Origin of the sequence: Actinobacillus indolicus (genome assembly GCF_004519515.1) — a bacterium.
GTDB classification, from domain to species: Bacteria; Pseudomonadota; Gammaproteobacteria; order Enterobacterales; family Pasteurellaceae; genus Glaesserella; species Glaesserella indolica_A.
Genome location: NZ_CP038145.1, coordinates 1,409,150 through 1,524,492, shown reverse-complemented (window position 1 = coordinate 1,524,492; position 115,343 = coordinate 1,409,150). Strand labels below are relative to the sequence as shown.

The 115,343-nt window shown below is 41.0% G+C and carries 102 protein-coding genes, 5 tRNA genes, 3 rRNA genes and 2 pseudogenes (2 of these 112 running past the window's edge); 53 read left to right on the top strand and 59 right to left on the bottom strand.

Annotated elements, in window-relative coordinates; genetic code table 11:
- The 3 genes from malT to EXH44_RS07545 all read right to left on the bottom strand — a co-directional run.
- Positions 1-2,630 carry the 5' portion of an HTH-type transcriptional regulator MalT gene (malT, locus tag EXH44_RS07555; protein WP_162856933.1) on the bottom strand. Its footprint begins 88 nt before the window's first position, so only the first 2,630 of its 2,718 coding nucleotides appear in the window; it begins with the start codon at positions 2,628-2,630; its stop codon lies off the left edge, out of view.
- A gap of 100 nt (positions 2,631-2,730) precedes the next feature.
- The gene (locus EXH44_RS07550; RefSeq protein WP_162856932.1) at positions 2,731-3,615 is read right to left on the bottom strand and encodes an N-acetylmannosamine kinase; all 885 of its coding nucleotides are present in this window, start codon (positions 3,613-3,615) and stop codon (positions 2,731-2,733) included.
- A gap of 1 nt (position 3,616) precedes the next feature.
- Positions 3,617-4,312 carry an N-acetylmannosamine-6-phosphate 2-epimerase gene (locus EXH44_RS07545; RefSeq protein WP_021117340.1) on the bottom strand — a complete coding sequence of 232 codons (696 nt, stop codon included), beginning with the start codon at positions 4,310-4,312 and terminating at the stop codon, positions 3,617-3,619.
- A gap of 255 nt (positions 4,313-4,567) precedes the next feature.
- Here EXH44_RS07545 and EXH44_RS07540 point away from each other — a divergent pair, with 255 nt between their 5' ends.
- The 3 genes from EXH44_RS07540 (at position 4,568) to deoD (ending at position 7,465) form a co-directional block, all read left to right on the top strand.
- Complete coding sequence (locus EXH44_RS07540) at positions 4,568-5,836, top strand: NupC/NupG family nucleoside CNT transporter (RefSeq protein ID WP_162856931.1); 1,269 nt, start codon at positions 4,568-4,570, stop codon at positions 5,834-5,836.
- 103 nt (positions 5,837-5,939) lie between these two features.
- Positions 5,940-6,719: a deoxyribose-phosphate aldolase gene (deoC, locus tag EXH44_RS07535; protein ID WP_162856930.1), complete on the top strand. Its 780-nt coding sequence runs from the start codon at positions 5,940-5,942 to the stop codon at positions 6,717-6,719.
- Positions 6,720-6,748: 29 nt separating this feature from the next.
- The gene (gene deoD, locus EXH44_RS07530) at positions 6,749-7,465 is read left to right on the top strand and encodes a purine-nucleoside phosphorylase (RefSeq protein WP_162856929.1); all 717 of its coding nucleotides are present in this window, start codon (positions 6,749-6,751) and stop codon (positions 7,463-7,465) included.
- 99 nt (positions 7,466-7,564) lie between these two features.
- Here deoD and plsY read toward each other — a convergent pair whose 3' ends face one another.
- The gene (plsY, locus tag EXH44_RS07525) at positions 7,565-8,161 is read right to left on the bottom strand and encodes a glycerol-3-phosphate 1-O-acyltransferase PlsY (RefSeq protein ID WP_162856928.1); all 597 of its coding nucleotides are present in this window, start codon (positions 8,159-8,161) and stop codon (positions 7,565-7,567) included.
- A gap of 76 nt (positions 8,162-8,237) precedes the next feature.
- Here plsY and folB point away from each other — a divergent pair, with 76 nt between their 5' ends.
- The 4 genes from folB to arcA all read left to right on the top strand — a co-directional run bounded on the left by folB (position 8,238) and on the right by arcA (position 11,290).
- On the top strand, positions 8,238-8,597 hold the full coding sequence (gene folB / locus EXH44_RS07520) for a dihydroneopterin aldolase (protein ID WP_162856927.1): 360 nt from the start codon (positions 8,238-8,240) through the stop codon (positions 8,595-8,597).
- Between the two features lie 28 nt (positions 8,598-8,625).
- Positions 8,626-9,492, top strand: coding sequence for a DMT family transporter (locus EXH44_RS07515; protein WP_162857553.1), 867 nt, complete (start codon positions 8,626-8,628; stop codon positions 9,490-9,492).
- Between the two features lie 17 nt (positions 9,493-9,509).
- Positions 9,510-10,403 carry a cytidine deaminase gene (cdd, locus tag EXH44_RS07510; protein ID WP_162856926.1) on the top strand — a complete coding sequence of 298 codons (894 nt, stop codon included), beginning with the start codon at positions 9,510-9,512 and terminating at the stop codon, positions 10,401-10,403.
- A 167-nt stretch (positions 10,404-10,570) separates the two neighbouring features.
- Positions 10,571-11,290, top strand: a complete 720-nt coding sequence (gene arcA / locus EXH44_RS07505; RefSeq protein WP_162856925.1) for a two-component system response regulator ArcA — start codon at positions 10,571-10,573, stop codon at positions 11,288-11,290.
- Between the two features lie 161 nt (positions 11,291-11,451).
- On the opposite strand, the gene EXH44_RS07500 is transcribed toward arcA, so the two are convergent.
- The 3 genes from EXH44_RS07500 to EXH44_RS07490 all read right to left on the bottom strand — a co-directional run bounded on the left by EXH44_RS07500 (position 11,452) and on the right by EXH44_RS07490 (position 14,085).
- Complete coding sequence (locus tag EXH44_RS07500) at positions 11,452-12,387, bottom strand: IS256 family transposase, variant Zn-binding type (protein ID WP_244238717.1); 936 nt, start codon at positions 12,385-12,387, stop codon at positions 11,452-11,454.
- 96 nt (positions 12,388-12,483) lie between these two features.
- The gene (gene map / locus EXH44_RS07495) at positions 12,484-13,290 is read right to left on the bottom strand and encodes a type I methionyl aminopeptidase (protein WP_162856924.1); all 807 of its coding nucleotides are present in this window, start codon (positions 13,288-13,290) and stop codon (positions 12,484-12,486) included.
- Between the two features lie 120 nt (positions 13,291-13,410).
- Positions 13,411-14,085 (bottom strand): 7-cyano-7-deazaguanine/7-aminomethyl-7-deazaguanine transporter, encoded by a 675-nt coding sequence (locus EXH44_RS07490; protein WP_162856923.1) that lies wholly within the window; start codon positions 14,083-14,085, stop codon positions 13,411-13,413.
- A gap of 203 nt (positions 14,086-14,288) precedes the next feature.
- Between EXH44_RS07490 and EXH44_RS07485 the strand changes: the two genes are divergently transcribed.
- Positions 14,289-14,978: a pirin family protein gene (locus EXH44_RS07485; protein WP_162857551.1), complete on the top strand. Its 690-nt coding sequence runs from the start codon at positions 14,289-14,291 to the stop codon at positions 14,976-14,978.
- A 153-nt stretch (positions 14,979-15,131) separates the two neighbouring features.
- Here EXH44_RS07485 and tyrS read toward each other — a convergent pair whose 3' ends face one another.
- The 4 genes from tyrS to EXH44_RS07465 all read right to left on the bottom strand — a co-directional run bounded on the left by tyrS (position 15,132) and on the right by EXH44_RS07465 (position 23,275).
- Entirely contained in the window at positions 15,132-16,322 is a 1,191-nt protein-coding gene (tyrS, locus tag EXH44_RS07480; protein WP_162856922.1) for a tyrosine--tRNA ligase, read from the bottom strand.
- 278 nt (positions 16,323-16,600) lie between these two features.
- On the bottom strand, positions 16,601-18,028 hold the full coding sequence (locus tag EXH44_RS07475; protein ID WP_162856921.1) for an FAD-dependent oxidoreductase: 1,428 nt from the start codon (positions 18,026-18,028) through the stop codon (positions 16,601-16,603).
- 30 nt (positions 18,029-18,058) lie between these two features.
- Positions 18,059-22,525 (bottom strand): glutamate synthase large subunit, encoded by a 4,467-nt coding sequence (gene gltB, locus EXH44_RS07470; RefSeq protein WP_162856920.1) that lies wholly within the window; start codon positions 22,523-22,525, stop codon positions 18,059-18,061.
- A 186-nt stretch (positions 22,526-22,711) separates the two neighbouring features.
- Positions 22,712-23,275: a TorD/DmsD family molecular chaperone gene (locus EXH44_RS07465; protein WP_162856919.1), complete on the bottom strand. Its 564-nt coding sequence runs from the start codon at positions 23,273-23,275 to the stop codon at positions 22,712-22,714.
- Positions 23,276-23,333: 58 nt separating this feature from the next.
- Between EXH44_RS07465 and nfo the strand changes: the two genes are divergently transcribed.
- Both nfo and EXH44_RS07455 read left to right on the top strand, forming a co-directional pair.
- Positions 23,334-24,179 carry a deoxyribonuclease IV gene (nfo, locus tag EXH44_RS07460; protein ID WP_162856918.1) on the top strand — a complete coding sequence of 282 codons (846 nt, stop codon included), beginning with the start codon at positions 23,334-23,336 and terminating at the stop codon, positions 24,177-24,179.
- Between the two features lie 119 nt (positions 24,180-24,298).
- Positions 24,299-24,841 carry an NlpC/P60 family protein gene (locus EXH44_RS07455; protein WP_162856917.1) on the top strand — a complete coding sequence of 181 codons (543 nt, stop codon included), beginning with the start codon at positions 24,299-24,301 and terminating at the stop codon, positions 24,839-24,841.
- 11 nt (positions 24,842-24,852) lie between these two features.
- Here EXH44_RS07455 and EXH44_RS07450 read toward each other — a convergent pair whose 3' ends face one another.
- From EXH44_RS07450 to focA, 5 genes are all read right to left on the bottom strand, one after another.
- Positions 24,853-25,284, bottom strand: coding sequence for a LexA family protein (locus EXH44_RS07450; protein ID WP_162856916.1), 432 nt, complete (start codon positions 25,282-25,284; stop codon positions 24,853-24,855).
- Positions 25,285-25,430: 146 nt separating this feature from the next.
- Positions 25,431-26,171, bottom strand: a complete 741-nt coding sequence (pflA, locus tag EXH44_RS07445) for a pyruvate formate lyase 1-activating protein (protein WP_162856915.1) — start codon at positions 26,169-26,171, stop codon at positions 25,431-25,433.
- A gap of 76 nt (positions 26,172-26,247) precedes the next feature.
- Positions 26,248-27,351 (bottom strand): adenosylhomocysteinase, encoded by a 1,104-nt coding sequence (locus tag EXH44_RS07440; RefSeq protein WP_162856914.1) that lies wholly within the window; start codon positions 27,349-27,351, stop codon positions 26,248-26,250.
- 99 nt (positions 27,352-27,450) lie between these two features.
- The gene (pflB, locus tag EXH44_RS07435) at positions 27,451-29,775 is read right to left on the bottom strand and encodes a formate C-acetyltransferase (RefSeq protein WP_162856913.1); all 2,325 of its coding nucleotides are present in this window, start codon (positions 29,773-29,775) and stop codon (positions 27,451-27,453) included.
- 93 nt (positions 29,776-29,868) lie between these two features.
- On the bottom strand, positions 29,869-30,693 hold the full coding sequence (focA, locus tag EXH44_RS07430; protein ID WP_162856912.1) for a formate transporter FocA: 825 nt from the start codon (positions 30,691-30,693) through the stop codon (positions 29,869-29,871).
- Positions 30,694-30,887: 194 nt separating this feature from the next.
- Here focA and EXH44_RS07425 point away from each other — a divergent pair, with 194 nt between their 5' ends.
- The 12 genes from EXH44_RS07425 to EXH44_RS07370 all read left to right on the top strand — a co-directional run bounded on the left by EXH44_RS07425 (position 30,888) and on the right by EXH44_RS07370 (position 39,481).
- Positions 30,888-31,364: a YqaA family protein gene (locus EXH44_RS07425; RefSeq protein WP_162856911.1), complete on the top strand. Its 477-nt coding sequence runs from the start codon at positions 30,888-30,890 to the stop codon at positions 31,362-31,364.
- Between the two features lie 48 nt (positions 31,365-31,412).
- A complete protein-coding gene (gene nudE, locus EXH44_RS07420) occupies positions 31,413-31,961 on the top strand; it encodes an ADP compounds hydrolase NudE (RefSeq protein ID WP_162856910.1) in 549 nt (182 codons plus the stop codon).
- The gene (locus tag EXH44_RS07415) at positions 31,948-32,349 is read left to right on the top strand and encodes a hypothetical protein (protein ID WP_162856909.1); all 402 of its coding nucleotides are present in this window, start codon (positions 31,948-31,950) and stop codon (positions 32,347-32,349) included. The genes nudE and EXH44_RS07415 overlap by 14 nt, the downstream gene beginning before the upstream one ends.
- Positions 32,350-32,410: 61 nt before the next feature.
- Entirely contained in the window at positions 32,411-33,226 is an 816-nt protein-coding gene (cysQ, locus tag EXH44_RS07410; RefSeq protein ID WP_162856908.1) for a 3'(2'),5'-bisphosphate nucleotidase CysQ, read from the top strand.
- A 66-nt stretch (positions 33,227-33,292) separates the two neighbouring features.
- The gene (zwf, locus tag EXH44_RS07405) at positions 33,293-34,777 is read left to right on the top strand and encodes a glucose-6-phosphate dehydrogenase (protein WP_162856907.1); all 1,485 of its coding nucleotides are present in this window, start codon (positions 33,293-33,295) and stop codon (positions 34,775-34,777) included.
- Positions 34,778-34,781: 4 nt separating this feature from the next.
- Complete coding sequence (gene pgl / locus EXH44_RS07400; RefSeq protein WP_162856906.1) at positions 34,782-35,480, top strand: 6-phosphogluconolactonase; 699 nt, start codon at positions 34,782-34,784, stop codon at positions 35,478-35,480.
- Positions 35,481-35,512: 32 nt separating this feature from the next.
- Positions 35,513-35,905: a GNAT family N-acetyltransferase gene (locus tag EXH44_RS07395; RefSeq protein WP_162856905.1), complete on the top strand. Its 393-nt coding sequence runs from the start codon at positions 35,513-35,515 to the stop codon at positions 35,903-35,905.
- A gap of 121 nt (positions 35,906-36,026) precedes the next feature.
- Positions 36,027-36,719, top strand: coding sequence for an aspartate/glutamate racemase family protein (locus EXH44_RS07390; RefSeq protein ID WP_162856904.1), 693 nt, complete (start codon positions 36,027-36,029; stop codon positions 36,717-36,719).
- 8 nt (positions 36,720-36,727) lie between these two features.
- On the top strand, positions 36,728-36,991 hold the full coding sequence (locus EXH44_RS07385; protein ID WP_108922470.1) for a hypothetical protein: 264 nt from the start codon (positions 36,728-36,730) through the stop codon (positions 36,989-36,991).
- Between the two features lie 94 nt (positions 36,992-37,085).
- Positions 37,086-37,607, top strand: a complete 522-nt coding sequence (locus tag EXH44_RS07380; protein ID WP_162856903.1) for a hypothetical protein — start codon at positions 37,086-37,088, stop codon at positions 37,605-37,607.
- Positions 37,608-37,693: 86 nt separating this feature from the next.
- The gene (gnd, locus tag EXH44_RS07375; protein WP_162856902.1) at positions 37,694-39,148 is read left to right on the top strand and encodes a decarboxylating NADP(+)-dependent phosphogluconate dehydrogenase; all 1,455 of its coding nucleotides are present in this window, start codon (positions 37,694-37,696) and stop codon (positions 39,146-39,148) included.
- 90 nt (positions 39,149-39,238) lie between these two features.
- A complete protein-coding gene (locus EXH44_RS07370; protein ID WP_162856901.1) occupies positions 39,239-39,481 on the top strand; it encodes a hypothetical protein in 243 nt (80 codons plus the stop codon).
- A gap of 91 nt (positions 39,482-39,572) precedes the next feature.
- Here EXH44_RS07370 and EXH44_RS07365 read toward each other — a convergent pair whose 3' ends face one another.
- Both EXH44_RS07365 and EXH44_RS07360 read right to left on the bottom strand, forming a co-directional pair.
- Positions 39,573-40,652: a calcium:cation antiporter gene (locus tag EXH44_RS07365; protein WP_162856900.1), complete on the bottom strand. Its 1,080-nt coding sequence runs from the start codon at positions 40,650-40,652 to the stop codon at positions 39,573-39,575.
- 29 nt (positions 40,653-40,681) lie between these two features.
- On the bottom strand, positions 40,682-41,980 hold the full coding sequence (locus tag EXH44_RS07360; RefSeq protein WP_162856899.1) for an L-cysteine desulfidase family protein: 1,299 nt from the start codon (positions 41,978-41,980) through the stop codon (positions 40,682-40,684).
- A 246-nt stretch (positions 41,981-42,226) separates the two neighbouring features.
- Here EXH44_RS07360 and carA point away from each other — a divergent pair, with 246 nt between their 5' ends.
- Together carA and carB are read left to right on the top strand one after the other, a co-directional pair.
- A complete protein-coding gene (carA, locus tag EXH44_RS07355) occupies positions 42,227-43,351 on the top strand; it encodes a glutamine-hydrolyzing carbamoyl-phosphate synthase small subunit (protein ID WP_162856898.1) in 1,125 nt (374 codons plus the stop codon).
- Between the two features lie 174 nt (positions 43,352-43,525).
- Positions 43,526-46,726 (top strand): carbamoyl-phosphate synthase large subunit, encoded by a 3,201-nt coding sequence (gene carB / locus EXH44_RS07350; protein ID WP_162856897.1) that lies wholly within the window; start codon positions 43,526-43,528, stop codon positions 46,724-46,726.
- A gap of 201 nt (positions 46,727-46,927) precedes the next feature.
- Here the strand turns inward: carB and proS are convergent, their stop codons facing one another.
- Positions 46,928-48,643, bottom strand: a complete 1,716-nt coding sequence (gene proS / locus EXH44_RS07345; protein ID WP_162856896.1) for a proline--tRNA ligase — start codon at positions 48,641-48,643, stop codon at positions 46,928-46,930.
- Between the two features lie 354 nt (positions 48,644-48,997).
- Here proS and acpP point away from each other — a divergent pair, with 354 nt between their 5' ends.
- From acpP to EXH44_RS07320, 5 genes are all read left to right on the top strand, one after another.
- Positions 48,998-49,228, top strand: a complete 231-nt coding sequence (gene acpP, locus EXH44_RS07340; protein WP_006249478.1) for an acyl carrier protein — start codon at positions 48,998-49,000, stop codon at positions 49,226-49,228.
- Positions 49,229-49,361: 133 nt separating this feature from the next.
- Entirely contained in the window at positions 49,362-49,679 is a 318-nt protein-coding gene (gene metJ / locus EXH44_RS07335) for a met regulon transcriptional regulator MetJ (protein ID WP_162856895.1), read from the top strand.
- A gap of 48 nt (positions 49,680-49,727) precedes the next feature.
- The gene (locus EXH44_RS07330) at positions 49,728-49,967 is read left to right on the top strand and encodes a YhdT family protein (RefSeq protein WP_162856894.1); all 240 of its coding nucleotides are present in this window, start codon (positions 49,728-49,730) and stop codon (positions 49,965-49,967) included.
- Entirely contained in the window at positions 49,957-51,387 is a 1,431-nt protein-coding gene (gene panF, locus EXH44_RS07325) for a sodium/pantothenate symporter (RefSeq protein ID WP_162856893.1), read from the top strand. Before EXH44_RS07330 ends, panF begins: the two co-directional genes overlap by 11 nt.
- A gap of 88 nt (positions 51,388-51,475) precedes the next feature.
- A complete protein-coding gene (locus EXH44_RS07320) occupies positions 51,476-52,030 on the top strand; it encodes a ComEA family DNA-binding protein (RefSeq protein ID WP_162856892.1) in 555 nt (184 codons plus the stop codon).
- A gap of 213 nt (positions 52,031-52,243) precedes the next feature.
- Here EXH44_RS07320 and rnr read toward each other — a convergent pair whose 3' ends face one another.
- Complete coding sequence (gene rnr / locus EXH44_RS07315; protein ID WP_162856891.1) at positions 52,244-54,559, bottom strand: ribonuclease R; 2,316 nt, start codon at positions 54,557-54,559, stop codon at positions 52,244-52,246.
- A gap of 278 nt (positions 54,560-54,837) precedes the next feature.
- Between rnr and EXH44_RS07310 the strand changes: the two genes are divergently transcribed.
- Positions 54,838-55,599, top strand: coding sequence for a DeoR/GlpR family DNA-binding transcription regulator (locus EXH44_RS07310; protein ID WP_162856890.1), 762 nt, complete (start codon positions 54,838-54,840; stop codon positions 55,597-55,599).
- 86 nt (positions 55,600-55,685) lie between these two features.
- Positions 55,686-57,518: a glutamine--fructose-6-phosphate transaminase (isomerizing) gene (gene glmS / locus EXH44_RS07305; RefSeq protein ID WP_162856889.1), complete on the top strand. Its 1,833-nt coding sequence runs from the start codon at positions 55,686-55,688 to the stop codon at positions 57,516-57,518.
- Positions 57,519-57,565: 47 nt separating this feature from the next.
- Here glmS and hemB read toward each other — a convergent pair whose 3' ends face one another.
- From hemB to tatA, 4 genes are all read right to left on the bottom strand, one after another.
- Complete coding sequence (hemB, locus tag EXH44_RS07300; RefSeq protein ID WP_162856888.1) at positions 57,566-58,585, bottom strand: porphobilinogen synthase; 1,020 nt, start codon at positions 58,583-58,585, stop codon at positions 57,566-57,568.
- A gap of 90 nt (positions 58,586-58,675) precedes the next feature.
- Positions 58,676-59,425 carry a twin-arginine translocase subunit TatC gene (tatC, locus tag EXH44_RS07295; protein ID WP_162856887.1) on the bottom strand — a complete coding sequence of 250 codons (750 nt, stop codon included), beginning with the start codon at positions 59,423-59,425 and terminating at the stop codon, positions 58,676-58,678.
- Entirely contained in the window at positions 59,415-59,987 is a 573-nt protein-coding gene (gene tatB, locus EXH44_RS07290; protein ID WP_162856886.1) for a Sec-independent protein translocase protein TatB, read from the bottom strand. The genes tatC and tatB overlap by 11 nt, the downstream gene beginning before the upstream one ends.
- A gap of 3 nt (positions 59,988-59,990) precedes the next feature.
- Positions 59,991-60,215: a Sec-independent protein translocase subunit TatA gene (tatA, locus tag EXH44_RS07285; RefSeq protein ID WP_162856885.1), complete on the bottom strand. Its 225-nt coding sequence runs from the start codon at positions 60,213-60,215 to the stop codon at positions 59,991-59,993.
- 353 nt (positions 60,216-60,568) lie between these two features.
- Here tatA and yidC point away from each other — a divergent pair, with 353 nt between their 5' ends.
- Both yidC and EXH44_RS07275 read left to right on the top strand, forming a co-directional pair.
- The gene (yidC, locus tag EXH44_RS07280; protein WP_162856883.1) at positions 60,569-62,209 is read left to right on the top strand and encodes a membrane protein insertase YidC; all 1,641 of its coding nucleotides are present in this window, start codon (positions 60,569-60,571) and stop codon (positions 62,207-62,209) included.
- 97 nt (positions 62,210-62,306) lie between these two features.
- A complete protein-coding gene (locus EXH44_RS07275; protein WP_162856881.1) occupies positions 62,307-62,771 on the top strand; it encodes a YchJ family protein in 465 nt (154 codons plus the stop codon).
- A 216-nt stretch (positions 62,772-62,987) separates the two neighbouring features.
- Here EXH44_RS07275 and EXH44_RS07270 read toward each other — a convergent pair whose 3' ends face one another.
- From EXH44_RS07270 to EXH44_RS07230, 9 genes are all read right to left on the bottom strand, one after another.
- Entirely contained in the window at positions 62,988-63,086 is a 99-nt protein-coding gene (locus EXH44_RS07270; RefSeq protein ID WP_135674110.1) for a methionine/alanine import family NSS transporter small subunit, read from the bottom strand.
- A gap of 2 nt (positions 63,087-63,088) precedes the next feature.
- Positions 63,089-64,543, bottom strand: a complete 1,455-nt coding sequence (locus EXH44_RS07265; RefSeq protein ID WP_244238760.1) for a sodium-dependent transporter — start codon at positions 64,541-64,543, stop codon at positions 63,089-63,091.
- A gap of 319 nt (positions 64,544-64,862) precedes the next feature.
- The gene (locus EXH44_RS07260; RefSeq protein WP_162856880.1) at positions 64,863-65,885 is read right to left on the bottom strand and encodes a LacI family DNA-binding transcriptional regulator; all 1,023 of its coding nucleotides are present in this window, start codon (positions 65,883-65,885) and stop codon (positions 64,863-64,865) included.
- A gap of 67 nt (positions 65,886-65,952) precedes the next feature.
- On the bottom strand, positions 65,953-67,395 hold the full coding sequence (locus EXH44_RS07255) for a glycoside hydrolase family 32 protein (RefSeq protein ID WP_162856878.1): 1,443 nt from the start codon (positions 67,393-67,395) through the stop codon (positions 65,953-65,955).
- 137 nt (positions 67,396-67,532) lie between these two features.
- Positions 67,533-68,459, bottom strand: a complete 927-nt coding sequence (locus EXH44_RS07250; RefSeq protein WP_162856877.1) for an aminoimidazole riboside kinase — start codon at positions 68,457-68,459, stop codon at positions 67,533-67,535.
- 146 nt (positions 68,460-68,605) lie between these two features.
- Positions 68,606-69,310, bottom strand: a complete 705-nt coding sequence (locus EXH44_RS07245) for a hypothetical protein (RefSeq protein ID WP_162856875.1) — start codon at positions 69,308-69,310, stop codon at positions 68,606-68,608.
- Between the two features lie 75 nt (positions 69,311-69,385).
- Positions 69,386-70,063, bottom strand: coding sequence for an apolipoprotein A1/A4/E family protein (locus EXH44_RS07240; RefSeq protein WP_162856873.1), 678 nt, complete (start codon positions 70,061-70,063; stop codon positions 69,386-69,388).
- 107 nt (positions 70,064-70,170) lie between these two features.
- Positions 70,171-73,104: a ribonuclease E gene (gene rne, locus EXH44_RS07235; RefSeq protein ID WP_208717123.1), complete on the bottom strand. Its 2,934-nt coding sequence runs from the start codon at positions 73,102-73,104 to the stop codon at positions 70,171-70,173.
- A 383-nt stretch (positions 73,105-73,487) separates the two neighbouring features.
- The gene (locus tag EXH44_RS07230) at positions 73,488-74,402 is read right to left on the bottom strand and encodes a mechanosensitive ion channel family protein (RefSeq protein ID WP_162857548.1); all 915 of its coding nucleotides are present in this window, start codon (positions 74,400-74,402) and stop codon (positions 73,488-73,490) included.
- 110 nt (positions 74,403-74,512) lie between these two features.
- Here EXH44_RS07230 and rluC point away from each other — a divergent pair, with 110 nt between their 5' ends.
- The 10 genes from rluC to EXH44_RS07180 all read left to right on the top strand — a co-directional run bounded on the left by rluC (position 74,513) and on the right by EXH44_RS07180 (position 81,953).
- On the top strand, positions 74,513-75,475 hold the full coding sequence (rluC, locus tag EXH44_RS07225) for a 23S rRNA pseudouridine(955/2504/2580) synthase RluC (protein ID WP_162856871.1): 963 nt from the start codon (positions 74,513-74,515) through the stop codon (positions 75,473-75,475).
- Between the two features lie 24 nt (positions 75,476-75,499).
- The gene (locus EXH44_RS07220) at positions 75,500-76,075 is read left to right on the top strand and encodes a hypothetical protein (protein WP_162856869.1); all 576 of its coding nucleotides are present in this window, start codon (positions 75,500-75,502) and stop codon (positions 76,073-76,075) included.
- Positions 76,076-76,101: 26 nt separating this feature from the next.
- Positions 76,102-76,953 carry a dihydropteroate synthase gene (folP, locus tag EXH44_RS07215; RefSeq protein WP_162856868.1) on the top strand — a complete coding sequence of 284 codons (852 nt, stop codon included), beginning with the start codon at positions 76,102-76,104 and terminating at the stop codon, positions 76,951-76,953.
- Between the two features lie 12 nt (positions 76,954-76,965).
- Complete coding sequence (gene chrA, locus EXH44_RS07210; RefSeq protein ID WP_162856867.1) at positions 76,966-78,150, top strand: chromate efflux transporter; 1,185 nt, start codon at positions 76,966-76,968, stop codon at positions 78,148-78,150.
- Between the two features lie 6 nt (positions 78,151-78,156).
- Positions 78,157-78,501, top strand: coding sequence for an ArsC family reductase (locus EXH44_RS07205; protein WP_162856866.1), 345 nt, complete (start codon positions 78,157-78,159; stop codon positions 78,499-78,501).
- Positions 78,482-78,796: a hypothetical protein gene (locus EXH44_RS07200; RefSeq protein WP_162856864.1), complete on the top strand. Its 315-nt coding sequence runs from the start codon at positions 78,482-78,484 to the stop codon at positions 78,794-78,796. Before EXH44_RS07205 ends, EXH44_RS07200 begins: the two co-directional genes overlap by 20 nt.
- On the top strand, positions 78,772-79,911 hold the full coding sequence (gene dapE / locus EXH44_RS07195; RefSeq protein ID WP_162856862.1) for a succinyl-diaminopimelate desuccinylase: 1,140 nt from the start codon (positions 78,772-78,774) through the stop codon (positions 79,909-79,911). Before EXH44_RS07200 ends, dapE begins: the two co-directional genes overlap by 25 nt.
- 3 nt (positions 79,912-79,914) lie before the next feature.
- A complete protein-coding gene (locus EXH44_RS07190; RefSeq protein ID WP_162856860.1) occupies positions 79,915-80,601 on the top strand; it encodes a M15 family metallopeptidase in 687 nt (228 codons plus the stop codon).
- Positions 80,602-80,606: 5 nt separating this feature from the next.
- Entirely contained in the window at positions 80,607-81,359 is a 753-nt protein-coding gene (locus tag EXH44_RS07185) for a class I SAM-dependent methyltransferase (RefSeq protein WP_162856859.1), read from the top strand.
- A gap of 75 nt (positions 81,360-81,434) precedes the next feature.
- Positions 81,435-81,953 carry a porin family protein gene (locus EXH44_RS07180; RefSeq protein WP_162856857.1) on the top strand — a complete coding sequence of 173 codons (519 nt, stop codon included), beginning with the start codon at positions 81,435-81,437 and terminating at the stop codon, positions 81,951-81,953.
- 130 nt (positions 81,954-82,083) lie between these two features.
- Here the strand turns inward: EXH44_RS07180 and mpl are convergent, their stop codons facing one another.
- A complete protein-coding gene (mpl, locus tag EXH44_RS07175; protein ID WP_162856856.1) occupies positions 82,084-83,448 on the bottom strand; it encodes a UDP-N-acetylmuramate:L-alanyl-gamma-D-glutamyl-meso-diaminopimelate ligase in 1,365 nt (454 codons plus the stop codon).
- Between the two features lie 121 nt (positions 83,449-83,569).
- On the opposite strand from mpl, the gene fbp reads away from it, so the two are divergent.
- Entirely contained in the window at positions 83,570-84,571 is a 1,002-nt protein-coding gene (gene fbp / locus EXH44_RS07170; RefSeq protein ID WP_162856855.1) for a class 1 fructose-bisphosphatase, read from the top strand.
- Positions 84,572-84,721: 150 nt separating this feature from the next.
- Entirely contained in the window at positions 84,722-86,317 is a 1,596-nt protein-coding gene (locus EXH44_RS07165; RefSeq protein ID WP_162856854.1) for an ABC transporter substrate-binding protein, read from the top strand.
- Between the two features lie 832 nt (positions 86,318-87,149).
- On the opposite strand, the gene rrf is transcribed toward EXH44_RS07165, so the two are convergent.
- From rrf to wecA, 15 genes and pseudogenes are all read right to left on the bottom strand, one after another.
- Positions 87,150-87,265, bottom strand: a 5S ribosomal RNA gene (gene rrf / locus EXH44_RS07160).
- Between the two features lie 150 nt (positions 87,266-87,415).
- Positions 87,416-90,313, bottom strand: a 23S ribosomal RNA gene (locus EXH44_RS07155).
- 280 nt (positions 90,314-90,593) lie between these two features.
- Positions 90,594-90,669 (bottom strand) — tRNA-Ala (locus tag EXH44_RS07150).
- Between the two features lie 57 nt (positions 90,670-90,726).
- Positions 90,727-90,803: transfer RNA gene (locus EXH44_RS07145), tRNA-Ile, on the bottom strand.
- Between the two features lie 79 nt (positions 90,804-90,882).
- Positions 90,883-92,422 (bottom strand): 16S ribosomal RNA (locus EXH44_RS07140).
- The 16S, 23S and 5S rRNA genes sit together here with 5 tRNA genes alongside, the layout of an rRNA operon.
- A gap of 166 nt (positions 92,423-92,588) precedes the next feature.
- Positions 92,589-92,665, bottom strand: a tRNA-Pro gene (locus tag EXH44_RS07135).
- Between the two features lie 26 nt (positions 92,666-92,691).
- Positions 92,692-92,767: transfer RNA gene (locus EXH44_RS07130), tRNA-His, on the bottom strand.
- A gap of 30 nt (positions 92,768-92,797) precedes the next feature.
- Positions 92,798-92,874, bottom strand: a tRNA-Arg gene (locus tag EXH44_RS07125).
- Between the two features lie 136 nt (positions 92,875-93,010).
- Positions 93,011-93,736: a lipopolysaccharide N-acetylmannosaminouronosyltransferase gene (gene wecG, locus EXH44_RS07120; protein ID WP_162857547.1), complete on the bottom strand. Its 726-nt coding sequence runs from the start codon at positions 93,734-93,736 to the stop codon at positions 93,011-93,013.
- A pseudogene (locus tag EXH44_RS07115) lies at positions 93,726-94,972 on the bottom strand (WzyE family oligosaccharide polymerase). The gene wecG and the pseudogene EXH44_RS07115 overlap by 11 nt, the downstream one beginning before the upstream one ends.
- 130 nt (positions 94,973-95,102) lie before the next feature.
- Positions 95,103-96,161, bottom strand: a complete 1,059-nt coding sequence (locus EXH44_RS07110) for a TDP-N-acetylfucosamine:lipid II N-acetylfucosaminyltransferase family protein (RefSeq protein WP_162856852.1) — start codon at positions 96,159-96,161, stop codon at positions 95,103-95,105.
- A 1-nt stretch (position 96,162) separates the two neighbouring features.
- Positions 96,163-97,311, bottom strand: a complete 1,149-nt coding sequence (gene rffA / locus EXH44_RS07105; protein ID WP_162856851.1) for a dTDP-4-amino-4,6-dideoxygalactose transaminase — start codon at positions 97,309-97,311, stop codon at positions 96,163-96,165.
- Positions 97,308-97,979 carry a dTDP-4-amino-4,6-dideoxy-D-galactose acyltransferase gene (gene rffC / locus EXH44_RS07100; protein ID WP_162856849.1) on the bottom strand — a complete coding sequence of 224 codons (672 nt, stop codon included), beginning with the start codon at positions 97,977-97,979 and terminating at the stop codon, positions 97,308-97,310. Before rffC ends, rffA begins: the two co-directional genes overlap by 4 nt.
- A gap of 88 nt (positions 97,980-98,067) precedes the next feature.
- The gene (locus EXH44_RS07095) at positions 98,068-98,895 is read right to left on the bottom strand and encodes a transporter (RefSeq protein WP_244238716.1); all 828 of its coding nucleotides are present in this window, start codon (positions 98,893-98,895) and stop codon (positions 98,068-98,070) included.
- 11 nt (positions 98,896-98,906) lie between these two features.
- The gene (wecA, locus tag EXH44_RS07090) at positions 98,907-99,974 is read right to left on the bottom strand and encodes a UDP-N-acetylglucosamine--undecaprenyl-phosphate N-acetylglucosaminephosphotransferase (protein ID WP_162856848.1); all 1,068 of its coding nucleotides are present in this window, start codon (positions 99,972-99,974) and stop codon (positions 98,907-98,909) included.
- A gap of 146 nt (positions 99,975-100,120) precedes the next feature.
- Between wecA and hemL the strand changes: the two genes are divergently transcribed.
- Complete coding sequence (gene hemL / locus EXH44_RS07085) at positions 100,121-101,404, top strand: glutamate-1-semialdehyde 2,1-aminomutase (protein ID WP_162856847.1); 1,284 nt, start codon at positions 100,121-100,123, stop codon at positions 101,402-101,404.
- A 101-nt stretch (positions 101,405-101,505) separates the two neighbouring features.
- On the opposite strand, the pseudogene EXH44_RS07080 reads toward hemL, so the two are convergent.
- Positions 101,506-101,595: pseudogene (locus EXH44_RS07080) on the bottom strand (YbhB/YbcL family Raf kinase inhibitor-like protein); the annotation flags it as partial.
- A gap of 139 nt (positions 101,596-101,734) precedes the next feature.
- Between EXH44_RS07080 and menD the strand changes: the two are divergent.
- The 3 genes from menD to EXH44_RS07065 are packed head-to-tail and all read left to right on the top strand — an operon-like array spanning position 101,735 to position 104,441.
- On the top strand, positions 101,735-103,441 hold the full coding sequence (gene menD, locus EXH44_RS07075; RefSeq protein WP_162857545.1) for a 2-succinyl-5-enolpyruvyl-6-hydroxy-3-cyclohexene-1-carboxylic-acid synthase: 1,707 nt from the start codon (positions 101,735-101,737) through the stop codon (positions 103,439-103,441).
- Entirely contained in the window at positions 103,441-104,205 is a 765-nt protein-coding gene (gene menH, locus EXH44_RS07070) for a 2-succinyl-6-hydroxy-2,4-cyclohexadiene-1-carboxylate synthase (RefSeq protein WP_162856845.1), read from the top strand. Before menD ends, menH begins: the two co-directional genes overlap by 1 nt.
- Before the next feature lie 8 nt (positions 104,206-104,213).
- A complete protein-coding gene (locus EXH44_RS07065; RefSeq protein ID WP_162856843.1) occupies positions 104,214-104,441 on the top strand; it encodes a zinc ribbon domain-containing protein in 228 nt (75 codons plus the stop codon).
- A 41-nt stretch (positions 104,442-104,482) separates the two neighbouring features.
- Here the strand turns inward: EXH44_RS07065 and cysE are convergent, their stop codons facing one another.
- The 6 genes from cysE to lysM form a co-directional block, all read right to left on the bottom strand.
- On the bottom strand, positions 104,483-105,301 hold the full coding sequence (cysE, locus tag EXH44_RS07060) for a serine O-acetyltransferase (protein ID WP_162856842.1): 819 nt from the start codon (positions 105,299-105,301) through the stop codon (positions 104,483-104,485).
- A gap of 2 nt (positions 105,302-105,303) precedes the next feature.
- Positions 105,304-106,314 carry an NAD(P)H-dependent glycerol-3-phosphate dehydrogenase gene (gene gpsA / locus EXH44_RS07055; RefSeq protein ID WP_162856841.1) on the bottom strand — a complete coding sequence of 337 codons (1,011 nt, stop codon included), beginning with the start codon at positions 106,312-106,314 and terminating at the stop codon, positions 105,304-105,306.
- 66 nt (positions 106,315-106,380) lie between these two features.
- Positions 106,381-106,881: a protein-export chaperone SecB gene (gene secB / locus EXH44_RS07050; protein WP_162856840.1), complete on the bottom strand. Its 501-nt coding sequence runs from the start codon at positions 106,879-106,881 to the stop codon at positions 106,381-106,383.
- A gap of 27 nt (positions 106,882-106,908) precedes the next feature.
- On the bottom strand, positions 106,909-107,361 hold the full coding sequence (locus EXH44_RS07045; RefSeq protein WP_162856838.1) for a rhodanese-like domain-containing protein: 453 nt from the start codon (positions 107,359-107,361) through the stop codon (positions 106,909-106,911).
- Positions 107,362-107,463: 102 nt separating this feature from the next.
- Positions 107,464-108,762 carry a trigger factor gene (tig, locus tag EXH44_RS07040; protein ID WP_162856836.1) on the bottom strand — a complete coding sequence of 433 codons (1,299 nt, stop codon included), beginning with the start codon at positions 108,760-108,762 and terminating at the stop codon, positions 107,464-107,466.
- Between the two features lie 209 nt (positions 108,763-108,971).
- On the bottom strand, positions 108,972-109,412 hold the full coding sequence (gene lysM, locus EXH44_RS07035) for a peptidoglycan-binding protein LysM (RefSeq protein ID WP_162856835.1): 441 nt from the start codon (positions 109,410-109,412) through the stop codon (positions 108,972-108,974).
- A gap of 231 nt (positions 109,413-109,643) precedes the next feature.
- Here lysM and EXH44_RS07030 point away from each other — a divergent pair, with 231 nt between their 5' ends.
- From EXH44_RS07030 to EXH44_RS07015, 4 genes are all read left to right on the top strand, one after another.
- Positions 109,644-110,081: a DNA polymerase III subunit chi gene (locus tag EXH44_RS07030; protein ID WP_162856833.1), complete on the top strand. Its 438-nt coding sequence runs from the start codon at positions 109,644-109,646 to the stop codon at positions 110,079-110,081.
- Between the two features lie 8 nt (positions 110,082-110,089).
- Positions 110,090-110,593, top strand: a complete 504-nt coding sequence (locus EXH44_RS07025; RefSeq protein WP_162856832.1) for a GNAT family N-acetyltransferase — start codon at positions 110,090-110,092, stop codon at positions 110,591-110,593.
- Positions 110,581-111,012, top strand: coding sequence for a GNAT family N-acetyltransferase (locus EXH44_RS07020; RefSeq protein ID WP_162856830.1), 432 nt, complete (start codon positions 110,581-110,583; stop codon positions 111,010-111,012). The genes EXH44_RS07025 and EXH44_RS07020 overlap by 13 nt, the downstream gene beginning before the upstream one ends.
- Positions 111,013-111,310: 298 nt before the next feature.
- Entirely contained in the window at positions 111,311-114,175 is a 2,865-nt protein-coding gene (locus tag EXH44_RS07015; protein ID WP_162856829.1) for a valine--tRNA ligase, read from the top strand.
- A gap of 189 nt (positions 114,176-114,364) precedes the next feature.
- Here the strand turns inward: EXH44_RS07015 and frdD are convergent, their stop codons facing one another.
- The 3 genes in view from frdD to EXH44_RS07000 are tightly spaced (at most 12 nt apart) and all read right to left on the bottom strand, a layout consistent with a single transcriptional unit that may run on beyond the window.
- The gene (gene frdD / locus EXH44_RS07010) at positions 114,365-114,709 is read right to left on the bottom strand and encodes a fumarate reductase subunit FrdD (RefSeq protein ID WP_135674191.1); all 345 of its coding nucleotides are present in this window, start codon (positions 114,707-114,709) and stop codon (positions 114,365-114,367) included.
- Positions 114,710-114,721: 12 nt separating this feature from the next.
- A complete protein-coding gene (frdC, locus tag EXH44_RS07005) occupies positions 114,722-115,117 on the bottom strand; it encodes a fumarate reductase subunit FrdC (protein WP_135674193.1) in 396 nt (131 codons plus the stop codon).
- 10 nt (positions 115,118-115,127) lie between these two features.
- Positions 115,128-115,343, bottom strand: the final stretch of a protein-coding gene (locus tag EXH44_RS07000; RefSeq protein ID WP_162856827.1) for a succinate dehydrogenase/fumarate reductase iron-sulfur subunit. It continues 555 nt past the right edge of the window; 216 of the gene's 771 nt are visible here — the last part of the coding sequence; the start codon falls outside the window, past its right edge — the gene reads right to left on this strand; it ends in the stop codon at positions 115,128-115,130.

The following is a 115,343-nucleotide window of genomic DNA, read 5'->3' as shown; positions in this document are numbered from 1 at the left end:
CGTATATGGGTTTTGATGGTAGTCATTGCGACCACCAGTTCTTGAGAGATCTGTTCGTTGCTATAACCTGAATAAATTAACCCTAACACTTGCCATTCTCGTTGAGTAAGCGGACTGATTTTGAGCAGTTCTGGCACTTGTGGATTGGCAAGCAAGTTTTTGACAAACTCCTCATCAAAATGTGCAATTTTATGGCGATTATGCTGATTTATACTGCGCAAAATAAATTGGGCTTTATGGGTAGAAAGTTCTTCTAATACATTAAGTTGCAACAAGTGTCGAATTTGTTGCGCTATCAGATCCCCTTCAATAACAAATGCGCTAATAAAATTTGTCTGTTGACTCAAATTCAAGGCTTGAATTAAATCACGCTGAGCCAAATCAGGCTTTCCTTGTAACATATAAACCCGATTACGCAAAATTAACGCGCGTTGGCTATCACTCACTAAATTAAAAATCGCAGTAGTCCGTAGTAAGCTGTTGAGAATACGCAACGCTTGTTCGTAATCTTCTTGTAGTAAGTAACAGCGGGCAATATTCCGCCATTGGCGTTGGGTAAAGTGGTTATGCTCTTGGCTAGGGAAATTCGCTTGAGCAAGCCAGCCTTCTAAATAGCGAGTTTCATTACGCATTTGCCAATAGATCAGCTGGATTTCATCAAGTGCCGTTACCCAATCTTTATGGGGTGAACAACGAGCCAGTAGCATTCGGCACTGCTCAATCAGACGCTCTGCATTGTTTAAGTCACCTTTGGTTAGGGAAATTTTGGCTAATAAGGCAAGGCTTTGAATACGTTCTTCTTCCTTGTCTAACACCTCGATCCCTGCATTCGCCATTGCTTCGGCTTGGTCAAGATGATGCCATTCCCATAGAATTTGCCCTTTTAAGCGTAGCAAAAATTCATTCATCGGGATTTGATGAAACTCTTTAGTTTGTAAAGTGGTTTCTTTTAATAAATCATAGGCCGATTGCCAAAAACCTTGGGCAGACAGGATTTCGGATTGTTGCAATTTCGACCAAAGCCAATGATGATAGGCTCGCTGACTGGTAGCCATCTTTTCTACTTTTTGCATTAAAGATAGCCCTTCTTTTAAGTAACCTCGACAATGTTGAGCTTCACCAATAACTGAGGTTGCCACAATTTGTGCGTAACCAAATTCATCGGATAAATTAGCCAGCGCTTGATTAGCAAGCACATAGGCTTGCTCTTCATCCCCTGCATTAATTGCCACTTGCGCTCGAAGTGCATCAAATCGCCCTTGTAGACTTTCTGTAAGCGGTGACTTTGGTTGAAATTTTTGCAAAATCCCCGTTACTTCTTGATGGCGATGCTGGCTCTGGGCAAGCCATGCTTTTAAAAGCACTAAATTTTCATCTTGCCATAATTGTGTAGAAGGCAAATGACCTAAACAATCTTCTAATAATTTCAGTTGCCCTTGATGGAATAAGGCCCAGCCATGTTCCTGTAATATTTGATAGAGCATTTGAGGATCATCTAACATTTGCGCATGATAGAGTGCTTCTGAACCATAGCCCAATTTTAGCCACATCATGGCGGCAGTTTGGTGTAGCTGTTGCCATTCGTTCGGTAATTCTAAGCGACAACTTTGCGAGAGATAGGCGGCTAAAATCGGGTGAAATTTCCACCAAATTTCTTCATCATCGTGGGTCATTCGTGTGATGAATAATCCCAATTTTTCTAGTTCATCTAACCGCTTGACCCCGTTTTCATCTTGAGTAAGTGCCACGACCAGCTTTTCATTCATTGAACGTAAAATCGCACAACGTTGCATAAAGCGTTTGATTTCAGGATCGACATAATGAAAAACCTCTTCATTGAGATAGTCAGCAATATGCTGCTGATTAAGCTTTGTTAATAGTTTTTCTGGGAACTGTAAAAGCTCCGCATTCTGCTTAATCGCAAATGTCATTAGTTGAAGTGCCGTTGCCCACCCTTCTACTCGCTCACATAAAGCGAAAATAACCTCATCACTAAGAGGCTCGTTTAGCTTTTGCTCGAAAAATTGGCGCGTTTCTGCTGGTGTAAAGGCAAGCTGATGAACATCGATTTCGAGTAATTTTTCATGAATTCGTAAATTAGTAATACTTAACGGAGGAGTAAGGCGAGAAAGTAGCACAAGGCTCATCGTGTCGGGTTGATGTTTCAACCAAAAACGAAGTGCATCATGGATTTCTGGATTTTCAATTAGGTGGTAATCATCAATAATCAGATAAAAATGGCGAGGAACGCTATCTAACAAAACTAATAGCTGTCCCAAGTAATCGACTAAATTAGTTTTATAAGTAATGCCCGTTAACGAAATACCCGTGGCTTTTGCCAATGCAGAAGAAAAATAGTGACAAAACTGTTCCGCATTATTATCGCTTTCATCTAAAGCTAACCAAGCAACTGGCTCATTCTTTGCAAGTAAACGCTCTTTCCATTGAGAAACCAACGTTGTTTTGCCATAACCAGCCGGAGCGATAACAACAGTAAGAGGATAATGTTGGGAAGTTGCAAGTTTTTTCAAAAGCTCACTACGCTCAATATTTTGATTTGCTGAGCGTGGGTTGTGAGTTGATTTACTTGAAATCAGTTTGGTAGGTATGAGCTTTGTTACAACTTGCATTTTGCCTCCGAATACATCATGGGGAGGATTGTAGCAAACTTTGTTACAAAATAAATAGGATCTGATTTTTTCCTTATCAGATCCTACTTAAATCAAAAAATTAACAATGTTGATTTTCTGCCCACCAAGCTGCACCTATCAATCCAGCATCTTGGGCATAATACGCAGGCACAACATCAGGGCGATAAATTTCAGGCATTTCCGCAAGAAATTGTTTCACCTTTTCTAAATAACCTTCTGCTAATCCCACGCTTCCACCTAAAGCAACACGTTGAATATCAAGGCTAATTTTAAGATCTGCGATTAAGTGAGCAATCGCTTTTGCAGATTTTTCCACTAATCTGACCGCTTGTTGATCACCTGCTCTAAAGCGTTCAAACACTTCAGGCGGTTCGCACGGATTATCCCATTTAGATGCATCACGAGCAATCGCTCGACCTGCGGCTACCGCTTCAACACAGCCAACACGTCCACAGCCACATACTTCCCCATTCGGATCAGCAAGGCTATGTCCAATATGCCCTGCGATACCGTTTGTACCTGTAAAGAGCTTGCGATTTAAGATAATGCCGCCCCCAACACCTGTGGATACGGTAATAAAGGCAAAATTTTCAATATCATCTTGACGTAAAAATTCTGCACAACCTGCCGCTTGAGCATCATTTAACAAGGTAATTGGTTTATCCGTATGCTTGGCAACACTTTGCTCAAGGGGAAAGAACGCTAAATTACCTAAATTTTTCGGGTTAAGTGCGGTTAGAATGCCTTTTTGAATAATTCCCGTTGAAGCCACCGAAACCTGATCAAATTTCCCTTTGAACTGCGTTAAAATTTGTGCCAAAGCACTGTCTAGGGCTTCCGCACTTGGATTTTGTGGTGTGTGAATTTGTATACGTTCTGCCACTATTGCTTCTTTTCCCTTTAAGGTAACAAGAGCAGCGGCGATTTTGGTTCCACCCACATCAATGGCTAAACAAGCGGTCATATTAGGCTCCTGTTTTGCGATTATCAATAGCGGTCACAAACCAGCTTACGATATGCTCAAGGCGAGTTAATGCCGAGCCGACTGTCACGGCATAAGCTCCATTTTCAATCGCAACTGCCGCAAGCTCAGGGGTGTTGTAACGCCCTTCAGCCATTACACGACAACCACTGGCAACTAAATCACGCACCAGTTGTACATCTGGCTCATCAGGGGTTTCACCGCCGGTATAGCCTGACATTGTGCTACCAATTAAATCTACACCTAACTCTTGGCAATACATACCTTCTTTGTAGTTTGAGCAGTCTGCCATTGACATTGCCCCTAACTCTTGGATACGTCTTGCACAAGCTTCAATCGTGGTTGGACGGACACGATCAGTACCATCAAAGGCAATAATATCTGCCCCTGCGTGATATAAATCATCAATATCTTGTAAGAATGGTGTGATACGAACAGGGCTGTCAGGTAAATCACGTTTTACGATACCGACAATCGGCACATCAACGACTTTACGCACGGCTTTTAAATTATCAATGCCTTCAATACGAAGCCCTGCTGCTCCGCCAATGACTGATGCTTTTGCCATTGCTGCAACAATCTCTGGCGAGTCCATCGGACCGTCATCAACAGGTTGGCAAGAAGCAATTAAACCATTTTTTAATTGTTCTAAAATTTGTTGTTTGGTTAATCTCGACATAAAAACTCCATTAGCATTAAGCAAAAAGAAAATTTGCTCCAAAGCATACCCCTACAAATGAAGTAATGCAATCAATAGCATTAAAAAGTGAGATGTGGATCAAATTTTTTTATTTTGCCTCTGACTTTTCTATCAAGAAAAGAAAAAACTGAAGATTTTGACAAAAAAAATCTGTATAGTTACGGAACTTTTTTACCCGTTGATTTTTGTATATAAAAATTAACATCAATTTTCACATTTAGAGGTAGTTTCAAAATGGATGCATTAATGAGCCTTGTAGGCATTGCAGCACTCCTTTTCATTGCATTCTTATTTTCTAATAATAAGAAAGCAATTAACTTTCGTACTGTATTTGGTGCGTTAGCCATCCAAATTGGTATTGGTGCATTGATTCTTTATGTCCCTGCTGGCCGTCAAGCTTTACTTGCTGCTGCTGAAGGTGTTAGCGCAGTAATTGGCTATAGTAATGATGGTATCAGCTTCTTATTCGGTGGCTTAGTAAGCGATAAGATGTTTGAAGTCTTCGGTGGCGGTGGTTTCGTCTTCGCACTCCGTGTTCTTCCTCCTATCATCTTCTTCTCTGCACTTATTTCTGTTCTCTACTATTTAGGTATTATGCAATTTGTCATCCGTATTCTCGGTGGTGCATTACAAAAAGTATTAGGCACATCAAAACCAGAATCTATGTCTGCAGCTGCAAATATCTTCGTAGGTCAAACAGAAGCACCTTTATTAGTTAAACCATACATTAAATCAATGACTAACTCTGAATTATTCGCAGTAATGTGTGGTGGTGTTGCGTCTGTAGCGGGTGCCGTGATGATTAGCTACGCGGGTATGGGTGTTCCATTAACTTATTTAATTGCGGCATCATTCATGGCTGCACCGGGCGGTTTATTATTTGCTAAGATTCTTCATCCACAAGCTGAAACATTTAAAGATGAATTAGCAGAAGAAGATATTGAAGACAAACCGTCTAATGTAATTGAAGCGGCAGCAGTAGGTACCTTCTCTGGTATGCAATTAGCGATGAATGTGGGTGCGATGTTAATTTCATTCGTTGCATTAATTGCCATGTTAAATGGTTTAATTGGCTGGATTGGTGGCTTAGTTGGCTTTGAAGGCGTAACCTTACAATCATTATTTGGCTATGTATTCCAACCATTAGCTTGGGTTATCGGTGTTCCATGGGGTGCTGAAGCACAAGTTGCAGGTTCATTAATCGGACAAAAATTAGTAATTAACGAATTCGTTGCTTATGTTGACTTTGTTAACTACTTAAAACCTGAATCAACCGTTGTATTAAGTGAAAAAACCATTGCAATTATTACCTTTGCACTTTGTGGTTTCGCAAACTTTAGTTCAATCGCTATCTTAATCGGTGGTTTAGGTGGTATGGCACCAAATCGTCGTAGTGATGTTGCTCGCATGGGTTTAAAAGCAGTACTTGCAGGTTCTCTTTCTAACTTAATGAGTGCAGCAATTGCAGGATTATTTATCGGTCTCGGTGGAGCTGTGTTATAATCTATTCCATAAAATGAATACTCAACACCACAGGAAACTGTGGTGTTGTCATTTATAGCCTAGTTAAACGTTTGCTTTTTCTGAATAAAAGAGGAGTCTAACAATGAATTTAAAACAAATTGCACAACAAGCCTTATCTTTAATGGATTTAACTACATTAAACGATAATGACACAGATGAAAAAGTGATTACCTTATGCCAACAAGGCAACACCAAATTTGGTACGCCTGCGGCGGTTTGTGTTTACCCACGCTTTGTGCCTATCGCACGTAAAACCTTAAAAGCGCAAGGTACAGAACAAGTCAAAATTGCAACGGTTACAAACTTCCCACATGGTAACGATGATGTTGAAATTGCTGTGGCAGAAACAAAAGCGGCTGTGGCTTACGGTGCTGACGAAGTCGATGTGGTTTTCCCATATCGCGCATTAATGGCTGGAAATGAACAAGTTGGGTTTGAATTAGTCAAACAATGTAAAGCTGTTTGTGCAGAAGCTCATGTGACTTTAAAAGTGATTATTGAATCGGGCGAACTAAAAACTGCAGAATTGATTCGCAAAGCGAGTGAAATTTCAATTAAAGCAGGGGCAGATTTTATCAAAACGTCAACGGGTAAAGTGCCTGTGAATGCAACCCTTGAATCTGCTCGTATTATGCTAGAAACGATTCGTGACTTAGGCGTTGCGGATAGCGTTGGTTTTAAAGCCGCAGGCGGTGTAAAAACAACCGAAGAATCTGAGCAGTACCTTGCATTAGCAGCTGAAATTTTAGGAAAAGATTGGATTAACCAAGCACATTTCCGTTTTGGTGCATCCAGTTTATTAGCCAACTTACTTGCTACCCTAAATGATGGGCAAGTAAATCAAAATGTAACGGGATATTAATCTCTCAACAAACAAAAGAGGAACAGACTATGACTCCACATATTAACGCACCTGCTGGTGCATTTGCCGATGTTGTTTTAATGCCAGGTGACCCACTTCGTGCTAAATATATCGCTGAAACTTTCTTAGAAAACGCTGAACAAGTCACCAATGTCCGTAATATGTTCGGTTACACAGGCACCTACAAAGGCCGTCGTATCTCTGTGATGGGACACGGTATGGGTATTCCATCTTGCTCAATCTATGCAAAAGAGTTAATCACCGAATATGGCGTGAAAAAAATTATTCGTGTTGGTTCTTGTGGTGCAGTTCGCCAAGATGTGAAATTACGTGAAGTAGTTATTGGTGTTGGTGCTTGTACCGATTCTAAAGTAAACCGTATGCGTTTTAAAGATCACGACTTTGCAGCTATTGCTGATTTCGATATGACAGCAGCAGCTGTTCAAGCAGCGAAAGAAAAAGGTGTCAATGTTCGTGTGGGTAATTTATTCTCTGCAGATCTTTTCTATACGCCAGATCCATCAATGTTTGATGTTATAGAGAAATACGGCATTTTAGGTGTTGAAATGGAAGCTGCCGGTATCTACGGCGTAGCGGCAGAGTTTGGTGCAAAAGCATTAACCATCTGTACTGTTTCAGACCATATCCGTACGCACGAACAAACCACCGCAGAAGAGCGTCAATTAACATTCAACGATATGATTGAAATCGCTTTAGAATCTGTGTTAATTGGCGATAAACAATAAAAAGTTAGACTTTTACGACAAGCTGGCATAGTAGGTCAAAGCACTGGTTTTAATTATTTTACTAATTATCATCCATTTTTGTCCTCTATGCCTATTTAATTATTTTCTTAGTTTTTTCCAAATCTTATCTTCTTGTCCACGCCATAAACGTTGAATATTATCGTGATGACGATAAACCAATAAGCAGCATACTAAGGCGACAGGGAAGGTTAATTCAGGCTTAAACCACCATACATAAGCAGGGACAACAAGCGCCGTGATAACGGCACTTAGCGATGAATAGCCTGAAATTAAAAAGACCAATAACCAAGTGCCAACCGCTGCTCCTGAGATCGCATATCCCATTGGAATGATAGCCCCAAATGCAGTGGCAACGCCTTTCCCCCCTTGAAACTTAAAGAAAATCGGGAAGATATGTCCAAGACAGGCCGCTAATGCGATAAAGCCGATGACAGATGTCGGTAATTCAAAATAGAATCCAAGTGAAACGGGCAACATTCCCTTTAAAATATCCGCAAATAGCACGCCTAATGCCGATAATTTTCCGCCGATGCGTAAGACATTTGTTGCTCCGGGGTTATGTGAGCCGTGTTCTCGTGGATCGGGTAGCCCCGCCAATTTGCAAAAAATGACAGCACTTGAAATAGAACCGAGCAAATATGCCCCAAGAATGAGTAAATAGGCGATAACGCTCATTTTTTTCCCTTATTTGTTACCTACTTTGTGCTATATTCTACCCTAACTTTCAAAAAGAAAAACAAGGAAAGATCCGATGACTGATAAAGTTTTTATTCACGAACTTACGACCTTTGCTTCGATTGGGGCTTATGATTGGGAACATACTATTAAACAACGTTTAGTTTTCAATATTGAAATGGCGTGGGATTTTAGCCGAGCTGTCGCAGATGATGATGTGCAATACTGCTTAAACTATGCGGAAGTATCGCAGAAGATTATCGATTTTGTCGAATCAACACCCTTTAAACTCGTTGAAACCGTGGCTTATCGTGTGGCGGATCTTCTTCAAAAAGAATATGCGATTCAATGGCTTAGAATTGAACTGCATAAACCTAAAGCCGTTGCACAAGCCTCAAGTGTAGGGGTAATTGTTGAGCGAGGTAAATGTGCTTAACCTACGTTTAGGCTATGCCAGTTTAATCATGGCAACTCTCTTTTGGGGTGGTAATTTTGTGCTAGGGAAAATCTTAAGCGGCGTTATTCCCCCGATCACCCTTACTTATTTACGCTGGTTACCTGCATTTCTGATTCTTTTTTTCCTCTTTTATCGCCCAGCAATTCAAGCCTTTTCACAGGTAAAATCATCCTTTTGGGTAATGCTTAGCTTAGGGATATTGGGAGTAGTCTTATTCCCTGCCACCTTATATCAAGGATTAAAAACGACCTCATCGTTAAATGCGAGCTTGTATCTCGCCGTCGTGCCTGTATTAGTGCTGTTCTTAAATCGGCTTGTCTTTAAAGAAAAAATTAACCCTGTGATTTTCGTTGGGGCAGTCATCAGTTTAATTGGCGTATTTTGGCTATTAACTCAAGGAAACCTAGAACATTTACTGACATTAACGGTAAATCATGGTGATTTATGGACAATCGCCTCCGCAATAAGCTGGGCTGTCTATTGTTGTATCATTCGTTTAAAACCTAACAATATTAGCCATTCTGCCTTTTTAACTTGGTTAGTTGGATTAGCCGTATTTGTATTAACGCCACTCTTTATTTACGAATTTATCCAAGAATCTGCAAAACTTTTGCCGAATCTAACCGCTTTACAATGGAGTGGTATTGGCTATTTGATAATAGGCCCGTCGATTCTCTCTTATGCCTTTTGGAATTTTGGGATTGCGATTGTTGGCTCAGCCAAAGGTGCGGTAATGACCAATTTCACACCACTATTTGCAGCATTGTTTAGTATCTTGTTGTTAAATGAACCAGTTAAAGTATTTCATCTTATCAGTGCGATCCTGATCACAGTTGGTATTTTGATTTGTAGTTATAATAAAAAGAAATTTTGATATGAAAGGAGTGAATTATGCCAAGTATGATGGATATTCAAGAACGTATTATTCAGTTGATGGCAGAAAGCCAATCACCCATAGTGCATCGTGTTATTGAACAAATAACATTACAAAAATCGAAAGGGGTTATTTCATCAGAATTAGTAGCTCAGTGGTGTCAGGAGTTTCAAGTCTCTCCCATTGAATTAGCTTTGGCTTGCTTACCTGTTGCCGCATGCTATGCTCGAGTACCGGTTTCTCATTTTTATGTTGGTGCCGTTGCAATAGGAAAATCAGGCACATTCTATTTTGGTGCAAATCAAGAATTTGAATGTGATGCAATACAGCAATCTGTTCATGCAGAGCAAAGTGCTATATCTCACGCGTTAATAGCGGGTGAGGATGGACTCACTGATATGGTGGTGAATTACACCCCATGTGGGCATTGTCGTCAATTTATGAATGAACTTAACAGCGCAAGCCAGTTAAAGATTCATTTACCTCATAGTCAAAATAATTTACTTCATAGTTATCTTCCAGATGCCTTTGGCCCGAAAGATTTAAATATTGATCATGTTTTATTTGACCAACAATATAATGGTTTTACGCCAAGTGGCGATGCGTTAGAACAAGCCGCAATCTCTGCAGCAAATTTGGCCTATGCGCCTTATAGTCAGGCAGTAAGTGGCGTGGCGTTACAATGTGGTGAGCATATTATTACAGGACGTTATGTAGAGAATGCAGCCTTTAATCCAAGTTTCTTACCTTTACAAAGTGCATTAAATTTCCGTCGTATGCAGGGGTTAGAAGGGGCTAATGTAAGTCGAATTATATTTGCAGAGCGAAGCGCGATTTTAAGTCATCAATCCATGACGAAATCTCTTGCTTGGCATCTGTTTGAATTACAAGTAGAATATCTATCGCTTTAACAAAAATTAAACAAATCAACTACAATTCTATTAATAATTGTAGGGAATTTGATTAAAGCCAAGCAAATACAAAATAAGCTATTCCGAAGCGTGGAAATGCTAAGTAGAATAGCTCAATTTGCAACGTTCTTGTTGTAGTGATTTATTGTGTGAAATAAGGTGATAGAATGCAAAACCCACAAATTCTCATTGTTGAAGATGAAATCGTTACCCGTAATACATTAAAAAGTGTTTTTGAAGCGGAAGGTTATGACGTCTTTGAAGCAACAGACGGTAATGAAATGCACGCAATTCTAGATAGCCAAACCATTCATCTTGTGATTATGGATATTAATTTGCCAGGGAAAAATGGGTTGATGTTAGCACGAGAATTGCGTGAAAATACCGATATTGCGTTGATGTTTTTGACTGGGCGTGATAACGAAGTAGATAAGATCCTTGGATTAGAAATTGGTGCAGATGACTATATTACCAAGCCATTTAATCCGAGAGAATTGACGATTCGTGCAAGAAATCTATTACAACGTACGATGGCAGAAAGAGATAAGCAAAATAAAGATACTGCTCAGTCTAACGAAAATTATTGTTTTAATGGCTGGACATTAGATGTCAATAGTCGAAGTCTTATCAATCCTGAAGGGGTTCACATTAAATTGCCTCGTTCTGAGTTTAGAGCGTTGCTCCATTTCTGTGAAAATCCAGGCAAGATTCAAACCCGAGAAGATTTACTTAAACGTATGACAGGGCGTGAACTTAAACCGCACGATCGTACCGTAGATGTCACGATTCGCCGTATTCGTAAGCATTTTGAAGATCACCCGAATACACCAGAAATTATTGTGACCATTCATGGTGAAGGTTATCGATTCTGCGGTGAAGTTGAATAAGAAAATAGCTTTGAAATAAGGCATTGCAAATAAAATAATAACTAAGAATATTAAAATATCTATTAGTAATTTTATCGGCATAGTAGACAAAATGGTTGCTAATTTCGTAAAAACTATGCCTATATGACAAAGTGGTTGCTAATGAATATTTTTAATTATTCTTAGCAACTCTTTTTATTTAAAAAATCCTTTATAAACATAATCTTATGCCTTTTCGTTAATCCTGCATGATGCGATAATTTTTCCTTTAGTTGTCCAAATAAGTTTTCAAGTCTATTTGTCGTTTTTTCGATATTTAAATCGCCATACTTTTCATAGGTAAATAAATAATCCATATAACGTTTAAAACTATGATAAGCACTTCTTACATTCCGATGTTTATAAGGATAATAGCCCTTTTCATTCGGCTTATCTGACCGTTCTTCTAAAAATGCTTTATGTTTTAAATACCAATGATGTAATCGTAAATAGAAGTCTTTTTTAGAACTTTGCTTAAGTGTCAATGCAATAATTTTTAATTCTTTTCCTGCCATAGACTGATGCTTTTTTCGTAATGCTCTCATCACAATAGCTACCATATGAAAGTGGCACATTTGTGTCGGTGTATTCAATAAATCTTTCAATAAACCCCGTCTGCCGTCGCAGGTAATTGATTGAATTCTATAGCCTTTCATACGAAGTGAATTAAATGCTATCCTGTAATAAACATCTTTTTCCGTTTTGATGACACGATGGTAAACCACTTTTTTAGAAAGCGAATCTATCAAGACTAAAATACCAAATTCACGACCAAAGAAGGTGGTATCCGCAATAATATTCAAATAACGTGATAGTGGTGGATTTAATGCTGTTTTAGGGGCTTTTTCGAGATATCTTTGAATTGTTCTAATTGAACAATGATATTTTTCGGCAAGGTGTTTATAGGTTTGTTTTCCTATTGAATAATCATTCCAAATATTTATTGGATTTAATTTCTTTTTAAGGGTAAATGTTTTATTACAGGCATTGCATTTATAGCGTTGAATATTATTTCTTATACCATGTTTGCGAATGTCGCTACTGTGGCAAAAATGACATTTTTTGGGTTCATAATTCAAAAAAGTGGCTTAAAGCCCGTAATATAAGGCTTTAAGCCACTTTTTAGCAACCATTTTGTCTACTATGCCATTTTATCTGCGATGCCCTTTTATTTATTAAGCATTTTTCATAAAGCGAGTAATTCGTCCTGACGCGATTTCTTCATCGCGAATAGTTAAAATTTCACACCCATCTTTTGTAATCACAATTTGATGCTCATACTGCGCTGAGTGGCTACGATCTTTAGTTTTAACAGTCCAACCATCGCCCATTAAGCGAATTTCTTTCTTTCCTGCGTTGATCATAGGCTCAATGGTAAACACCATACCTTCTTGCAGAATAACGCCTTCATCATCAGCATAATAATGTAGCACTTGCGGATCACTGTGGAACTCATCACCGATACCATGTCCACAATATTCGCGCACCACAGAAAAGCCTTCTTTTTCAACATATTGTTGAATAACTTTACCAATTTGATTTAAACGGATACCTGGCTTAACGGTACGCAATGCGATATAAAGAGATTCTAGCGTCACTTCAAGTAAACGTTTGTCTTTAACACTCGGCTCTCCAACGACATACATTTTTGAATTATCACCGAAATAGCCATCTTTAATAACGGTAACATCAATATTGAGAATATCGCCTTTCTTTAATTTTTTATCTGGATGAGGAATACCGTGACAAACCACTTCATTGAGAGAAATACAAGTCGCATTCGGATAGCCATGATAACCCAAGCATGCAGGAATAGCCTGTTGCTCTTTTTCAATATATTCATGGCAAATGCGATCCAACTCCCCAGTTGTTATGCCCTCTTTCACATAAGGCTCAATCATCACCAAAATATCAGAGGCAAACTTACAAGCAACACGTAATTTCTCAATTTCTTCAGGTGTTCTAATCGGAATATTTTTCATTTTTACATCTCATTAAAATTAATATCGAAAAGATTATACTCTCTTTGGCAAGATAATTCACGACAGATCAACAAGCGGTTAGTTTTTGCAAATTTTTTACCAAAACTAACCACTTGTACATTATGATTGAATGGCTAAATTCAGCTTTTTGATTAAGAAATTCAGCAATAATCCATAAAGTGGGAGGAAAAGTAATAAACTCACAAAAAGTTTAAAGGCATAATCCACAGTACTAATCGTAAACCAATGCTCCGCCATATATTCATCGCTACTTTTATAGAAAGCAACGGCAAAAAAGACAAAGGTATCAATAAGGCTACCGAAGATAGTAGAACTCGCAGGAGCAAGCCACCATGTTTTCCCTTGACGTAATCGGTTAAATACAAAAATATCCATTAACTGCCCAACGACATAGCCAGCAAAGCTCGCCAATGCGATACGGAATACAAAAGTATTAAACTCCGCTAACGTAGCAAAGCCTTGAAATTGTCCTTCAAAGAAAATCACCGAAATCACGTAGCTCACAATCAGTGCGGGAAACATGACCGCTAAAATAATTTTACGGGCAAGTGGTGCGCCAAATACTCTAACGGTTAAATCTGTCGCAAGAAAGATAAAGGGGAAAGTAAAAGTGCCCCAAGTCGTTGGTATTCGGCTATCCGTAAATGGAATAGGGATTTCAAAAGCAATCTGAACTAAATAGTTACTGATTGTAATGATAAAAATGTGGAAAAGTGCAAGTAGCAACAACGAGCGACGTTTCTGCTCGTCAGAAAAGTAGTCAATAACGTTCATATTGTTCCTTTTTGTTTAAGTGGTATGAATTGGGGTGAGGGAACCCAACAGTAAAAAAGAGGCGAAATGATACTGTTCCGCTAGAAAAGATCAAGTGAATTTACGATTATCTCTTTTAAGTAAATAATTTATCTACAATCCCTTACTTTATCTTAGAGATAAATCACGTAAACTTTATCCAACAAAACAATAAGGAGTAAATGATGATACAACTACGTAAAGCACATGAACGAGGTGATGGCTCTTTTGATTGGTTAGAAAGCTACCACACCTTCTCTTTTGCCAATTATTATGATCCAAAATATATCTACTTTTCCCATTTACGCGTAATCAATGAAGATTTTATCGCTGCAGATAATGGCTTTGGAATGCATCCTCACAAAGATATGGAAATTTTGACTTATGTACTTAATGGACGCGTAGCGCATAAGGATAGCATGGGAAATCAAACGGAGGTTCATGCAGGTGAATTTCAAATTATGTCTGCGGGCTCAGGTATTTATCATTCTGAAATAAATCCAAGTCATGATGAAACGTTACATCTTTACCAGATATGGATTATTCCAAATCAGAAAAATATTCAACCGCACTATGCACAAGGCAAATTTGAAGATAAGAAAGGTGCGACATTGATTCTATCGCCAGATGCGGAGGAAAACTCCTTTAAAATCTATCAAGATATGAAATTATGGCGTTATCAATATTCCAATAATCACTCAGAAAACATTACCTTAGATAAGAACCGAAATTATTGGCTACAAGTTGTCCGAGGAAATTTAACAGTTAATGATTTAAGCCTATCAGGGAGTGATGCGTTAGGTATTCGTCAGGAAAGCGCCTTAGAATTGACAGCTCATAATGATGTGGAATTTTTGTTATTTGATTTGCAATAACAATCCCCCTATTAATCGGGTACGAATTTCTCATTCATATCATAGAGTGAATGGAAGAGCGCTGTGTTTATAAAAGATATTTTGAGTAAAAAAGTTGCTAAGGATACTTGAAAATATCCATTAGCAACCATGTTGTCTATGATGTCTATTTAATTATTTCACAGTCACTCTCGCAAACTTACGTTTACCAACTTGGTAAACAAAAGTCCCTTTCTGTGCATTTTGTTTCACATCATCCACTTTTTCGCCGTCAATTTTCACGCCACCTTGTTGTGCAGAACGGATTGCTTCTGATGTTGAAGGCACTAAGCCAGCCTCTTTTAATAATGCTGCTAAACCGATTTCACCTTCAAAGGTAAATTCAGGCATTTCATCTGGCATTGCACCTTTTTGGAAGCGGTTGATAAACTCTTGTTCCGCCGCATCTGCATCTGCTTCAGAATGGAAACGAGCGATAATCTCTTTCGCCAATAAAATTTTCACATCACGTGGGTTTTTGCCTGCATCTACATCGGCTTTTAACTGTGCAATTTCAGTTAATGGGCGGAATGAAAGTAAGTTGTACCAATCCCACATTAATTCATCAGAAATCGACATAATTTTGCCGAACATTTCGTTTGGTGCTTCGGTAACGCCGATATAGTTACCGAGTGATTTCGACATTTTTTTCTCGCCGTCTAAACCAACAAGCAGTGGTAATGTCATGGCGACCTGTGGCTTCTGCCCAGCTGCTTTTTGTAACTCACGACCAATCAATAAGTTAAAGGTTTGGTCTGTACCGCCAAGCTCAATATCTGCCTCTAATGCCACAGAGTCGTGACCTTGCAATAATGGGTAGATAAATTCGTGAATGGCAATAGATTGGTTGTTAGCAAAACGTTTTTTGAAGTCATCGCGCTCTAACATACGAGCCACCGTGTAGTTTGATGCTAAACGAATCATACCAACCGTACCCAATTTGCCTAACCAATCAGAGTTAAACACAATACGGGTTTTTTGTGGATCTAAAATTTTATAGATCTGCTCTTTATAAGTTTCAGCGTTGCGTAGTACATCTTCACGAGAAAGTGGCGGACGAGTTGTATTTTTACCTGATGGATCGCCCACTGTTGCCGTAAAGTCACCAATTAAGAAAATCACTTCGTGACCAAAATTTTGGAATTGGCGAAGTTTATTTAATACGACTGTATGCCCTAAGTGAATATCTGGAGCGGTCGGATCTGCCCCAAGTTTTACGCGTAACGGACGATTTTCTTTTAATTTCTCAATTAAATCTGCTTCTGAATAAACATCTTCTACGCCACGTTTAAGTTCAGCGAGAACGGTTTCAATAGATTGTGTCATCATTATTCCTTTTACTATATGCGAAAAATACTGGCTATTATAGCGGAGAACGAAGAAAAAAGGCGAAAAAAAACGCCTCATTTTGTGGGGGAATGAGGCGTAAGAATTGGAGTGATTACCTATTATTTTTGAAGTAGTTAGATGATAATAATTCTCACCTAAATAAACAAGTTCATTTACAAACTTTTACAAATGCGAGTTATTCTCAATAAAATAACAAGCGGGCAGATCAGAGATAAATTTTGCAAAATTTTCATCAAATCTGACCGCTTGATCTACTACACTTCTAAATACTCCATAATGCTCTGTGCTGCATCACGCCCTTCAGCAACAGCGGTAACCACAAGGTCTGAACCACGGGTAATATCACCACCAGCAAAGACTTTTGGATTAGCAGTTTGTTGTTTAAGTTCGCCAGTTGTTGCAATTCTGCCACGTTTGTCTGTGGTGACACCGATTGAGGCAAGCCAAGGCATTTCGTGTGGGGCGAAGCCGAAGGCGATGATAACGGCATCACAAGGAATCACTTCCTCACTGCCTTCAATGATTTCGGCTTGACGACGACCATTCGCATCAGGTTCACCCAGTTGGGTTTTGACGATTTTAATTCCCGTCACTTTGCCTGAATGATCGGTTTCAACCGCGACCGGTTCGGCTTCAATTTCCACCGGTTGTGCGTTGAATTGGAACTCGACACCCTCTTCTTTGGCATTGCTGTATTCCTTACGGCTGCCCGGCATATTGGCGGCATCACGACGATAGACGCAGGTGACTTCTGCCGCGCCTTGACGTACCGAAGTACGCACACAGTCCATTGCAGTATCGCCACCGCCAAGTACCACGACACGTTTGTCCGCCATAGACACGTAATCAGGGGCATCAAAGCCAAGCAAATGTTGTGTATTGCCGATCAAAAATGGCAGAGCGGAATATACGCCTTGTGCTTGTTCGTTTGGAATGTTGGCTTTCATACCTTGATAGGTGCCAACACCCAAGAAAACGGCATCATATTGAGCCACCAAATCGTCAAGGCTGATATCTTTGCCGATTTCTACACCCAGTTTAAACTCAATGCCCATTTCACTAAAAATCTCACGGCGACGGCTCATCACATTTTTTTCCAATTTAAATGACGGAATCCCGAACGTGAGCAAGCCCCCGATTTCTTGTTGGCGTTCATACACGACAACATCAACACCGTTGCGGATCAATACATCGGCACAGCCTAAACCGGCAGGGCCTGCGCCGATAACCGCCACTTTTTTATTGGCTTTCGGTACATTTTTCACGCTTGGTCGCCAGCCCATTTCAAAGGCTTTTTCGGTGATGTATTTTTCAACATTACCGATAGTGACTGCACCGAATTCCGCATTTAAAGTGCAAGAACCTTCACACAAGCGGTCTTGAGGGCAAACGCGTCCGCAGACTTCCGGCAAGCTATTGGTGCTGTGAGCTAACTCGGCGGCATCAATAATGCGTCCTTCTTTTGCTAAACGTAGCCAGTTGGGAATATTGTTGTGTAACGGGCATTTATGTTGGCAGTAGGGATTGCCGCACTCTAAACAGCGGTCAGATTGTGATTCTGCTTGTGCATCACTAAAAATCTGATAGATCTCAATAAATTCGGTTTTACGGCTGTGTAATGGAATCTTTGACGGATCAACACGGGGTAAATCAATAAATTGGTAAACATTATCTCGGCTCATTTTATTATCCTTTTGGTAATCACTTTTATATTACTGCACCACAGCACCCAACTCATTCACAGTACGGCGTTTGTGTCCTAACAGGGCGTTAATGTCATTCGCTTTCGGTTTGACTAACACAAAACGTCCGACATAATCATCCCAGTTGGCGAGGATACGTTCGCCAATCGCACTGCGGGTTAATTCAACGTGGCGGGAAAGTAAACCACGCAGATGCTCTTGGTGAGTCGGTAACTCATTGATACTTAAGCCCTCAACTAATTCAGGGTTGATACGGTTGGCAAATTTCCCGTCTACATCATAAACATAGGCAAAGCCGCCCGTCATACCTGCACCGAAGTTGATACCTGTTTTACCTAAAATAGTGACGACACCGCCGGTCATATATTCACAGCCGTTATCACCGATACCTTCAACTACCGCTAACGCCCCTGAGTTACGCACCGCAAAGCGTTCACCTGCACGACCTGATGCAAAGAGTTCGCCCCCTGTTGCACCGTAAAGGCAAGTGTTGCCTGCAATAGTGGCATCCTCAGCTTTAAAGGCAACGCCATTGTGTGGTTTAATCACAATGCGGCCGCCTGCCATACCTTTACCCACATAGTCGTTAGCATCACCGGTTAAGTTTAGGTTCACGCCACCCGCTAACCAAACACCAAAACTTTGTCCTGCGGTGCCGTTTAGGTTGATGTTGAAGGTTTGCAACGGATTGCCACGGTTGCCGTAGCGTTGTGCCACCAAGCCTGAAAGGGTTGCCCCCACAGAGCGGTCTAAGTTGCTGATGTCGAAATCCAAGTCGGCAGACAAACCGCTTTCAAAAGCATTTTGCGCTTGTGCCACAATCGCTTTATTCAACAAACCTTGGTCAAAAGCAGGGTTGGCTTGGGTGCAGAAACGGCTACTACCGTCTGGCACTTTTGGCGAATAGAGCAATTTATCCAAGGCTAAACCTTGTTGTTTTGCGGTTTTGCCATTGATGATTTCTAATAAGTCGGTGCGACCGATTAAGTCGGTTAATTTCTCTACACCGAGTTCTGCCAAAATTTCACGCACATCTTGGGCGATAAATTTAAAGTAGTTCATCGCTTTTTCAGGTAAGCCGTGGTAATGCTTATTACGCAAAGTATCGTCTTGTGTTGCCACGCCTGTTGCACAGTTATTTAAGTGGCAGATACGTAGGTAGCGACAGCCTAATGCGACCATTGGCGCTGTACCAAAACCGAAACTTTCTGCCCCTAAAATCGCCGCTTTCACAATGTCTAAACCTGTTTTTAAACCGCCATCGACTTGTAAACGAACTTTATGACGTAGATTGTTTTCCACCAAGGCTTGTTGAGCTTCTGCCAAGCCAAGTTCCCACGGTGAACCGCAGTATTTCACACTGGTTAATGGGCTTGCACCCGTACCGCCATCATAGCCTGCAATGGTGATTAAATCCGCATAGGCTTTTGCCACACCTGTCGCAATCGTACCAACACCCGGTAAGGAAACGAGTTTGACTGAGATTAAGGCTTTCGGGTTGATCTGTTTTAAGTCGAAAATCAACTGTGCCAAGTCTTCAATCGAGTAAATATCGTGGTGTGGCGGTGGTGAAATCAAGGTTGAACCCGGAACCGCATAGCGAAGTTGGGCGATATATGGGGTGACTTTATCCCCTGGTAACTGACCGCCTTCCCCTGGTTTTGCCCCTTGTGCCACTTTGATTTGAATAACTTCGGCACTCATTAAGTAAGCAGGGGTAACACCAAAACGACCCGATGCCACTTGTTTGATTTTCGACACTTTTTCTGTGCCATAACGTTTCGGATCTTCACCGCCTTCACCTGAGTTGGAATAGCCCCCCAAGCGGTTCATTGCCACAGCTAAGGCTTCGTGGGCTTCGGGGCTTAATGCACCGATAGACATTGCCGCACTGTCAAAGCGTTTGTATAAGTTTTCCGCCGGTTCAACACGATGAAGCTCAATCGCTTTACCCGCTTCAGTTTTTAAACGTAACATATCACGGATAGTGGTAATCGGACGGCTATTTACCACATCACGGAAAGCTTTATATTTTTCGTAATCGCCTGTATTTACTGCCGCCTGTAAGGTATTTACTACATCAGGATTATAGGCATGGTATTCGCCTTGCGGTTTATATTTAAGATAACCGCCCATATCAATATCCTGACTATTTCTCCATGCTTTTTTACGACAAGCGGTCTGTTGTTGCTCTAAATCTGCAAAACTTGCCCCTTCGATACGGCTGGTGATACCTGGGAAGCAAAGGTTGGTCACATCACTATTTAAGCCGACCACTTCAAACAATCTGGCACAACGGTAGGACGACACACAAGAAATGCCCATTTTCGACATAATTTTGTATAAGCCTTTGTTGATTCCGTTGCGGAAATTAGCAATCGCCACACGCAGTGGTTTGCTAATCGCACCTTTTTGTACCAAATCAGCAATGGTTTCATAGGCAAGATAGGGATAAACTGCTGTTGCCCCTAAACCGATTAACACCGCAAAATGATGTGGATTGCGCGCTTCTGCGGTTTCCACCAAAATGTTGGTATCACAACGCAGGTTCGCTTCTACCAAACAGGTTTGCAACGCCCCCACCGCTAAGGCACTTGGAATCGGTTGGCGTTCAGCCGTGATATTACGGTCAGACACAATCAACAACACGGTTTTGTCACGCACAGCTTGTTTTGCCTGTTCGCATAACTGCTCTATCGCCTGTTTTAAATTCAGTTCATCAGGGTTAAAGGTCGCATCCAATACAGTATGTTTATAATGCTCTTCTGGCAAACGCAAAATCTGTTGCATATCGGAATACACCAAAATCGGCGATTTGAAATTCACTCGATGCGACATGCCTTCTGCTTCAAAGAACACGCTCATTTCACGGCCGATACTGGTGGCAAGGCTCATCACATGGGCTTCACGCAATGGGTCAATCGGTGGGTTCGTGACTTGAGCAAAGTATTGACGGAAATAATCAAACAGCACACGAGGGCGTTCGCTCAACACCGCAAAAGGCGTATCATCACCCATTGAACCGACCGCTTCCTGTCCGCTTTCACCCAACACACGAATCACATTTTCCAGCTCTTCCTTATCATAAAGGAACTGCTTTTGATACACTTTGAGTTGTAACTCATCCAGTGACGCTTCACCCACTTCGTTTTCAGGCAGTTGCTCAAACGGAATTAAACGTTGAACATGCTTGTTTAACCACTCACGGTAAGGGTGTCTTGCACGGACTTCATTGTCAATTTCATCAGAATGCAATAATTTGCCTTTTTTGGTATCAATCACCAATAATTGCCCCGGACCGACACGTCCTTTTTCCACGACTTCATCGGGAGCGTAATTCCAAATACCGACTTCGGAGGCAATCGTAATCAAACGGTCTTGCGTAATCACATAACGCGCAGGGCGTAAACCATTACGGTCAAGGTTACAAGCGGCATAACGACCATCGGTTAAAACAATTCCCGCAGGGCCATCCCATGGCTCCATATGCATAGAGTTGAAATCATAAAATGCACGCAAATCGTCACTCATATCCGGGTTTTGTTGCCACGCCGGCGGTACAAGCAAACGCATTGCACGGAACAAGTCCATACCACCGCTGACGAACAGCTCTAACATATTATCCAACGAGCTAGAATCCGAGCCCGTTTCATTAACAAACGGTGCCGCGGTTTGTAGGTCAGGAATTAACGGTGTGCGGTATTTGTAAGCACGCGCTCTCGCCCATGCCCGGTTGCCCGAAATTGTATTGATCTCACCGTTATGAGCTAAATAACGGAACGGCTGTGCCAACTTCCAACGCGGTTGCGTATTGGTTGAAAAGCGTTGGTGGAATAAACAAATTGCCGTCTGCATACGCAGATCCGCCAAATCCAAATAGAATTTCGGCAAATCTTTCGGCATACATAAGCCTTTATAGACAATGGTTTGATTGGAAAAACTACAAATGTAGAAATCAGGGTGATCAATACGTTTCTCAATACGACGACGAGCCACAAACAAACGGCGTTGCAAATCCTGTACACGCCAGCCGCTTGGTGCATTAATAAATACCTGTTTTATGCTTGGCATATCCGCCAACGCAATGGATCCCAATACAGACGGATTGGTCGGCACATCACGCCACGCAGGAATACCTAAGGTTTCTTGAGTTAATTCTTCATTGATAATTTCAATATAGGCTTTTGCCAGAGCTTCATCTCGCGGTAAAAAAATCTGCCCGACACCGAAAATTTTTGCCAAGGTAAAACCACTTTCCGCTGCAATCGCACGAAAAAAGCTCTCTGGCATTTGCAAAGAAAGACCGCAACCATCCCCCGTTTTGCCATCTGCCAAAATCGCCCCGCGGTGCTGCATACGAGATAAACCTAAAATACCATTACGAACCACTTTGTGGCTCTGCACGCCATCTATATTGGCAATCAAGCCAAACCCACAGTTTTCACGCTCAAATGAGCCGTCATAAAGTTTTGTCATTGCAATCACATCCTAATTATTTTTATAAATCGGTAAGTTGTGCAAACATATTAAAAAAATTTATTAAAGGCAATACTTTTTTTATTCAAATAAGAAAGATTTACTCTTTTGCCGTTTTGATAAGCATAGAGCAATAAAAAACCCTACTTATGCTATTTATAAGTAGGGCCCTATCTCTATTTTCCCTTATATTTTTGTTTCACTTTCTTCTAACTCGTCTGCCATTGCTGCTAATACATCTCGAGTAAGCTGAGCGAGTGCTTTATAAAAGCCTGTATCAAAAGCTTCTACTTTACCTAAAAATTTACTTAAACAAGGAAGTAAAAATTGTTCAAAAAAGTGTTGCTGTGCTGCGAGAGAATCCAGATTATCTTCAATCCAAGAGGCTGTCAGTAATAGCAATCCAACATGATCGGGATTTTCTAATTCTGGCATTCCCCGTTGCTGACGGAATAGAATGAATTCTGCTAAATCTAATCCATAGGCAGAAATTCTTGTATCAATAGCCCCCTCTTTTGCAAAAAGAGCTTGATAACTACCCGCTTGTTCCGTAGGGTTAGCACCTTGAGCGATGACAGTTAGAGCCTGCTCACTTTGAACATCTGTTGCAAGAGCCCAATACTGACGCAAGTTATCTTGCTGTAACCAAGCAAATGTACCCGTTAGGATAGGATCTGTCGGTTCACGATAAAAAAGGTTACCGAATAATCGGCAAAACAGTGAAAAGTCGTTAATATTTGTATTACTCATAACAAACAATAAAAAGAAATAAAGGTGTATGTTACACCATCTACTAGGAGAAGATAAGATGAAATATATTGGAGCTCATGTCAGTGCATCTGGTGGCGTAGAAAATGCGGTACTGCGTTCCGTAGAAATTGGTGCAAATGCGTTTGCCCTTTTTACAAAAAATCAGCGCCAATGGAAAGCACCGCCATTAAAAGCAGATACCATTGAAAAATTTAAACGTTTTTGTAAAGTGCATCACTTTTCCGCAGATCATATTCTTCCCCATGATAGTTATTTAATCAATTTGGGAAATCCCGATGCAGAAAACTTGACAAAGTCTAGAGAAGCCTTTATTGATGAAATGCAACGTTGTGATCAGCTAGGATTAAAGCTTCTTAATTTTCACCCTGGTAGTCATTTGAATCAGATCACAGAAAAGGAATGTTTAGCGCGTATCGCAGAGTCAATTAATATCGCTCATGTTGCTGTTCCTAATGTGATTGCTGTCATTGAAAATACTGCGGGGCAAGGTTCAAATTTAGGTTGGCGTTTTGAACATCTGGCGGAAATTATCGAACAAGTCGAAGATAAAAGCCGAGTTGGCGTCTGCTTAGATACCTGCCATTTATTCTCAGCTGGCTATGATATTAGTTCTTTAGAAACTAGTGAAAACACATTTTCTGAATTTGACCGTATTGTTGGATTTCCTTATCTTAAAGGAATGCATATTAACGGTTCAAAAACAGCATTGGGGAGTCGAGTTGATAGACATCACACATTAAGAGAAGGCACTATTGGTACGGAAGTCTTCAAATTTATTATGAATAGTGCTCATTTTGACAACATTCCGCTCATTTTAGAAACAATCGAACCAGAAATTTGGGCTGAAGAGATAAAATTTCTACGATCTTTGGAACAAATCTAGTTATACTTGGTCTGAATTAGGGAAAAGGCTCCGAGCAAAAGGAGCCTTTAATTTTATTAACATTTATCTTTGTTTTATCGAGGTAATTCGCTTTTTTAGTTCTGGCGAGACAAATTATTATGCAAAAATCATTTTTTTCTTTAACAAAATCCTTTCTACTTTCTACGCTTATCCTAACAGCGGTAGGTTTTTCTTCTACTTCTTACGCAAGTTTGAGTTCTCAAGCAGCCACACCGACACAATTGATTAAAGCAAGAGCAGCGACACAAACAGAAATAGAAAAATTTAGTAGCAATAAGTCCACTGACGCAAGCCAAAAAGTATTAAGCGTATACCGTAATTGGGCGGGTACACGTTACCGTTTAGGTGGCACAACTAAAGCAGGTATTGATTGCTCTGCATTTGTTAAAAAAACCATGAGTTCTGCATTTAATTTACATCTCCCACGATCAACCGCTGAACAAAAAAGCGTTGGACGTTCTATTTCAAAATCCGATTTACGCCCAGGCGATTTAGTCTTTTTCCGTAAAAATCACCACGTAGGTGTTTATATTGGCGGTGGAAAATTTGTTCATGCAAGTTCGAGCCGTGGTGTAACAACAAGCTCACTTTCTGAAAATTATTGGTCTCGAAACTATACTCAGTCTCGTCGAGTACTTTAGTAACCAATTCGTTAAGCCGCATATTTTCGTTGAGATGTGCGGCTTTTCATTTGGTGTACCACGTTGGTAATCACCCCTGCCACATTCACTTCTTCCCAATGACGAATACGCAAATTTGGTTCACTCACATCTAAAGAAAATAGAATCTTTTCATTACCAATTTCATTGAAAAATTGATAAAACTTATATTCTCCTTGTTTTTCAACGACAAGTAGATCGTTGATATCAAATGAATCGCTACTTTCAACGATCAAAAGATCATCTAGTTCGATCCCCCAAGAAATTAAATTAGGGTTTTTAACATGGACGAAAAATGTCTCTTTTGGTTTGCGAATACAAAGCGCATTAAGATCTAATCGAATAGAACGATGCGTATTTGAATCACGATATAACGGCATAGGTTGATATGAGCGTTCGCGAGTGAGTTGTCTAAGTTGTGCCATAATATTCTCCAATAAACTGTTTGTTTATACAGAGATTATTATACTGGTTAAAAACACAGAATCAACTAAAATTTAAACATTTTTTGTAAATATTTACAGTATAAAAATCCCCCTAGGATCTCTCGATCGTCGGGGGATATATACCATTAGTATTTTACTGTATGTCCATAGCTTTCAATGATGCCTTTAATATGCTCTAAAGACTCTTTCGTCGGAGGCATTACATCCTCCAATTCATATTCCAGCCCTAAGGTTTTCCATTTATGAGCACCTAAACGGTGATATGGCAGAAGTTCGACTTTTTCAATATTATCCATACCTTGGATAAACTGCCCAAGTAAATGAATATCTTCATCCGCATCAGTATGTCCTGGCACGACAACATAACGTATCCACGTTCTCTGATTACGTTTATGTAAATATCGAGCAAAATCTAAAGTTCGTCTATTTGAAACGCCTATTAGATCTTTATGGATTTCTTCATTTAGCTGTTTAAGATCTAGCATCACGAGATCGGTCACATCCAGCATTTCATCTACAACTTCTGAATAATGACGGACAAAGCCATTCGTATCTAAACAAGTATCAATGCCTTCAGCTTTACACGCCCGAAACCAGTCGCGTACAAATTCCATCTGCAATACAGCCTCTCCACCAGATGCAGTCACTCCGCCACCCGTTGCACGCATAAAGTGTTTATAGGTCACCACTTCTTTCATAAGATCTTCGACAGAAATCTCTTTTCCACCTTCCAGATCCCAAGTATCACGGTTGTGACAATATTTACAACGCATTAAACAGCCCTGTAAAAACAAAATAAAACGAATACCAGGGCCATCTACTGTGCCACAAGATTCATAAGAGTGATAACGTGCTAAAACAGACATAATTTTCCTTATTTAATTCAGTCAACTCGCCATATTATATTGCAAATATTTAGCAAAATCATACCGCTTGTGATCTTTATAATACTTTACCCCATATCGCTTGAGGTAAGAGATAAACCTCTTTTTCTGCTTTTTCGCCTTCCCCTACAATATGCCCAATACCACTCGTCATCACCGCTAATGTCACATCAAAGGCATTAAGACTATCTCCGTACCCTGCGGTTAAGTTAAACATTGAACCATCCGCAAGAAGATAAATCGTTTTTCCATCAACATCATAAGCATTGATATAAGGCATAGGTTCTGTCATTGCATATTGTTTTAAGAAAGCGACATCAATTTCTTCGGCAACGTGACCCACATTTAAAATGAACAAGCCTGATTTTGCCTGTTTAAGCATCTCCGCAGACACTACATTTTTAGCACCTGTCGCAGTAGCAATCACATCTGCATCTTTAACCGCTTCTGATAAAGGTAAGACTTGCCAGCCATCATATTGTGCTTGTAATGCACGAGCTTTATCAAGTTCTGCAATGATCACTTGTCCACCATAGGCTTTCGCAGAATGTGCAACACCCTGCCCTACTAAACCATAGCCGATTACAACGACTTTTTTCTCATGCAATGTCAAATGTGTTGTTTGGAAAAAGGTATGCCAAGCAGTTAAACCAACCATATGGCGATTATGCAGGCCTTCTTTTACGGGTAAATCATCCCAGTTGAAAATTGGATAATGTGGTTTTAAACCATTGAGGCGGTTAACACCAGAGCCAGTCGCTTCTAATCCTGCTTTGACATTCGTTTGGAGGTTTTTCTGATGAATTACTGTGGTTAAATCTGCGCCCATTTCACACAGATGAGTCGGATCCCACGCAATCGCGTCTTCAAAACTTTGCTGCCAATCTGCATGACTCATATTACGCCATGCTTTTGCCTCAGCGCCTTGTTGAACTAAATAAGCAACTACATCATCTTGAACCGTAGTTGGATTACAGGTGGTTAAGAACACTTTCGCTCCCTTATCAAGCAACCCTTTTATAATTGGTGTCATCTTTAGATCTAAGTGCATGTTGCATGCTAAACGGACATGTGAAAGATCTGGCAGTGATTCAATTGCTCTACGCGTTCTTGGCATATTTAATGTTGCCCATTCAAGCTCAGCAGAAAAGTTTTGATACATCATTACTCCTTTATAAAATACTTTGTAAACTCCAATAAAAATTATACCGCTTGCCTTACGACAAGCGGTATCTTTTCTTTAATTTTTTACAAATGTAGATTACATCGACTGTGTGAAAGTACGAGTAATTACATCCATTTGTTGCTCTTTAGTTAAAGAGTTGAAACGCACTGCGTAACCTGAAACACGGATTGTTAATTGTGGATACTTCTCTGGATTTTCCATCGCATCTAATAACATTTCACGGTTCATTACGTTTACGTTTAAGTGCTGACCACCTTCGATGGTTGATTCGTGGTGGAAGTAACCGTCCATTAAGCCTGCAAGGTTACGTTTTTGAGATTCAAGATCTTTACCTAACGCATTTGGTACGATTGAGAAGGTATAAGAGATACCATCTTTCGCGTAAGCAAATGGTAATTTCGCCACAGAAGTCAATGATGCTACCGCACCTTTTTGGTCACGTCCGTGCATTGGGTTTGCACCTGGTCCGAATGGTGCGCCTGAACGACGACCGTCCGGGGTGTTACCTGTTTTCTTACCGTAAACCACGTTTGAAGTAATGGTTAATACAGACTGTGTTGGTGTTGCATTACGGTATGTTTTGAGCTTCTGAATTTTCTTCATAAAGCGTTCAACTAAATCAACGGCAATGTCATCTACACGGTTATCATTGTTACCGAATTGTGGATATTCACCTTCGATTTCAAAGTCAATCGCCACATTCTTCGCTACACCAACCACTTCGCCAGCTTTATTTTTGATTTCAATGTCGCCACGGATTGGTTTTACTTTCGCATATTTGATTGCAGAAAGTGAGTCTGCTGCTACAGAAAGACCCGCGATACCACACGCCATTGTGCGGAATACATCACGATCATGTAACGCCATTAATGCTGCTTCATAAGCATATTTGTCGTGCATAAAGTGAATGATGTTTAATGCAGTCACGTATTGTTTCGCTAACCAATCCATGAAACCGTCTAAGCGAGTCATAACGTCGTCGAAGTCTAAGTATTCAGACATAATTGGCTCAGTTTTCGGTCCAACTTGGTCACCTGATTTCTCATCCACACCGCCGTTGATTGCGTATAATAAGGTTTTCGCTAAGTTTGCACGTGCACCGAAGAACTGCATCATTTTACCTACGATCATCGGACTTACACAGCATGCAATCGCATAGTCATCGTTTTGGAAGTCTGGACGCATTAAGTCGTCGTTTTCGTACTGAACAGATGAGGTTTCGATAGACACTTTCGCTGCATAGCGTTTGAAACCGTCTGGTAAACTTTCAGACCAAAGGATTGTTAAGTTTGGTTCTGGTGATGGACCCATTGTGTAAAGGGTGTGTAATAAACGGAAGCTGTTTTTGGTTACTAATGTACGACCGTCTAAGCCCATACCTGCGAAAGTTTCTGTTGCCCACATTGGGTCACCTGAGAATAATTGATCGTATTCTGGTGTACGTAAGAAACGAACCATACGGAGTTTCATTACTAAGTGATCCATTAACTCTTGCGCTTCAGTTTCTGTGATACGACCAAGTTTTAAGTCACGCTCGATAAATACATCTAAGAAAGTTGATGTACGACCGAAAGACATCGCCGCACCGTTTTGTGATTTTACTGCCGCTAAGTATGCAAAATAAGTCCATTGCACTGCTTCTTGCGCATTGGTTGCAGGGTTAGAAATATCGTAACCGTAAGATGCAGCCATCTCTTTCATTTTGCCTAACGCACGGTGTTGTTCTGCAATTTCTTCACGTAGTTGGATGGTTGCTTGAATATCTTCACCAGACTCTAATTTTTCTTGTAAAGAGTTGAATTGTTTAACTTTATCCTTCATTAAGAAGTCTGCACCGTAAAGTGCCATACGACGATAGTCACCGATGATACGACCACGTCCATACGCATCTGGAAGACCCGTAATTACACCTGATTTACGGCAGCGTAAAATGTCCGGAGTATAAACATCAAATACGCCTTGGTTGTGGGTTTTACGGTATTCTGTAAAGATTTTTTCAACCATTGGGTTTAATTCACGGCGATAGACTTTACAAGAGCCTTTCACCATATTGATACCACCAAACGGCATAATCGCACGTTTTAACGGCGCATCGGTTTGAAGACCTACGATTTTCTCTAAATCTTTGTTGATATAGCCTGGTGCATGAGAAGTGATGGTTGATGGAGTATCGCAATCAATGTCATACGGTTCGTGGGTTTTGTTTTCCACTTTAATTTTTTCCATTACATCTGCCCAAAGCGTGCTTGTCGCTTCAGTTGCATCAGCAAGGAAAGATTCATCACCTTCATACGGCGTATAGTTTTTTTGGATAAAGTCACGCACGTTCACTTCAGTTTGCCAGTCACCCGGTGCAAAACCTTCCCACGCTTTCTTTTGAGCTTCGGTTAATTGAGTCATTTTAAGTCCTCGTTAGTTAATGTAATAAATTGGAACGCAAGCGGTGCGATTTTGCAAAAAATCTGCGAAAACTGACCGCTTGCAAGTTTTGAATTAATGTTTCTTTAGATGCAAAAACCACTGCACCATACCGATGAAAAATGCACCACCAACAATATTACCTAAGGTTGCTGGAATTAAATTTTTCACCACAAAATTTGCCATTGTTAAATCAGCGAATTGACTAGGATCAACCCCTATCGCTGTCCAAAATTCAGGGCTTGCAGAACCGTGGATTAACACGCCCATTGGGATCATAAACATATTCGCCACACAGTGTTCGAAGCCAGATGCCACAAACATTGCGATCGGCAAAATCATAATGAACGCTTTATCCGTCAGGCTCTTACCTGCATACGCCATCCATACCGCAATACAGACCATCAGATTACAGAAAATCCCCAAGCTGAATGCTTCAATCCAAGTATGGTGTATTTTATGTTGGGCTGTTTTTAAAATAGTCAAGCCCCACTGCCCATTTGCAGCCATAATTTCACCGCTAAACCACACTAACAGCACAATAAAGGTTGCGCCGACAAAGTTGCCACCATAAACGACCAGCCAATTTTTAAACATCTGCGCCCACGTAATTCGCTTGCTTGCTTTGGCAACAATCGTCATGGTCGTTGAAGTGAAAAGCTCTGCCCCAAATACCACACACATAATAATGCCTAAAGAGAAAACGAGGCCACCAATGAGTTTAGCAACACCCCATGGCATATCTGCTGCGCCAACTTGTGTGGTAGCATAAAAGACAAAGGCAATAGAAATATAAGCGCCAGCAGTAATTGCTGAAATGAAAGAATAAAATTGGTTTTTGGTTGCTTTATAAACTGCGCCATCTTCGGCGATTTTTGCCATCTCAGCAGGTGAAAACATTACTATCCTTAAACGAAAATTTGAAAAATTATAGAAATTGTTGAGAATTATAGACCTGTTAAACTGATGATTAAATAATTTTTACGTTTAAAATAAATAAAGTAGAATTCTTTCTTGATCCACATCAATCTTTCAAAAAAAGTACGATTTTTATAAACTTAACTAGAACACAAATTTAACAAAATAGTTACAAAATGACCGATTATCTGACTGCTTTACTCGGAATTTTCCTAAGTGAAGAAAATCAACTCCTCATTATGTTTGCGAGTAGTTTTTTAAGTGCAACGATACTGCCCGGGAACTCCGAAGTGGTTTTTACTACTTATGCAACACAAGCACTATTACAAAAAAATACGGTGTATGGATTATTCATTGTAGCGACATTAGGCAATGCACTCGGTAGCATGACAACCTATTTTATCGCTCAATTTTTTCCTCAGCCTAAATTTCACGACCAGCAACATAAAAGCGTCAAACTCGCACTCACATTGAGTCAAAAATATGGTATATGGATTCTATTATTTAGCTGGCTTCCTATTGTTGGCGATCTCTTTTGTGGTATTGCAGGCTGGTTACGTTTTAATTTATGGAAAAGCATGCTATTAATCACGTTTGGAAAGGGAATTCGCTATGCTTTATTACTTTGGAGCATTTATTTGGTTGTTGGTTAAAGATGAACAGTCTACAATGCGAACAAACAATTTTTGATGAGAAAGACTATGTCAAAACAACTCCCAGAGATCAAATCTATCTCCGTGATCGCCAAAACCCGAATTTTTGAAGTGCAATCGGTGGATCTCCGTTTTTCCAATGGCGAAGAACGCACCTATGAACGTTTAACACCACAACGTCGTTCATCTGTTATGGTATTACCGATTCATAATAATCACCTTGTCCTTGTCAAAGAATATGCTGTTGGCCCTGAACGTTATGAATTAACTTTTCCTAAAGGTATTGTTGATGCAGGTGAAGAACCGATAGAAAGTGCAAATCGAGAGTTACAAGAAGAGATTGGATTTGGGGCAAGAAGCATCGAACCACTACGTTCATTATATAGTGGACCTAGCCATATGTATGGTTTAATGCACGTTTTTGTGGCACAAGATCTTTACCCATCACAGCTAGAAGGTGATGAACCAGAGCCACTTGAAATCATCTATTATCCATTAAACAAAATCGACGAACTGCTTGCCGACCCTAATTTTGCCGAAGCACGCAATTTATCTGCTTTATTTTTATTAAGAGAATATCTCCATGCACAAAACTAGCCTACACATTTTATGGATTTATCCACTACTTACCCAGTTACTCGGCTCTGCCCTGTTACCCCTTTTTAGCGAATTTAGCCAAGGGGGAATGTTGGTTGTTTTTGCCTTATTTAGCGTTCCAGTTTTTCTATTTGCATTAGTCAGCTACAAACAACAGTATCACCAACGTAACATCATTCAAATTGCCTTTTTCTCAGGGATAATCATGTTTATTTATAGCCTTTGTTCATTTTCGCTAATGTTGGCTTTTGATGAATACACCAGCCTTGAAGATCCTATCCCCCTATGGGAACAATCCCTTGCCGTGATCTTATTTGCCTTAACCTTTGCATTAGCAAATATTATTTATTCTATGGTCGTTTTACGCCTATTTTTACCTAAAAAATAATATTATTTTTACGAGTCTGAATTTGTGAGGTATCATTCAGAAATTATCTAAGGGAGTTTATATGCAAACACTCAATCAACAATTATTAGACAAAGTATTGAATATTGCTTACCAAGCAGGCGAACACTTGACGCACTTTTATAGTAGATCAGTAGAAGTTCAGATCAAATCAGATAAAACCCCTGTGACTGAAGCTGATCTCTTTATCAGTCAATTTGTTACCGAACAATTGAAATTATTAACACCAGAGATCCCTATACTCTCTGAAGAAAGCTGTAAAATTCCACTTGCTGAACGTACTCATTGGCAGGAATATTGGATCGTTGATCCTCTTGATGGTACACAACAGTTCATTGATCGAACCGATCAATTTTCTGTTGTCATTGGATTAATTCAACAAAATACCCCCGTACTTGGCATTATTCATTCTCCTATTTTAGGAAAAACTTACTATGCGATGAAAAATCATGGCGCTTTTCTTAAAGAAAATAGCCATGTTCAACCATTAATCAAAAATTGCAAAATATTTGATAAATCTCACCGCTTGCAAGTGACTATTGGCAATACAAACGGGGATAAAATACATCAAGCGGTACGACCACCTTATCAAATAGAACTCTTACAATATGGCTCAAGTAGTTTAAAAGCAGGATTGGTTGCTGAGGGTAAAGCAGATTGTTATATTCGTTTAGGCGATACAGGCGAATGGGATACTGCGGCCGCAGAAATCTTATTAGCTGAAACAGGCGGAGAGGTATTTGATTTAGATTTTAACCCTCTCACCTACAATCAGCGAGAAACCTTTGTTAATCCGCATTTTATTATGGTCGGAAACAAACATCATGATTGGCGTTCTACCTTTCACTTTAATAAATAAAACTAATTTCTCACTTTAAATAAAGTAATGCAAAATAGCGCAACTTTTTATTATTTAGGATAGCAAATGAAAGCAGATAATAACTGTATTGTAATTTTTGGTGCCTCTGGCGACTTAACTTACCGTAAATTAATTCCCGCACTTTATCATCTCTACAAAATTGGAAGATTATCAGAAAACTTCTCTGTATTAGGCGTAGCTCGTTCTGCATTAGATGATGAATCTTTCCGCCAAAAAATGCATGACACCTTAATCAAACTTGAAAATGCAAGCGGTGAGATCTTAGAAAAATTTTGCGAACACCTTTACTACCAAGCAATCAACACATCTGATGCGGTGGATTATGCAAAATTATTGCCACGTTTAGATGAACTGCACGATAAATACGGTACTGGCGGTAATACGCTATATTATCTTTCTACGCCACCCAGTTTATACGGCGTTATCCCTGAATGTCTTTCAGCACACGGTTTAACAACAGAAGAATTTGGCTGGAAACGGATTATTGTAGAAAAGCCATTCGGCTACGATATTGAAACCGCAAAAGCCCTTGATATTCAAATTCATAAGTATTTTGAAGAACATCAGATCTACCGTATCGACCATTACTTAGGTAAAGAAACGGTACAGAATTTACTCGTTCTGCGTTTTTCTAACGGTCTATTTGAACCACTCTGGAACCGTAATTTTATTGATTATGTGGAAATCACAGGGGCGGAATCTATTGGTGTAGAAGATCGTGGTGGCTATTATGATGGTTCAGGCGCAATGCGTGATATGTTCCAAAACCATTTGTTGCAAGTATTAGCGATGGTTGCGATGGAGCCACCTGCGATTATCAATGCCGATTCAATGCGTGATGAAGTCGCCAAAGTGCTACATTGCCTGCATCCGCTTTCAAATGAAGACATTAAAAATAACTTAGTGCTTGGACAATACACCGCAAGTGAAATTGATGGTGAACAAGTCAAAGGCTACCTACAAGAAAAAGGTGTACCAGAAGACTCGACCACAGAAACCTATATGGCGGTACGTTGCCAAATCGACAACTGGCGTTGGGCTGGCGTGCCGTTCTATGTCCGTACAGGTAAGCGTTTGCCTACACGTGTAACAGAAGTGGTTATTCACTTTAAAACAACCCCACACCCAGTCTTTAGTCAAAATGCCCCTGATAATAAATTGATTATTCGTATCCAACCCGACGAAGGTATTTCAATGCGTTTCGGCTTGAAAAAACCTGGTGCAGGCTTTGAAGCGAAAGAAGTATCAATGGATTTCCGCTATGCCGATCTTGCATCACCAAGCTTATTAACGGCTTATGAGCGTCTGTTATTAGATGCGATGAAAGGCGATGCAACCCTCTTCGCTCGTACTGATGCAGTGCACGCTTGCTGGAAATTTGTTCAACCAATTTTGGACTATAAAGCAGAACGTGGTCGTATCTATGAATACGAAGCTGGTACTTGGGGGCCTTCTGAAGCCGATAAACTGATTGCTAAACACGGCAAAGTATGGCGTAAACCAAGTGGATTAATGAAAAAGAAAGTGTAATTTTATGAACTACATCACATTCCCAACAGCACAAAGTGCAGTGGAAAAAATCGCACAAGAATTTGTGTTATATAGCCAATTAAACCGCCCTGTACATATTTCCTTATCGGGCGGAAGTACACCGAAACTGCTGTTTAAAACCCTTGCTCAAGAGCCGTATAAAAGCCAAATTCAATGGCAAAATTTACATTTTTGGTGGGGCGATGATCGTATGGTTCCGCCACAAGATCCTGAAAGTAATTACGGCGAAGTGCAAAAACTACTGTTCGATCATATCGAGCTCCCTGCAGAAAATATCCACCGTATTCGTGGTGAAGAGCCTGTGGAGCAAGAACTTGCAAGATTTTCGCAAGAACTGACCGCTTGTATCCCTAACGGTGAATTTGATTGGATCATTTTAGGCATGGGAACCGACGGACACACCGCTTCCCTTTTCCCGCACCAAACGGATTTTAACGATCCGAATTTAGCCGTCATCGCCAAACATCCTGAAACAGGGCAAATCCGTATTTCCAAAACAGCTAAATTAATTGAACAAGCAAAACGCATTACTTATTTGGTAACAGGCGCAAGCAAAGCGAAAATTCTCAAAGAGATCCAAACCACAGCAACAGAAAATTTGCCTTATCCTGCTGCGAGAATTAAGGCAAGAAATGGCATGACCGAGTGGTATTTGGATAAAGAAGCTGGGGCATTACTTTAATTTTTGTTGATAGATTGCCAAGGAGTTAAGCCATGGTTGAATATAAAATCAATGTTCCTCTATCCGTAGAGCAATATCGCACATTATTAAACCGAACAACGTTGGGAGAACGTCGTCCGCTTAATGAATCTGAGCGTGTAGAATCCATGTTAAAGCACGCTAATTTAATCATCTCCGCTTGGCATAACGGTGAGTTGATTGGTGTTGCCCGCTCCCTGACAGATTTTAGTTACTGCTGCTATTTGGCAGACTTAGCGGTTCGGGACGATTACCAAAAACAAGGTATCGGGCAGGCACTTATTCAGCAGACTCAACACGCACTGCATCCAAAAGTAAAACTGATTTTGCTCGCTGCCCCCCAAGCGGTCGATTACTATCCGCATATCGGTTTTGAGCAACATCCTAGTGCGTGGACGAAAAATTAAATGATTACAAGCGGTCAGATCTGCAAAAAATTTTGCAAAACGGACCACTTGTGCGAAGAATAAAGCAACTCTTGCTTGCAATGCTAGCATTAGCAGTAAGTTTAGGTGCATAGGAGTTAAAATGAAAACACTCGGCATATTAGGCGGAATGAGCCCTGAAAGTACGGTTTCTTATTATTTGAATATCAATCGAGCAGTTAATGTTGCATTAGGTGGAAATAGTAGTGCTAAGTTGCTGATGTCGAGCGTAAATTTTGAAGATATTGTACAGTGCCAAAAATCAGCAAATTGGCAAAAAGCAGGTGAAATTTTAGCAAAAGAAGCCCAATTGCTTGAAAGCATTGGTGCAGAAGGGATTTTAATTGGTGCGAATACGATGCACAAAGTCGCCGGTGCGGTACAAAATGCGGTTTCGGTGCCGTTATTACATATTCTTGATGTGGTGGCAGATCGAATTAAAGCACAAGGTTTACGCAAAGTCGCATTACTTGGTACGCACTATACCATGGCGGATAATTTTTATGTGGATGGCTTGCGTGAACGTGGTGTTGAGCCAATTGTGCCTGACGATGATGCCAAATTAGAAATTCATCGTATTATTTTTGAAGAACTTTGTGTCGGTATTATCAAACCCGAATCAAAAGCCTATCATCTCAAAACCATCGAAAATCTGACCGCACTTGGTGCGGAAGGCGTAATTTTAGGTTGTACGGAAATCGGCTTATTGATTAACCAACGTGATTCCACCTTACCGTTTTTTGATACCGCAACATTGCACAGTGAAATGGCGGTGGATTTTATTTTAGAAAAATAGGAGATGTTATGAAACCGATTGTTTACTTTGCCCCTTGGTGTCCGGATACCGAACCGTTTTTCGCCGAACTCAATCGTTTAGGCGTAGAATTTGAAGCTTTAGATATGGCAGGTGATCGTGCTAATTTCAAAGCCTTTTTAAAACTGCGTGATACCCACCCTGCTTTTGATGAAGCGAAGAAAAACAGCTACATCGGCATTCCGGCGTTAGTGTTGGAAAATGGGGATGTGGTGTTGGATAAAGATGAACTAGCGAAAATTTTTAATAAATAACGATGGCGCTCGTCTTTGACGAGTGATATAACAATAAATAAAGGTGCTCGTTACAAACAAGCGCTATCTTTGGGAATTAACTAATTATTAAATTATGAAAAGTATATTAGGTCTTATTGTTTTATTAATTCTCTTAACATTTCTTTATTATGTATTTAGCTGGGGATTAAATAATCCTTCGGTCTTTATTCCACTACTAACAGCTACTTTTGGTTTTGTTGGTATTATGTATACACAATATCAATCAAAATCTAGAGATATTAGAGAAAGCCATAGAGCGAGTAAAATAGAAACATATAGGATGTTTTTTGATTTAATTAACCTTGTTCAAAATAATGCAAAGAAAAAAATAGATATAGATCCTTTAGATGAATCTTTTCAAAAGAGTATGCAAGAACTCAGTGAAAACCTAATTCTTTGGTCGTCTGAAGAAGTCCTGCTAGTATGGAAAGAATTTAGAGCTATAAAACCAAATAATGAAGATCCTTATTTAGTTCTTAAAATAATCGACAGGCTTTATAGAGCTATAAGAAAAGATCTTGGACATAATGATAAACTCTTAAAAGAGTTAGATTTAATAAAAATGAATATTACAGATCCTGAAAATATTCAATAAATTTCTTAATAAGTACAAGCGGACAAATTTTCAAAAAATTTTGTAAATCCAACCGCTTGCAGAATTCAAACCAACAGGAGAACAAAATGTCAGTAAAAGGCGATATCGGCGTTATCGGTTTAGCGGTAATGGGTCAGAACCTTATTTTAAATATGAACGACAACGGCTTTAAAGTCGTGGCGTATAACCGTACTACGTCAAAAGTAGACGAGTTTTTAGCAGGGGCGGCGAAAGGCACGAATATTATCGGGGCGTATTCGTTAGAAGATTTAGCCGCTAAATTAGAAAAACCACGCAAAGTGATGTTAATGGTGCGTGCCGGTGAAGTGGTCGATCAATTTATCGAAGCATTATTACCACACTTAGAAGAAGGCGACATCATCATTGACGGTGGTAACTCAAACTACCCGGATACTAACCGCCGTGTGAAAGCGTTAGCGGAAAAAGGCATTCGCTTTATCGGTTCGGGCGTATCGGGCGGTGAAGAAGGGGCACGTCACGGACCTTCTATTATGCCGGGCGGTAATGAGGAAGCGTGGCAATATGTGAAACCGATCTTCCAAGCCATTTCAGCTAAAACCGACAAAGGTGAACCTTGCTGTGACTGGGTGGGCAAAGAAGGTGCAGGTCATTTCGTGAAAATGGTACACAACGGTATCGAATACGGTGATATGCAGTTAATTTGTGAAGCCTACCAATTCTTAAAAGACGGTTTAGGTTTAAGCTACGATGAAATGCACAACATTTTCAAAGAGTGGAAAAAAACCGAATTGGACAGCTATCTTGTTGATATTACGACCGATATTTTGGCGTATAAAGACACAGACGGCACTCCGTTAGTGGAAAAAATCTTAGATACCGCAGGTCAAAAAGGTACCGGTAAATGGACAGGGATCAACGCGTTAGATTTCGGTATTCCATTAACCTTAATCACGGAATCTGTATTCGCTCGTTGCGTGTCTTCATTTAAAGATCAACGTGTGGCAGCGGCTAAGCTGTTCAACAAAACTATCGGCAAAGTGGAAGGAGACAAACAAGTGTGGATCGAAGCAGTGCGTAAAGCGTTATTGGCATCAAAAATCATCTCTTACGCGCAAGGCTTTATGCTGATTCGTGAAGCGTCTGAAAACTTCGGTTGGGACATCAACTATGGCGCAACGGCATTATTATGGCGTGAAGGTTGTATCATTCGCAGCCGTTTCTTAGGTAACATTCGTGATGCGTACGAAGCGAACCCGGATTTAATTTTCTTAGGTTCAGATGCCTACTTTAAAGGCATTTTAGAGAACGCATTAAGCGACTGGCGTAAAGTGGTGGCGAAGTCTATCGAAGTCGGTATCCCGATGCCTTGTATGGCAAGTGCAATCACCTTCTTAGACGGTTACACTTCAGATCGTTTACCGGCAAACTTACTGCAAGCACAACGTGACTACTTCGGTGCACACACTTATGAGCGTACCGACAAACCTCGTGGTGAGTTCTTCCACACCAACTGGACAGGTCGTGGAGGGAATACGGCATCAACGACTTATGATGTGTAGTTGAACTTTTTCGTGTATTTTCGTGCAATAAAAGACAAAACAAGCGGGTAGATTTACCCGCTTTTTTACAATTTTATAGAAAAGACATTTATGAAAAAATTAGTCGCGATTTCAACGATTATTCTAGCGTTAGCTGCTTGTTCAAATGAAGGTAAAGACCCACACGGAAAGCCACCACATAATCCAGAAATGGAAGTTGCAATGCAAGAATGTCAAAAAACAGTTACAAATAAAGAAGATCGTACGGCGTTTGATGCTTGTATGAAAGCAAAAGGTTTTGAAAAACCTGCAGATCATGGTAAAGGGCCACAGCCACCAAAAGCATCAAACTAATCTATAAGAAAAAGCTAATATCTATGATGATATTAGCTTTTTTAAGGTATATAGAACAAAAGAACGCAGTAATATATCCTTCCATCCTGAATTACGGCACAATTACTGTAAACACATAAGCTGCTAAATTAACCAATAATACCACGCCATAGAGCATATTCGATTTACCATGATTGAGTGAAACCATAACGGTAAACGCAGCTAAAGCAAGTAATATCATAGATTTCCAATCTAACCCGAGTACTACGTTAATGTCATACAGTAAGCAGACAATAACTACAGCAGGAATGGTTAAACCGATACTGGCTAACGCTGAACCTAACGCTAAATTCACACTGGTTTGTAATCGGTTACGGCTGGCGGCGGTTAAGGCAGCTAATCCTTCAGGCATCAAGACAACTGCAGCAATAATTACCCCAACCAAAGATAACGGCGCACCGGCTGCAACCACCATGGCTTCAATCGCTGGAGAAAGCCCTTTCGCCAACATCACAACAATTCCAAGACAAATAACCAGCAAAAGTAAACTAATCAAGGCAACTTTCATTGATGGCGGTTCTGCGTGGTGATTAGGGTTATCATCATCGGCTAAGAAGTAGTCACGATGACGCACTGTTTGCATCATAATGAAAGAAAAATACAAAACAAGCGAAGCAACTGCGACAAAAATGAGCTGTGAGTCTGTATAAGTGCCCGCCTCAGAACTTGTAGTAAAGTTCGGCAAGATCATGGTGAGTACTAAGATAGACATTAGCGTGACTAACGCCGTACTTAATGACTTTTTATGGAAAAATTGGACTTTATGCTTAATGCCACCAATAAGTAAGCTTCCGCCTAAAATCCCCGTCAGAATTAACATTATCGCCGCAAATACCGTATCTCTCGCTAAATAAACCGCATTTTCGCCACCAGCAACCATCAGCGACACAATTAATGCCACTTCAATAATCGTAATAGCTAACGCTAGAATAATAGTACCAAACGGCTCTCCAACTTTATGTGCTACTACTTCTGCATGGTGAACCGCAGAAAGTACACTACCAATTAATAATGCTCCTCCCCCGAGTTGTAACCAAACATTATCTTTGATCCCAACAAAATAAATTGCCCAAGCCGCAAGCGGTAAGATCACCGACCAAATTGGCAAAGGGGAATGGGAATGTGTAGCCATGACTTAACCTCCTTTCATTTTATTATTGTTTAACAATCTTGCTCTTTTGTACTCATAATTTCAATAATTTGTCTATCCATATAGACCATACTTTTTGTCGCAATCGCACATAGGTTATTGATTGATTTATCAACACTATGTTCCACGATACCTTCATTGCCTGTCACTCGGCTATTATCTAATGCCATTAATACCGCCTTATAGGCAGAAGATACCCCTGTGGAAACTTTCATTGCACAGCTATTTGCTGCACCATCACACAGTACACCACTGATATCACCAATCATACTGCAAATCGCCATACTAATGACATTAAAATTGCCTTTCAACAAATACGCCATACCAGCAGCACTCCCCATTGCCGCCGTAGTCACAGCACAAAGCGCCGACAGTTTTGGTAACTTACTGTGAATATAGATTGCAATGGTGTGAGAAAGAAATAACGCACGGATCAGTTGCTCATCATCGGCATTCACAAAGCGTGCCACAATCACCGACGGCATGGTTGCCGCAATGCCTTGGTTGCCCGACCCAGAATTGCTCATCGCAGGCAACAACGCACCGCCCATTCTCGCATCTGACGCTGCGGTGGTTTCAATCACAATGCGTGATAATAAGTCATCAGACATCAAGCCAAGTTCAATCTGTTTTTTCAAGGTTCGCCCGATATGTAAGCCATACTCTTTTTCCAAACCTTCTTTAGATAACGCAGAATTTAATTTAGCCGCATCGGCAATAAAGGCAATCTGTTCAAGGGGAACTTCCATCGCAAATTGATAAATCTGTTCGGCGGAAAGTTGATTAAAAAAGTGATAATCGTCTGCCATTTCAACCGCTTGCGTTTGTTGCTGGAACAACACATCCCCATTTTTCTCAATCAACACCACATTAGTATGGGTATCTTGAATACAGACTTTGACCCAACCCGTTTCGCCTAACAATAAGGCTTCTGAGTAAAGCGGAAAATCCACATTTGCAATATCCACACTTACCTGATTGGCATCTAACATCGCTTTTGCTTTGGCGACATCTTCGGCTTGAATATGTTTCAACACTTCCAAACCTGCCTTCTCATCACCAGCAATTGCCCCCACAGCAGCCGCAATTGGCAAGCCCACCATACCCGTTCCTGGCACGGTAACCCCCATACCATTTTTCATTAAATTCGGGGACACTTTAGCCTGAATTTGAACTGGCTCACCACCTAAGTGTGATTTCGCAATTGCAGACGCTAACGCCAACGAAATCGGCTCGGTACAACCTAATGCTGGGGCAACATCTCGTTTCACAATGGCGATTAATTGTTCTGCGAATTCAAATTTATTCATTCTTTTTTCTCTTTAGTAAAATTTCTCTCTATTCTAACCGCTTGTGGCTTATTGAAAAATAGATTTTTTAACACTTGCATTATTTTGCATAAAAATGCAAAATAAGAGCATAAATAGTCATTTAAAACCGTTTGTTTTGAACACTTTTAAAAGTTTAACTTGAAGGCAAACGTTTGCTTTGATACACTCAGCCGCCTACTTCCTAAGAAGGCGTGTTACCAAATTCACATTAGGAGTAAATACAATATGTTTGAACCTGCCATTCTCGTTCTTGCCGACGGTTCTGTTTTTCACGGAAAATCTATTGGTTATCAAGGACATACCATTGGTGAAGTCGTATTCAACACCGCAATGACGGGCTACCAAGAAATCCTCACCGATCCTTCATACACGAATCAAATTGTCACATTAACTTATCCACATATCGGCAATACCGGCACAAATAACGAAGACGAAGAAGCCGATAACGTGTATGCCGCAGGTTTAATTATTCGTGATCTTCCCCTTATTCATAGCAATTTCCGTGCTAACTCTTCACTTTCTGATTATCTTGTTAAACATAAAATCGTCGCAATCGCCGACATTGATACACGCCGTTTAACCCGAATTTTGCGTGATAAAGGCGCTCAAGCAGGCTGTATTTATGTCGGTGATGATGTGGCTAAAGCCCTTGAACTTGCCAACAGCTTCGGCTCAATGGCTGGGCAAGATTTAGCCAAAGAAGTGACCTGTAAAAAGCTGTATCAATGGACAGAAGGCGAATGGCAACTTGGCAAAGGTTATGTGCAACAAACTACCCCTGAATTTCACGTTGTCGCTTACGATTTTGGCGTAAAACGCAATATTTTAAGAATGCTTGCGGAACGTGGCTGTCGTATCACCGTTGTGCCGGCAACAACCTCTGCAGAAGCTGTACTAGCCTTAAATCCAGACGGTATTTTCTTATCTAACGGACCAGGCGACCCAGAGCCTTGCACCTATGCAATTACCGCTATCCAAAAATTATTGGCAACGAAAAAACCGATTTTCGGCATCTGTTTAGGGCATCAATTACTCGGATTAGCCGCAGGCGGTAAAACGAAAAAAATGGCATTCGGACACCACGGTGCAAACCACCCTGTACAAGATTTAGATACGCAAAATGTGTTGATCACCAGCCAAAACCACGGTTTTGAAGTTGATGAAGCGAGTTTACCGGCTAACGTTCGTGTCACCCACCGCTCACTCTTTGACGGCACAGTCCAAGGCATTGAACTCACCGATCAATCGGCATTCTCGTTCCAAGGACACCCAGAAGCCAGCCCAGGCCCACACGATGTGGCATACCTGTTTGACCGCTTTATTGATGAATTAAGAAAAGCGAAAGGTTAATAAACGCTGAGATCAGAAGGGAAATTTGCAAAATTTTGCTGACAAGTGAGCGCTTGTAAAAAATAGACGTATGTAGGGGCGGACCGATGTGTCCGCCCTATTAAAACACCGATGATGTTTCGGGCGGACACATCGGTCCGCCCCTACACAAATTGAAACAACAGAGAAAAAACTATGCCAAAACGTACAGATATAAACACGATTTTAATTATTGGTGCTGGTCCGATTGTGATTGGGCAGGCGTGTGAATTTGACTACTCAGGGGCGCAGGCGTGTAAGGCGTTGCGTGAAGAAGGGTATAAAGTGGTGTTGGTGAACTCAAACCCAGCGACCATTATGACCGATCCAAATATGGCGGACGTGACCTATATTGAGCCGATTGAGTGGCGAACGGTGGCGAAAATCATCGAAAAAGAGCGTCCAGATGCGATTTTACCAACAATGGGCGGTCAAACGGCATTAAACTGTGCCTTAGATTTATCTCGTAACGGGGTGTTAAAACAGTTCAATGTTGAGCTGATCGGGGCGAGTGAAGATGCGATTGATAAAGCGGAAGACCGTGGTCGTTTCAAACAAGCGATGGAAAAAATCGGTTTGTCTTGCCCGAAATCTTTTATTGCTCATACCCTTGAAGAAGCCTTGAAAGCACAGGAAGCGGTCGGTTTCCCAACATTAATTCGTCCATCATTTACAATGGGCGGTTCAGGTGGCGGTATCGCTTATAACCGTGATGAATTTTTAGCGATTTGCGAACGGGGATTTGAAGCGTCGCCAACCCACGAGTTATTGATTGAACAGTCTGTGCTTGGTTGGAAAGAGTATGAAATGGAAGTGGTGCGTGATAAAGCGGACAACTGCATTATCGTTTGTTCAATTGAGAACTTCGACCCGATGGGCGTGCATACGGGCGACAGCATTACCGTTGCACCTGCACAAACTTTGACCGATAAAGAATACCAAATTATGCGTAACGCTTCTTTGGCAGTGTTGCGTGAAATCGGCGTGGATACAGGTGGTTCAAACGTGCAATTTGCGATCAATCCTGAAAATGGCGAGATGATCGTAATTGAAATGAACCCGCGTGTTAGCCGTTCTTCTGCCCTTGCATCTAAAGCAACAGGCTTCCCGATTGCGAAAGTTGCAGCGAAATTAGCGGTGGGTTATACCTTAAATGAACTGCGTAACGATATTACGGACGGTTTAATTCCAGCGTCTTTTGAACCAACCCTTGACTATGTTGTGACCAAAATTCCACGTTTTGCCTTTGAAAAATTTGCGAATGCAGACGACCGTTTAACCACCCAAATGAAGTCTGTGGGCGAAGTGATGGCAATGGGAAGAACTTTCCAAGAAAGCTTGCAGAAAGCGTTGCGTGGCTTAGAAACAGGGATTTGTGGCTTTAACTTGCTATCGGAAGAGCCTGAGAAAATCCGTCGTGAACTGGCAAACCCAGGCCCGAACCGTATTCTTTATGTTGCTGATGCTTTTGGTGCAGGCTTTAGCTTGGACGAAGTTCATCACTATTCCAAAATCGATCCGTGGTTCTTAATTCAAATTCAAGATTTGGTGCAAGAAGAGCTTGCCCTTGAGAAAAAACAGTTAAGCGATTTAGATCGTGAAGAATTACGTCGTTTAAAACGCAAAGGTTTCTCGGATAAACGTATCGCCCAGCTCACCAAAGTCAGCGAAAAAGCAGTACGTGACTATCGCCATACCCTTGGCATTCTACCGGTTTACAAACGTGTCGATACCTGTGCGGCAGAGTTTGCTTCTGATACAGCTTATCTCTATTCTACTTACGAAGAAGAGTGCGAAGCGAACCCATCTGATCGTAAAAAAGTGATGATTTTAGGCGGTGGCCCGAACCGTATTGGACAAGGGATTGAGTTCGATTACTGCTGTGTTCACGCATCTCTTGCCTTGCGTGAAGCTGGTTATGAGACCATTATGGTGAACTGCAACCCTGAAACGGTTTCAACAGATTTTGATACCTCTGACCGCTTGTATTTCGAGCCATTAACGCTGGAAGATGTGTTAGAAGTGGTGCGTGTAGAACAGCCGTGGGGCGTGATTGTTCACTATGGCGGTCAAACGCCGTTAAAACTAGCGAATGCTTTACACGAGAATGGTGTAAACATTATCGGCACATCAGCAGATAGCATTGATGCGGCGGAAGACCGTGAACGTTTCCAAAAAATTCTGCACGATTTGAACCTAAAACAACCTGCTAACCGCACAGCTCGTAATGCACAAGAAGCAGTGGCGTTAGCAAATGAAGTGGGTTATCCGTTGGTAGTTCGCCCATCTTATGTACTTGGCGGACGTGCAATGCAAATCGTCTATAACGATGAAGAATTGAACAAATATATGCGTGAAGCGGTGTCTGTGTCTAACGACAGCCCGATCTTACTCGACCACTTCTTAAATAATGCGATTGAAGTCGATGTGGACTGTATCTGTGACGGCGAAAACGTGGTGATCGGCGGTATTATGCAACACGTTGAACAAGCAGGTATCCACAGTGGCGACTCAGCGTGTTCTCTACCTGCTTACTCGTTAAGCGGTGAGATCCTCGATGAAATTCGCAGACAGACTAAAGAAATGGCGTTTGCTCTTGGGGTTAAAGGCTTAATGAACGTACAATTTGCGGTACAAAATGATGTGGTATATGTTCTTGAAGTAAACCCTCGTGCCAGCCGTACCGTGCCGTTTGTGAGTAAAGCGACAGGTCAGCCGTTAGCTAAAATCGCTGCACGAGTAATGGCAGGGGAAAGCCTTGCAGAACTCAATGCTCTGGAAGAAGTAATCCCACAAAAATACTTCGTTAAAGAAGCGGTATTCCCATTCATCAAATTCCCAGGGGTAGATACAATTTTAGGCCCTGAAATGCGTTCAACAGGGGAAGTAATGGGCGTGGGCGAAACCTTTGCTGAAGCCTTCTTCAAAGCACAATTAGGCGCTGGTGAACGTATTCCAAGAACAGGAAAAGTGTTCTTATCGGTAGATAACAACGATAAACCTCGCTTACTCGATGTGGCAAAACGCCTACAAGAGCAAGGCTACGGCTTATGTGCAACCTTAGGAACAGCGAAATTCTTGCGTGAAAACGGCGTGGCAGCTCAAATCGTCAATAAAGTGCGTGAAGGCAGACCGCATATCGTAGATGCGATTAAAAACGGCGAAATTGCGATGGTCATCAACACCGTAAACGGTGAGCCTGAAGTGATTGCCGACAGCCACTCAATCCGCCGTACCGCTCTGCAACAGCGTGTGCCTGTCTATACCACGATTGCAGGGGCCGATGCGATTTCTGAGGCAGTGAAACATATCAATGAATTTGATGTGTATTCGGTACAGGAGTTGCACCAGCACTAAATAAGTCTAACTTTTATCAGGAGAGTTATACAAATAGTCATTTTTATATAGTTTCTCACCATCAACAAAAAACGGACATCAATTGATGTCCGTTTTCACTAAGTATAATAGAAGCTAGCGTAGATAAAACAATTGCTAAAAATCATCGTAAAATCAGCATTATGTTATAAGATGTTAGCTCTACTTAAACTCACTTTGTTATTACGCCTTAACCTGCCCTTTCAAGAAATCCAACAACTGCTCTTTGGCAATCATCTGTTTCTCACCTGTACGGCGGTTTTTATACTCAATTTCGCCATTTTCAAGGTTTTTCTCACCGATAACCACCATATGTGGCACACCGATCAGTTCCATATCGGCAAACATCACACCTGGGCGTTCTTTACGGTCGTCGAAAATCACATCAACGCCTTGTGAACGTAAGGTTTTATACAGATCTTCCGCAAAGGTTGCGACACTTTCAGACTTGTGCATATTCATCGGCACAACTGCGACAGTGAACGGTGCAATCGCATCGGTCGGCCAAATGATCCCTCGTTCATCGTGGTGCTGTTCAATTGCTGCTGCAACGACACGAGTAACACCGATACCATAGCAACCCATAATCATTGTTTGTGGACGGCCATCTTCACCTTGCACTGTCGCTTTCATCGCTTCAGAATATTTTGTGCCAAGTTGGAAAATATGACCCACTTCGATACCACGTTTGATTAACAGCGTACCTTTACCGTCCGGGCTTGGATCGCCTTCCACCACATTACGCAAATCTGCAATTTTTGGTAAAGCGACATCACGTTCCCAGTTGATGTTGAAGTAGTGTTTACCGTCAATGTTCGCCCCTGCACCAAAGTCGCTCATTAACGCCACACTTCTGTCGATAATTACTGGAATTGGCATATTCACAGGGCCTAACGAACCTACTCCCGTACCGATTTTCGCTTTGATTTCCGCTTCATCAGCAAATTCAAACGGCTCCGCCACTTCTTCGCATTTCACCGCTTTGATTTCATTGAGTTCGTGGTCGCCACGGATAACTAACGCCACTAACGGCTGTTCTTCACTTGCACCTTTTACAATCAAGGTTTTCACCGTTTTTTCAATTGGTAGATTGAACTGCTCAACGAGTTCTGCAATGGTTTTTGCATTTGGCGTATCTACAAGGGTCATTTCTGCCGTTGGGGCTTGACGCTCGCCGACTGCAATCGCTTCTGCAAGCTCAATATTTGCCGCATAGTCTGATTCGGTTGAGAACACGACATCATCTTCACCGCTTTGTGCCAACACCTGAAATTCGTGTGATGCCGAACCGCCAATAGACCCCGTATCTGCTGCAACAGGACGGAAATCTAAGCCTAAACGAGTGAAAATATTGCTATAAGTTTGGTGCATCACATCGTAGGTTTCTTGAAGAGACTCTTTGCTGGTGTGGAATGAGTAAGCGTCTTTCATTAAAAACTCACGTCCACGCATTACCCCAAAACGTGGGCGCACTTCGTCACGGAATTTGGTTTGAATTTGGTATAGGTTTAACGGAAGTTGTTTATATGAACTCACTTCACGACGCACTAAATCCGTAATCACCTCTTCGTGGGTCGGGCCTAATACGAACGGGCGATCGCCACGATCTTTAAAACGCAGTAACTCAGGGCCGTAATCTTCCCAACGCTCAGACTCAACCCATAAATCCGCTGGTTGCACCACAGGCATTTCTACTTCTAAAGCACCGCTTTTATTCATCTCTTCACGAATAATATTTTCCACTTTTTTCAACACACGCAACCCAGTTGGCAACCAGTTATACATTCCTGATGCAAGCGGTCGGATCATACCAGCACGCAACATTAACTGATGGCTAACGACTTGAGCATCGTTCGGGGTTTCTTTCAAGGTTGAAAAGAGATATTGACTTGTACGCATTTATTTATCCTATTTGTATCAATTCTATAAAACGAAATGGGCGGTATTTTAAATCAAAAAGCGGTCAGATCGACAAAGAATTTTGCAAATTGCAAAAAAATCCTAAAATCTGACCGTTTGTTTTAGGTAATTTTAGTGAAATGCCGATTCGATCAAAAATCCACTATGGATAATCCCTAAGCATAATGTTAGAATTACGCCCGATTTTTCGCTAAACATAGCGAAACTTAGTTCTGGTGTTGTGGAAAATACGGGCTGGTTCGACTTGTATTAAAAGGCTTGAATTTAGCAAATTTTCCTTTACACTATATCAACTCTCGCACTTAGCGAATTTATACACATAGGAAACAAAAAATGAGCATTGAAGAACGCGTAAAAAAAATTATCGTTGATCAACTTGGTGCAAAAGCAGAAGATGTAAAACCAGAAGCTTCTTTCATCGAAGATTTAGGTGCAGACTCTCTTGACACTGTTGAGTTAGTGATGGCTTTAGAAGAAGAATTCGATATCGAAATTCCAGATGAAGAAGCAGAAAAAATCACGACTGTTCAATCTGCGATTGATTACGTTCAAAACAATCAATAAGATTTATTCTAAAAATAGGCGACTTTGTGTCGCCTTTTTTATTGTCTTTAAGAAATCTAGACGTCTAGATTGCGATATACCGCTGTTTTGATTAGAATATACGCCACTTGATTGAACTTAAGGTAGATAATCCATGGCAGATTGGAACGGTGAATATATTAGCCCTTATGCAGAGCACGGTAAAAAGAGCGAACAAGTTAAAAAAATCACAGTCTCTATTCCAATTAAAGTATTGGAAATTTTGACGAATGAACGTACACGTCGTCAAATCCGTAATCTTCGTCATGCAACAAACAGTGAATTGTTGTGTGAAGCCTTTCTTCATGCTTTCACAGGTCAGCCACTTCCGACGGATGAAGATCTGATGAAAGAGCGCCATGATGAAATTCCAGAAGAAGCTAAAGAGAAAATGCGAAAAATGGGCATTGACCCCGATGAGTGGCAATATTAAGCTAAACCTAAGCCTCGCACATGCGAGGTTTTGTTTTAAAGGAATAATATGAAAATTTCACAACAAATTAGTCAAGAAGTCCGTTGGGCATTATGGTTAACACTATTCTACATATTAGGGTGGACAGGATTTGCTTATTTTTCTCCAACAGGAAGGGGCATTTTAGGCTTTCCGATTTGGTTTGAACTCGCTTGTATCTATTTACCTATCTTATTTACTCTAGCGATTGCTATGGTTGTTAAATGCTGTTTTAGAGAGATTGATTTAGAGGGCAAAGATGAATCTTGAGATGTTACTTCCCCTTATTGCCTACTTAATTTTTGTATTTGGTGTGGCGTACTATGCTTACCGCCAACGTACAAGCGGTAGTTTCTTATCAGAATATTACGTGGGCGGACGTTCCATGTCTGGCTTTGTTCTCGCTATGACAACAGCAGCCACCTACGTTGGTGCAAGTAGCTTTATTGGAGGTCCTGGTGCGGCCTATAAATATGGATTAGGCTGGGTTTTACTTGCGATGATTCAAGTCCCTGCGGTATTACTCTCTTTGGGCGTTGTTGGAAAAAAATTAGCCATGCTTGCTCGCCAAACAAACAGCGTGACGATCAATGATATTTTATTCGCTCGCTATCAAAATCGCTTTGTTGTTTGGCTCTCCAGCTTTGCATTATTGCTCTCATTCTTTGCCATGATGACCGTTCAATTTATTGGCGCGGGACGTTTACTTGAAACGACATTAGGCATCTCTTATTCCACCTCTATTCTTATCTTTGCAATCACTGTAGGGATCTATACTTTCATTGGTGGATTCCGTGCAGTTGTATTGACCGATACCGTTCAAGGATTAGTGATGGTATTAGGTACACTGTTATTACTCGGTGGTGTTATTTATGCTACTGGAGGCGTTGAAAATACGATCAATCAATTAGAAATTATTAACCCACAACTGATCGAGCCTTACGGCATTGATGAACGTCCATTAGATTTTACCTTTATGACATCCTTTTGGGTGTTAGTCTGCTTTGGTTTAATTGGATTGCCTCACCTTGCGGTACGAAGTATGGCGTACAAGGACAGCAAAGCATTACATCGAGCATTAATTATTGGTACTGTAGTCGTTGTGATTTTAATGTTTGGTATGCATCTTGCTGGAACATTAGGGAGAGCATTATTACCAGATTTAAAAGTTGCCGATCAGGTCATTCCTACATTAATGATGCAAGTTTTACCGCCTGTTGTTGCAGGTATCTTTTTAGCTGCACCAATGGCAGCCATTATGTCGTCAATTGATTCTATGTTGATTCAATCATCTTCAACATTGATTAAAGATCTTTACTTGGCCATTAAACCTAATGCCATTAATGATGAGAAGAAAATTAAATACTTCTCTACGACAACAACCTTGGCTATTTGTATCTTTTTAGTGTTTGCCTCTATTAATCCCCCTGAAATGTTAATCTGGCTAAATTTACTTTCATTAGGTGGCTTAGAGGCCACATTCTTATGGGTGATTGTCTTAGGACTGTTCTGGAAAAAAGCGAATGCCACAGGTGCATTGTGGTCTATGGTAGCGGGATTAACAAGCTACGTGGGAATGACAGTCTTTAGTATTAAAATTTTAAACTTTCACGTGATCGTTCCATCATTATGTATTGGATTAGTGGCATTTTTGTTTGGAAATTACTTAGAAAGTAAAGAAAAAGTTTAATTTGTTGTTCAATCAGGAACTTTTTTATCATATTGATAGTCTTAACTAGAGTTTTTTAACCATCATTTATTTTTTATAAGGATTTTCTATGAAATCATTAAAATCATTACTTACACTCGGAATTACCATGGCAATCTCGTCAATGTCATTTGCAGAAACCGCCAATCCATTAGCGACAATGAAAGAAAGTGCAACACAAGTGGTAACATCTGCTAAAACTTCTGCTAAATCAACAGCAACAGATGCTTCTTCTTCGTTGAAGAACGCTGTCACAGAAAAAGTGACTACAACTAAAACCACAGCAACTAATGTAGTAAATTCGTCAAAAGAGAGCGTAACATCTAAAGTTAGCACTGCTAAAACTTCTGCAACAAATGCAGTAAATACAGCAAAAACAGAAGCAACAACTAAAGCTACATCAGTAAAAAATACGGTAAAATCATCAACAATGAGTAAAGTAAACATCAATACTGCAGATGCAAAAACTTTACAAACATTGCCTGGTATTGGTGAAGCAAAAGCTCAAGCTATTATCGATTATCGTAATAAAAATGGTGGGATCAAAGATATTTCTGAATTATCAAAAGTCTCAGGTATTGGTGAGTCAACATTAACTAAAATTAAATCATCAATTAGTTTCTAAAAACAACTATTTTAATCGGCACCCTCATTAATTAGACTTAATAATCTATTGGTGAGGGTGCCAATTTTTTATAGCTAAATACAAACAATCTTTAAAATAAAGTTATACCAAATAGACTAAAAAGAAATAACCGCAGATTTTTTGCATAGAACATAAATACTCTTAGCTAGTTTTGTTATTTACAAGCGGTTACTTTCTATCAAAATTTTGCAATTATTTTTTCTTTTTCTTCGTCCCCGTTGCCTTTCCCGTACGTTTTGTCTTTTCTGGCTTGATTGTCTTAACTTCCTTAAACACAGGCTTTTCTGCCTTCGCTTTTTTCTTCGCTGTTTTGCCTTCACCACGAGCTTTGCGTAAGCTGGTCACCAAAGCAAAATCAATTTTTTTATCATCAAGATTTACCCCGATCACTTTAACCCTAACAGGATCGCCCAAGCGGTACATTACGCCGTTTTCGCCGACAAGACGCTGGCGGTCGCTGTCGAAATGGTAATAGCCGTTATCCAACGTTGAAATGTGGACTAAACCGTCGATCAGCAGTTCATTGAGTTTAACAAACAAACCAAAGCCCGTTACGCTGGAAATCACGCCGTCAAACACTTCGCCGATATGATCTTGCATATATTCACATTTCAGCCAATCAGCCACTTCTCGTGTAGCTTCGTCTGCTCGACGTTCCGTTGCAGAACATTTTTCACCGAAAATATCCATATCGTCGAGCTGATAGTGATAGCCACCGCCGTCAGTATAGTGACGCTTGTTGCCTTTTTCCTTTTCAATCAAATACTTAATGGCACGATGCAATAACAAATCAGGATAACGGCGGATCGGAGAAGTGAAATGGGCATATTCCGTCAATGCCAAGCCAAAATGTCCTTCATTATCAGGGGAATAGACCGCTTGTTTGAGAGAGCGAAGTAACATTGTCTGAATTAATTCAGCATCAGGACGTTCTTTGACCTGTTCTAGCAACTCGGCGTAATCTTTTGGTGTTGGACGCAAACCGCCATTTAAGCATAAACCACACTCTTTTAAGAAAGTACGGAAACTAGTGAGCTTCTCTTCACTCGGTTGAGCGTGAATACGGAATAAGGCTGGTTCATTTGCTTCTTCCACAAAACGAGCAGAAGCAATGTTGGCTAAAATCATACACTCTTCAATGATTTTATGTGCATCATTGCGGATCACAGGCTCAATGCGTTCAATCCGCCCTTGTGGATTGAAAATAAATTGATTTTCTACCGTTTCAAACTCAATCGCACCACGTTGGTGGCGAGTATTCAGCAATACCTTATACATTGCGTGCAACTCTTCCAAATGTGGCACAAGATAAAAATAACGCTCACGAAGTGCTTCGTCGCCTTCCAATATGTTCCACACTTTTGTATAAGTTAAGCGAGCGTGCGAGTTCATCACCGCTTCATAGAATTTATAACCCAGTAACTTACCGCTTTCAGACACCACCATTTCTGCCACTAAGCAGAGCCGATCTACTTGCGGATTTAATGAACATAACCCATTTGATAACACTTCAGGTAACATCGGGATCACACGATTAGGGAAATAGACCGAATTACCACGCTGTTGTGCTTCAAGATCAAGGGCAGTTTTCGGGCGAACATAGTAACTCACATCTGCAATCGCCACCCACAAACGCCAGCCGTTGCTCTCTTTTTGACAGAACACCGCATCATCAAAATCTCTCGCACTTTCGCCATCAATTGTTACCAACGGCAAGCCACGTAGATCAACCCGACCGATTTTGGCTTCTTCTGGGACTTCTTCGCTAAATTGACGCACCTGTTTTTCCACACCTTCTGGCCAAATGTGCGGAATATCGTGGTTACGCAGAGCGATTTCGATTTCCATACCTGGTGCAAGATTATCCCCTAGAATTTCCGTAATCACACCAACAGGGCGTTTGAAATCTGCTTTGCGTGGCTGAAGTTCAACTACAACCACTTGCCCCATTCTCGCCCCTAGACGATGTTCTTCAGGGATCAAAATATCCTGATTGATACGACTATCATCAGGCACCACATAATTGATACCGCTCTCAGTGAAAAAACGTCCAACAATCTGCTTTTTGCGTGCTTCAAGCACACGCACAATCCGTACTTCTTTACGCCCACGACGGTCAATCCCATTCGGTTGAGCCAGCACAAAATCACCGTGCATCACACGGATCATCTGACTATTCGGGATAAACCAATCATCATCTCCTTCAACTTGCAAAAAGCCGTAGCCATCACGGTGTCCAATCACCGTGCCTTTGATTAAGTCCATTTTTTCAGGCAAGGCATAACGTTTTTTCTTAGTGAAAACTAACTGCCCATCATTTTCCATCGCACGCAAACGACGACGAACCGCTTCTTGACGTTCTTCATCATAAAGATGAAACGCCTCAAGCAACTCTTCTCTACTCATCGGAGCGTCATAGTCACGAATGGTTTGTAAAATAAATTCCCTGCTTGGCACAGGGTTCTCATATTTCTCGAGTTCTTTTTGGTAATTTGGATCAACGATCATAATATAATTCTCTTAATTAAATTGTTAACTTATTGTTTTTATTATTGAAATGTAAATTCAGAAAGATAGATAACGGTTGGGAAATGTGATTCGTTCTAAACTAATAACGATATAATAAACTGAATGTAAAATGCATCTAGCACTTAGTTTTGATGATAGTAGCACAAATCTTCCCATTAATCTGCTGAAAAAATCATAAACACTACTTTATTTTCCTATTTGACTCCCTTATAATGCACCAGTTTTTTTTTCGAAACGAAAGATAATTGGAGTAAAAAGTGTCAAAACGAAACACCCAGCAACGCCGTCAGATCATTGTCAATATCGTACAAGAACAAGGTGAAGTCAGTGTGGAGTCTTTAGCACAATTATTTGAAACATCAGAAGTCACGATTCGCAAGGATTTGACCGCCTTAGAAGAGAGCGGTTTTTTATTGCGTCGTTATGGTGGAGCAATTAAGTTGCCTTCAGAATTAATTGATGATTCACAAGAAAATCTTTCGAAACAAAAGTTAGCCATTGCCCATAGCGCTGCCAATCAAATTCGAGAACATAATCGAATTATCATTGATAGCGGTAGCACAACAGGGGCTTTAGTCAAAGCGTTACATCATTCAGGCTTAGTTGTTATGACCAACTCCCTTGCCTTAGCAAGTGAATTAACGACATTAGAATGTGAGCCAACGGTATTAATGACAGGTGGAACTTGGGACGCTCGTTCAGAATCCTTTCAAGGAAAGGTTGCAGAAAATGTGCTACGTTCCTATGATTTCGACCAGCTCTTTATCGGCGCAGACGGCTTAGATCTTGCGCGTGGCACAACCACTTTTAATGAATTGGTGGGTTTAAGTCAGGTGATGGCAGAAGTCTCAAGGGAAGTGGTTGTGCTGATTGAATCTCAAAAAATCGGACGCAAAATGCCTAACCTTGAATTGAAATGGCAACAAATTGATAAATTAATTACGGATGATCAACTTGATCCTGACGTAAAAATGCAGATTGAATCACTCGGGGTTGAAGTGATTATTGCAAAAAGTTAATGAAATCTGACCGCTTGTAAGGTGAGATTTGAGCTTATCCGATAGCTAAGCTATCCAATCAAACTTAAATATAGGAATGCAAATTTATGTGTGGAATTGTAGGTGCAGTAGCACAACGTGATGTCGCAGAAATCTTAGTCGATGGTTTACACCGTTTAGAATACCGTGGTTATGACTCGGCTGGTGTAGCAGTTTTAGGGAATGATCATAATTTACAAATCGTTCGCCGTGTGGGTAAAGTGAAATTCTTAGATGAAGCACTTGAAGCAAACCCGCTTTTAGGTGGAACAGGGATTGCGCATACTCGTTGGGCAACACATGGTGAGCCATCAGAAGTTAATGCACACCCACACCGTTCAGGCAAAATCGCCGTCGTTCATAACGGTATTATTGAGAACTACGAAGAACTTCGTACTGAACTACAACAACGTGGTTATGTGTTCCAATCTCAAACGGATACTGAAGTGATTGCACATTTAGTAGAATGGGAATTTCGTACAACACCAAACTTGCTTGATGCAGTAAGAAAAGCAGTCAAACAGCTTCGTGGAGCTTACGGAACAGTGGTCATGAACCAAGATGAGCCAGAGCATTTAGTCGTTGCTCGTTCAGGTAGCCCACTAGTGATCGGTTTAGGTGTTGGGGAAAATTTCCTTGCTTCCGACCCGCTTGCATTATTAAGTGTAACTCGCCGTTTTATCTACCTTGAAGAAGGTGATGTAGCAGAAATCACTCGTCGTACTGTCGATATTTATAACCGTGAAGGTGAAAAAGTAGAGCGTGAAGTTCACGAAGGTAACTTTGAATCCGATGCGGCGGATAAAGGTCAATATCGCCACTATATGCAAAAAGAGATTTTTGAACAGCCAGTAGCAATTATGAATACCTTAGAAGGACGTATTGCGAACGGTAAAGTAAACATTGAAGCGATCAGCAACAATGCCGAAGAGATCTTAAAGAAAGTTGAACACATTCAAATCGTTGCTTGTGGTACATCTTACAATGCGGGCATGGTGGCTCGTTACTGGTTTGAATCTATTGCTGGCGTGGCTTGTGATGTCGAAATCGCTTCTGAATTCCGTTACCGTAAATTTGTGACTCGCCCGAATAGTTTACTTGTTACTATTTCTCAATCGGGTGAAACGGCAGATACTTTAGCGGCATTACGTTTAGCCAAAGAATCTGGCTTTATGGCAGCAATGACCATTTGTAACGTGGCAAGTTCTTCCCTTGTGCGCGAATCTGACTTTGCCTTTATGACCCGTGCAGGTGTGGAAGTGGGCGTTGCTTCAACTAAAGCATTTACAACACAATTAACCTGTTTACTACTTTTAACGGCAGCATTAGGACGCTTAAAAGGCAATGTTTCTGCTGAACAAGAAACGGAAATTGTGAAATCTTTACAACGCTTACCTGCACAAATTGAAAGTGCATTAGTGTTTGATAAAGAGATTGAGAAATTATCAGAAGACTTTGCGGAGAAACATCATACACTCTTCTTAGGACGTGGTGAGTTCTATCCTATCGCAATGGAATCTGCATTGAAATTAAAAGAGATTTCTTATATTCACGCAGAAGCCTATGCGGCAGGTGAGTTAAAACACGGTCCTTTAGCGTTAATTGATGCGGATATGCCGGTTATTGTAGTTGCTCCGGAAAATGATTTACTTGAGAAAGTGAAATCAAATATTGAAGAAGTGCGTGCCCGTGGCGGTCAAATGTATGTCTTTGCTGATAGCGAAGCAGGATTTAGTAGCCAAGAAGGTTATACAGTATTAACCTTCCCGAAAGTAGATCACGTTACAGCACCAATTTTCTATGCAGTACCGTTACAACTACTTTCTTATCACGTTGCCTTAATTAAGGGAACAGATGTGGATCAGCCTCGTAACTTGGCGAAGTCAGTGACCGTAGAATAAAATAAATGCCCAAGGTGATAAGCCTTGGGCATTTAACTTTATGATGATTAATGTTTTTCTTGATATAACCACTCAGCCACTTGCTTCGCAAAATAGGTCAAAATCCCATCAGCCCCCGCACGTTTAAAACAAAGCAGTGATTCCATAATACACTCTTTTTCTTTTAACCAACCATTTTGAATCGCGGCCATATGCATCGCATATTCCCCTGATACTTGATAAGCAAAAGTCGGCACACCAAACGTCTCTTTTACACGGTAAACTAAATCCAAATAAGGCATACCAGGCTTGACCATTACCATATCAGCCCCTTCTTGAATATCAAGAGCGACTTCGTGCAGCCCTTCATTTCCATTTGCAGGATCAAGCTGATAGGTTTTCTTGTTACCACCTTTTAAGTTACCCGCAGAGCCGACCGCATCACGGAAAGGCCCATAATAGTTTGACGCATATTTCGCAGAATACGCCATAATTTGAGTATTGATAAAACCGTGAGCCTCAAGCGCTTGACGGATTGCACCAATACGGCCGTCCATCATATCACTTGGTGCGACAATATCTGCGCCTGCTTGTGCGTGAGACAGTGCTTGCTTCACTAGGACTTCAGTCGTAATGTCGTTTACCACATAACCGTCTTCATCAATAATGCCGTCTTGTCCGTGAGTCGTAAATGGGTCAAGCGCCACATCTGTAATCACGCCCAATTTCTCTCCAAAGGCTTGCTTTAACGCTCTTACTGCACGTTGTGCCAAACCGTCAGGATTATAAGCTTCTTCTGCCATCAGTGATTTTTTTGCATCGCCAACCACAGGGAAAAGCGCGATAGCTGGCACACCATATTTGACTAATAATTCCGCTTCAATCAGTAATTGATCTAAAGTTAAACGTTCAACACCAGGCATAGAAGGCACTTTTACACGTTGATTTTCACCTTCAATAATAAATACAGGGTAAATTAAATCACTCGCAGTTAAGGTATTTTCAGCAACTAGACGGCGGCTAAAATCGTGCTTGCGTAAACGGCGAGGACGGTGAGCTGGAAATGAAGTTGAAAGATATTGAGTCATATAAAATCCTATTTGCAAAAAATCTGAGAAATGTGACCGCTTGTTACGGTATCAAAATGAAATAAGGTGAGCATTAGCCCACCTTTTAGATTATTCCGATGTTGCTTGTTCTGCATCATCATCTTTAGGTTGATAAAAGCGGGAAACAATCACGCCAACTTCAAACAGTAAACACATTGGTACTGCGAGTAAGGTCTGTGAGAACATATCTGGTGGAGTAAGCAACATTCCAATCACAAATGCGCCCACAATGATATAAGGACGCTTCTCTTTTAAACTTTCAGGGGTCGTAACACCTGACCAACAGAGAAGAATAATCGCTACTGGCACTTCAAAACAAACCCCAAAAGCTAAGAAGATCGTAAGAATAAAATCTAAATAGCTATTGATGTCTGTTGCCATCACAACACCTTCTGGTGCTGTTGTTGTAAGAAATCCAAAAATCAAAGGAAATACAACATAATAAGCAAAGGCAACGCCCACATAAAACAGAAGAGAACTTGAAATCAGCAACGGATAAACCAAGCGTTTTTCATGTTTATACAAAGCAGGCGCAACAAATGCCCAAACTTGATATAAAATGTAAGGCACAGAAAGGAATACCGCCACAATCGCTGTTAATTTAATCGGTGTAAAAAACGGTGTGACAACATTCGTGGCAATCATCGTTGCCCCTTCTGGTAATCTCTCCGTCAGCGGATTTGAAAGTAACGTATAGATATCATTTGCCCAATAAACAAGGGCGCAAAACACCACTAAGATACAAATAACCGCTTTCAATAAGCGGTTACGTAATTCAATTAAATGGCTGATCAAGGGTTGAGATTCTTCAACTGACATTCTGTTTATCCTGTTTCGTTTTCGGCTCAACCGTCGCAAGATCATCATCTGGTGGATAATATGCCATCAATTTATCTTCATCTGCTTCTGCAAGTTCTGCAATTTTTTCCGCTGAGAGTGGTTGCTCATCAAGCGGTGCGTTTTGCCCCGTTTTTTGCAAATCTTGCTGAGTTTGTGCATTTGCTGAAAGTTGTTGGCTCTCTTGCTCGATTTTAGTTTGAATTTCATTCACTTGTTCTTGGGTTAGGCTCTCAATTTGCCCTTTTGCCGAGTCCAAGTTCGCTTGCATTTGTTGTGCAGATTGTTTGAGTTCTTCTACGGTTTTGCTCAATTCAGGGGATAGCTTACTTAAATTCAATTCTTCTGCTTTCTTAATGCTCTCTTGCAACTCTTGCAGTTTTAGCTCTTGAGAAAGCTCATTTTGAACATTTGCTGCTAACCCACGAATAGTGCGAACCCATCCCATTACCGTACGGATGGCAATCGGCAGGCGTTTGGGGCCGAGTACGACTAGGCCCACAACAAACACCAACACTAATTCAGAAAAACCAATATCAAACACGGATTATGCCTGCTCTTTGTCTTTTGCTTTTTGTTCAGCTGATTCAGCTTGTTTTTGCTCAACTTTTTCAAATTCAGCATCTTTCGCTTTATCATCATTCATTGCTTTTTTAAAGCCTTTCACTGATTCACCTAAGTCTGAACCTAGATTACGCAATTTCTTTGTTCCGAATAATAAAACGACAAGTAAAACGATAATGGCTAATTGCCAAATGCTAATACCACCCATTGTGTGTACCCTCTTAAAAAATAAATAAATGGAAAGTGTGTCGATTATACGAGTTTTCACTGATGAAAACACGAATTTTGTCGAATTTCTTTATAAGAAAAGGAAGTAAATCTTCAAAATGCGTGATAGTTCACACTATTTCACTTCAGCGTTCATTTTCTCCGCAATAAAAATTGACTATTTTGCAACCAAATTGTTCTAATTCCCTAAATGATTGCTATACTTTTTTATAAAATTCATGAAAATCCAATGACTATCTTGTAAAAGGCATTGGAGAGTTGAATAACCTATATTAAAATGCACGCTTTTCATAGTGAGATTTTCTCACTCCACTTTAACTTAGAGAACTAAAAATGAATTCAAACCGTAGTTTACTGATTATGGGTTTGTTGCTTGTTTCGTTCTTGATTTTTACGCAATGGCAACAGGATTACAATCCTGAAATCCAAGCGCAAAAACAAGCGATGGCTCAAGCACAAACGCAACAAGTTGCAAATCAATCGGGCGATGTCCCATCTTCAACCAATGCTGCATCGATCAATGATCAATCAACTAAAGGTAAAACCATCACGATTGAAACCGATGTATTACGTTTAACCGTAGATACATTAGGCGGTGATGTTGTTGATTCTGACTTGTTAAAATACAACGCAGAGTTAAACTCAAATACGCCGTTTGCGTTATTACAAAGCAACGACAAAGTCCTTTATGTTGCACAAAGTGGCTTAGTGGGTAAAAACGGTATTGATACCAATGCAGGTCGTGCACAATACCAAACAACCGCCGACAAATTTGCTTTAGCAGAAGGTCAAAACGAAATTGCCGTGCCATTAACATTTGAAAAAGATGGCGTCACTTATACCAAAACCTTTACGCTAAAACGCGGTAGCTACGATGTTGCAGTAAACTACACCATCAAAAATAGCTCAGCAGAAACCGTAGAAGTTCAACCTTACGGACAACTTAAACACTCTTTAGTGGAAAGCTCAGGCAACTTAGCGATGCCAACTTACACGGGTGGTGCTTATTCTTCATCTGAAGTGAACTATAAAAAATACAGTTTTGAAGAAATGGCAAAAGCTAACCTTTCTGTTGATACCAAAGCAGGCTGGGCAGCTATTTTACAACACTACTTCGTATCGGCTTGGATTCCAAATCAAGATGCGGAAAATAACCTTTATACTCGTACTGCAAACGGTGTAGGCACTATCGGCTATCGTGGTCCAGTGACACAAGTTGCACCAAATAGCGAAGCGACAATTACCAGCCATTTATGGACAGGTCCAAAAGATCAAGCAGCAATGGCGCAAGCAGCAAATAACTTTGATTTAACCGTCGATTACGGTTGGGCATGGTTTATTGCAAAACCACTTTTCTGGTTACTTACCTTTATTCAAAGTATCGTAACGAACTGGGGCTTAGCAATTATCGGTGTCACCATTGTGGTAAAAACGATTCTTTACCCATTAACCAAAGCTCAATATACCTCAATGGCAAAAATGCGTATGTTACAGCCACGTATTCAAGAAATGCGTGAACGTTTCGGCGACGACCGTCAGCGTATGAGCCAAGAGATGATGAAACTGTATAAAGAAGAAAAAGTGAACCCAATGGGCGGTTGCTTACCAATTCTTCTTCAAATGCCAATTTTCATCGCATTGTATTGGACCTTTATGGAAGCCGTTGAATTACGCCACGCACCTTTCTTTGGCTGGATTCAAGACTTATCGGCACAAGACCCATACTACATTCTTCCATTATTAATGGGTGGTTCAATGTACTTGTTGCAAAAAATGTCACCAACACCAATCGCAGACCCAATGCAACAAAAAGTGATGAACTTTATGCCAGTTATCTTCACCGTATTCTTCTTATGGTTCCCATCTGGCTTAGTGCTTTACTGGTTAACATCAAACTTAATTACGATTGCACAACAATGGTTGATTTATCGTAACTTAGAGAAAAAAGGCTTACACACTCGTGTAAAAAAATAAACTCAGTAAATTAATCTGATATAGGGGCGAACCAATGTGTTCGCCCTTTTAATAGAAACAAGCGGTCACTTTTCTTTAATTTTTTACAAATCAAACTATGTCATCACTTTGCCCTTGCCAATCAAATCAACCTTATCATCAATGCTGCCAGCCTTTTCATCTAGGTGAGCAGTTACCTGCAACTGCTGAACAGCTTATGCGCTCACGCTATTCGGCTTATACGCAAGTCAACATTGATTATATTGAGCAAACGACCGTCCCTAGCCAGCAGAAGTTACTTGATCAAATGGCAATGAAAAACTGGGGCGAAAGTACACACTGGGCTGGGTTAGACATTGTGGCTCATAAACCCAATATCAGTAAAATTCATAGCACGGTTGAATTTAAAGCTTATTTCAACACGCCAGAAGGAGCGCAAGCTCACCACGAGCTATCACTTTTTGTCAAAATTGATGGGCGTTGGTATTTTGTTGATCCGACAGTTCCATTGCCAACAATGAAACAACCTTGTATTTGTGGTTCAGGAAAGAAATTTAAACATTGTTGTGGGGTGCTGATTTAATACGAGATTGGTATTGAATTGACATTGCTGATAAATCTATTGCTACTGTTTATGTTCAACTTTTCTTACTCGAATAATACAGTGTGTAGATAAGAATAAGGCTTAAAGCTTTGTATAATAAAGCTTTAAGCCATTCTAATAACTATTTTGTATTACATCAAAACTAACCGTTGATATAATTATTACAAGCGGTCACTTTTTTCGTATTTTTTACAATTATTTCTCTTCTTTCGGGAGACGTTTAATTGCGTAAACTAATCCACCCCAAATAATGACAAGAGCGACACACATCATTGTAATTGCAATAGAGCTCATCTTTATTCTCCTTTATGTTCAGCTAAAGTTTCGTCTTTCCATTTCAAACGAGAAAGGAAGAACGCAACAACCATTAAACTGATCGACATACCCCAGCCAAATGTATTTACAAACCAGCTTGGATAGCCCTCATAACCTTCAGATAGTACTTTAGCGCCTTCACTAAATAACATGAATGCAAGTACGCCTGTGGTGAGAACGATACATAAACGCCATAGGAAGCCGACTTTGAATGAAGAAGTTTCATTTAAGTGATTGCCTAAGGTACTTAATTTTTCATCTGTCACAATAACAACGAGAGACACAAATGCAACAGCGACGATACCAAAATAGTTCACAAATTTATCAAGTACATCCAACATTGGTAAGCCAGTTGTGGTTCCAAATAAAACGACAGAGACGAACATCATTGGAATACCAACAATAAAGGTCACTTTTGAACGGCTGACACGTAATTTATCTTGAACAGCAGAAATAATGACTTCAATAACGGAGATAAAGGATGTTAATGCTGCAAAAGTTAATGAGCCGAAGAAAAGTACACCGACAAGTTCACCAAATGGTGCTTGGTTAATGATGGTTGGGAATGCAAAGAACGCAAGACCAATACCACCTTTCGCGACTTCACTTACCTCTTGACCTGCAGCAGTCGCCATAAAGCCAAGAGCTGCGAATACGCCGATACCTGCTAACACTTCGAAACTACTGTTTGCAAAGCCTACAACTAAACCACTACCCGTTAAGTCAGAATCTTTCTTCAAGTATGATGCATAAGTGATCATAATCCCGAAACAGATAGAGAGTGAGAAAAAGATTTGTCCATAAGCGGCAATCCACACACTTGGATCAGATAGTTTAGACCAGTTTGGTGTAAATAATGCATCTAAGCCTTTTGCAGCACCTGGTAAGAATAGGGAGTAAACCACAAGTACCACAAACATCACCACTAATAGTGGCATTAAAATCCCAGATGATTTTGCAATCCCCTTTTGAATACCTAGAGCTAAAATACCTAAAGCAATTAGCCATACAGCAATTAATGGACCCGTTACCATACCAACAAATTCAAAACTGATACCTTGATTGATATCGCCCATTTTTAGGAATTCGCCAATAAAGAAGTCGATCGGTTTATCACCCCAAGCGCCATTAATGGAGAAGAAAGTGTAACTTGCAGCCCAACCAAGAACAACGGCATAATAAATTCCGATAATGACATTAACTAATACTTGCCACCAGCCGAATGTTTCAAAGTTACGATTGAAACGACGATAAGAGAGTGGCGCACCACCACGGTGACGGTGACCAATGGCATAATCTAAGAAGAGTAATGGAATACCAGCGGTTAAAAGCGCAATGATATAAGGGATGATGAACGCACCACCACCATTTTCATAAGTAACATAAGGAAAACGCCAAATATTTCCTAATCCAACAGCAGAACCGATGGCTGCCATAATAAATGCACTACGACCAGAGAAGGTTTCTCTAGGGGCATTAGATTTCACACTAGACACGGTAAATACCTCAAAAAAATGTAATTAAACAAAAATTTAAAACGAGCAATACTCGTAGGTTTTGCAATATGCCTAAGAAATACTAAAAAGTAAAGGCTGGAAATGTTGTATGAGGTGGGTAATTGGTGTTTTTGGTAGATTAAAAAACTACTTGCATGTGTGTTTAATAGTTCTTTAATCTAAATTAATTGAGTTTTTAGAGGTTTATCTGTTTTGTGAGATGGCTATTTAGCACAAGAATTTTTTTAAATAAAAGTTGTTAATCTCTCCAACGGATTTGGCATTCAACTTTTATATTCTCGGGCAATTTTCCTTGTAGCTTTCTTCTGATTAATGAAAAAGTTTGTTGGGCTATTTGCTCATGGTTTTGTTTGATAGAGTGAATATGAAAAGGCAACGCGTTTAATAAATTATGATCATCAAACGTCGCTAAGTGTAATTTTTTCTCAAGTAATTTATCCATTTGATCATGTTCAGTAAGATAACGTAACACACCTTCTAATATTGTATAAGAAGCAGTAAAAACGGCTTCGGGCAAACGACCTAAATGTTTAACAAGATCTTCCATTAATTGGTAGCCAGATTCTGATTGGAAATCTTTATGTCGAACCCAATCATTTTTTTCTGCAAGATTAGCTTGTTTTAGCCCTTGTCGGAATCCATTTAAGCGCGATTGACTTGGGGAGAGCGAAAGCTGCCCACCGAAATAAAAATATTCTTTAAGTTGATAGCGTTGAACGGTTAATGCGACTAACTCTGCAATTTTATCGGTATCAGCACTAATCACATAGCCAAGATCAAGGTTTGGAACATAGCGATCGAGTTGTAATACTAAGGTATGTTTAAGGACGGATTTATAATATTTAGGGTCTTGGTGAGTTGGCGCGGTAATTAACAGATCAATTTGGCGGTCAAGCAAACGGTCGATAGCTTGTTTTTCTTGCTGAGGATTGTCATCAGAGCAAGCAATCACTAACTGTAAACCATTCTCTCTACACAGTTTCTCTAAAGTCTTTGCGGTAGAGGCGAAACCATAGTTTGTCAAATCAGGAATGACAAGCCCAATAACATTGGTTCTACGCATTTTGAGTGCTTTTGCATGGACATTGGCTCGGTAACCATATTGTTTTGCAATATGCTCTACTTTCTCGCGTGTTTCTGGCTTAATTCTAAATTGTTCTGATTGTCCATTTAATACCATGCTGGCCGTTGTTTTAGAAACGCCAGCAAGTGTTGCAATGTCATTTAGCGTTAATCGCTTCCCTTGAGTTTTAATATCCATATTTTCTCCTTTTAAAATAAAATGGGGGATGTTTATTATTTGTGGTATACCCCCAAATCAATAGATGCTATTTTTCGCAAATTTTAGCGACAGTTGCAACCTGAATTTCAATATTTCTTGATGTTTCTAAACAATTTACTCGTCCTTCAATAAAGAAACGAGAAGTCATCGCTTTTTCACCATCATTGAGGAAAATCTCTACCACAGAACGGTCAAAGAAGATCTCTACATTTTCCAATTTTTCGACTTCACAATGGCGTTGTTCACCAAATTGCTTCATTAGATCCGTTTGCTCTGTCGCTGAACGATCTAAGGTAACTCGCCCATTTTCATAACGGAAAGTCAGATTTTGCCCCTGCTCGTTATCAAAGAAACGGATTACAAGCGGTTGATTTTCCACATTAAATTGCAAATATGCGGTATCTAGGTTTTCTACTTCCGTAATCCCGTTCACACTCAACGACACTTTATTCTGCAATTGTGCGTAAATCTCTTTGACTGGCTGTTGGAAAATTTTACCCTGTTTAACGGAAAGCTGGCGAGGCATTGTCAGCATAGAGTGCCATTTATACTTATCCGTTGGATAAGTCAAATCTGGCAAGCCAACCCAACCATATAAAATTCCTTCTGCGTTCTGTACTGTCTGCGGTGCATAAAAATCAAAGCCATAATCTAGCTCTTCAATATGTTCTGCTGTCAGCGTTGCACCCGTTAATTGACCTAACGCATAGGTGGCGTGGTAATTATTTTGGAAACGTGTCGCTTCACGCAATTTACCCTGTGGCGACCAGACGAACAGATCTTTATCCGCCAATTTGAACAAATCGGGGCATTCCCACATAAATACGTTGCTGTTATCAAAATCATTAATCGCAATTTCAGAGAGTAAGCGTGGGGTAGCTTCTAGGTTATCCATTTCATAGAGCAAGCCCGTGCCTGTTAGGTTTTCACGTTGAGCACCTAATACAAAACGGATTTTTCCCTCTGCGGTAACAAAAGGTTTTGGATCACGAACGTGCTCCGTATAGCCTTGGGGGGCTTGGTCGATAATACAACGCTTCTCAAGCAATTTGCCCGATTTATCAAAAATAGCGATATTTTGATGTGGCACACGCTGATTATCGCTCGCTCGACGCGTATTGCCCGTATAGAACGCAACAATCTTATCTTGCCATAAAATCGCCCCACCCGAATAACAGCCGTGGGATTCAAACATCTCATCAGGAATAAGCAGATCAGCTTCAGTAAATGTTTGGAAATCCTTTGTCATCAGATGTTTCCAATGTTTCATTCCGTGCAACGCATCGTAAGGAAACCATTGATAAAAAATATGATATTTTTCACCGTCAAAAATTAAGCCATTTGGATCGTTGAGCAATCCCGTTGGCGGTGCGAGATGGTAGGTTGGGCGGAAATCCTGATCCTGTTCAACCGCTTGACGAACTGCATCGAGTTCACCCACTTCTTGAGCGTGCAGGCTTTTGTATTTACCTTGATTGGAAATGTGCATAGTATTTTCCTCCTGTGAGGTTTAGTTCCCTCTCCAGTAGGCGAGAGAGGGGGGAGAAAATCCGTAGGATTTTCGGAGGGAGAGGGCTTGCAAATATTTAGAGAAATCTAACCGCTTGTTGCTCTCTCAGATATATATTATTCTTTTAAAAACGCCTCTAACTCAGCCTTATTTGGCAGAGCAGACATAGCCCCTTTTGCCGTTGTTGCTAAAGCACCAGACGCATTCGCCTTGCGGATCACTTCAACTAATACCGCATCACTCTCTTTCCAGTTTGACACTTGCGATAAACCAGCTAACAAACCGCTCACAAAGGCATCGCCAGCCCCAGTGGTATCTACCGGTTTTAAAGCTTTACCGGCAACAACTTGGCTCTTACCGTTTAAGTGATAAATCGCTCCATCTTTACCTAAAGTGATAATAATCAGCTTCTCTGGATAAAGTGAAGTAACCGCTTTCGTTGCATCCTCAAGATTTGTCGTATTAGTCAATAAGGTCAATTCTTCTTCAGAGAATTTCAACACGTCCGCCATTGCCACGACACTATTCACCACTTTTTTCATTTCATCAAGGCTTGACCAAAGTGATTCACGCAAATTTGGATCAAACGACACAAATCCGCCCGCTTGTTTGACACGACGAATAGCTTCAATCGTAGTAGAACGTGAAGGATCATTGATCAATGCAATCGAACAGCAGTGTAACCATTCACCTTGTTGGAAATTTGGCAGATCATTGACCTCTAAGAACTGATCCGCACTTGGATTTACCATAAAGGTAAAACTACGCTCACCTTGATCCAACCCAACAATTACTGTCGAAGTACGCTGTTGTGGATCAAGTATCATCTGTTCGGTTGAAACCTTTTCTGCTTGCAAGGTTTGTTGCATAAACTTACCCAGTGGGTCATTGCCCACACGCCCGATAAATCCGGTCTCAACTCCTAAACGAGAAACTCCGACTGCAACATTCGCAGGCGCACCACCGGCACAACGTAAATAATGATTGTCGCCATCCGGAATTAAATCGACAACGGCATCACCTAACACCCAAATTTTGCTCATAAATCAACCTTTCAAAGTCTAAAAATAATCTTGTGCATAGTAGCTAAAACGGTTTAGTTTTGCAATTTTATAAAGAGTTTCTAATAAAATTTTGAATATAAAAAATGCCAATATATCAATATTGGCATTTATAAGTATGTAAAATATTATTTTGTTTCAGGTGCTTTTTCAGCCTCTTTGATTTCTGTCACAGCTTCTTTTACCGACTCAACTTTTTCGGTAACTGCTTGTTTTATCGTTTCAATCGTTTCAGAAGTTTTATCTTGTTTAGTGTCGCTAGTTGGCGCTTTATTCTCAGTAATAGAGTCTTTAACTTCTTTCACTTTTTCAGTGACTTTTTCTTCCACTGATTTTAATGCGTTTTTACTATCTGCTTTTAAATCTGTTGCGACACCTTGAACGACTTTTCCAAAGCTATCCATCTTTTCTGCGATAGCTGCTTTGGCTTCAGTCATTGAAGATCCTAGGCTTTCTTTAACAGAATTCCATTTTTCTTCATAAACTTTTGTAGCTTCAGCAATACGACCTTCTACTGAATTTTTCATTTCAGTTACTTTAGCTTCAGCTTCTGCAATTTTACTTTCTGCATTTTTTTGAATTTCAGCAATCTTAGCATCTGCCTGTTTCTGTGCTTCTGCTACTTTTTCATCTGCGGATTTCAGTGCTGTTGCAATTTTTTCTTGCGCTTGTTTCTCAGCTAAAGCAACTTTTTCATCCGCTTGTTTTTGCACTTCAGCTAATTGAGCTTGAGATGCTTTTAAATCTGCTTCAAGTTTTGCTTTACCATTATCACAAGCATTAAGGGTAAAGACTGAGCCTAAAACTAAAAGGGATAATAGAGATTTTTTCATGAGATTTCCTCCATGCTGTTCTTGATATAAAAAAAGCACAGAATATACTGTGCCTATTTATTATACTAAAAGAGATTACTTAGTTTCTACTGCAGATTTCACTTCTTCAACTTTTGTTTCTACAGCTTTTTTAACTTCTTCAACTTTAGTTGTTGCTGCATCTTTTGCTTCTGCTGCAGTATTCGTTACTACTTGTTTAGCTTCTTCAACTTTAGCTGTTGCTGCATCTTTTGCTTCTGTTGCAGTATTTGTTACTGCTTGTTTAGCTTCTTCAACTTTAGCTGTTGCTGCATCTTTTGCTTCTGTTGCAGTATTTGTTACTGCTTGTTTAGCTTCTTCAACTTTAGCTGTTGCTGCATCTTTTGCTTCTGTTACAGTATTCGTTACTGTTTGTTTAGCTTCTTCAACTTTAGCTGTTGCTGCATCTTTTGCTTCAGCTACAGTATTCGCTACCGCTTGTTTAGCTTGTTCAACTTTGGTTGCTGCTGCATCTTTAGCTTCAGTAACAGCGTTTGTTACTGCTTGTTTAGCTTCCTCAGCTTTAGCTACAACTGCTTCTTTTGTTTCTGTCGCTGCTTTTGATACAGCATCTTTTGCTTCTTCTGTTTTTGCTGCGACAGTATCTTTCACTTCAGTTGCTGTTGCTTGTGCAGATTCTTTAACTTCTGCTGCTTTTTCTTTTGCTTGATCACAAGCAGCTAAAGAAATTGTTGCTACACCTAATACTAAAGCCGTTAATAATGATTTTTTCATGTAAACTTTCCTATAAAAGTAAGAATAAAAAGACGCTCTACATTGAGCGTCTTTTTAGAGTCTAAACTAAAAGTTTAGTTCCTGGTATTTTTCTATTTGCTTATTTGTTAAGCAGTTGTTTTAGCAACACGAGGAGCAGAGTAAACATGGCTTACTGCGCTACTATGTCCACCAAAGCCTTTACCATAGAAATAATATTTAGAGTTTTGCCACTCTTTGACTTGAATGATTTCAATCTCTTCTACTGGTGCGCTCGCTACAGTCATTGTTGATTGAGTGTGTTGTACGCGAGAAAAAGTCCCTAATTTTCCAACAAACTGATACTGGCTTTGATATACCTCAGTAGGTTGTTCTACTTGGATTTCTGTTTCACTCTCTTCAGACATTTTTGTTGTTACATGAGCAGATTTTTTGCGTTCATGATTCTCTTTAACCAAATCACGATCTGTTGATTGTGATACAACGAGTCCAAAAGGTTTTGCGGACAATGCAACGGCTTTTTCATCCACTTCGTCAATGGCATTTTCTGCTTTAGGACGGCGTTTATGGTTGTCTTTCACTAAATCGCGGTCAGCTTCTTGTTTAACAAAATAACCGAAAGGAACAGTAGATTCTTTATTTTCAACATTAACCGCTTGTGCTGATTCCTCTTGTTCAACAACAGGTTGCTCTTGTTGTTGTAGGATTTCATCAACGGACAAGAAACGTGGTTTTTCTTCTGTTGCTACTTTTGGCGTTTCGCTAAATTTCACCCAAATCTTACCGCTTGCAAGCTCAGGTGATGCGACCGCAGATGTTAATGGCATTGCAGCTTTGACTTCTTTTCGCTCACGGCGACGTTGATTGCCTACACGTAAATGACGAGGTAAGCGACGTTGGCGAGACTCTCGTGATTCGCCACGTTCTTCAATCATATCTGTGTTTTCAATTACATTTTCAGTAACTGGTGTAATAACAGCCTCGCTTGCGAATGAGTTTGCACTAACATCTTCTGATGCTACTAAAGACGCGGTCACTTCTGATGGATTATCAGTAGAATCAACACGCACTTTTTTGCGTAAATCACGACGTTGGCGGCGTTCCGCTACTTTAGTTTCACGCTGTACGACTTGGCGTTGCTCTGCAGGTTGTTGCACGACTTCTTCAACAATCTCACGGCGTTTTTTCGGCTCAGCTTGAGCAGCTACAACATCTTTTGTCGCCTCTACCGTCGTTGCCTTACGTTCTTGGCGTTCATTGCGATTCGGGCGTTCACGGCGTTGTTGGCGACGTTCACGCTGATTGCGGGTTTTGCCTTTACCTTGTTTCTTCTCAGGTTCTTTCTCTTCGCTTGCAAACATTGCTTTGATTTTCGCAATGATTCGACTGATTAACGAAGGTTTTGCAGGCTCGACTGGCGTTGGTGCAGGCTGTAGATTTAACTCTGAGCTTTGTAATACTGATTCAACGGTAATCACTGGCTCATTACGGCTGACCAACGCTTCTTCTGAATGGTGATGATGAACGTGATTTTCTTCATCTTGTTCTTGGTAGCGTTTCGCTAAATCGTAGCTTAAGGTTGGAACGATCTCGTTCTCACGCAGGCGATACACACTAAAGTGTGGGGTTTCCATACTTTCGGTTGGTACCACAATCACTTGAACATCGTGACGTTTTTCAATGTCACTAATCGCCTTACGTTTTTCATTTAATAGGTACGAAGCAATTTCTACAGGCACGATAGCGTGAACCTGTACTGAGTTTTCTTTAATCGCTTCTTCTTCTAACAGACGCAAAATGGAGAGTGCAATCGACTCGTTATCACGAATTTTTCCAGTACCTTGACAGCGTGGACAAACGTGTGACGACGCTTCGCTTAACGACGGACTTAAACGCTGACGGCTCATTTCGAGCAAGCCGAAACGAGAAATACGTCCAAACTGGATTCTTGCACGGTCTTGACGTGTTGCTTCACGGATACGGTTTTCCACTTCACGCTGATGACGAACTGGGGTCATATCAATAAAGTCGATCACGATTAAACCGCCCAAGTCACGTAAACGTAACTGACGAGCAATTTCGTCTGCCGCCTCCAAGTTGGTATTTAATGCGGTTTCTTCAATATCGCCACCACGAGTTGCACGGGACGAGTTGATGTCGATAGCCGTCAATGCTTCAGTTACATCAATTACAATAGAACCGCCTGATGGCAAACGCACTTCACGTTGGAATGCTGATTCAATTTGCGACTCGATTTGATAGTGACTGAACAACGGTACTTCACCTTCATATAGGCGAACACGGTTGATAAAATCAGGACGGACAAGACGGATATGATTTTTCGCTTTCTCAAATACCTTGCGGTTGTCGATCAAAATCTCACCAATATCACGGCGAAGATAATCACGGATCGCACGCACAATCACATCACTTTCCTGATGAATTAAGAAGGGTGCTGGGCGAGACTCTGCCGCTTTTTTGATTGCTTCCCAATGATGTAACAAGACTTTTAAGTCCCATTGCAACTCTTCAGGGGATTTACCCACCCCAGCAGTACGCACAATTAAACCGACATCTTCAGGCACATCTAAGCAATCTAACGCTTCTTTCAGCTCTAAACGTTCGTCCCCTTCAATACGACGAGAAATACCGCCGGCTCGGGGATTATTTGGCATTAAAACAAGATAGCTACCCGCCAAAGAGATAAAGGTCGTCAAAGCCGCCCCTTTATTACCACGCTCTTCCTTGCTGACTTGAACAATAACTTCCGCCCCTTCTTGAATAATATCTTTAATGTTTGGGCGCCCTTGGAACACATAGCCTTCAGGGAAGTATTCACGAGAAATCTCTTTTAACGGAAGGAAACCGTGACGCTCTGCACCGTAATCAACGAATGCCGCTTCAAGACTAGGTTCAACACGGGTAATTTTACCTTTGTAGATATTCGCTTTCTTTTGTTCGTGTCCTGGACTTTCAATATCCAAGTCGAACAGTCGCTGCCCATCAACAAGGGCAACACGCAACTCTTCTTTTTGAGTTGCATTGATTAACATTCTTTTCATTGTGTTTTCTCATTTTATTTTTGTTAGTGCTATTCATAGGGTTCGGGTTTGTATTTTTGCTAATCTGTCAATCTCCCGACTGTCTAAGGACAAACTGACGTGAACCCTATGATCTAAGGTGATCTATTTTATGTCTTACACTCAACATTTGACTGCATAATCAATCACGATATTTGCATTTTTAACCGTTGCAAGCGGTACTTTTTGTCTGATTTTTTACAATTTTATTCAGTAAAATTCAATAGACAGAAAAAGCGAGTCATTATGGCATTTTACGAAAGAAATAGAAAGGCAAAAGTAGGGTTATTCGGGAGAAAAAATCAAGCGGTCGATTTCTCTGATTTGTAAAAAACAGCACAAAACCAACCGCGTGTAAAATGTAATTAAGACTTCGAGAACGTCACAGACGTTTCAGCTGGCAAATGTAAATCCAACTGATTATACGGAATCGAAATCCCAGCCTTATCAAAGCCGATTTTTACTTTTTCCAAAATCGCAAATTGTGTACTTGAATAGTTATTCGTCTGCACCCACGGACGCACAAATAACTGCACACTGCTTGCCGCTAAGTTACCAACCGCAATGGTAGGCTCTGGATAGTGTAAAACATTTTCATCTTCAAATAGAATTTGAGCAATAATCTCTTTGGCTTTCTCAATATCGGACTCGTAACTAATATCGAAAATGAAATCGATACGACGAGTTTCATTACGAGAGTAGTTGGTGATACTGTCGGCAAACACCTTTCCATTTGGAATCAATACCGTTTTGTTGTCGCCGGTTCTTAGCTCCAACATCAAAATCCCCATTTGTTCGACCTTACCTGCACTACCACCAGCTTCAATAAAATCGCCCTTATTAAATGGTTTAAAGATTAATAGCATCACTCCCGCGGCAAAATTTTGTAATGAGTTTTGTAAGGCTAAACCAATTGCCAAACCTGCAGCACCAATTAATGCCACTAATGAACTTGTATTAATTCCTAATTGCGAAAGGGATGCAATAACGGTAATGAGTAAGAAAAGAAAATAGGCAATAGAGCGAACAAAGCCTTGCAGCATTTCATCTTTGCTCGAGGCTAATACCGCTTTTCCTATTAAACCACTTAAGATACGAGCGAGATAACGCCCAATAATAAAAATTGCAATGGCAATTAATAGCTTTGTGCCATAAGGGATAATCCAATCATGTAAAAGACTTTGAAAATCTAAATTCTTTACATCACTGATAATTTCTTTTGCTTCTGGGGGAAGTGTAAGTTCTGTTGTTTCTTTTGCTTTGTCAGCCGTTGTGGTCATGGTTTTCTCCAATGAATCAATAAAATCAGCATATTCTAGCATGTGTAAGCCGGATTCTTCGGGGATTTTATGATAGAATTTACTCAATTTTTCCTATTACCTAAATCAAAATGACAACAGAAAAAGTAATTAGTGCCAGCGTTCAATTTTTTACGATCAGTGATGATGAAGCTGGGCAACGTTTGGATAACTTCTTACTCGCCAAGCTCAAAGGCGTGCCAAAAAGCCTGGTTTACCGCATTGTGCGTAAAGGCGAAGTGCGAGTAAACAAAGGGCGGATTAAACCCGAATATAAGTTGCAAGCGGACGATATTGTGCGAGTTCCGCCTGTGCGTGTGGCAGAAAAAAATGAAGCCCCGATTTCGACCAAACTCAACAAAGTCGCCGAACTTGAACATCAAATTCTTTATGAAGATGATGTGATGTTAGTGATTAACAAACCGTCCGGCATTGCTGTTCACGGCGGTAGCGGTTTAAGTTTTGGTGTGATTGAAGCCTTACGGGCATTACGCCCTGAAGCTCGTTTTTTAGAACTAGTTCACCGTATCGACCGAGATACATCTGGGCTGTTGTTAGTAGCAAAAAAACGTTCCGCATTGCGTAGTTTGCACGAACAGTTGCGTGAAAAAGTGGTGCAGAAAGATTATCTCGCACTCGTACGAGGGCAGTGGCAATCGTACGTTAAAGTGATTAAAGCACCGCTATTGAAAAACGAATTAGCCAGTGGCGAACGCATTGTACGAGTAAGCGAAGAAGGCAAACCGTCCGAAACCCGATTTGTGATTGAAGAACGTTATCCGACAGCGACTTTAGTCAAGGCTTCGCCTGTGACAGGTAGAACGCACCAAATCCGTGTGCATACTCAATACGCAGGACACCCGATTGCCCTTGATGACAAATATGGCGACCGTGAATTTGACCAAAAAATGCAACAAGCGGGTCTAAACCGCCTATTTTTACACGCTCATTCTATTCGATTTGTTCACCCGAAAACGGGCGAAGAAATGGTTGTGACAGCACCGTTGGATAAACAACTAAAGGCCGTGTTGGCGAAGTTGAGGGCAGAGAAATAGTAGAATATAAATGGAGAAGAAATAATGGAAAAAGCTATTCCTATAATAGTCATTTCATTTCTTATTTATTTTTCGTTTGTAGATTATCGTTATGAGATAGAAACGGATTATAAAATAATTTATTTTATTATTTCTTATATTTTTATTCTTCCTATTTTTATAAAAGACGTTATCAAAGGATATAAATCTCATAGAGAACTGGAGCAAAAGAGATATTTTTCTAAGAGAAAACAAGAAGAACACGAGAAAAAATTAGAGAAGTACTCCCTATCTAGTGATATTATCGGTGCGCTCGCTGCTCCTGCAGTATTTGCTATCCTAGTTATGCCAATAATATCTTATGAATATACAGATAGATTTGGTAAGAATGTTTTTTATACTGCAGATGTATATGATAAAGAGATTTATCGTTCATCAGGAAAATATTCTCATACATATTATTATGTTAGAGTAAAATCTAAGGAATTTGGAAAGGAAACAATAGAAGATAAATCTTTATATGAAAAAGTGAATATTTCTTCGAAAATTTCTATTATAAAAAGGCAATCACCTTTAGGTAATTATATTCATTATAAAAGTATTGGTGTAGTTATAAAATAATAAAGCAGTCTGGCTAAGGTAAAATAATGCAAATCTATTACAAAAATTTCCAAGGATCTGACCGCTTGTTAGATCTCACTTCCCCGAGAATTATGGGGATTTTGAATTTTACCCCTGATTCATTCTCCGATTCAGGAAAATTTTTTACCCTTGATAAAGCCCTGTTTCAAGTGGAGAAAATGCTCAATGACGGGGCGGATATTATTGATATTGGTGGTGAGTCCACCCGTTCGAATGCGGAAATCGTTACCCTTGAGCAAGAGTTGGAACGGGTTGTGCCGTTGGTTGAAGCAGTTCGCAAGCGGTTTGATTGCTTGATTTCGGTAGATAGCTCAAAGGCGGAAGTATTTCGTCAATCGGCACAAGTTGGGGCGGATATTCTCAATGATATTCGGGCGTTACAAGAGCCGAATGCCCTAGAAACCGCCGTAGAATTAGGCTTGCCTGTTTGTTTAATGCATATGCAAGGCACACCGCAAAATATGCAACAAAATCCATCATATGATGATGTGGTGGAAGAAGTCGCAGATTTTCTCAACCAACGCATTTTTGCTTGCACAATGGCTGGCATTCCCAAAGAGCATATTATTTTAGATGTCGGCTTTGGTTTTGGTAAAACGGTGCAACATAATTATCAACTGCTAAAACATCTAAACGCCTTTGTTGCTTCAGGCTATCCTGTGTTAGCTGGGCTTTCCCGTAAGTCGATGATCGGCAATGTAATCAACAAACCGGTCGATCAACGTGTTGCAGGCAGTGTCGCTGGTGCATTGCTCGCAGTACAAAATGGAGCGAAGATCGTGCGAGTTCATGATGTAGCAGAAACCGCTGACGCTTTGAAAGTGTGGCAAGCGATGGTAAATGCAGACAACATTTAGCGGAGGTAACCCGTGCAACAGTTACAATCTTTTCATGCTACGTGGCAAGTTTTTCTAACTTTTTTACGTTTGGGGCTGACTTCTTTTGGCGGTCCAGTCGCTCATTTAGGCTATTTTCATCATGAATTTGTTGAACGTAAAAAATGGCTGACGGAACAAGAGTATGCAGATTTGGTTGCACTTTGCCAATTTTTACCCGGCCCTGCCAGTAGCCAAGTCGGGATGGGCATTGGCTTAATGCGTTCGGGCTATTTAGGCTTGGTTGCGGCATGGATTGGCTTTACCTTACCTTCGGCTCTAGTGCTGATTTTGTTTGCGTTAGGAGCGGTGCATTTTCAAGAGATCATTCCTGCAGGCTTGTTACACGGCTTGAAAGTGGCGAGTGTTGCAATCGTGGTACAAGCGGTTTGGGGTATGATGAAAATGTTCTGTAAAGATCAAAAACAGATTGCGATCATGGTCTTTGCCACAACCGTAGTGTTACTGTTCCCATCTGCGTGGGTGCAAGTGTTAGTGATTGTATTGGCGGCACTCATCAGTTTAGCTTGGTTACCACAACCGCAAGTCAGCCAAACATCATCCGGCTCAACAGGTTCTAAAAAAATGGCTTTGTTTAGCTTAGGGCTGTTTTTTATATTGTTGATAGGCTTGCCATTTTTGACTTACCACGGTTCTTCCCATTATTTAGCAATGATAGATTCCTTCTACCGAAGCGGTGCGTTAGTCTTTGGAGGCGGGCATGTGGTATTGCCGTTATTGCAAACAGAAACCGTGAGTACAGGCTGGGTCAGCCATGATCTCTTTTTAGCCGGATATGCCTTAGCGCAAACCGTACCGGGTCCATTATTTACCTTTGCTGCCTTTTTAGGTGCGGCCGATCAAGGTTGGCTGGGTGGCGTAGTTGCATTATTGGCAATCTTTCTGCCGTCAGCATTACTGGTATTGGGCGCATTACCGTTTTGGGCAACATTAAGAACGAATCCATTGGCACAAAAAGCGTTGGTCGGCGTGAATTCCGCCTTAGTCGGTTTATTATTAGCCGCCCTTTATAATCCTATTTGGGTCAATGCAATTTTACACCCTAAAGACTTTTGCCTAGCATTAATCGCTTTCGTCGCATTAATGTTTTGGAAACTTCCTGCATGGCTTGTGATTGTTGCAAGCGGTGCGATCAGCGCAATTTTTTACACATTTTGAGGGTATATGACAAAAATCTACGGCATTAAAAACTGTGATACCGTGAAAAAAGCGATCAAATGGCTTGCGGATAACAACTTAAACCCACAACTGCACGACTACCGTGTTGATGGCTTAGATCCTGAATGGCTGGCTGAAATGGCAGAGAAATTTGGCTGGGAAAACTTAGTCAATAAACGTAGCACCACTTGGCGTGGGCTTGATGATGAAATTAAAAATAATCTCAACAAAGAGCTGGCATTAAAAGTGTTAAACGAACAGCCAACCTTAATCAAACGCCCGATTGTGATTGCTGATAACGTTGCGTTGATTGGGTTTGATGAAAAAGAGTATGCTCAAGTATTTAAGTAAAAGGCTGTTTACTCTCAGCATTATTGCTTTATTTATTGCCGCTCCTTTGGCTTTTTCTGCCTCGTATTCTCCTTTCAGAGATATTGTTGATATCATCGACATTACTGGGTGTGAGACATTGGAGTTATGTGAGCAACTTTATGAAAAACCCTTTACGATTTTTCTAAAATACGATTTACCAGTTATATTCGGATTTATATTTTTTTGCCTTTTGGTCTTGTATTTTTTATCAAAAGGGGCAAATCAACTGTTTAATATTTTGAGAGCAATATGGAAAGACAAATCATCACATTAGCCCAAGCCCTTATCCAACGTAAATCTATCAGCCCGAACGATGAAGGCTGCCAACAATTGATTGCCGAACGGCTACAAGCGGTAGGATTTAAGCTGGAATGGTTGCCTTTTGGCGACACCTTAAATTTATGGGCAACTCACGGCGAAGGCGAACCTTGCCTTGCCTTTGCTGGGCATACCGACGTTGTCCCTGAAGGCGACGAAAGTCAATGGACTTATCCGCCGTTTTCCGCTGAAATTGTCGATGATATGCTTTACGGGCGTGGTGCGGCGGATATGAAAGGTTCTTTAGCGGCAATGGTGATCGCTTGTGAAACCTTTGTGAAAAACAAGCCAAACCATCAAGGCAAAATTGCCTTGCTTATCACCTCTGATGAAGAAGCCGCAGCCAAAGACGGCACGGTGAAAGTGGTGGAAACCTTAATGCAACGCCAAGAACCGATCCACTATTGTGTGGTGGGTGAGCCGTCCAGTACCAAACAGTTGGGTGATGTGGTGAAAAACGGTCGTCGTGGTTCGATTACCGCCAATCTTTATATTGAAGGCATTCAAGGACACGTTGCCTATCCCCATTTAGCTGAAAACCCCGTTCATACAGCTCTACCATTTTTAAGCGAACTGACCGCTTACCAATGGGATAATGGCAACGAATTTTTCCCACCGACAAGTCTGCAAATTGCCAATATCAAAGCCGGTACAGGTAGTAATAACGTGATCCCGGGCGAGCTTTATGTGCAGTTCAATTTACGTTATTGCACCGAAGTGAATGATGAAATCATCAAAGCCAAAGTTGCCGAAATGTTGCAAAAACACGGTTTAAAACATCGAATTGAATGGAATTTGTCGGGAAAACCGTTCTTAGCTGGCAATGGAAAACTGGTTCAAGCCACGATACAAGCGGTCGAAAAGGTGACACAAATTACGCCTAAACTAGACACGGGCGGTGGCACATCAGACGGGCGTTTTATCGCCTTAATGGGTGCAGAAGTGGTTGAGTTCGGTCCAATCAACCAAACCATTCATAAAGTGAACGAATGTGTGAATGTGAATGACTTAGGCAAATGTGGCGAAGTGTATTACCAAATTGCCGAAAAATTACTATTACAAGCGGTCTGATTTATGCCAAATTTTGCAAATTTCCCTGAAATCCTCACGGGCAATAGCCGTGAACATTTAGTGCCTCTGCCGAATGCGTTGTCGGATAAACACGCCTTACAAGCAGAAGTAGTAAACGCTTTTTTACAACTACAACAAGCGGCAAAACAAGCAGGTTTTAACTTACAACCCACCAGCACCTATCGTGATTTTGAACGACAAAAAATGATTTGGAATGCCAAATTCAACGGCGAACGTAAAGTCCACGATGATAACGGTTGTGCCTTAGATTTGACTTGTTTAGATGATTGGCAAAAATGCCAAGCGATTTTACGTTGGTCTGCTGTACCTGGGGCGAGCCGCCATCATTGGGGAACGGAAATTGATATTTTCGATCCCGACTTACTTCCCGAAGGGCAAAATCTGATGTTAGAGCCGTGGGAATATCAAACGGGCGGTTATTTCCAACGTTTAACCAATTGGCTTTTAGTGAATGCGGAACAATTCAGTTTCTATTTTCCGTTTATGGAAGATCACGGCAAACAAATTGGCTTAGAGCCTTGGCATATCAGCTATTTCCCGATTGCTGAACAGTACGAGCGGTTGCTTTCACCTGAAATTTTGCAAATAGCGTGGGACAGTGAAGATGTGGCTGGTAAATGTAGCCTGAGCCAGCACATTGATGATGTATTTAAGCATTACATATTGTAAAAATAATGACAAAAATCCAATTAATTAACGAAAGCGATTTTGCCGAGCAGTTTCAACAAACCTGTGAAAAATGGCAACTTCAACATAACCCTGAGGCGATTTTAGCGTTAGTGCAAACCAATGAACGTTTGGAGCTTCGTAAATTAGATGAACCAAAACTTGGGGCAATTGCGGTGAATTTTGTGGATGGCACAATGGCTCATCGCCGTAAATTTGGCGGTGGGCGTGGCGAAGCAGTAGCAAAAGCAGTTGGGATTAAAGGCGATTATTTACCGACTGTGATTGATGCTACCGCAGGGCTTGGGCGAGATGCTTTTGTATTAGCCTCGGTGGGTTGCCAAGTCAAATTGGTTGAACGAAATCCAGTGGTCAGCGCCTTATTGGAAGATGGCTTAAATCGAGCTTATCAAGACGCAGAAATTGGCGACTTTATGCGGGAGCGAATGATTTTGTTACCAGCACACTCTATAGCAGAACTGGATCCCAATCGTGATTTTGCTGATGTGGTTTACCTTGACCCAATGTACCCGCATAAACAGAAAAGTGCTTTAGTCAAAAAAGAGATGCGAGTGTTTCAGCATTTGGTTGGGGCGGATTTGGATTCTGATGATTTCTTTTTCCCAGCAAAACAGTTGGCTCGTAAACGCGTGGTGGTTAAACGCCCCGATTATGCACCATTTTTAGCAGAGCAGAAGCCTGATTTTAGCCAAGAAACGAAAAATCATCGGTTTGATGTCTATTTATCCCATGTAAAATAGAACCATTATTTCCTTGTATTGACAAATATTCGTGAGTACACTGCTCATGTTTTTAACCCTTATAGGAGTTTCATTATGAAAAAATTAGCAATGGTGACTTTAGCATTCGCTTCGAGTGCCGCTTTTGCAGCCCCAGTTGGCGAAACCTTTACTGGCGTAGGTGTTGGTGTTGATTTAACGACAGTTAAATATAAAAGTGAAGGTTTAGAAGGTAAACAAGCTACAGGTGCAAACCTGATTGTTGATTATGCGATGGATTATGGCAATAATTTAGTCGGTGTTGTTGAAGGTAAAGCAAAATTAGGTAGCACAAAAATTTTCAATGATGTGAAACAAAAATCACAATTTAGTGCGGGCTATTTACAAGGCTATCGTGTGTTACCAGATTTACTGCCTTATGCGAAATTAAATTATAGCGTAAGTAAAGTAGGCGATGTGGGTAGCTTTAAAGGGATCGGCTACGGTGCCGGTGTAAAATATGCTGTATCAAACGATATTGAAATCGGTGCTGAATACTTAAGAAGTAACTTAAAACATAGCGGTACAAAATTAAAAGGTAATGCATTTAGCGCAAGTGCTGCTTATCGTTTCTAAGCTAAATCTTCCCCCTTATAGGTTCTGATTTGAACAAAAACCATAGATTTAGTCATAAAAAATCTGCACCTTAATCAGTTGATTGCTTAGTCAAACTTTTTAGGTGCAGATCTGTTCCTATGAATATTTATTATTTTACTAGTGCAGTTAATAATTTCTGATGAATCCCTCCAAATGCCCCATTACTCATCACTAAAATATGATCTGTGGGTTTGGCTTCTTTGACAATCAATTCAACTAATTCATCTAGGCTCGCAGACCATTGTGCTGGCTGGTTTAGTGCATCCGTAATCATGCTAACTTGCCACGGAATGGTATCGGGTTGATAAACAAAGACGGCATCTGCGTCTTTTAACGATGGAGCTATTTCATCTTTGTGAACGCCCATTTTCATTGTGTTTGAACGGGGTTCTAATACCGCCAAAATGCGTTGATCTTTGCCTACTTTGCCACGAAGTGCGTCGATTGTTGCTAAAATAGCGGTTGGATGGTGGGCAAAATCATCATAAACAGTAACGCCATTTACTTCCCCTTTGACTTCTAAACGGCGGTTGGCATTAATAAAGCTATTTAAGCCTAAACAAGCTTGTTCGACGCTTACCCCTGCGTTGTGTGAGGCTGCAATCGCCATTAAACCGTTATGCATATTGTGAGCGCCGAGCAAGTTCCATTTCACTTCCCCTACTTTTTGCTGTTTATGATAAATCACAAAATGGGAGTAATCTGAACTTAACGGCTCGGCGTACCAGTCTTGATCTTGCCCGATAAATTGTTGCTCGCTATAACAACCCATTTTTAAGGTGTTTTGTACGTTTTCATCTGATGTTGCGGATAAAATGCAGCCATTTTGTGGCATTGTACGGATAAGATGATGGAACTGGCGTTGAATTGCTTTTAAATCATCAAAAATATCTGCGTGGTCAAAATCAATGTTGTTGATAATTAAGGTTTTAGGATTGTAATGTACGAATTTAGAACGTTTGTCAAAAAAGGCTGAATCATATTCGTCCGCTTCAATCACAAAGAAATCACTTGAGCCTGCACGCGCTGAAATACCAAAGTTGCCTGCAACACCGCCGATTAAGAAACCTGTATCAATGCCTGCTTGATCTAAAATCCAACTTAACATTCCCGTTGTGGTGGTTTTGCCGTGCGTGCCTGACACAGCAAGCACCCAACGATCTTTGAGTAAATGATCTCTTAGCCATTGCGGTCCTGATGTGTACGGCAAGCGGTGATTTAAGATATGTTCTACGCAAGGATTACCACGGCTAATCGCATTGCCGATAATAATCATATCGGGAACAGGATCGAGCTGGGCAATATCGTAATGGGGGATAATTTCAATACCGCTTTTTTCTAAAAAGGTACTCATTGGCGGATAGACATTGGTATCAGACCCTGTCACTTTATAACCTAACTCTCTTGCAATAATCGCCACGCCACCCATAAAAGTACCGCAGATCCCTAAAATATGAATATGTTGCTGTTTCATAGCCTTCCTTACATAAAAATTGTGAACAGTATCACAAAACAAAACTTTACTCGAAAACAGAGCTTCGATGGGCGAGTATAATAAAGCAAACTGCATTGAATAGCTAATAAGGAGATAAAAAATGAAAACATTAGGCGAATTTATTGTTGAACGACAAGCAGAATACCCAGGGGCAACGGGGGAACTCAGTGGTATTTTGTCCTCTATTCGTTTATCGGCAAAAATCATTCATCGTGATATTAACCGAGCGGGTTTAACCCAAGATATTTTAGGGGTGTCTGGCGATGAAAACATTCAGGGCGAAACCCAGATGAAGCTCGATGTATTTGCCAACGAAACAATGAAAAAAGCATTAATCGCTCGTGGTGATGTGGCAGGATTTGCGTCTGAAGAAGATGATACTTTCGTGGCGTTTGATACGGAACGTGGTCGAAATGCGAAATACATTCTTATGACAGATCCCCTCGATGGTTCTTCCAACATTGATGTGAATGTGTCTGTGGGGACAATTTTCTCGATCTACAAACGTGTATCACCGATTGGTACGCCTGTGACGATGGAGGATTTCTTACAACCTGGACGTAAACAAGTTGCGGCAGGCTATGTCACCTATGGCTCATCAACAATGTTAGTTTACACGACAGGCAATGGCGTAAACGGCTTCACCTACGATCCATCTTTAGGGTTGTTCATTCTCTCTCACCCAAATATGAAAATGCCGTTTGAAGGCAAATATTATTCAATTAACGAAGGGCAATATCTCAAATTCCCAGAGGGTGTGAAGAAATTCATTAAATTCTGTCAGGAAGAAGACAAAGCAACAGGTCGTCCATACTCTTCTCGTTATATCGGTTCCTTGGTTTCAGACTTCCACCGTAACTTGTTAAAAGGCGGTATCTACATTTACCCAAGCACGAAAAGCCACCCGAACGGTAAATTACGCCTACTTTACGAAGGGAACCCGATGGCATTTTTAGCGGAACAGGCTGGCGGTATGGCGACAGACGGATTTAATCCGATTTTAGACATTAAACCAACCGAACTGCATCAACGTGTACCATTCTTTGTGGGTTCAACGGCAATGGTGCAAAAAGCGGGTGAGTTAATGGAAGAGTATAAATAGTAAATTTTTACGAAGAACTGACCGCTTGTAATCCGTGCAAGCGGTCTTTTTATATCTTTTAGTTATAATAACCTACATTTAGTTCTTTACCTTAAGGTAATTTCTCGGTATCTTTCCAAACAATTTTTTAATTCCCTCAACGGAGGCTACATGAAATTTAATACGAAACTTTCTTTAATCGCCGCAACCTTATTTGTATCAACAGTGGCACAAGCTGCTGATAAAACATTTGTGAACTGTGTTAGCCGTTCACCAACAGGTTTTAGCCCTGCATTAGTGATGGACGGTATTTCTTATAATGCAAGTTCACAACAAGTCTATAACCGTCTCGTTGAGTTTAAACGTGGTTCAACAGATATTGAGCCCGCTCTTGCAGAAAGCTGGACAGTGAGTGATGATGGTTTAACTTATACCTTTAATTTGCGTAAAGGCGTGAAATTCCACTCAAATAAAGAGTTTACTCCAAGCCGTGATTTTAATGCGGACGATGTGGTGTTTTCATTCCAACGTCAGTTAGATCCAAATCACCCATACCACAATGTATCTAAAGCAACTTATCCGTACTTTAAAGCAATGAAATTCCCAACATTGTTGAAATCAGTGGAAAAAGTTGATGATCATACAGTGAAAATTACCTTAACCCGTCAAGATGCAACATTCTTAGCGAGTTTAGGTATGGACTTTATCTCGATTTATTCAGCGGAATATGCGGATAAAATGTTAGCAGCAGGCAAACCAGAAACCATTGATACGACCCCTATTGGTACAGGTCCGTTTGTGTTTGCAGGCTATCAAGTGGATCAAAAAAGCCGCTATTTCGCACATAAAGAGTATTGGAAAGGAAAAGCCGATATTGACCGCTTGATCTTTGAAATTGTCCCTGATGCAACGGCTCGTTATGCAAAATTACAAGCGGGTGCTTGTGACTTAATTGACTTCCCAAATGCCGCAGATCTTGAGAAGATGAAAACCGATCCGAAAGTGAATTTACTTTCTCAAGCAGGGTTGAACATTGCTTATATTGCATTCAATACTGAAAAAGCACCGTTCGATAATGTAAAAGTACGCCAAGCGTTAAACTATGCAGTGGATAAGAATGCGATCATTGATGCCGTTTATCGTGGTGCAGGTGTGGCGGCGAAAAACCCACTTCCACCAACAATTTGGGGCTATAACAACGAAATCACTGGTTATGAATATAACCCAGAAAAAGCAAAACAGTTATTAAAAGAAGCTGGCTTTGAAAATGGATTTGAAACGGATATTTGGGTACAGCCTGTGGTGCGTGCTTCTAACCCGAACCCACGTCGTATGGCAGAATTAGTGCAAAGCGACTGGGAAAAAGTGGGCGTGAAATCAAAACTGGTTAGCTACGAATGGGGTGACTACATCAAACGTACCAAAGCAGGCGAATTAACTGCAGGTACTTATGGTTGGTCAGGTGATAATGGCGATCCTGATAACTTCTTATCGCCATTATTCGGCAGTGAAAACGTGGGTAACAGTAACTACGCTCGCTTCAAAAATCCTGAATTAGATGCGTTGTTACATAAAGCGGTTGGTTTATCTGACAAAGCAGAGCGTGCCAAAATTTATGAACAAGCACAAGTATTGTTGAAAGAACAAGCCCCTTGGATCAATGTGGCACACTCCATTAACTTTGCCCCAACCAGTAAACGTGTTCAAGACTATAAACAAAGTCCGTTTGGTTATACTTACTTATATGGTACGAAGTTAGCAGACTAATCTTTAAATAAAGACAGTATTATATAAGACAGTAAAGTTGGTAATAATTAGAGAAAATAATTATTACCAACTTTTTTTGTTCGAAAAATCCTCTCTAAACATTATCTTATGCTTTTTCGTTAATCCATCATGAACCGATAATTTTCGCTTCAATTCTTTAAATAATCCTTTCAACCTATTTGTTGTTTTTTCTATATTTAGGTGAGCATATTCTTCAAAGGTGAATAAATATTTCATATAGTATTTTAAACTAGCATAAGCCCCTCTTACATTACGGTGTTTTAAGAAAAATATTCTTTCTCATTGGGATATTCAGACCGTTCATATAAAAACGCTTTATGTTTTAAATACCATTGATGTAATCTTAAATAAAATTCGTTTTTGTGGCTTTCTTTTAGAGTTTTTACAATAATCTTTAATTCTTTACCTGCTTGTGATTGATGTTTTTTCTTAATTTTCTCACCACAATTACGACCATATGGAGGTGGCACATTTGAATTGGGGTATTAAATAAATCTTTTAACAGCCCTCTACGTCCATCATTTGTAATAGATTGAATCCTATAACCTTTTTCACGAAGTATGTTTAGAAGTCTTTTTCTGTTTTGATAACACAGTGATAAACGACTTTTTAGATAGTGTAGGTGTAATTGAATAAAATGAATACAAAAGGAAATGCAATGCATCTGACAAGCGGTCAGATTCCCTCATTTTTTTGCAAATCCTTTTGCAAATTCCTCTCGCCATCTCACCGCTTGTTTGCGGGATGTTTATCCCTAAACGCAAAAAACCGCAAGCTATCTCTAACTTGCGGTTTCTTTACCTTAATAAAACCCTGATGGTGCCCTACTCTCACATGGGGAAACCCCACACTACCATCGGCGTTACTGCGTTTCACTTCTGAGTTCGGGATGGAATCAGGTGGGACCACAGCACTATGGCCATCAGGAAAATCTTTAATGACTTTCTCTATCTTATTGTCTGTTCTTTCATTTCGAAACAAGCTGCTCTGAGTGTCTTTATTTTGTTTAGTTAGTTTGTTGCTTTTATTCAGCTTTCAACTCTCTTGCGCTTCTTCTTCAAAAACGCTTGAGGTTGTATAGTTAAGCCTCTCGGGCAATTAGTACACGTTAGCTCAATGTATCACTACACTTACACACCGTGCCTATCTACGTCGTAGTCTCCAACAACCCTTACAGTCTTATAGACTGGGATGACTCATCTTGAGGCAAGTTTCGTACTTAGATGCTTTCAGCACTTATCTCTTCCGCATGTAGCTACCCAGCAATGCCTCTGGCGAGACAACTGGAACACCAGTGATGCGTCCACTCCGGTCCTCTCGTACTAGGAGCAGCCCCTCTCAATCATCCAACGCCCACGGCAGATAGGGACCGAACTGTCTCACGACGTTCTAAACCCAGCTCGCGTACCACTTTAAATGGCGAACAGCCATACCCTTGGGACCTACTTCAGCCCCAGGATGTGATGAGCCGACATCGAGGTGCCAAACACCGCCGTCGATATGAACTCTTGGGCGGTATCAGCCTGTTATCCCCGGAGTACCTTTTATCCGTTGAGCGATGGCCCTTCCATTCAGAACCACCGGATCACTATGACCTGCTTTCGCACCTGCTCGACTTGTCTGTCTCGCAGTTAAGCTTGCTTATACCATTGCACTAACCTCACGATGTCCGACCGTGATTAGCAAACCTTCGTGCTCCTCCGTTACTCTTTGGGAGGAGACCGCCCCAGTCAAACTACCCACCAGACACTGTCCGAGACCGCGTTCCGCAATCTTCGTTAGAACATCAAACGTTAAAGGGTGGTATTTCAAGGACGCCTCCACAATCACTGGCGTGACTGCTTCAAAGGCTCCCACCTATCCTACACATCAAAATTCAATGTTCAGTGTCAAGCTATAGTAAAGGTTCACGGGGTCTTTCCGTCTAGCCGCGGGTACACCGCATCTTCACGGCGATTTCAATTTCACTGAGTCTCGGGTGGAGACAGCCTGGCCATCATTATGCCATTCGTGCAGGTCGGAACTTACCCGACAAGGAATTTCGCTACCTTAGGACCGTTATAGTTACGGCCGCCGTTTACTGGGGCTTCGATCAGGAGCTTCTCTTTCGATAACACCATCAATTAACCTTCCAGCACCGGGCAGGCATCACACCCTATACGTCCACTTTCGTGTTTGCAGAGTGCTGTGTTTTTAATAAACAGTTGCAGCCAGCTGGTATCTTCGACTGGTTCAGCCTTCGGGAGTAAATCCCTACAACCTACGCCAGCGCACCTTCTCCCGAAGTTACGGTGCTATTTTGCCTAGTTCCTTCACCCGAGTTCTCTCAAGCGCCTGAGTATTCTCTACCTGACCACCTGTGTCGGTTTTCAGTACGGTTTATCTTCATCTGAAGCTTAGTGGCTTTTCCTGGAAGCGTGGTATCAGTTACTTCATCTCCGTAGAGACTCGTCATCATCTCTCAGTGTTAGTAGGAGCCCGGATTTGCCTAAGCTCCCCACCTACCAACTTAAACAGACATCCAACAGTCTGCTAACCTAACCTTCTCCGTCCCCACATCGCAATGAAGACAAGTACGGGAATATTAACCCGTTTCCCATCGACTACGCTTTTCAGCCTCGCCTTAGGGGCCGACTCACCCTGCCCCGATTAACGTTGGACAGGAACCCTTGGTCTTCCGGCGAACGAGTTTTTCACTCGTTTTATCGTTACTTATGTCAGCATTCGCACTTGTGATACGTCCAACAGACTTCTCAATCCATCTTCATCCGCTTACACAACGCTCCCCTACCCAACAGTATTTCTACTGATGCCGCAGCTTCGGTGCTATATTTTAGCCCCGTTACATCTTCCGCGCAGGCCGACTCGACTAGTGAGCTATTACGCTTTCTTTAAATGATGGCTGCTTCTAAGCCAACATCCTAGCTGTCTAAGCCTTCCCACTTCGTTTCCCACTTAATATAGACTTTGGGACCTTAGCTGGCGGTCTGGGTTGTTTCCCTCTCCACGATGGACGTTAGCACCCACCGTGTGTCTCCTGAGTATCACTCTTCGGTATTCGCAGTTTGCATCGGGTTGGTAATCCGGGATGGACCCCTAGCCGAAACAGTGCTCTACCCCCGAAGGTGTCCGCTCAAGGCTCTACCTAAATAGATTTCGGGGAGAACCAGCTATCTCCCGGTTTGATTGGCCTTTCACCCCCAGCCACAAGTCATCCGCTAATTTTTCAACATTAGTCGGTTCGGTCCTCCAGTTAGTGTTACCCAACCTTCAACCTGCCCATGGCTAGATCACCGGGTTTCGGGTCTATACCTTGCAACTATCCGCCCAGTTAAGACTCGGTTTCCCTTCGGCTCCCTTATTCAGTTAACCTCGCTACAAAATATAAGTCGCTGACCCATTATACAAAAGGTACGCAGTCACCCCAAAAGGGCTCCCACTGCTTGTACGTACACGGTTTCAGGTTCTATTTCACTCCCCTCACTGGGGTTCTTTTCGCCTTTCCTTCACAGTACTGGTTCACTATCGGTCAATCAGGAGTATTTAGCCTTGGAGGATGGTCCCCCCATCTTCAAACAGGATTTCTCGTGTCCCGCCCTACTTGTTGTTAGCCTAGTACCACAATTTACTTTTTAAGTACGGGATTATCACCCTCTACGATTGAGCTTCCCAGCTCATTCCTCTAAGTTAAACTGCTATCACTAACTGGCTCTTTCGCTTTCGCTCGCCGCTACTTACAAAATCTCGGTTGATTTCTTTTCCTCGGGGTACTTAGATGTTTCAGTTCTCCCGGTTTGCCTCACTTGCCTATGTATTCAACAAGTGATAGTAGATTCTTCATCTACTGGGTTTCCCCATTCGGACATCTTGGATTAAACGCCTCTTATCGACTCATCCAAGCTTTTCGCAGATTAGCACGTCCTTCTTCGCCTCTGATTGCCTAGGCATCCACCGTGTACGCTTAGTCACTTAACCATACAACCTCAAACATTTTTATTCGAAGTCGATATTAACTACTAAACACTTGACTGCTTTTGTTCAGTCAAGATTTTCTTACTACTCAGACTTTTCTTCTCTATCAGTTTTTACTGACTTGAAAAATCTCTCAGTTTTTCAGCTTGTTTCTAAATTTTTAAAGAACAAAAAGATAATCGCCTTTCGGCTAAATCATCATATTTAAATTAACAAGCAGTTACTTTCTTGCTTTTATTTTGCTTTCAGTTTTTATTTCGCTTGTTCGCTTAAATATGATGATTGGTGGAGATAAGCGGGATCGAACCGCTGACCTCCTGCGTGCAAGGCAGGCGCTCTCCCAGCTGAGCTATATCCCCAATTTCATCACATCTCTTCCAGTTTTCACTCTTTCGTTCGGTTACCCTTAGATTGAGTGGTGGGTCTGAGTGGACTTGAACCACCGACCTCACCCTTATCAGGGGTGCGCTCTAACCACCTGAGCTACAGACCCAAAAGGATGTCTTCGTTCTCTTCATTGTCTACAATTACCAAACAATCTGTGTGAACACTTGCAAATCGCTTCATCTAGGTAAGGAGGTGATCCAACCGCAGGTTCCCCTACGGTTACCTTGTTACGACTTCACCCCAGTCATGAATCATACCGTGGTAAACGCCCCCCTCTCGGTTAAGCTATCTACTTCTGGTACAACCCACTCCCATGGTGTGACGGGCGGTGTGTACAAGGCCCGGGAACGTATTCACCGCGACATTCTGATTCGCGATTACTAGCGATTCCGACTTCATGGAGTCGAGTTGCAGACTCCAATCCGGACTTAGATGCACTTTCTGAGATTCACTCCACCTCGCGGTATCGTAGCCCTCTGTATGCACCATTGTAGCACGTGTGTAGCCCTACTCGTAAGGGCCATGATGACTTGACGTCATCCCCACCTTCCTCCAGTTTATCACTGGCAGTCTCCTTTGAGTTCCCGACCGAATCGCTGGCAACAAAGGATAAGGGTTGCGCTCGTTGCGGGACTTAACCCAACATTTCACAACACGAGCTGACGACAGCCATGCAGCACCTGTCTCATAGTTCCCGAAGGCACTTCCGCATCTCTGCAGAATTCTATGGATGTCAAGAGTAGGTAAGGTTCTTCGCGTTGCATCGAATTAAACCACATGCTCCACCGCTTGTGCGGGCCCCCGTCAATTCATTTGAGTTTTAACCTTGCGGCCGTACTCCCCAGGCGGTCGATTTATCACGTTAGCTACGGGCACCAAGCTTAAAGCCCAATCCCCAAATCGACAGCGTTTACAGCGTGGACTACCAGGGTATCTAATCCTGTTTGCTCCCCACGCTTTCGCACATGAGCGTCAGTATTTTCCCAAGGGGCTGCCTTCGCCTTCGGTATTCCTCCACATCTCTACGCATTTCACCGCTACACGTGGAATTCTACCCCTCCCTAAAATACTCTAGCGACCCAGTATGAAATGCAATTCCCAAGTTAAGCTCGGGGCTTTCACATCTCACTTAAGTCACCGCCTGCGTGCCCTTTACGCCCAGTCATTCCGATTAACGCTCGCACCCTCCGTATTACCGCGGCTGCTGGCACGGAGTTAGCCGGTGCTTCTTCTGTGACTAACGTCAATTGCTTGTTCTATTAAAACAAACACCTTCCTCATCACCGAAAGAACTTTACAACCCGAAGGCCTTCTTCATTCACGCGGCATGGCTGCATCAGGGTTCCCCCCATTGTGCAATATTCCCCACTGCTGCCTCCCGTAGGAGTCTGGACCGTGTCTCAGTTCCAGTGTGGCTGGTCATCCTCTCAGACCAGCTAGAGATCGTCGGCTTGGTAGGCCTTTACCCCACCAACTACCTAATCCCACTTGGGCTCATCTTATGGCAGGTGGCCCGAAAGTCCCACCCTTTAGTCCTTAGACATTACGCGGTATTAGCTACAGTTTCCCGTAGTTATCCCCCTCCATAAGCCAGATTCCCAAGCATTACTCACCCGTCCGCCACTCGTCAGCAAGAAAGCAAGCTTTCTCCTGCTACCGTTCGACTTGCATGTGTTAAGCCTGCCGCCAGCGTTCAATCTGAGCCATGATCAAACTCTTCAATTCAAAAAGTTTAATCGCTCAATATGTACTGACTATAAAAAATCACATTAATATGAATTTCAAGTTAAGCACTTATCAAGACTTCAAAATTAAAAAATATTTTCAAACAAAGTCAATCAACAAGTGCCCACACAGATTGTCTGATATATTGTTAAAGAACGAAATAAAGTGGTCGGCGAGATAGGATTTGAACCTACGACCCACTGGTCCCAAACCAGTTGCGCTACCAAGCTGCGCTACTCGCCGTCTGATATGCTATTGCATATATTAAATGGGGTGGCTAATGGGATTCGAACCCACGACAACTGGAATCACAATCCAGGGCTCTACCAACTGAGCTATAGCCACCGTCGTTAGTTGTTGATATTGCATTACCTCTGGCGCGCTCGACAAGATTTGAACTTGCGACCTTTGGCTCCGGAGGCCAACGCTCTATCCAACTGAGCTACGAACGCGTTATTTTCAGTAGTGCGTCGCAACGGAGGCGTATATTAGTGATTTCAATCTCGCTTGTCTAGCACTTTTTGAAAAAATTTTCTTGTATGCTCTTAATTTATTCAAAATGTTTACTAATTATCAAAAACGGTGATTTTATAGCTGATTTGTTAAATGATAATACGCATATTTCACTAATCTAACTTGCCTTCTCCAACGAGTAGGCTGATGTAATACTCTATACAACCACTCTAATCCTAACTGTTGCCAAACAACAGGAGCTCGTTTTACCTTACCCACAAAGACATCATAACTTCCACCAACGCCCATATATAATGCATCTGGATAATGTTTTTGTGCTTTTTGCATAAACAGTTCTTGTTTAGGCGAGCCCAATGCAACCGTCACTAGTTTTGCCCCACTACGTTTAATACTTTCTATCAAGCTATCTTCTTCCGCTTCAGAAAAATACCCATTGTGGCTTCCCACAATATTCACCTTCATATCAAGTAACTTCTGCTCTGTCTGTGCTATTACCTGTGAATCTCCGCCAAGAATAAACACCGGAATGTGATATTCACAAGAAGCCTGCATCAACCCTAACCACAAATCAGCCCCTGCGATGCGTTCTAGCGAGCTATACTGCGGATATTTCTTTTTTATTGAACAGACAATGCTGATCCCATCTGCATATTTATACTCCGCCTGATTTAACAAGCCAAATAATTCAGGGCTTTCTTTAGACAATACAGCTTTTTCAGCATTCATCGCAATGAGCTTGCCTGCTCTTACTTGCCCATTATTGAGCAAATATGAGATCAGCTCTTGTTGATTCTTCGCAGTCAAAATCTCTAATTGGCAAATGTTTACTTTATCCATCATTTTTCTTATATCTGTTTGCCACTCTGACAATCAACACTGCAATAGTGTAACACCCTAAAAATACGAGACTAAAAAAGACAAAACGTGAAACAAACGCATCTAATCCTTCTCTCACCAACACCATCAAATTAAAGATATTGGCAAGGCAGTAAGCCTGTACAATCGCATTTTGATGTTCACTTCCTTGCTTAAATAGCGTATCAAACAGCCATATTATCGTTGCAACCACCGCCATTCCAATGATAATCGCAACATATCCCCCATAATATAGAAAGAGCCTAAAAGGGTCGGAGAGATCGCTAATCCAGACTGATTCCCTAAAATCACTTTTGTGAAATAATTAGCACTGTTCCACACAATATCGGGTCTATCTTGCCAAAGGGATGTTGGGATATATACATAAAAATCACGAATAATCGGCATAATCCCTAAAAAATCAATCTCTGAGCTGAGTATTTGGCTTAGATTTTGCCAAGGTGAAAACGTATCTCGAGTCAGATACAACAGAGTGTGTAGCACTTCTAATCCCTGTAAATCCAAATTATAACGAGCAAATGCCAATATTGACATCACGCCTATTGCACCAAGACCAAAGAACACAATCCATTTGAATGCAAGGTAACGATAATAAAATCCTAATACCACAAAAAGCAAAAAAGCGATTGCCATATTTGCACGAGTACCGCCTGTGGCTAAATAACTTAATCCGCCAAGTCCAAGACCAAAGGTCAAAAATAGTCCCCACTGTTTTTTACTTGGTGACAAGAAAAACCAAATTAATAACGCAGGAATGAAAAAATAGAAAAAGCGTTTTAATGGAATTGCGTTCACACTGTTGGAAAACAGCTGGCTGTATTTCTCAAGTTTAAAAAATAACAATCCTTGATTGAGATAAACAAATAACAGCAAGGATACTAATGCGATAAAAAACAAGCTACAAGCGGTTAGATTTGCTTGACGTTTTGCAAAAATATTTTGTTGAGCTGGCTGATTCAACTTCCTTTTATTGAAATAGGACAATAGCTGATAACAACACAAATACCCTAGATAACTCGCAAACGCTGTACCTAGCGTAACGACGATATTTAATGCATCGGGTAGCGAGTGCCCAAATCTCCAAGATAACAGCAATGAAAAAGGGAAACCTAAAAAGAAGGTAACAAAATATAGCCCACTAAACAGCAGATGAAACGAGAAATAGTGTTGCTGATAAATACGATATAGGCTATATCCCATCGCAGTTGTCACTACTAGATAAAATAGAATAACGCCACTCAGAACCATATTTCCCCCAATAAAAAACGGTGCAAATTTTTACTCAAATCGCACCGCGTGTAAATTATCTTCTACATAGACAAAAGAGCGCTCACCCTTTTAATTGTGCTAAAGCCATCTTCCATTGCGCTATATAATTAGGCGGAAAAAAGGCGACCTTTGACACATCTAGTTGTGATAACCCTTGCTGAACCTGTTGCAATTTTTCTGATGAAAGCGCATCTGAATACAGAAAATCCACACCTGCCATTTCCATATCCAAGCAGAACGGATTTTGTCGTTCAAGAATGACAGGAATCTTTAATTGTGTCAGTAAACAGATCGTCCCAATGCCTTGTTGGCGTTCAAAGAGAAAACACGCTAAATCACAACGAGAAAGCAATTCGATATAGGATTCAAAAGGCAATTTCTCCGTTAAAATCTCAACTTGACCGTCTGTAAATAAATGCTCTGCTTGCTTTCGCACCCTATCCACATAAGTTTGGTTATTGGTAGGGTAGCCCATTGGCACTAATACACGAACATCGCTACCAAACTGCTGTTTGATTAATGCCAATCCAGCAAGGTGGCGATTACTCGGATCGCCTGAGTTACCCAATAAGATCGCCAAGGTTCGATCTTTTTGGCGTTCAGGAATCTGCTCGGGAAGTTTTGTTGGAAAATAGATCAACTGATCCTGAAATCCTGTTCGGTCAAAGCGTTGATTCACATAGGCTAAATCACCTTGTGTCGCCCAAATACGAGCGATTCGACGCTGTGCAAGACGACGTAATGGATAAAACAACTTAAATTTTAACTCCCTTGATTCTTCATAGAGATCCGCTCCCCAAATATGCCAAACGCAACGTTTAGCCGAAACTCGTCCAAACAGAATCGCTAGCCATAAGGACACATTAAACTGCCCGTGTAACACAAACCAAGCGGTCGGATCTTGCTGATATTTTGCAATAATGGCTTGCGTTAATGCTCGCTGAGAGCGATATGTATCTATCGTTAATGCAGGAAAATCATCGGCTAAATCATTACTACTCACCACATAAAAGTGGGGTTTATCGGTAAACTCACTCGCTAGCTCATTTTGGAAAAATGTCAGCACCGTACGATTGTGGTGGGGAATGTCTGCACCTAAAATATGATAAATATTTGCCATTTCAGCTCCGACTTGCCACATATTGCACAGTGGTGTTCACCACTCTATCTAAAGTTTCTATATCCATATTAAAAAACAGCGGCAATCTCACCAACCGTTCACTCTCTTTGGTTGTCCATTTATCTTCCCCATAAAATCGACCAAACTGCTCTCCCGCAGGGCTTGAATGTAATGGTACATAATGGAAGACCGTTAATATGCCTTTTGATTTCATTGCATGAATAAAATCCGTCCGCTCTTTGAGATTTTTCCATTTCATATAAAACAGATGCGCATTCGCTTGGCACGCTTGGGGAATGTAAGGCAATTCAACAATCCCTTTCTCCGCCAACGGCTGTAATGTATCAAAATAACGTTGCCAAATCATTTTCCGTTTTTGTTGAATTTGCGCTAGCCCTTGTAACTGAGCATAAAGGTAAGCCGCCTGTATTTCTGACATTAAAAAACTTGAGCCGAGATCTCGCCAACTATACTTATCCACTTCGCCACGAAAAAATTGCTGACGATCTGTGCCTTTTTCTCGAATAATTTCAGCACGAGCGGTCAGTTCAGGCTGATTAATGACAATAGCTCCGCCTTCGCCCCCTGCGGTGATATTTTTCGTTTCGTGGAAACTGTAACAGCCAATATGCCCAATCGTGCCGAGTGCTTTCCCTTTATAAAATGCATTGACCCCTTGTGCCGCATCTTCTACCACCCATAAGCGATATTTCTCTGCCAACGCCATAACGCTATCCATTTCACAAGCTACACCTGCATAATGAACTAGTACAATCGCCTTCGTCTTTGGGGTAATCGCTTGCTCTATCAAAGTTTCATCAATATTCATTGTATCAGGTCGAATATCCACAAACACGATTTTCGCCCCACGCAGAGCAAAGGCATTTGCCGTAGAAACAAAGGTATAGCTTGGCATAATCACTTCATCACCCGATTGAATATCAAGCAATATCGCTGCCATTTCTAATGCTGCCGTACAGGAAGGTGTCAGCAATACTTTATGTGCGTGAAATTGTTGTTCAAGCCATTGCTCACATAGATGGGTAAAATGACCATCGCCAGACAGCTTATCTGAAAAAATCGCTTGCTGGATATAGTTTAGTTCTGTGCCTAATACAGGCGGTCGGTTAAAAGGAATGTTTTGCATCATCGATAAAACCAATAATAAGTGCTGCTGATTTTTCCATTCAGGCGTTGATAAAGCTGAATTGCAGCTAAATTGTTCATCTGGGTTGTAATCACCATTTTCGTCGCTTGCTGACTTTTCGCCCAGGCTATTGCATCCATTAATAAGCGATAACCAATCCCCTGCTTCTGCCATTTTTCTGCGACTGCCAACAAACCAACTTGTGCCGTATTCTCTTTGACTCGAACGGTAATCATACCTTGTATTTCACCATTTACTGTTTCACTGAGTAAACAGAGATCATCAAATTCGCCCTTCACTGCATTTTGAATCCATTGCCAATAAAATCGACGATTTTCTAACGATGAAAACCAAGGCGAACGAAAACGTGTTTGCGAAAACAAATAGGAAAAGGGTTCAAGTTGAGCAAAATCCTGTTCTGTTGCGACACGACAAGCGGTCAGATTAGGTGAAAAATTTGCAAGATCGTATTCAAAGATAATTTCACCTTCTACCAAGGTAAAACCCAATGACTGAATATAGTCAATCTCTCGCTGAGCAAGAGAAGATAACTTCGATTGCACAAGATCGTATTGAGACAGTTGATGACATTCTATGTCATAAACCTTTTCTATCTCTCCAATCTTCCGCTGGAAAAAAGTTGAAAGCCATTGATTAGGTTGAATACTCATATATTTCACATAGAATAAAAAGCTCCTATTGCGAATTATTTTTACACAAAAGGAGCTTATTTAAAAAGTTAAAACTAATGTCGTTTAATTAACTTCTTTTTCGATTGATAAAAAGTGCAACAAGCAGACCTAAGAAGAAGCCAATACCGCCACCGATTACTGTCCAAAGTAATTGGTTATCTGGCTGTTCCGCAACTGTCGGCACACTCGGGGCTTTAATATAGCGGAATGGCAACAGCTTATCATCTAATGGCTGAACAGAACGCATTAAATTCAGTTTGCCCGCCCAATCTTGCTGTGCAACTTGCGTCCCTTGTTGAATAGCACCTAAATTACTTTCTGCCATTTGCTTAATTTGTTGAAACAGGATCTTCCATTTCGCAATCAGCTCACCATTTAAGGTTGAACGAGATTTCATGGTGCTAAAAATAATAAAATCATTCAATAACACCGATGCCTCTTCTGGGTTCAATAAAGTGAGACTCAATGTATTTGTTGCATCATCAAATTTGAACTGACGAGCAATCTCTTGAGCAAAAACCGATGTTGGTTGATTTTTTGCCGTAGCTTGCTGTTTTACCTTTTCACTTTGTGTTAGGAATTGCTGTAACACATCAGGCGATTTCAAATCACGGGCAAACTCTTGATAGACAGAATTTGTCAATGCAATATCTGCCGTTGTCGTTTCTGATGTTTCACCTTTTAGTAAATTATAGGTACTTAATAAAGAATAGTAGTTACCCAAATCCACCACTTTAGGTGCTTCAAATTGTGCTTCAGCTTTCCATTTGGCTGGTTGCATTGTAGTGCCAAACCAGCCTGCTCCTGCACCTAATGCAGATAAAAACAATAAAACTAACAGTGAAGCTAAAAACTTACCTGCACCAGATTGTGCTTTTTGAACCTGCTCGGTCATTAAAATAACTCCTAAATCGTCATTTGTTTTTTTCTTGCTCGGCGTTTATGACGGCGTACAAAACGTGTAATACGCCACGCATGAACAATAGAATAAGAATATAAGAAAAATAAGGTGATAAATGCGACAAACATCACCCATTGATTCCAATAGTATGCTTCGCCAATTACGCCGAAGGTCGCACAAAGCCCAGCTCCCAAGGTAATCACCGCTAACGCTTGGCGTGAAGTTAAACCTGCACGCATCATCAAATGGTGAATATGCAAGCGGTCTGGTCTGAACGGACTTTTACCTTTTTTCAAACGGCGGAAGAAAACGGCGACCATATCAATTAATGGCACAGCAATCAGCCATAAACCTGTAATTGGGCTGATAGGGTGTCCTTGTCCTTGTGTACTCAGCAATAAAATCCAGATGATCGTAAAACCAATTAGGGTACTGCCCGAATCGCCCATAAAGACTTTCCATTTTGCCCCAAAAACGCTGAGATTAAACATTGCGTAAGGCAGCAACACCAAGATAATACCAAAGCACCAATAGGCAAGCGTATATTGTTCATCAAGTAGCATTAATGTGCCTAATCCAGCAAAACTTACCGAAGAAAGCCCCGCAAGTAAACCATCAATACCATCAATCATATTAAACGCATTAATAACCCCGATGGTAATGAAGACGGTCAGAACAACACCTAATGCTCCAATTTCTAGGCTAAAAGGGGCGATGAGCTGTCCTAGGTTTTCAATGGATAAACCGCTGTAAATCATTGCTCCAGCGAGTACGGCTTGAATGCCCGCCCGTAAGAAAGGACTTAGGTCAAAACGGTCATCTAATACGCCAATCACTAACAAAATAGTTAATGCGATCAAATAGAGCTCTGGCAAACGCATCTGTTCCCATTCCAATAAATAGAAAGCGAGATTGCCAAGATAAAGGGCAATACCGCCAATTAAGGGAATGACACCTTGGTGACGTTTACGGAAGTTAGGTTTATCCACTAAACCAATTTTTTCCGCCACAGGACGCATTACAATAAGTGAGATAAAAGAAACCAAAAATACAGCAATAAATGTCAGCCACATATACTCGGTTTATCCTTTAGAAAGATGAAGAATGCAAAATGATGCTTAGCATAGCATAACCATTAAAACACTCAATTTTTTTCACTCAGAAAGCCTAATTTACAGTAAAATAACCCTATTTTACGTCATTCACGTTAAGGATTCTTATGACAACATCTCAATCTCTTTTTGAAAAAGCACAACGAGTGATCCCTGGTGGGGTGAACTCGCCTGTTCGAGCTTTTAAAGGTGTGGGCGGAACGCCTGTATTTATCGAAAGTGCCAAAGGTGCTTATATTACGGATAGCGAAGGCAAGCGTTACATTGACTACGTTGGCTCTTGGGGTCCAATGGTACTTGGACATAATCACCCAGCCATTATTGATGCCGTACTCAAAGCAGTACCAAACGGATTAAGTTTTGGTGCGCCGACAGCCATTGAAATTGAGTTAGCTGAATTAGTTTGCAAACTCGTACCGTCAATCGAAATGGTGCGTATGGTCAGCTCTGGCACAGAAGCGACAATGTCTGCTATCCGCCTTGCTCGTGGCTATACGAAACGTGACAAAATTATTAAATTTGAAGGCTGTTACCACGGTCACTCAGATTCACTATTAGTTAAAGCAGGTTCAGGGGCTCTAACCTTAGGTCAGCCAAGCTCTCCAGGTGTACCTGAAGATTTTGCAAAACATACACTCACTTGCGAATACAATAATTTAGCGTCGGTTAAACAAGCCTTTGAACAATATCCAAACGACATTGCCTGTTTAATCATTGAACCTGTGGCTGGCAATATGAACTGTATTCCACCAAAAGAAGGCTTTTTGCAAGGCTTGCGTGAACTCTGTACCCAATATGGTGCGGTATTTATTATTGATGAAGTGATGACAGGCTTCCGTGTTGCACTTGGCGGCGCTCAAAGTTACTACGGCGTAACCCCAGATTTAACCACGCTTGGTAAAATCATCGGTGGCGGTATGCCAGTGGGAGCATTTGGCGGTAAAAAAGAGATTATGGAATTTATCGCACCAACAGGCCCTGTTTACCAAGCAGGTACGCTTTCGGGCAACCCAATTGCAATGTCCGCTGGTTTAGCTTGCTTAACGGAGCTATCAAAAGCAGGTAATGAGCAACTGCTTGCCGAGAAAACCAAAACCCTTGCGGAAGGTTTCAAAGCCTTAGCGGATAAACACGGTGTGCCGCTGACCGTACAATATGTTGGCGGTATGTTTGGCTTATTCTTTACTGAACAAGCAGAAATCAACAACTTCCAAGATGTGATGAAGTGTGATGTAAAGGCGTTTAATACCTTCTTCCATAAAATGTTAGAAAAAGGTGTCTATCTTGCACCATCTGCTTTTGAAGCTGGTTTTATGTCTTTAGCACATAGTGACGAAGATATTGCTTATACGCTTGAAATGGCGGATTTGACGTTGGCTGAGATGAAATAAATACTGAGGCGTATCAAAAAAATTACACAAATAAGTAAAAATGATACGCCTTATTCATTTATTAAGTTTTTCCTTACCGAGATCTTGTCATAGATTAAACATCATAACCCCATCACACTTGATGTCGCTAAAATATGATTTTGCATCGCAAAATGAAGATCATTAAAACGAAAACCTTGTGTTAGGTTTATGACTTTCATAAAAACGCTTCTGTAATAGTGAAAATTCTAGATAAATAATCACGACAAGCGGTGAAATTCGCTCATTTTTTTACAAAATTTTGTTACAATCTCATTATTTAGTTTTTCACAGCAAAAAGAGACGATAATGATAAATACCAGTACCTTTAACCGCTCTTGGTCACGTGTTGTATTAAATGCCTTACTTCGTTATGGCGTTAAACATTTTTGTATTGCGCCTGGCTCTCGTTCTACGCCATTAACACTCGAAGCGCTTTATTTACAAAAACAGAACCAAGCGGAATGTCATAGCCATTTTGATGAACGTGGTTTAGGTTTTTTTGCATTAGGTTTAGCCAAAGCAACCAATGAGCCTGTTGCGATTATCGTGACATCGGGTACCGCTGTCGCAAATCTTTATCCTGCGGTGGTTGAAGCAAGTATTTCTCATCAAAAATTAATTGTACTTTCGGCAGATCGTCCAGTAGAGTTGATTGATTGTGGTGCAAACCAAGCCATTCAACAGCAACATATTTTTGCACAATATCCCGTTGCTAGTTTAAATTTACCTAAGCCAAGTCCACAATATAGTGCAAATTGGTTAATTGGTAGAATAGAACACGCGTGCTCTGTTCAAGCCACCGAAGGCGGTGTCGTTCATCTCAATTTACCTTTTGAAGAACCATTATATGAAGCTGATGAAGATGAAATTGCACAAACGCCATGGTTCAACACGATTTTAGGTTGGTTAAATAAACCAAAAACAAAATGGTATGATCAACAAGCAACCCAAAAAGATGTGCTGATGCATGAAAATTGGGATTATTGGCGTACTAAACGTGGCGTTATTGTGGTTGGGAAATTACCCCTTGAACAAGGTATGGGGCTAAAACTGTGGGCTGAAACATTAGGTTGGTGCTTAATCAGTGATGTCCAATCTGGCATTGATGCAACCTTGCCTTATGCGGATATTTGGTTATCAAATAAAACCGTTGAACAGCGCTTACTTCAAGCAGATATCGTGATCCAGTTTGGAACACAAATTGTCAGCAAACGCGTTAATCAGTTTTTATCTGCCTTTAAAGGTGAATTCTGGTTAGTAGATGAGTCGTTGAATTATTTGAATACCTATGCGCATCAACAAACTCGTTTTGTCGCAAAAGCGCATCATTTTACACGTGTGCATCCACCATTACGCCAAAAGCCTTGGTTACTTGAACCTTTAGCGCTATCTCAATTTTGTGAAACCTTTATTGAGCAACAAGTCGGTGGCAACTTAAATGAAGCATCCCTTGCTCATCATATTGAACGTGTCCTACCAGCGAATGGCAACCTTTTCCTTGGTAATAGTTTATTTGTTCGCTTAGTCGATGCCTTATGTAAATTGCCAGAAAGTTACCCAATCTACACGAACCGTGGTGCTAGTGGCATTGATGGCTTAATTGCTACCGTCGCAGGTATCGCGAAAGGAAGTGGTCAGCCAACTGTTGCGATATTAGGTGATATTTCTGCATTGCATGATTTGAATTCTGTCGCTTTATTACGTCAAATCACACAGCCAACTATTCTTTTTGTGATCAACAATAATGGTGGTGCAATTTTCGATATGTTGCCTGTTGAAGCGCAGGCAAAAGATAAGTTTTATCGTTTAAGCCATAATTTCGAGTTTTCACAGATTGCCACGATGTTTGGTTTAGAGTATTTGCGTCCTTATACTTGGGCTGATCTCGGTACAAAACTTAAACAAGCTTATGCACGCCGTGGTGTGACACTTGTGGAAATTAAAGTGAATGAGCAAGAAGGTAGTAGTTTATATAAATCTATTATCGAACAGATTTCTCGTGCGTCTATTGACTAATGTTAGCATCAACATGGCATAACACATCAGGTATTCCCGTGGTTTTTATCCACGGGTTTCTTGGTTCTCAACAGGATTGGGATGATGTGTTGGCGATTTTGCAAAATTTTCCACAAATCCGACCGCTTGTCATCGATCTCCCCTACCATAATCAAAGCCAACATATCCCTTGTGAGAGTTTTGAAGAGATGAGAGCGTTGTTAGCTCTCACCTTCCAATCTCTTGGTCATGAACATTTTTATATCGTGGGTTATTCATTAGGGGGAAGGCTAGCATTAGACTATGCAATGAACGTTGGAAATCCTTATTTAAAAGGTATTCTGTTAGAAGGAACGAACATCGGCTTAAGCTCATCTCAAGAACGTGTAGAACGCTGGCAGAATGATTGCCGTTGGGCAGAGCGATTTAGTCAAGAGCCTTTAAAGGATGTGTTGGCAGATTGGTATCAGCAAGCTGTATTTGCGCACTTAACCCCAAATCAGCGAGCGGTATTGGTTGAAAAGAGATCGAAGAATAACGGGCAAGATCTGGCGAAGATGCTGAAAGCCACGAGCCTTGCGAAACAAACTTATGTTTCCTCAACTCAAATTCAAGCCTATTCGGGTAAGATTACTTTTATCATTGGCGAACAGGATCAAAAATTTAGACAAATGATAGAGACCTATTCTCTTCCTTATTGCTTAGTTGCAAATGCGGGACATAATGCACATAGCGAAAATCCACAGGAGTTTGTTCAAAAATTAATTCAATTTATTTTAAATTAGGAAAATATATGGCTTTACATCGTTGCCCTGAATGTCGAAAAAAGATTAGCGAAAGCGCAATCAGTTGTCCCAACTGTGGTTTCTCGTTTAAAGAAGAAGATTTAGAAGTGTATAAACAGAAGCTTGAGCAGAGACGATTACACAATCAAGAAGTGAATCGTAAAAGCGCCAAGTTACACCTAATATGGCTAGCTGTTTTTACCGTAGTAATCGTTGTTTCAAGTATTCTATTATAATGAAAACGTCTTATACGGTATCAAGCTACGCCTATTTTCCGCTAGATTCCTTCTCCATTAACACCTTCATTCGCATCATCAAAGTATTGGTTCATATCAAAGGCGGGTTTTTGATCTTGAGATTGACCGATAATTCTAGCTGGTACGCCTGCGGCTGTGGCGTATTCTGGCACCGCTTGTAAGACAACAGAGTTTGCGCCAATCTTTGAGTAACGTCCGATTTCAATATTACCAAGGATTTTTGCCCCAGCCCCAATCATAACGCCTTCTCGGATTTTTGGATGACGATCACCATGTTCTTTCCCTGTTCCACCAAGTGTTACACCTTGTAGAATAGAAACATCATTTTCTATAACCGCAGTTTCTCCAACAACAATACCTGTTGCATGATCTAACATGATGCCACATCCGACTCTTGCAGCGGGGTGAATATCCACATCAAAGGCGACAGAAATCTCGTTTTGTAGGTAGATCGCTAATGCTTTTCTACCTTGTTTCCATAAATAGTGTGTTACCCGATAGCTCTGTAAAGCATGGTAGCCTTTTAAGTAAAGTAAAGGAGTGCTCCATTTATCAACCGCAGGATCTCGTGTGCGAACGGCGTTAATATCATGAGCAGCGCTGACGATAATTTGTGGATCAGCCTGATAAGCTTCTTCGATGATCTCTTTTAAGGCAATCGCAGGCATAATGGCGTTAGAGAGTTTATTTGCCAAAATATAACTTAGCGCACCACCTAAGTTGTGATGTTTTAAAATCGTGGCGTGGAAAAAACTGGCAAGCATAGGCTCACTATTCGCTAATTCTTTTGCTTCTTCTCGAATATGATGCCAAATTTGATCAAGCTGTTGTGTTGTCATTTCTATTCTCCTTTTCGTTCACGTCCTAATAGCGTAGTTGCAACTTCCGTAGCGTGTTTACCGCAAAATAGCATTTGGTAAATCTGCTCGACAATCGGCATTTCAACGCCTTGTTGCTGAGCCAGTAAATAGGCTTCTTTAGTGTTATAAAATCCTTCTACCACCTGTCCGATTTCAGCCATGGCATCTTCTGCGGAGCGACCTTGCCCTAGCATTAAGCCAAAACGGCGATTACGGGATTGATTGTCGGTACAGGTAAGCACTAAATCGCCTAATCCAGCCATGCCCATAAATGTGGTTGGATTTGCACCTAATGTTGCCCCTAAACGGCTTATTTCCGCCAGTCCTCGTGTAATTAATGCTGTGCGAGCGTTTGCCCCAAATCCCATGCCATCGGAAATACCTGCGCCAATCGCAATGACGTTTTTAATTGCGCCACCTAATTGAACACCCACCATATCACTGTTTAGATAGACTCGAAAAGCTTTAGAGCAGTGAATACGTTGTTGCATTTCATCGGCAAAAACAGCATCGTTTGATGCAAGAGAAATTGCCGTTGGTAGCCCTTGAGCCAATTCTTTTGCAAATGTTGGGCCAGAGAGTACTGCAAGCGGGTAGTTTTGACCTAAAATTTGCAAAGCAACATCCTGCAATAAGCGTCCAGTATCTCGTTCTAAGCCTTTCGTTGCCCACATAATACGATGTTCTGGGGTCAGTAAAGCTTGAATTTGTTGTAATACATCGGAAAATACGTGGCTAGGCACAACGATAAGAATGTCCTTTGCTTTCATTAACGCTTGGGCTAAATCGCTTTCAATCTCTAAGGCTTCAGGAAACACAATATCAGGCAAGAATTCTGCATTCATGCGAGTTTCTGCCATTTGAGCCATTTTCTGTGGATTATGCCCCCAAAGATAAGTTTTGTGTCCATTACGAGAAAGTGCGATAGCAAGGGCTGTACCATAAGAACCAGCACCTAAAACGGTGACGGGAGCAGTATATGTTTTATTCATATTCGTTATTTCTAGCTAAAAAAAATAGGCATGCCTTAGCATACCTATCTTTATTGATGAAAACAATTAATTTACTGCAGGTGTTTCACCATTTTCTTCTGCTTGTTGACGCTCTAAGTAGTCCATAAATAGCGCATCAAAGTTTACCGGTGAAAGATTTAATGCTGGGAATGTACCGCGGTTAACTAAGCTTGAAATTAATTCACGTGCATAAGGGTACAATACATTCGGGCATTGTGACGCTAAACAGTGCGCTAACTGAATGCCTTCTAAACCTTTAATCGTAAATACGCCTGCTTGTTTCACTTCACAGATAAATGCAACATCGTTGCTGTCTTCTAATGTGGTTTGAACATTGATATGTAAAACAACTTCGTACGTATCTTCTGCAATCTCACGAGTTTCGGTATCTAATTCAAACCCTAACTGTGGTTTCCACTCTTGGTGAAAAATATGCGGTAAATTTGGTGCTTCAAACGAAACATCTTTGATATAGATTCGTTGAATTTGCATTTCAAATGGAGTTTGTTGCTCTTCTGTTGCTGCAACTTGGTTTTCTTCAGCCATTGTCATTCCTTATTTGAATTTATTGAGTTATTTATGTTTTTTCACAAGCGGTAAGTTAGCTGCACGCCAGCCTGCAATACCTTCTTTTAACACATAAACTTTATTAAAGCCTTGTTTAACAAGTTCATTTGCTAAACTACTTGCACTCAAGCCATTGCCATCAACCACAATCACCGCATGCTCTTTATGCTTTTCAATAGACTGGATTTTTTTCGCTTTAATATCGCTTGGAATTAAATGCAAACTTTCAATGATATGTCCGTGTCTGAATTCATCATCCGAACGCACATCAACCAGTACTGCATCTTCTTTATTAATCAGTTGGGTTGCTTGAGCATTATCTACAATTTTGAATTTGCTCGTCGCACCTTTATATAAATTGATCACTACAGCAATCACTAGCGCAATCCATGCCACAACCATAATGGTGTGGTTGGCAACGAATTGCTGAAGTTGTTCTGCAAAAGTGAGTTGTTCCATAGGTTTCTCTCTAATATAAATGAATAGTTATAGCGGAATAAACTCGCCAACGGCATTTAATATAAGGCACGCTAATGCGTGCCAAATAATGAATGAGAGAAATTAGCCTTGTTGCTGAGCCATCACTTCATCAAATGAAGAGGCTTTCTCTGTCACTTTCGCTTTTGCAAGCACAGCTTCAACTGCTTGTTCTTCTAACACTACGTTACGGATGTTATCTGTTAAGCGTGGGTTTTTCGCATAGTATTCAACCACTTCTGCTGGTTGTTCGTAAGCTGATGCTAATTCTGCAATGGTTTCTTTCACACGATCTTCATCAACTTTTAACTCGTTAGATGTGATTACGCTTGAAAGTAATAAACCGACTTGAACACGACGTTTTGCATCTGCTTCAAATAGTTCAGCTGGTAATTGTGCAGCCATTTCTGGTTTACCGCCGAAACGTTGAACCGCTTGCTGACGTAATACATCCACTTCTTCAGCGACTGCTGATGCAGGCACTTCGATGTCGTTGTTTGCTAATAAACCATTGATTACTTGGTTTTTCACACGAGCAGTTAATGCATTTTTTAACTCACGTTGCATATTTTTCTTGATTTCAGCACGTAACTCTTCAACAGTTTTTGCTGAACCAAATTTCTTCACAAACTCTTCTGTTAATTCAGGAAGAACAGTGTTTTCTACTTTTTTCAAGGTAATTGCGAACTTCGCAGCTTTACCTTTTAAGTTCTCAGCGTGGTATTCTGCTGGGAAAGTTACGTTGATGTCGAACTGTTCACCCGCTTTGTGACCTACGATACCTTCTTCAAAGCCAGGTATCATACGACCTTGACCCATTGCTAATACGAAGTCAGATGCTTTACCGCCTTCAAACTCTTCACCATCTACTGAACCAACGAAGTCGATTGTTACACGGTCATCTGCTTTCGCTGCTTCAGCAGTTTCTGCAAATGTCGCTTGTTGTTTGCGTAATACATCAACCATTTTGTCTAAATCAGCTTCTGTGATTTCAACCACTGGTTTTTCTACTTCGATGTTTTCTAAGCCTTTTAATTCAACTTCTGGGAACACTTCAAATGTTGCAGTGAAAGAGAACTCTTGACCTGGTTGGTAGTTGTTTGGAGTGAATGTTGGACGACCTGCAAGGTTGATTTTCTCTGCAATCACTACATCAAAGAATGCACGTTGCATCTCTTCAGATAATACATCTTGACGAGCCGCTAAACCGAAACGTTGTTCGATGATTGAGTGCGGTACTTTACCTTTACGGAAACCATCGACACGTGCGTTTTTCGCATAGCCTTTTAATTGTTCTTTATAGCCTGCTTCGATTTTATCTGCAGGAACGGTAACTGTTACGCGGCGTTGTAAGCCTTCTAATGTTTCAATAGAAATTGACATTCTTAAACCTCAGTAATTGGAAAAGGATTTGGTATCTAAAATACAGATAGAAAAATAGGCGGAAATTGTAACGTTCTGTCAATGCAATGTCGAGAACTTTAGTCAATAGAGCGTGGATCGTGAAAGGGGGAAAGTGTGTTTGAGTGAATTTTAAACAAAAATGGAAAGCCTTTTCAGACTTTCCATTTTTACATATCAAAGGATAAAAATTATAATCCTTTAGGAATACGAATTTTCTGACCTGGGAAGATTTTATCTTCGTGTTTAATCACTTCTTTGTTCGCTTCAACGATCGCTTTATATTTTGCACCGTTACCGTAAGCATTTTCAGCAATTTTCCATAAAGTATCGCCTTTTTGAATTACATAAAATTCATCATCACCAGCGATTTGACCTTCTTTAATCACTACATCATCAATATTCACATTGTTAATGCCTGCAACGTTACCTGCCATTAAAATCGCTTTTTCAATCGCGATTGCCGTTGATGCTGCTCCAGTAATTTTTGCTGTACCATCTTCAACTGTAACGTTTAAATTTTCAATGCCTGGATTATCTTCTGCAATGTGCTCTGTCACTGCTTTAGATGCATCTTCTTCTTTGTTGAATAATTTTTTACCGATGTCGGCTGCAAAATCAAATAAACCCATAGTTTAAGTCCTCTTAAAATAAAAAATCTTGAGCGAGATACTCAATCGCTCATTAGAGTAACTGATTTTAAGAAAGTTCAGTGATCATTTTTGCATTTGTTATAAAAGTCGATCAACAAGTGGGTGCTTTTGTAAAAAAGTTTGCAAATCTAACCGCTTGCAGTTTCTGTTATTTTCCTTAAATTTACGTTACAATCGCTCGTTTAAAATTTTAATGCAAAAGGATAGACAGTGAAGCAAGTGCAATTCTATATTTTGAGCCAAACTCAAATAGGCGAACTTTCCGCCCAAGAAGCCATTGCTTGCGATCTAGCCGCAAAAGCGTGGCGACAAGGTAAACGCGTACTGATTGCTTGTGAAACTGAAGAACAGGCATTCAACCTTGATGAAGCACTTTGGGCAAGAGAGGCGGATGATTTTGTACCGCATAATCTGTCAGGCGAAGTTACCACCTATGCAACCCCGATTGAAATTTCATGGAAAGGCAAACGCAATGCCCAACGCCGAGATGTATTGATTTCATTACAAACAGCATTACCCGATTTTATTAACAGTTTCAATCAAATTATTGATTTTGTGCCTGTTAATGAAACAGAAAAAGCCCAAGCGAGAGAACGTTATAAACAATATCGCCAACTGGGTTGGCTGTTAAGTACAGAGCAAGTTTAAGGATAGAGATGTTCCGCCTAGCACAACAAGATGATTTAACTCGAATTCTTGAAATTTATAACCAAGTGATTGAAAGACGCACGGTGACGGCAGATTTAGTTCCGGCAACGAAGGAAAGCCGTCAAGCGTGGTTTAATCAGCATCTAAATCATGCTAAATATCCAATTTGGGTTTATGAATTGGACGAACAAATTGTTGCGTGGTGTAGCTACTCGCAATTTTATAGCCGAGCTGCTTATGACGGCTCTAGCGAAATCAGTTTTTATCTTGATAAAGCGGTTCATGGCAAAGGTATCGGCAAAGCCTGCGTAAATTTCCTGATTGAACAAATGCCAAATTACCAACTGCATACATTATTAGCGTTTGTGTTCGGCAATAATGCCCAGAGTTTAGGCTTACTGAATAAAATGGGGTTTGAAATTTGGGGAAAACTCCCCCAAGTTGCAGATATGGAAACGCATTTTGAAGATTTGGTGATCTTAGGATTGAAACAAGGCGTATGTGGCAACTAAAGGCATTTTCCGAACTTTCTGTCCAAGAACTGTTTGAAATTTACCAAGCGCGTGTGGCGGTTTTTGTCGTAGAACAAAATTGTGCTTATCAAGAAGTCGATGAAAAAGATCTAAAAGCCTTACACCTTTTTGCAAAAAATTCGGAAAAACTGACCGCTTACTGTCGGATCATCCCTGAACAAGACGGCGTACATATCGGTAGAGTGTTGGTCACCAGAGAGGCTCGAGGAACAGGTTTGGCGAAAAAATTGATGACACAAGCATTCACTGTTTGCCAACAACAATGGCAAGGTGAAAAGATATATGTGCAAGCCCAAGCCTATTTGCAAGATTTTTATCAATCGCTCGGGTTTAAACCGATTTCCGAGGTTTATTTGGAAGATGGCATACCGCATTTGGATATGGTGAGAGGTTCGTGACAAATCTTCCCTAGCCCTAGCACGGCAAAGCCGTACTAGGTTAAGCATAATTTAGCCCCGCTGGGGCAGGGGATTAGAAAAAGAGCCACAGCGTGGCTCACTCAGCCGAAGGCTGATCGTAACCACGTACGGCTTGCCGTGCGTGGATTGCAAGCGGTTAGATTTAAGTAAAATTTTGCAAAATTTATAGAAAACCAAGAGACTAAATAAATTTCATAGGGTGCGTGCAAACGCACCATTTCATTTTAAATTTAGAAATAACGGTGCGTTATTACGCACCCTAGCAAAGAGAAACAAAATGACCCAAAAATTCGAAATGGCAGATCGTTTCGACTCATCGGCAGTCGAACAAGCACTTTATAAACACTGGGAAGAACAAGGCTATTTTAAGCCGAATGAAAACCCGAATGTTCCAAGTTACTGTATCGCAATTCCACCGCCAAATGTGACGGGGAGTTTGCATATGGGACACGCTTTCCAGCAAACCTTAATGGATACTTTAATCCGTTTTAATCGTATGGAAGGCAATAACACCCTATGGCAAGCGGGTACTGACCACGCAGGGATTGCAACCCAAATGGTGGTGGAACGCAAAATTGCGGCGGAAGAAGGCAAAACCCGTCACGATTACGGGCGTGAAGCGTTCATCAATAAAATCTGGGATTGGAAAGCTTATTCAGGCGGTACAATCAGCCAGCAAATGCGCCGTTTAGGTAACTCAATCGACTGGGATCGTGAGCGTTTTACGATGGACGAAGGCTTGTCCAATGCGGTAAAAGAAGTGTTCGTACGTTTACACGAAGAAGGCTTAATTTATCGTGGCAAACGCTTGGTAAACTGGGATCCGAAATTACACACGGCGATTTCCGATCTTGAAGTGGAAAACAAAGAGAGCAAAGGCTCGCTGTGGCATTTCCGCTATCCGTTAGCCAACGGTGCGAAAACGGCGGACGGTAAAGATTATTTGGTGGTAGCGACCACTCGTCCTGAAACGATGTTAGGCGATACAGCGGTGGCGGTTCACCCTGAAGATGAACGTTACCAGTCTTTGATCGGCAAAACCGTGATCCTACCGCTTGCAAACCGTGAAATTCCAATTATTGCGGACGATTATGTGGATCGTGAGTTCGGTACGGGCGTGGTGAAAATTACCCCTGCCCACGACTTCAACGACTACGAAGTAGGCAAACGCCATCAGTTGCCAATGGTGAACGTGATGACCTTAAATGCGGATATTCGTGATGAAGCGGAAATTATCGGCTCGGACGGCAAGCCATTGCAAAATTATGTCGCAATTATCCCGGCTGATTATCAAGGTTTAGAGCGTTTTGTGGCGCGTAAGAAAATCGTGGCGGACTTTGAAGCCCTTGGCTTGTTAGAAGAAATCAAACCGCACGACTTAAAAGTGCCTTATGGCGACCGTGGTGGTGTGCCGATTGAGCCGATGCTGACAGACCAATGGTATGTGAGCGTGAAACCGCTTGCCGAAGTCGCAACCAAAGCGGTGGAAGACGGCGAAATTCAATTCGTGCCGAAACAGTATGAAAACCTTTATTTCTCTTGGATGCGTGATATTCAAGACTGGTGTATTTCTCGCCAATTATGGTGGGGACACCGTATTCCTGCGTGGTACGATGCGGAAGGCAATGTTTATGTGGCACGCGATGAAGCGGAAGTGCGTGCGAAACACAACCTACCGGCAGATTTAGCCTTAAAACAAGATGAAGACGTGTTGGACACTTGGTTCTCATCTGGCTTATGGACATTCTCAACCTTAGGCTGGCCGGAGCAAACCAAAGAACTCAAAATGTATCACCCGACCGATGTGTTAATCACAGGCTTTGACATCATCTTCTTCTGGGTAGCTCGTATGATTATGTTTACGATGCACTTCATCAAAGATGAAAACGGCAAACCGCAAGTGCCGTTCAAAACCGTGTATGTAACAGGCTTGATCCGTGATGAACAAGGGCAAAAAATGTCAAAATCAAAAGGGAACGTATTAGACCCGATTGATATGATTGACGGTATCAGCCTTGAAGATCTGCTTGAAAAACGCACGGGCAATATGATGCAACCGCAGTTGGCAGAAAAAATTGCCAAGGCAACCCGTAAAGAGTTCGAGAACGGTATCGCCCCACACGGCACGGACGCATTGCGTTTCACCTTGGCGGCATTAGCAAGCAACGGACGTGACATCAACTGGGATATGAAACGTTTGGAAGGCTACCGCAATTTCTGTAACAAATTATGGAATGCGAGCCGTTTCGTATTAACTAACGATAAATTAGATTTATCGGCAGGCGAAGTGGAATACAGCTTGGCGGATCGTTGGATCCAATCCACATTCAACCGCACTGTGGGCGAGTTCCGTGATGCGTTAAGCCAATACCGTTTCGACTTAGCGGCAAATACCATTTACGAGTTCACTTGGAACCAATTCTGTGACTGGTACTTAGAACTCACTAAACCTGTGTTTGCCAACGGCACAGACGCTCAAAAACGTGGTGCGAGCCAAACCCTCGTGCGTGTGTTGGAAAAACTATTGCGTTTAGCTCACCCGATTATTCCGTTTATCACGGAAGAAATCTGGCAGAAAGTGAAAGGCTTTGCTGGGGTAGAAGGCGACACCATTATGTTGCAATCTTTCCCGAAAGTGGAAGAAAGCCAAATTGACGAAGCGGCGGAAATGCAAATCAACTGGTTGAAAGAGTTGATTGTGGCAGTGCGTAATATTCGAGCAGAATGTAACATCGCCCCAAGCAAAGGCTTGGATTTCTTAGTGCGTAACCTATCTGACGAACATTGCAAAATGTTAGCGGAAAACGACCGCTTGTTAAAAGCAATGGCGAAATTAGACAGCGTACAAGTGCTTGCTCAAGGCGAAGAAGCACCGCTTTCTGTGGCGAAATTGGTGGGTAATGCGGAAGTATTGGTACCAATGGCTGGCTTTATCAACAAAGATGCCGAGCTTGCTCGTTTGACCAAAGAGATCGAGAAACTTCAAGGCGAAGTGAAACGTATCGAAGGCAAACTCAGCAACGAAGCCTTTGTCGCAAAAGCACCAGAACAAGTTATTGCCAAAGAGCGTGAAAAAATGCAAGAGTACCAAGACGGACTTGAGAAATTGCAGGCGCAATATAAGGCGATTGAGGCGTTGTAGTAGTTAGATAAATATAATTATGAATAGAAGTTACTAACAACTTTTTTATTTTGTTAGTAACTTTTTTATTTAACTATATGAATACAAGTACTTTAAAGCAAAGATAAGAAATTTATTAAAATGAAAAAAGCTCAAAGCCTTTGAATCAAGACTTTAAGCTTCTTTTACTAAGATATTAATTTTCTGTAGTTATAGATTAATTACAGCAAAAATAACGAGTACGCTGTAAAGGGCTGATAAGCCATAGAAAATCCAAGCGCCTGCAGGTACATGAATTTTGAAATCATGTAATCCAAGATGAACACGATGCATACCACACCACATTGGGAAAATCAGTAATGCAAGAATAGCGAGTTTACCGATCCAAGTGTGAGCAAATGCAATAATGTTATCTGGGGTAATTAATCCAAAAGGTAGTAAGAAACCTAAGATTAATACTAGTACAGGAAAGAATACCGCACTAATAGCACCGCCAGCACCAAAAAGTAGCCATACTGCAGGTTCATTTGAACGTGGAGGATTAAGTTTGTCCATTTTATGCTCTCCCTATACCAAGATTAACGCTAAAAGGCTTACGAAAGCAGTAATACCCCAAAATACGCGGGAAACGAGTTTAACGTCAATGCGTTCATTTTTCACGATAACGTTCATCATTTGAGGTGCCATACCAAAGAAGGTAAAGCTATTTAATAATACTGCACCAAGGGTAATAATATTTAAAATTACTACTAATGGATTTTGTAAGAATGGAATGAAATTCTCTACAAATCCGTTCTCTTTTCCTAAGCACGCTAAGCCGTAGAAAAGCACTAAACAGAACCAAATGGTTGGAACGGCGGTACTTTCACGCAAGACGTAGAATTTGTAAAAGTCTAACTTTTTCCACCAAGTTGGTTTGATTTCACGCACATATTTTTTGCGTTTACTTGCTGCTGTTGTCATTTTACTCTCCTTACTTTTGCGGTTTTAACATAGCAAAGACATAGTCTTTCGCACTTTCGATCTTACCTTGGTTAACCGCAGAGGCAGGACCAACATGTTTCGGACAGACTTCAGAGCAGTAGCCGACGAATGTACAGCTCCAAACACCATTTTTACCATTGATAATCTTCATACGTTCTGCTTTACCATTATCACGGTTATCAAGGTTGTAACGGTGAGCCAATGT

Bases quoted from the DNA above. Each gene is read 5' to 3' on its own strand.
- EXH44_RS07550 (WP_162856932.1), bottom strand. From the start codon at position 3,615: ATGACCGCTTGTTTAGCCATTGATGTGGGTGGAACCAAAATCGCCGCT.
- EXH44_RS07545 (WP_021117340.1), bottom strand. From the start codon at position 4,312: ATGTCGAGATTAACCAAACAACAAATTTTAGAACAATTAAAAAATGGT.
- EXH44_RS07540 (WP_162856931.1), top strand. From the start codon at position 4,568: ATGGATGCATTAATGAGCCTTGTAGGCATTGCAGCACTCCTTTTCATT.
- deoC (WP_162856930.1), top strand. From the start codon at position 5,940: ATGAATTTAAAACAAATTGCACAACAAGCCTTATCTTTAATGGATTTA.
- deoD (WP_162856929.1), top strand. From the start codon at position 6,749: ATGACTCCACATATTAACGCACCTGCTGGTGCATTTGCCGATGTTGTT.
- plsY (WP_162856928.1), bottom strand. From the start codon at position 8,161: ATGAGCGTTATCGCCTATTTACTCATTCTTGGGGCATATTTGCTCGGT.
- folB (WP_162856927.1), top strand. From the start codon at position 8,238: ATGACTGATAAAGTTTTTATTCACGAACTTACGACCTTTGCTTCGATT.
- EXH44_RS07515 (WP_162857553.1), top strand. From the start codon at position 8,626: ATGGCAACTCTCTTTTGGGGTGGTAATTTTGTGCTAGGGAAAATCTTA.
- cdd (WP_162856926.1), top strand. From the start codon at position 9,510: ATGCCAAGTATGATGGATATTCAAGAACGTATTATTCAGTTGATGGCA.
- arcA (WP_162856925.1), top strand. From the start codon at position 10,571: ATGCAAAACCCACAAATTCTCATTGTTGAAGATGAAATCGTTACCCGT.
- map (WP_162856924.1), bottom strand. From the start codon at position 13,290: ATGAAAAATATTCCGATTAGAACACCTGAAGAAATTGAGAAATTACGT.
- EXH44_RS07490 (WP_162856923.1), bottom strand. From the start codon at position 14,085: ATGAACGTTATTGACTACTTTTCTGACGAGCAGAAACGTCGCTCGTTG.
- EXH44_RS07485 (WP_162857551.1), top strand. From the start codon at position 14,289: ATGATACAACTACGTAAAGCACATGAACGAGGTGATGGCTCTTTTGAT.
- tyrS (WP_162856922.1), bottom strand. From the start codon at position 16,322: ATGACACAATCTATTGAAACCGTTCTCGCTGAACTTAAACGTGGCGTA.
- EXH44_RS07475 (WP_162856921.1), bottom strand. From the start codon at position 18,028: ATGAGCCGAGATAATGTTTACCAATTTATTGATTTACCCCGTGTTGAT.
- gltB (WP_162856920.1), bottom strand. From the start codon at position 22,525: ATGACAAAACTTTATGACGGCTCATTTGAGCGTGAAAACTGTGGGTTT.
- EXH44_RS07465 (WP_162856919.1), bottom strand. From the start codon at position 23,275: ATGAGTAATACAAATATTAACGACTTTTCACTGTTTTGCCGATTATTC.
- nfo (WP_162856918.1), top strand. From the start codon at position 23,334: ATGAAATATATTGGAGCTCATGTCAGTGCATCTGGTGGCGTAGAAAAT.
- EXH44_RS07455 (WP_162856917.1), top strand. From the start codon at position 24,299: ATGCAAAAATCATTTTTTTCTTTAACAAAATCCTTTCTACTTTCTACG.
- EXH44_RS07450 (WP_162856916.1), bottom strand. From the start codon at position 25,284: ATGGCACAACTTAGACAACTCACTCGCGAACGCTCATATCAACCTATG.
- pflA (WP_162856915.1), bottom strand. From the start codon at position 26,171: ATGTCTGTTTTAGCACGTTATCACTCTTATGAATCTTGTGGCACAGTA.
- EXH44_RS07440 (WP_162856914.1), bottom strand. From the start codon at position 27,351: ATGTATCAAAACTTTTCTGCTGAGCTTGAATGGGCAACATTAAATATG.
- pflB (WP_162856913.1), bottom strand. From the start codon at position 29,775: ATGACTCAATTAACCGAAGCTCAAAAGAAAGCGTGGGAAGGTTTTGCA.
- focA (WP_162856912.1), bottom strand. From the start codon at position 30,693: ATGTTTTCACCTGCTGAGATGGCAAAAATCGCCGAAGATGGCGCAGTT.
- EXH44_RS07425 (WP_162856911.1), top strand. From the start codon at position 30,888: ATGACCGATTATCTGACTGCTTTACTCGGAATTTTCCTAAGTGAAGAA.
- nudE (WP_162856910.1), top strand. From the start codon at position 31,413: ATGTCAAAACAACTCCCAGAGATCAAATCTATCTCCGTGATCGCCAAA.
- EXH44_RS07415 (WP_162856909.1), top strand. From the start codon at position 31,948: ATGCACAAAACTAGCCTACACATTTTATGGATTTATCCACTACTTACC.
- cysQ (WP_162856908.1), top strand. From the start codon at position 32,411: ATGCAAACACTCAATCAACAATTATTAGACAAAGTATTGAATATTGCT.
- zwf (WP_162856907.1), top strand. From the start codon at position 33,293: ATGAAAGCAGATAATAACTGTATTGTAATTTTTGGTGCCTCTGGCGAC.
- pgl (WP_162856906.1), top strand. From the start codon at position 34,782: ATGAACTACATCACATTCCCAACAGCACAAAGTGCAGTGGAAAAAATC.
- EXH44_RS07395 (WP_162856905.1), top strand. From the start codon at position 35,513: ATGGTTGAATATAAAATCAATGTTCCTCTATCCGTAGAGCAATATCGC.
- EXH44_RS07390 (WP_162856904.1), top strand. From the start codon at position 36,027: ATGAAAACACTCGGCATATTAGGCGGAATGAGCCCTGAAAGTACGGTT.
- EXH44_RS07385 (WP_108922470.1), top strand. From the start codon at position 36,728: ATGAAACCGATTGTTTACTTTGCCCCTTGGTGTCCGGATACCGAACCG.
- EXH44_RS07380 (WP_162856903.1), top strand. From the start codon at position 37,086: ATGAAAAGTATATTAGGTCTTATTGTTTTATTAATTCTCTTAACATTT.
- gnd (WP_162856902.1), top strand. From the start codon at position 37,694: ATGTCAGTAAAAGGCGATATCGGCGTTATCGGTTTAGCGGTAATGGGT.
- EXH44_RS07370 (WP_162856901.1), top strand. From the start codon at position 39,239: ATGAAAAAATTAGTCGCGATTTCAACGATTATTCTAGCGTTAGCTGCT.
- EXH44_RS07365 (WP_162856900.1), bottom strand. From the start codon at position 40,652: ATGGCTACACATTCCCATTCCCCTTTGCCAATTTGGTCGGTGATCTTA.
- EXH44_RS07360 (WP_162856899.1), bottom strand. From the start codon at position 41,980: ATGAATAAATTTGAATTCGCAGAACAATTAATCGCCATTGTGAAACGA.
- carA (WP_162856898.1), top strand. From the start codon at position 42,227: ATGTTTGAACCTGCCATTCTCGTTCTTGCCGACGGTTCTGTTTTTCAC.
- carB (WP_162856897.1), top strand. From the start codon at position 43,526: ATGCCAAAACGTACAGATATAAACACGATTTTAATTATTGGTGCTGGT.
- proS (WP_162856896.1), bottom strand. From the start codon at position 48,643: ATGCGTACAAGTCAATATCTCTTTTCAACCTTGAAAGAAACCCCGAAC.
- acpP (WP_006249478.1), top strand. From the start codon at position 48,998: ATGAGCATTGAAGAACGCGTAAAAAAAATTATCGTTGATCAACTTGGT.
- metJ (WP_162856895.1), top strand. From the start codon at position 49,362: ATGGCAGATTGGAACGGTGAATATATTAGCCCTTATGCAGAGCACGGT.
- EXH44_RS07330 (WP_162856894.1), top strand. From the start codon at position 49,728: ATGAAAATTTCACAACAAATTAGTCAAGAAGTCCGTTGGGCATTATGG.
- panF (WP_162856893.1), top strand. From the start codon at position 49,957: ATGAATCTTGAGATGTTACTTCCCCTTATTGCCTACTTAATTTTTGTA.
- EXH44_RS07320 (WP_162856892.1), top strand. From the start codon at position 51,476: ATGAAATCATTAAAATCATTACTTACACTCGGAATTACCATGGCAATC.
- rnr (WP_162856891.1), bottom strand. From the start codon at position 54,559: ATGATCGTTGATCCAAATTACCAAAAAGAACTCGAGAAATATGAGAAC.
- glmS (WP_162856889.1), top strand. From the start codon at position 55,686: ATGTGTGGAATTGTAGGTGCAGTAGCACAACGTGATGTCGCAGAAATC.
- hemB (WP_162856888.1), bottom strand. From the start codon at position 58,585: ATGACTCAATATCTTTCAACTTCATTTCCAGCTCACCGTCCTCGCCGT.
- tatC (WP_162856887.1), bottom strand. From the start codon at position 59,425: ATGTCAGTTGAAGAATCTCAACCCTTGATCAGCCATTTAATTGAATTA.
- tatA (WP_162856885.1), bottom strand. From the start codon at position 60,215: ATGGGTGGTATTAGCATTTGGCAATTAGCCATTATCGTTTTACTTGTC.
- yidC (WP_162856883.1), top strand. From the start codon at position 60,569: ATGAATTCAAACCGTAGTTTACTGATTATGGGTTTGTTGCTTGTTTCG.
- EXH44_RS07275 (WP_162856881.1), top strand. From the start codon at position 62,307: ATGTCATCACTTTGCCCTTGCCAATCAAATCAACCTTATCATCAATGC.
- EXH44_RS07270 (WP_135674110.1), bottom strand. From the start codon at position 63,086: ATGAGCTCTATTGCAATTACAATGATGTGTGTCGCTCTTGTCATTATT.
- EXH44_RS07265 (WP_244238760.1), bottom strand. From the start codon at position 64,543: ATGGCAGCCATCGGTTCTGCTGTTGGATTAGGAAATATTTGGCGTTTT.
- EXH44_RS07260 (WP_162856880.1), bottom strand. From the start codon at position 65,885: ATGGATATTAAAACTCAAGGGAAGCGATTAACGCTAAATGACATTGCA.
- EXH44_RS07255 (WP_162856878.1), bottom strand. From the start codon at position 67,395: ATGCACATTTCCAATCAAGGTAAATACAAAAGCCTGCACGCTCAAGAA.
- EXH44_RS07250 (WP_162856877.1), bottom strand. From the start codon at position 68,459: ATGAGCAAAATTTGGGTGTTAGGTGATGCCGTTGTCGATTTAATTCCG.
- EXH44_RS07245 (WP_162856875.1), bottom strand. From the start codon at position 69,310: ATGAAAAAATCTCTATTATCCCTTTTAGTTTTAGGCTCAGTCTTTACC.
- EXH44_RS07240 (WP_162856873.1), bottom strand. From the start codon at position 70,063: ATGAAAAAATCATTATTAACGGCTTTAGTATTAGGTGTAGCAACAATT.
- rne (WP_208717123.1), bottom strand. From the start codon at position 73,104: ATGAAAAGAATGTTAATCAATGCAACTCAAAAAGAAGAGTTGCGTGTT.
- EXH44_RS07230 (WP_162857548.1), bottom strand. From the start codon at position 74,402: ATGACCACAACGGCTGACAAAGCAAAAGAAACAACAGAACTTACACTT.
- rluC (WP_162856871.1), top strand. From the start codon at position 74,513: ATGACAACAGAAAAAGTAATTAGTGCCAGCGTTCAATTTTTTACGATC.
- EXH44_RS07220 (WP_162856869.1), top strand. From the start codon at position 75,500: ATGGAAAAAGCTATTCCTATAATAGTCATTTCATTTCTTATTTATTTT.
- folP (WP_162856868.1), top strand. From the start codon at position 76,102: ATGCAAATCTATTACAAAAATTTCCAAGGATCTGACCGCTTGTTAGAT.
- EXH44_RS07205 (WP_162856866.1), top strand. From the start codon at position 78,157: ATGACAAAAATCTACGGCATTAAAAACTGTGATACCGTGAAAAAAGCG.
- EXH44_RS07200 (WP_162856864.1), top strand. From the start codon at position 78,482: ATGCTCAAGTATTTAAGTAAAAGGCTGTTTACTCTCAGCATTATTGCT.
- dapE (WP_162856862.1), top strand. From the start codon at position 78,772: ATGGAAAGACAAATCATCACATTAGCCCAAGCCCTTATCCAACGTAAA.
- EXH44_RS07190 (WP_162856860.1), top strand. From the start codon at position 79,915: ATGCCAAATTTTGCAAATTTCCCTGAAATCCTCACGGGCAATAGCCGT.
- EXH44_RS07185 (WP_162856859.1), top strand. From the start codon at position 80,607: ATGACAAAAATCCAATTAATTAACGAAAGCGATTTTGCCGAGCAGTTT.
- EXH44_RS07180 (WP_162856857.1), top strand. From the start codon at position 81,435: ATGAAAAAATTAGCAATGGTGACTTTAGCATTCGCTTCGAGTGCCGCT.
- mpl (WP_162856856.1), bottom strand. From the start codon at position 83,448: ATGAAACAGCAACATATTCATATTTTAGGGATCTGCGGTACTTTTATG.
- fbp (WP_162856855.1), top strand. From the start codon at position 83,570: ATGAAAACATTAGGCGAATTTATTGTTGAACGACAAGCAGAATACCCA.
- EXH44_RS07165 (WP_162856854.1), top strand. From the start codon at position 84,722: ATGAAATTTAATACGAAACTTTCTTTAATCGCCGCAACCTTATTTGTA.
- wecG (WP_162857547.1), bottom strand. From the start codon at position 93,736: ATGATGGATAAAGTAAACATTTGCCAATTAGAGATTTTGACTGCGAAG.
- EXH44_RS07110 (WP_162856852.1), bottom strand. From the start codon at position 96,161: ATGGCAAATATTTATCATATTTTAGGTGCAGACATTCCCCACCACAAT.
- rffA (WP_162856851.1), bottom strand. From the start codon at position 97,311: ATGATGCAAAACATTCCTTTTAACCGACCGCCTGTATTAGGCACAGAA.
- rffC (WP_162856849.1), bottom strand. From the start codon at position 97,979: ATGAGTATTCAACCTAATCAATGGCTTTCAACTTTTTTCCAGCGGAAG.
- EXH44_RS07095 (WP_244238716.1), bottom strand. From the start codon at position 98,895: ATGACCGAGCAGGTTCAAAAAGCACAATCTGGTGCAGGTAAGTTTTTA.
- wecA (WP_162856848.1), bottom strand. From the start codon at position 99,974: ATGTGGCTGACATTTATTGCTGTATTTTTGGTTTCTTTTATCTCACTT.
- hemL (WP_162856847.1), top strand. From the start codon at position 100,121: ATGACAACATCTCAATCTCTTTTTGAAAAAGCACAACGAGTGATCCCT.
- menH (WP_162856845.1), top strand. From the start codon at position 103,441: ATGTTAGCATCAACATGGCATAACACATCAGGTATTCCCGTGGTTTTT.
- EXH44_RS07065 (WP_162856843.1), top strand. From the start codon at position 104,214: ATGGCTTTACATCGTTGCCCTGAATGTCGAAAAAAGATTAGCGAAAGC.
- cysE (WP_162856842.1), bottom strand. From the start codon at position 105,301: ATGACAACACAACAGCTTGATCAAATTTGGCATCATATTCGAGAAGAA.
- gpsA (WP_162856841.1), bottom strand. From the start codon at position 106,314: ATGAATAAAACATATACTGCTCCCGTCACCGTTTTAGGTGCTGGTTCT.
- secB (WP_162856840.1), bottom strand. From the start codon at position 106,881: ATGGCTGAAGAAAACCAAGTTGCAGCAACAGAAGAGCAACAAACTCCA.
- EXH44_RS07045 (WP_162856838.1), bottom strand. From the start codon at position 107,361: ATGGAACAACTCACTTTTGCAGAACAACTTCAGCAATTCGTTGCCAAC.
- tig (WP_162856836.1), bottom strand. From the start codon at position 108,762: ATGTCAATTTCTATTGAAACATTAGAAGGCTTACAACGCCGCGTAACA.
- lysM (WP_162856835.1), bottom strand. From the start codon at position 109,412: ATGGGTTTATTTGATTTTGCAGCCGACATCGGTAAAAAATTATTCAAC.
- EXH44_RS07025 (WP_162856832.1), top strand. From the start codon at position 110,090: ATGTTCCGCCTAGCACAACAAGATGATTTAACTCGAATTCTTGAAATT.
- EXH44_RS07020 (WP_162856830.1), top strand. From the start codon at position 110,581: ATGTGGCAACTAAAGGCATTTTCCGAACTTTCTGTCCAAGAACTGTTT.
- EXH44_RS07015 (WP_162856829.1), top strand. From the start codon at position 111,311: ATGACCCAAAAATTCGAAATGGCAGATCGTTTCGACTCATCGGCAGTC.
- frdD (WP_135674191.1), bottom strand. From the start codon at position 114,709: ATGGACAAACTTAATCCTCCACGTTCAAATGAACCTGCAGTATGGCTA.
- frdC (WP_135674193.1), bottom strand. From the start codon at position 115,117: ATGACAACAGCAGCAAGTAAACGCAAAAAATATGTGCGTGAAATCAAA.